The sequence below is a fragment of the Pseudonocardia sp. OZ21 genome (genome assembly GCF_059359135.1).
In genome coordinates, this window is sequence record NZ_JCADBN010000002.1 from 401,201 (window position 1) to 514,771 (window position 113,571).

107 protein-coding genes and 1 pseudogene (1 of these 108 running past the window's edge) are annotated in these 113,571 nt (G+C 71.3%); 43 read left to right on the plus strand and 65 right to left on the minus strand.

Annotated elements, in window-relative coordinates; translation table 11 throughout:
• Positions 1 to 123: 123 nt before the first annotated feature.
• Positions 124 to 279, minus strand: coding sequence for a hypothetical protein (locus AC5L35_RS05505; RefSeq protein ID WP_495058441.1), 156 nt, complete (start codon positions 277 to 279; stop codon positions 124 to 126).
• Positions 280 to 568: 289 nt separating this feature from the next.
• Positions 569 to 1,840 carry a metal-dependent hydrolase family protein gene (locus tag AC5L35_RS05510; protein WP_495058442.1) on the minus strand — a complete coding sequence of 424 codons (1,272 nt, stop codon included), beginning with the start codon at positions 1,838 to 1,840 and terminating at the stop codon, positions 569 to 571.
• Between the two features lie 122 nt (positions 1,841 to 1,962).
• On the opposite strand from AC5L35_RS05510, the gene AC5L35_RS05515 reads away from it, so the two are divergent.
• Positions 1,963 to 2,859, plus strand: coding sequence for a TIGR03619 family F420-dependent LLM class oxidoreductase (locus AC5L35_RS05515; RefSeq protein ID WP_495058443.1), 897 nt, complete (start codon positions 1,963 to 1,965; stop codon positions 2,857 to 2,859).
• Between the two features lie 11 nt (positions 2,860 to 2,870).
• Here AC5L35_RS05515 and AC5L35_RS05520 read toward each other — a convergent pair whose 3' ends face one another.
• From AC5L35_RS05520 to AC5L35_RS05555, 8 genes are all read right to left on the minus strand, one after another.
• Positions 2,871 to 3,545 carry a GntR family transcriptional regulator gene (locus AC5L35_RS05520; RefSeq protein WP_495058444.1) on the minus strand — a complete coding sequence of 225 codons (675 nt, stop codon included), beginning with the start codon at positions 3,543 to 3,545 and terminating at the stop codon, positions 2,871 to 2,873.
• Positions 3,542 to 4,483, minus strand: coding sequence for an ornithine cyclodeaminase family protein (locus AC5L35_RS05525; protein WP_495058445.1), 942 nt, complete (start codon positions 4,481 to 4,483; stop codon positions 3,542 to 3,544). The genes AC5L35_RS05520 and AC5L35_RS05525 overlap by 4 nt, the downstream gene beginning before the upstream one ends.
• Positions 4,480 to 5,481, minus strand: a complete 1,002-nt coding sequence (locus AC5L35_RS05530) for a proline racemase family protein (protein WP_495058446.1) — start codon at positions 5,479 to 5,481, stop codon at positions 4,480 to 4,482. Before AC5L35_RS05530 ends, AC5L35_RS05525 begins: the two co-directional genes overlap by 4 nt.
• Positions 5,482 to 5,483: 2 nt before the next feature.
• A complete protein-coding gene (locus AC5L35_RS05535; protein ID WP_495058447.1) occupies positions 5,484 to 6,392 on the minus strand; it encodes a dihydrodipicolinate synthase family protein in 909 nt (302 codons plus the stop codon).
• On the minus strand, positions 6,389 to 7,843 hold the full coding sequence (locus tag AC5L35_RS05540; RefSeq protein WP_495058448.1) for an FAD/NAD(P)-dependent oxidoreductase: 1,455 nt from the start codon (positions 7,841 to 7,843) through the stop codon (positions 6,389 to 6,391). Before AC5L35_RS05540 ends, AC5L35_RS05535 begins: the two co-directional genes overlap by 4 nt.
• On the minus strand, positions 7,824 to 8,105 hold the full coding sequence (locus tag AC5L35_RS05545) for a (2Fe-2S)-binding protein (RefSeq protein ID WP_495058449.1): 282 nt from the start codon (positions 8,103 to 8,105) through the stop codon (positions 7,824 to 7,826). Before AC5L35_RS05545 ends, AC5L35_RS05540 begins: the two co-directional genes overlap by 20 nt.
• Positions 8,102 to 9,265, minus strand: coding sequence for an NAD(P)/FAD-dependent oxidoreductase (locus AC5L35_RS05550; protein ID WP_495058450.1), 1,164 nt, complete (start codon positions 9,263 to 9,265; stop codon positions 8,102 to 8,104). Before AC5L35_RS05550 ends, AC5L35_RS05545 begins: the two co-directional genes overlap by 4 nt.
• Before the next feature lie 74 nt (positions 9,266 to 9,339).
• The gene (locus AC5L35_RS05555; protein WP_495058451.1) at positions 9,340 to 10,044 is read right to left on the minus strand and encodes a FadR/GntR family transcriptional regulator; all 705 of its coding nucleotides are present in this window, start codon (positions 10,042 to 10,044) and stop codon (positions 9,340 to 9,342) included.
• Positions 10,045 to 10,248: 204 nt separating this feature from the next.
• Here AC5L35_RS05555 and AC5L35_RS05560 point away from each other — a divergent pair, with 204 nt between their 5' ends.
• The 5 genes from AC5L35_RS05560 to AC5L35_RS05580 all read left to right on the plus strand — a co-directional run bounded on the left by AC5L35_RS05560 (position 10,249) and on the right by AC5L35_RS05580 (position 15,665).
• On the plus strand, positions 10,249 to 11,169 hold the full coding sequence (locus AC5L35_RS05560; RefSeq protein ID WP_495058452.1) for an ABC transporter substrate-binding protein: 921 nt from the start codon (positions 10,249 to 10,251) through the stop codon (positions 11,167 to 11,169).
• Positions 11,169 to 12,749, plus strand: coding sequence for an amino acid ABC transporter permease/ATP-binding protein (locus AC5L35_RS05565; RefSeq protein WP_495058453.1), 1,581 nt, complete (start codon positions 11,169 to 11,171; stop codon positions 12,747 to 12,749). The genes AC5L35_RS05560 and AC5L35_RS05565 overlap by 1 nt, the downstream gene beginning before the upstream one ends.
• Before the next feature lie 2 nt (positions 12,750 to 12,751).
• Complete coding sequence (locus AC5L35_RS05570) at positions 12,752 to 13,192, plus strand: RidA family protein (protein WP_495058454.1); 441 nt, start codon at positions 12,752 to 12,754, stop codon at positions 13,190 to 13,192.
• Complete coding sequence (locus AC5L35_RS05575) at positions 13,189 to 14,268, plus strand: acetamidase/formamidase family protein (RefSeq protein WP_495058455.1); 1,080 nt, start codon at positions 13,189 to 13,191, stop codon at positions 14,266 to 14,268. The genes AC5L35_RS05570 and AC5L35_RS05575 overlap by 4 nt, the downstream gene beginning before the upstream one ends.
• 401 nt (positions 14,269 to 14,669) lie before the next feature.
• Positions 14,670 to 15,665 (plus strand): Acg family FMN-binding oxidoreductase, encoded by a 996-nt coding sequence (locus AC5L35_RS05580; RefSeq protein WP_495058456.1) that lies wholly within the window; start codon positions 14,670 to 14,672, stop codon positions 15,663 to 15,665.
• Between the two features lie 28 nt (positions 15,666 to 15,693).
• Here AC5L35_RS05580 and AC5L35_RS05585 read toward each other — a convergent pair whose 3' ends face one another.
• The 3 genes from AC5L35_RS05585 to AC5L35_RS05595 all read right to left on the minus strand — a co-directional run bounded on the left by AC5L35_RS05585 (position 15,694) and on the right by AC5L35_RS05595 (position 18,848).
• On the minus strand, positions 15,694 to 16,518 hold the full coding sequence (locus tag AC5L35_RS05585; RefSeq protein WP_495058457.1) for an enoyl-CoA hydratase/isomerase family protein: 825 nt from the start codon (positions 16,516 to 16,518) through the stop codon (positions 15,694 to 15,696).
• 84 nt (positions 16,519 to 16,602) lie between these two features.
• Positions 16,603 to 16,974, minus strand: a complete 372-nt coding sequence (locus AC5L35_RS05590) for a LamG domain-containing protein (protein WP_495058458.1) — start codon at positions 16,972 to 16,974, stop codon at positions 16,603 to 16,605.
• Positions 16,975 to 17,849: 875 nt separating this feature from the next.
• Positions 17,850 to 18,848 carry a helix-turn-helix transcriptional regulator gene (locus AC5L35_RS05595; RefSeq protein ID WP_495058459.1) on the minus strand — a complete coding sequence of 333 codons (999 nt, stop codon included), beginning with the start codon at positions 18,846 to 18,848 and terminating at the stop codon, positions 17,850 to 17,852.
• Positions 18,849 to 18,909: 61 nt separating this feature from the next.
• Here AC5L35_RS05595 and AC5L35_RS05600 point away from each other — a divergent pair, with 61 nt between their 5' ends.
• Positions 18,910 to 19,263 carry a YybH family protein gene (locus AC5L35_RS05600; RefSeq protein ID WP_495058460.1) on the plus strand — a complete coding sequence of 118 codons (354 nt, stop codon included), beginning with the start codon at positions 18,910 to 18,912 and terminating at the stop codon, positions 19,261 to 19,263.
• 111 nt (positions 19,264 to 19,374) lie between these two features.
• Here AC5L35_RS05600 and AC5L35_RS05605 read toward each other — a convergent pair whose 3' ends face one another.
• The gene (locus AC5L35_RS05605) at positions 19,375 to 20,112 is read right to left on the minus strand and encodes a TetR/AcrR family transcriptional regulator (RefSeq protein ID WP_495058461.1); all 738 of its coding nucleotides are present in this window, start codon (positions 20,110 to 20,112) and stop codon (positions 19,375 to 19,377) included.
• Positions 20,113 to 20,180: 68 nt separating this feature from the next.
• Here AC5L35_RS05605 and AC5L35_RS05610 point away from each other — a divergent pair, with 68 nt between their 5' ends.
• Entirely contained in the window at positions 20,181 to 21,713 is a 1,533-nt protein-coding gene (locus tag AC5L35_RS05610; RefSeq protein ID WP_495058462.1) for an FAD-dependent monooxygenase, read from the plus strand.
• Positions 21,714 to 21,715: 2 nt separating this feature from the next.
• On the opposite strand, the gene AC5L35_RS05615 is transcribed toward AC5L35_RS05610, so the two are convergent.
• Entirely contained in the window at positions 21,716 to 22,588 is an 873-nt protein-coding gene (locus AC5L35_RS05615; RefSeq protein WP_495058463.1) for a LysR family transcriptional regulator, read from the minus strand.
• A gap of 104 nt (positions 22,589 to 22,692) precedes the next feature.
• On the opposite strand from AC5L35_RS05615, the gene AC5L35_RS05620 reads away from it, so the two are divergent.
• Together AC5L35_RS05620 and AC5L35_RS05625 are read left to right on the plus strand one after the other, a co-directional pair.
• Positions 22,693 to 23,982, plus strand: a complete 1,290-nt coding sequence (locus tag AC5L35_RS05620) for an MFS transporter (RefSeq protein ID WP_495058464.1) — start codon at positions 22,693 to 22,695, stop codon at positions 23,980 to 23,982.
• Positions 23,983 to 24,147: 165 nt separating this feature from the next.
• On the plus strand, positions 24,148 to 25,275 hold the full coding sequence (locus tag AC5L35_RS05625) for a phospholipase D-like domain-containing protein (protein WP_495058465.1): 1,128 nt from the start codon (positions 24,148 to 24,150) through the stop codon (positions 25,273 to 25,275).
• A gap of 181 nt (positions 25,276 to 25,456) precedes the next feature.
• Here AC5L35_RS05625 and AC5L35_RS05630 read toward each other — a convergent pair.
• Positions 25,457 to 25,789: pseudogene (locus tag AC5L35_RS05630) on the minus strand (histone-like nucleoid-structuring protein Lsr2); the annotation flags it as partial.
• 800 nt (positions 25,790 to 26,589) lie between these two features.
• Here AC5L35_RS05630 and AC5L35_RS05635 point away from each other — a divergent pair.
• Positions 26,590 to 26,874, plus strand: coding sequence for a PASTA domain-containing protein (locus AC5L35_RS05635; protein WP_495058466.1), 285 nt, complete (start codon positions 26,590 to 26,592; stop codon positions 26,872 to 26,874).
• A gap of 57 nt (positions 26,875 to 26,931) precedes the next feature.
• Here the strand turns inward: AC5L35_RS05635 and AC5L35_RS05640 are convergent, their stop codons facing one another.
• The 4 genes from AC5L35_RS05640 to AC5L35_RS05655 all read right to left on the minus strand — a co-directional run bounded on the left by AC5L35_RS05640 (position 26,932) and on the right by AC5L35_RS05655 (position 31,251).
• Positions 26,932 to 27,978, minus strand: a complete 1,047-nt coding sequence (locus AC5L35_RS05640; protein ID WP_495058467.1) for an LLM class flavin-dependent oxidoreductase — start codon at positions 27,976 to 27,978, stop codon at positions 26,932 to 26,934.
• Positions 27,979 to 28,001: 23 nt separating this feature from the next.
• A complete protein-coding gene (locus AC5L35_RS05645) occupies positions 28,002 to 28,196 on the minus strand; it encodes a hypothetical protein (protein WP_495058468.1) in 195 nt (64 codons plus the stop codon).
• Between the two features lie 89 nt (positions 28,197 to 28,285).
• Positions 28,286 to 29,842 (minus strand): FAD-binding oxidoreductase, encoded by a 1,557-nt coding sequence (locus AC5L35_RS05650; RefSeq protein WP_495058469.1) that lies wholly within the window; start codon positions 29,840 to 29,842, stop codon positions 28,286 to 28,288.
• Positions 29,839 to 31,251, minus strand: a complete 1,413-nt coding sequence (locus AC5L35_RS05655) for a (Fe-S)-binding protein (RefSeq protein WP_495058470.1) — start codon at positions 31,249 to 31,251, stop codon at positions 29,839 to 29,841. The genes AC5L35_RS05650 and AC5L35_RS05655 overlap by 4 nt, the downstream gene beginning before the upstream one ends.
• 144 nt (positions 31,252 to 31,395) lie before the next feature.
• On the opposite strand from AC5L35_RS05655, the gene AC5L35_RS05660 reads away from it, so the two are divergent.
• Positions 31,396 to 32,205, plus strand: a complete 810-nt coding sequence (locus AC5L35_RS05660; protein WP_495058471.1) for a FadR/GntR family transcriptional regulator — start codon at positions 31,396 to 31,398, stop codon at positions 32,203 to 32,205.
• Positions 32,202 to 32,984: a PDC sensor domain-containing protein gene (locus AC5L35_RS05665; protein ID WP_495058472.1), complete on the plus strand. Its 783-nt coding sequence runs from the start codon at positions 32,202 to 32,204 to the stop codon at positions 32,982 to 32,984. Before AC5L35_RS05660 ends, AC5L35_RS05665 begins: the two co-directional genes overlap by 4 nt.
• A 65-nt stretch (positions 32,985 to 33,049) precedes the next feature.
• Here the strand turns inward: AC5L35_RS05665 and AC5L35_RS05670 are convergent, their stop codons facing one another.
• Positions 33,050 to 34,309, minus strand: a complete 1,260-nt coding sequence (locus AC5L35_RS05670) for an NADH:flavin oxidoreductase/NADH oxidase family protein (protein ID WP_495058473.1) — start codon at positions 34,307 to 34,309, stop codon at positions 33,050 to 33,052.
• Positions 34,310 to 34,376: 67 nt separating this feature from the next.
• On the opposite strand from AC5L35_RS05670, the gene AC5L35_RS05675 reads away from it, so the two are divergent.
• Positions 34,377 to 35,060 (plus strand): TetR/AcrR family transcriptional regulator C-terminal domain-containing protein, encoded by a 684-nt coding sequence (locus AC5L35_RS05675; protein ID WP_495058474.1) that lies wholly within the window; start codon positions 34,377 to 34,379, stop codon positions 35,058 to 35,060.
• A 60-nt stretch (positions 35,061 to 35,120) separates the two neighbouring features.
• Here the strand turns inward: AC5L35_RS05675 and AC5L35_RS05680 are convergent, their stop codons facing one another.
• The 3 genes from AC5L35_RS05680 to AC5L35_RS05690 all read right to left on the minus strand — a co-directional run bounded on the left by AC5L35_RS05680 (position 35,121) and on the right by AC5L35_RS05690 (position 36,864).
• The gene (locus AC5L35_RS05680; protein ID WP_495058475.1) at positions 35,121 to 35,597 is read right to left on the minus strand and encodes an SRPBCC domain-containing protein; all 477 of its coding nucleotides are present in this window, start codon (positions 35,595 to 35,597) and stop codon (positions 35,121 to 35,123) included.
• Positions 35,598 to 35,691: 94 nt separating this feature from the next.
• The gene (locus AC5L35_RS05685; RefSeq protein WP_495058476.1) at positions 35,692 to 36,150 is read right to left on the minus strand and encodes a universal stress protein; all 459 of its coding nucleotides are present in this window, start codon (positions 36,148 to 36,150) and stop codon (positions 35,692 to 35,694) included.
• 105 nt (positions 36,151 to 36,255) lie between these two features.
• A complete protein-coding gene (locus tag AC5L35_RS05690; protein ID WP_495058477.1) occupies positions 36,256 to 36,864 on the minus strand; it encodes a CBS domain-containing protein in 609 nt (202 codons plus the stop codon).
• Between the two features lie 367 nt (positions 36,865 to 37,231).
• On the opposite strand from AC5L35_RS05690, the gene ppk2 reads away from it, so the two are divergent.
• On the plus strand, positions 37,232 to 38,086 hold the full coding sequence (ppk2, locus tag AC5L35_RS05695) for a polyphosphate kinase 2 (protein WP_495058478.1): 855 nt from the start codon (positions 37,232 to 37,234) through the stop codon (positions 38,084 to 38,086).
• A gap of 41 nt (positions 38,087 to 38,127) precedes the next feature.
• Here the strand turns inward: ppk2 and AC5L35_RS05700 are convergent, their stop codons facing one another.
• Positions 38,128 to 38,322, minus strand: coding sequence for a hypothetical protein (locus tag AC5L35_RS05700; protein WP_495058479.1), 195 nt, complete (start codon positions 38,320 to 38,322; stop codon positions 38,128 to 38,130).
• A gap of 175 nt (positions 38,323 to 38,497) precedes the next feature.
• Here AC5L35_RS05700 and AC5L35_RS05705 point away from each other — a divergent pair, with 175 nt between their 5' ends.
• Complete coding sequence (locus AC5L35_RS05705; protein WP_495058480.1) at positions 38,498 to 38,812, plus strand: hypothetical protein; 315 nt, start codon at positions 38,498 to 38,500, stop codon at positions 38,810 to 38,812.
• Positions 38,813 to 38,849: 37 nt separating this feature from the next.
• On the opposite strand, the gene AC5L35_RS05710 is transcribed toward AC5L35_RS05705, so the two are convergent.
• Complete coding sequence (locus AC5L35_RS05710) at positions 38,850 to 40,160, minus strand: D-arabinono-1,4-lactone oxidase (protein ID WP_495058481.1); 1,311 nt, start codon at positions 40,158 to 40,160, stop codon at positions 38,850 to 38,852.
• Positions 40,157 to 41,602, minus strand: coding sequence for an APC family permease (locus AC5L35_RS05715; RefSeq protein WP_495058482.1), 1,446 nt, complete (start codon positions 41,600 to 41,602; stop codon positions 40,157 to 40,159). Before AC5L35_RS05715 ends, AC5L35_RS05710 begins: the two co-directional genes overlap by 4 nt.
• 480 nt (positions 41,603 to 42,082) lie before the next feature.
• Here AC5L35_RS05715 and AC5L35_RS05720 point away from each other — a divergent pair, with 480 nt between their 5' ends.
• On the plus strand, positions 42,083 to 43,726 hold the full coding sequence (locus tag AC5L35_RS05720; RefSeq protein WP_495058483.1) for an L-lactate permease: 1,644 nt from the start codon (positions 42,083 to 42,085) through the stop codon (positions 43,724 to 43,726).
• Positions 43,727 to 44,294: 568 nt separating this feature from the next.
• Here the strand turns inward: AC5L35_RS05720 and AC5L35_RS05725 are convergent.
• Positions 44,295 to 44,843 (minus strand): LysE family translocator, encoded by a 549-nt coding sequence (locus AC5L35_RS05725; RefSeq protein ID WP_495058484.1) that lies wholly within the window; start codon positions 44,841 to 44,843, stop codon positions 44,295 to 44,297.
• A gap of 133 nt (positions 44,844 to 44,976) precedes the next feature.
• Complete coding sequence (locus AC5L35_RS05730) at positions 44,977 to 45,264, minus strand: hypothetical protein (RefSeq protein WP_495058485.1); 288 nt, start codon at positions 45,262 to 45,264, stop codon at positions 44,977 to 44,979.
• A 446-nt stretch (positions 45,265 to 45,710) separates the two neighbouring features.
• Between AC5L35_RS05730 and AC5L35_RS05735 the strand changes: the two genes are divergently transcribed.
• Both AC5L35_RS05735 and AC5L35_RS05740 read left to right on the plus strand, forming a co-directional pair.
• Positions 45,711 to 47,675, plus strand: coding sequence for a flavin-containing monooxygenase (locus tag AC5L35_RS05735; RefSeq protein WP_495058486.1), 1,965 nt, complete (start codon positions 45,711 to 45,713; stop codon positions 47,673 to 47,675).
• A gap of 466 nt (positions 47,676 to 48,141) precedes the next feature.
• Positions 48,142 to 48,372, plus strand: coding sequence for a hypothetical protein (locus AC5L35_RS05740; RefSeq protein WP_495058487.1), 231 nt, complete (start codon positions 48,142 to 48,144; stop codon positions 48,370 to 48,372).
• Positions 48,373 to 48,749: 377 nt separating this feature from the next.
• Here AC5L35_RS05740 and AC5L35_RS05745 read toward each other — a convergent pair whose 3' ends face one another.
• The 4 genes from AC5L35_RS05745 to AC5L35_RS05760 form a co-directional block, all read right to left on the minus strand.
• Entirely contained in the window at positions 48,750 to 49,097 is a 348-nt protein-coding gene (locus AC5L35_RS05745) for a histone-like nucleoid-structuring protein Lsr2 (protein WP_169396642.1), read from the minus strand.
• A 220-nt stretch (positions 49,098 to 49,317) separates the two neighbouring features.
• Positions 49,318 to 49,950: an ABC transporter permease gene (locus tag AC5L35_RS05750; RefSeq protein ID WP_495058488.1), complete on the minus strand. Its 633-nt coding sequence runs from the start codon at positions 49,948 to 49,950 to the stop codon at positions 49,318 to 49,320.
• 39 nt (positions 49,951 to 49,989) lie between these two features.
• Complete coding sequence (locus AC5L35_RS05755) at positions 49,990 to 50,157, minus strand: hypothetical protein (protein WP_495058706.1); 168 nt, start codon at positions 50,155 to 50,157, stop codon at positions 49,990 to 49,992.
• A complete protein-coding gene (locus tag AC5L35_RS05760; protein WP_495058707.1) occupies positions 50,154 to 50,402 on the minus strand; it encodes a hypothetical protein in 249 nt (82 codons plus the stop codon). The genes AC5L35_RS05755 and AC5L35_RS05760 overlap by 4 nt, the downstream gene beginning before the upstream one ends.
• Before the next feature lie 983 nt (positions 50,403 to 51,385).
• On the opposite strand from AC5L35_RS05760, the gene chvE reads away from it, so the two are divergent.
• The 4 genes from chvE (at position 51,386) to AC5L35_RS05780 (ending at position 57,271) form a co-directional block, all read left to right on the plus strand.
• A complete protein-coding gene (chvE, locus tag AC5L35_RS05765; RefSeq protein WP_495058489.1) occupies positions 51,386 to 52,513 on the plus strand; it encodes a multiple monosaccharide ABC transporter substrate-binding protein in 1,128 nt (375 codons plus the stop codon).
• Positions 52,514 to 52,515: 2 nt separating this feature from the next.
• Entirely contained in the window at positions 52,516 to 54,048 is a 1,533-nt protein-coding gene (gene mmsA, locus AC5L35_RS05770) for a multiple monosaccharide ABC transporter ATP-binding protein (protein WP_495058490.1), read from the plus strand.
• Positions 54,049 to 54,056: 8 nt separating this feature from the next.
• Positions 54,057 to 55,322, plus strand: a complete 1,266-nt coding sequence (gene mmsB / locus AC5L35_RS05775) for a multiple monosaccharide ABC transporter permease (RefSeq protein WP_495058491.1) — start codon at positions 54,057 to 54,059, stop codon at positions 55,320 to 55,322.
• Positions 55,323 to 55,642: 320 nt separating this feature from the next.
• Positions 55,643 to 57,271 (plus strand): eCIS core domain-containing protein, encoded by a 1,629-nt coding sequence (locus AC5L35_RS05780; protein WP_495058492.1) that lies wholly within the window; start codon positions 55,643 to 55,645, stop codon positions 57,269 to 57,271.
• On the opposite strand, the gene AC5L35_RS05785 is transcribed toward AC5L35_RS05780, so the two are convergent.
• From AC5L35_RS05785 to AC5L35_RS05805, 5 genes are all read right to left on the minus strand, one after another.
• Positions 57,268 to 57,519 (minus strand): winged helix-turn-helix transcriptional regulator, encoded by a 252-nt coding sequence (locus AC5L35_RS05785; RefSeq protein ID WP_495058493.1) that lies wholly within the window; start codon positions 57,517 to 57,519, stop codon positions 57,268 to 57,270. The two genes, AC5L35_RS05780 and AC5L35_RS05785, sit on opposite strands and share 4 nt — an antisense overlap.
• Before the next feature lie 118 nt (positions 57,520 to 57,637).
• Positions 57,638 to 58,753 carry an enolase C-terminal domain-like protein gene (locus tag AC5L35_RS05790; RefSeq protein ID WP_495058494.1) on the minus strand — a complete coding sequence of 372 codons (1,116 nt, stop codon included), beginning with the start codon at positions 58,751 to 58,753 and terminating at the stop codon, positions 57,638 to 57,640.
• Between the two features lie 12 nt (positions 58,754 to 58,765).
• Positions 58,766 to 59,854: an L-dopachrome tautomerase-related protein gene (locus AC5L35_RS05795; RefSeq protein WP_495058495.1), complete on the minus strand. Its 1,089-nt coding sequence runs from the start codon at positions 59,852 to 59,854 to the stop codon at positions 58,766 to 58,768.
• A gap of 38 nt (positions 59,855 to 59,892) precedes the next feature.
• Complete coding sequence (poxB, locus tag AC5L35_RS05800; RefSeq protein ID WP_495058496.1) at positions 59,893 to 61,626, minus strand: ubiquinone-dependent pyruvate dehydrogenase; 1,734 nt, start codon at positions 61,624 to 61,626, stop codon at positions 59,893 to 59,895.
• A 152-nt stretch (positions 61,627 to 61,778) separates the two neighbouring features.
• The gene (locus AC5L35_RS05805; RefSeq protein WP_495058497.1) at positions 61,779 to 62,717 is read right to left on the minus strand and encodes an NADP-dependent oxidoreductase; all 939 of its coding nucleotides are present in this window, start codon (positions 62,715 to 62,717) and stop codon (positions 61,779 to 61,781) included.
• A 305-nt stretch (positions 62,718 to 63,022) separates the two neighbouring features.
• On the opposite strand from AC5L35_RS05805, the gene AC5L35_RS05810 reads away from it, so the two are divergent.
• On the plus strand, positions 63,023 to 65,812 hold the full coding sequence (locus tag AC5L35_RS05810) for an ATP-binding protein (RefSeq protein WP_495058498.1): 2,790 nt from the start codon (positions 63,023 to 63,025) through the stop codon (positions 65,810 to 65,812).
• 1 nt (position 65,813) lies between these two features.
• Positions 65,814 to 68,519, plus strand: coding sequence for a LuxR C-terminal-related transcriptional regulator (locus AC5L35_RS05815; protein ID WP_495058499.1), 2,706 nt, complete (start codon positions 65,814 to 65,816; stop codon positions 68,517 to 68,519).
• Between the two features lie 27 nt (positions 68,520 to 68,546).
• Here AC5L35_RS05815 and AC5L35_RS05820 read toward each other — a convergent pair whose 3' ends face one another.
• Positions 68,547 to 69,779: an LVIVD repeat-containing protein gene (locus AC5L35_RS05820; protein ID WP_495058500.1), complete on the minus strand. Its 1,233-nt coding sequence runs from the start codon at positions 69,777 to 69,779 to the stop codon at positions 68,547 to 68,549.
• A 55-nt stretch (positions 69,780 to 69,834) separates the two neighbouring features.
• Complete coding sequence (locus AC5L35_RS05825) at positions 69,835 to 71,481, minus strand: helix-turn-helix domain-containing protein (RefSeq protein WP_495058501.1); 1,647 nt, start codon at positions 71,479 to 71,481, stop codon at positions 69,835 to 69,837.
• Positions 71,482 to 71,694: 213 nt separating this feature from the next.
• Between AC5L35_RS05825 and AC5L35_RS05830 the strand changes: the two genes are divergently transcribed.
• The 3 genes from AC5L35_RS05830 to AC5L35_RS05840 all read left to right on the plus strand — a co-directional run bounded on the left by AC5L35_RS05830 (position 71,695) and on the right by AC5L35_RS05840 (position 73,654).
• Entirely contained in the window at positions 71,695 to 72,714 is a 1,020-nt protein-coding gene (locus AC5L35_RS05830) for an NADPH:quinone reductase (protein ID WP_495058502.1), read from the plus strand.
• 67 nt (positions 72,715 to 72,781) lie between these two features.
• Positions 72,782 to 73,213 carry a GlcG/HbpS family heme-binding protein gene (locus tag AC5L35_RS05835; protein WP_495058503.1) on the plus strand — a complete coding sequence of 144 codons (432 nt, stop codon included), beginning with the start codon at positions 72,782 to 72,784 and terminating at the stop codon, positions 73,211 to 73,213.
• Positions 73,214 to 73,282: 69 nt separating this feature from the next.
• Entirely contained in the window at positions 73,283 to 73,654 is a 372-nt protein-coding gene (locus tag AC5L35_RS05840; RefSeq protein WP_495058504.1) for a hypothetical protein, read from the plus strand.
• Between the two features lie 97 nt (positions 73,655 to 73,751).
• On the opposite strand, the gene AC5L35_RS05845 is transcribed toward AC5L35_RS05840, so the two are convergent.
• From AC5L35_RS05845 to AC5L35_RS05860, 4 genes are all read right to left on the minus strand, one after another.
• A complete protein-coding gene (locus AC5L35_RS05845; protein ID WP_495058505.1) occupies positions 73,752 to 74,780 on the minus strand; it encodes an iron-siderophore ABC transporter substrate-binding protein in 1,029 nt (342 codons plus the stop codon).
• Positions 74,777 to 75,634: a siderophore-interacting protein gene (locus tag AC5L35_RS05850; protein WP_495058506.1), complete on the minus strand. Its 858-nt coding sequence runs from the start codon at positions 75,632 to 75,634 to the stop codon at positions 74,777 to 74,779. The genes AC5L35_RS05845 and AC5L35_RS05850 overlap by 4 nt, the downstream gene beginning before the upstream one ends.
• Before the next feature lie 71 nt (positions 75,635 to 75,705).
• Positions 75,706 to 76,620, minus strand: coding sequence for a cation diffusion facilitator family transporter (locus AC5L35_RS05855; protein WP_495058507.1), 915 nt, complete (start codon positions 76,618 to 76,620; stop codon positions 75,706 to 75,708).
• A 94-nt stretch (positions 76,621 to 76,714) separates the two neighbouring features.
• Entirely contained in the window at positions 76,715 to 76,840 is a 126-nt protein-coding gene (locus AC5L35_RS05860) for a hypothetical protein (protein WP_495058508.1), read from the minus strand.
• Positions 76,841 to 76,857: 17 nt separating this feature from the next.
• Between AC5L35_RS05860 and AC5L35_RS05865 the strand changes: the two genes are divergently transcribed.
• Positions 76,858 to 77,559, plus strand: coding sequence for a class I SAM-dependent methyltransferase (locus tag AC5L35_RS05865; protein WP_495058509.1), 702 nt, complete (start codon positions 76,858 to 76,860; stop codon positions 77,557 to 77,559).
• 57 nt (positions 77,560 to 77,616) lie between these two features.
• On the opposite strand, the gene AC5L35_RS05870 is transcribed toward AC5L35_RS05865, so the two are convergent.
• The 3 genes from AC5L35_RS05870 to AC5L35_RS05880 form a co-directional block, all read right to left on the minus strand.
• Positions 77,617 to 78,642 carry an L-idonate 5-dehydrogenase gene (locus tag AC5L35_RS05870; RefSeq protein ID WP_495058510.1) on the minus strand — a complete coding sequence of 342 codons (1,026 nt, stop codon included), beginning with the start codon at positions 78,640 to 78,642 and terminating at the stop codon, positions 77,617 to 77,619.
• Positions 78,639 to 80,021 (minus strand): MFS transporter, encoded by a 1,383-nt coding sequence (locus AC5L35_RS05875; protein ID WP_495058511.1) that lies wholly within the window; start codon positions 80,019 to 80,021, stop codon positions 78,639 to 78,641. The genes AC5L35_RS05870 and AC5L35_RS05875 overlap by 4 nt, the downstream gene beginning before the upstream one ends.
• A gap of 183 nt (positions 80,022 to 80,204) precedes the next feature.
• Positions 80,205 to 80,609 (minus strand): hypothetical protein, encoded by a 405-nt coding sequence (locus AC5L35_RS05880; protein ID WP_495058512.1) that lies wholly within the window; start codon positions 80,607 to 80,609, stop codon positions 80,205 to 80,207.
• A gap of 96 nt (positions 80,610 to 80,705) precedes the next feature.
• On the opposite strand from AC5L35_RS05880, the gene AC5L35_RS05885 reads away from it, so the two are divergent.
• On the plus strand, positions 80,706 to 81,650 hold the full coding sequence (locus tag AC5L35_RS05885; RefSeq protein ID WP_495058513.1) for a lactate/malate family dehydrogenase: 945 nt from the start codon (positions 80,706 to 80,708) through the stop codon (positions 81,648 to 81,650).
• Here AC5L35_RS05885 and AC5L35_RS05890 read toward each other — a convergent pair.
• The 5 genes from AC5L35_RS05890 to AC5L35_RS05910 all read right to left on the minus strand — a co-directional run bounded on the left by AC5L35_RS05890 (position 81,641) and on the right by AC5L35_RS05910 (position 87,840).
• Positions 81,641 to 83,419 carry an FAD-dependent oxidoreductase gene (locus tag AC5L35_RS05890; RefSeq protein ID WP_495058514.1) on the minus strand — a complete coding sequence of 593 codons (1,779 nt, stop codon included), beginning with the start codon at positions 83,417 to 83,419 and terminating at the stop codon, positions 81,641 to 81,643. The two genes, AC5L35_RS05885 and AC5L35_RS05890, sit on opposite strands and share 10 nt — an antisense overlap.
• A 107-nt stretch (positions 83,420 to 83,526) precedes the next feature.
• Positions 83,527 to 84,957, minus strand: coding sequence for a hypothetical protein (locus AC5L35_RS05895; RefSeq protein ID WP_495058515.1), 1,431 nt, complete (start codon positions 84,955 to 84,957; stop codon positions 83,527 to 83,529).
• Positions 84,954 to 86,693, minus strand: coding sequence for an NAD(P)/FAD-dependent oxidoreductase (locus tag AC5L35_RS05900; RefSeq protein ID WP_495058516.1), 1,740 nt, complete (start codon positions 86,691 to 86,693; stop codon positions 84,954 to 84,956). Before AC5L35_RS05900 ends, AC5L35_RS05895 begins: the two co-directional genes overlap by 4 nt.
• Before the next feature lie 107 nt (positions 86,694 to 86,800).
• The gene (locus tag AC5L35_RS05905; protein ID WP_495058517.1) at positions 86,801 to 87,148 is read right to left on the minus strand and encodes a hypothetical protein; all 348 of its coding nucleotides are present in this window, start codon (positions 87,146 to 87,148) and stop codon (positions 86,801 to 86,803) included.
• Between the two features lie 5 nt (positions 87,149 to 87,153).
• Complete coding sequence (locus AC5L35_RS05910; RefSeq protein ID WP_495058518.1) at positions 87,154 to 87,840, minus strand: haloacid dehalogenase type II; 687 nt, start codon at positions 87,838 to 87,840, stop codon at positions 87,154 to 87,156.
• 300 nt (positions 87,841 to 88,140) lie between these two features.
• On the opposite strand from AC5L35_RS05910, the gene AC5L35_RS05915 reads away from it, so the two are divergent.
• From AC5L35_RS05915 to AC5L35_RS05930, 4 genes are all read left to right on the plus strand, one after another.
• On the plus strand, positions 88,141 to 88,914 hold the full coding sequence (locus AC5L35_RS05915; RefSeq protein ID WP_495058519.1) for an SDR family NAD(P)-dependent oxidoreductase: 774 nt from the start codon (positions 88,141 to 88,143) through the stop codon (positions 88,912 to 88,914).
• A 239-nt stretch (positions 88,915 to 89,153) separates the two neighbouring features.
• Entirely contained in the window at positions 89,154 to 90,179 is a 1,026-nt protein-coding gene (locus AC5L35_RS05920) for a TRAP transporter substrate-binding protein (RefSeq protein ID WP_495058520.1), read from the plus strand.
• A 13-nt stretch (positions 90,180 to 90,192) separates the two neighbouring features.
• The gene (locus tag AC5L35_RS05925; protein ID WP_495058521.1) at positions 90,193 to 90,762 is read left to right on the plus strand and encodes a TRAP transporter small permease; all 570 of its coding nucleotides are present in this window, start codon (positions 90,193 to 90,195) and stop codon (positions 90,760 to 90,762) included.
• A complete protein-coding gene (locus AC5L35_RS05930; RefSeq protein WP_495058522.1) occupies positions 90,762 to 92,066 on the plus strand; it encodes a TRAP transporter large permease in 1,305 nt (434 codons plus the stop codon). The genes AC5L35_RS05925 and AC5L35_RS05930 overlap by 1 nt, the downstream gene beginning before the upstream one ends.
• A 65-nt stretch (positions 92,067 to 92,131) precedes the next feature.
• Here the strand turns inward: AC5L35_RS05930 and AC5L35_RS05935 are convergent, their stop codons facing one another.
• On the minus strand, positions 92,132 to 92,623 hold the full coding sequence (locus tag AC5L35_RS05935) for a hypothetical protein (RefSeq protein ID WP_495058523.1): 492 nt from the start codon (positions 92,621 to 92,623) through the stop codon (positions 92,132 to 92,134).
• 89 nt (positions 92,624 to 92,712) lie between these two features.
• Between AC5L35_RS05935 and AC5L35_RS05940 the strand changes: the two genes are divergently transcribed.
• On the plus strand, positions 92,713 to 93,534 hold the full coding sequence (locus AC5L35_RS05940) for an SDR family NAD(P)-dependent oxidoreductase (protein WP_495058524.1): 822 nt from the start codon (positions 92,713 to 92,715) through the stop codon (positions 93,532 to 93,534).
• Between the two features lie 22 nt (positions 93,535 to 93,556).
• On the opposite strand, the gene AC5L35_RS05945 is transcribed toward AC5L35_RS05940, so the two are convergent.
• Positions 93,557 to 94,570: an alpha/beta fold hydrolase gene (locus AC5L35_RS05945; RefSeq protein WP_495058525.1), complete on the minus strand. Its 1,014-nt coding sequence runs from the start codon at positions 94,568 to 94,570 to the stop codon at positions 93,557 to 93,559.
• Positions 94,571 to 95,037: 467 nt separating this feature from the next.
• Between AC5L35_RS05945 and AC5L35_RS05950 the strand changes: the two genes are divergently transcribed.
• Positions 95,038 to 95,382: a cupin domain-containing protein gene (locus tag AC5L35_RS05950; RefSeq protein WP_495058526.1), complete on the plus strand. Its 345-nt coding sequence runs from the start codon at positions 95,038 to 95,040 to the stop codon at positions 95,380 to 95,382.
• 51 nt (positions 95,383 to 95,433) lie between these two features.
• Here the strand turns inward: AC5L35_RS05950 and AC5L35_RS05955 are convergent, their stop codons facing one another.
• Positions 95,434 to 95,829, minus strand: a complete 396-nt coding sequence (locus AC5L35_RS05955) for a nitroreductase family deazaflavin-dependent oxidoreductase (protein WP_495058697.1) — start codon at positions 95,827 to 95,829, stop codon at positions 95,434 to 95,436.
• A 129-nt stretch (positions 95,830 to 95,958) separates the two neighbouring features.
• Here AC5L35_RS05955 and AC5L35_RS05960 point away from each other — a divergent pair, with 129 nt between their 5' ends.
• From AC5L35_RS05960 to AC5L35_RS05970, 3 genes are all read left to right on the plus strand, one after another.
• A complete protein-coding gene (locus AC5L35_RS05960) occupies positions 95,959 to 96,900 on the plus strand; it encodes an AraC family transcriptional regulator (protein WP_495058527.1) in 942 nt (313 codons plus the stop codon).
• A 265-nt stretch (positions 96,901 to 97,165) separates the two neighbouring features.
• Complete coding sequence (locus AC5L35_RS05965) at positions 97,166 to 98,413, plus strand: CaiB/BaiF CoA transferase family protein (protein WP_495058528.1); 1,248 nt, start codon at positions 97,166 to 97,168, stop codon at positions 98,411 to 98,413.
• Positions 98,410 to 99,333 (plus strand): hydroxymethylglutaryl-CoA lyase-like TIM-barrel protein, encoded by a 924-nt coding sequence (locus AC5L35_RS05970; RefSeq protein WP_495058529.1) that lies wholly within the window; start codon positions 98,410 to 98,412, stop codon positions 99,331 to 99,333. The genes AC5L35_RS05965 and AC5L35_RS05970 overlap by 4 nt, the downstream gene beginning before the upstream one ends.
• A gap of 46 nt (positions 99,334 to 99,379) precedes the next feature.
• Here the strand turns inward: AC5L35_RS05970 and AC5L35_RS05975 are convergent, their stop codons facing one another.
• The 4 genes from AC5L35_RS05975 to AC5L35_RS05990 all read right to left on the minus strand — a co-directional run bounded on the left by AC5L35_RS05975 (position 99,380) and on the right by AC5L35_RS05990 (position 102,129).
• Positions 99,380 to 100,057 (minus strand): DUF899 domain-containing protein, encoded by a 678-nt coding sequence (locus AC5L35_RS05975; protein WP_495058698.1) that lies wholly within the window; start codon positions 100,055 to 100,057, stop codon positions 99,380 to 99,382.
• A gap of 72 nt (positions 100,058 to 100,129) precedes the next feature.
• Positions 100,130 to 100,459 carry an ArsR/SmtB family transcription factor gene (locus AC5L35_RS05980; RefSeq protein WP_495058530.1) on the minus strand — a complete coding sequence of 110 codons (330 nt, stop codon included), beginning with the start codon at positions 100,457 to 100,459 and terminating at the stop codon, positions 100,130 to 100,132.
• Positions 100,449 to 100,880 (minus strand): SRPBCC domain-containing protein, encoded by a 432-nt coding sequence (locus AC5L35_RS05985; RefSeq protein ID WP_495058531.1) that lies wholly within the window; start codon positions 100,878 to 100,880, stop codon positions 100,449 to 100,451. Before AC5L35_RS05985 ends, AC5L35_RS05980 begins: the two co-directional genes overlap by 11 nt.
• Before the next feature lie 463 nt (positions 100,881 to 101,343).
• Positions 101,344 to 102,129: an IclR family transcriptional regulator gene (locus tag AC5L35_RS05990; protein ID WP_495058532.1), complete on the minus strand. Its 786-nt coding sequence runs from the start codon at positions 102,127 to 102,129 to the stop codon at positions 101,344 to 101,346.
• 481 nt (positions 102,130 to 102,610) lie between these two features.
• Between AC5L35_RS05990 and AC5L35_RS05995 the strand changes: the two genes are divergently transcribed.
• Positions 102,611 to 104,080, plus strand: coding sequence for an Nramp family divalent metal transporter (locus AC5L35_RS05995; RefSeq protein WP_495058533.1), 1,470 nt, complete (start codon positions 102,611 to 102,613; stop codon positions 104,078 to 104,080).
• Between the two features lie 168 nt (positions 104,081 to 104,248).
• Here AC5L35_RS05995 and AC5L35_RS06000 read toward each other — a convergent pair whose 3' ends face one another.
• Positions 104,249 to 105,505, minus strand: coding sequence for a Zn-dependent hydrolase (locus tag AC5L35_RS06000; protein WP_495058534.1), 1,257 nt, complete (start codon positions 105,503 to 105,505; stop codon positions 104,249 to 104,251).
• A gap of 92 nt (positions 105,506 to 105,597) precedes the next feature.
• Positions 105,598 to 106,473, minus strand: coding sequence for an LLM class flavin-dependent oxidoreductase (locus AC5L35_RS06005; protein ID WP_495058535.1), 876 nt, complete (start codon positions 106,471 to 106,473; stop codon positions 105,598 to 105,600).
• A gap of 205 nt (positions 106,474 to 106,678) precedes the next feature.
• Here AC5L35_RS06005 and AC5L35_RS06010 point away from each other — a divergent pair, with 205 nt between their 5' ends.
• From AC5L35_RS06010 to AC5L35_RS06020, 3 genes are all read left to right on the plus strand, one after another.
• Positions 106,679 to 107,269: a TetR/AcrR family transcriptional regulator gene (locus AC5L35_RS06010; RefSeq protein ID WP_495058536.1), complete on the plus strand. Its 591-nt coding sequence runs from the start codon at positions 106,679 to 106,681 to the stop codon at positions 107,267 to 107,269.
• Between the two features lie 84 nt (positions 107,270 to 107,353).
• Complete coding sequence (locus AC5L35_RS06015; RefSeq protein WP_495058537.1) at positions 107,354 to 107,788, plus strand: nuclear transport factor 2 family protein; 435 nt, start codon at positions 107,354 to 107,356, stop codon at positions 107,786 to 107,788.
• 66 nt (positions 107,789 to 107,854) lie between these two features.
• Positions 107,855 to 108,961, plus strand: a complete 1,107-nt coding sequence (locus AC5L35_RS06020) for a DNA alkylation repair protein (protein WP_495058538.1) — start codon at positions 107,855 to 107,857, stop codon at positions 108,959 to 108,961.
• Positions 108,962 to 108,990: 29 nt separating this feature from the next.
• Here AC5L35_RS06020 and AC5L35_RS06025 read toward each other — a convergent pair whose 3' ends face one another.
• From AC5L35_RS06025 to AC5L35_RS06040, 4 genes are all read right to left on the minus strand, one after another.
• Positions 108,991 to 110,799, minus strand: coding sequence for an ABC transporter ATP-binding protein/permease (locus tag AC5L35_RS06025; protein WP_495058539.1), 1,809 nt, complete (start codon positions 110,797 to 110,799; stop codon positions 108,991 to 108,993).
• 121 nt (positions 110,800 to 110,920) lie between these two features.
• Positions 110,921 to 111,925 (minus strand): LLM class flavin-dependent oxidoreductase, encoded by a 1,005-nt coding sequence (locus AC5L35_RS06030; RefSeq protein ID WP_495058540.1) that lies wholly within the window; start codon positions 111,923 to 111,925, stop codon positions 110,921 to 110,923.
• Positions 111,922 to 112,260, minus strand: coding sequence for a TIGR04076 family protein (locus AC5L35_RS06035; RefSeq protein ID WP_495058541.1), 339 nt, complete (start codon positions 112,258 to 112,260; stop codon positions 111,922 to 111,924). Before AC5L35_RS06035 ends, AC5L35_RS06030 begins: the two co-directional genes overlap by 4 nt.
• Positions 112,257 to 113,571: the 3' portion of a sodium:solute symporter family protein gene (locus AC5L35_RS06040; protein ID WP_495058542.1), read on the minus strand. 200 nt of this gene lie beyond the right edge of the window; the window shows 1,315 of its 1,515 coding nt (coding positions 201–1,515); the start codon falls outside the window, past its right edge; it ends in the stop codon at positions 112,257 to 112,259. Before AC5L35_RS06040 ends, AC5L35_RS06035 begins: the two co-directional genes overlap by 4 nt.

Sequence of the window (113,571 nt, forward strand, 5' to 3'; positions counted from 1 at the left end):
GCTGCCGGGCTGCCGTCACGGCCGGCAGCGCTCCCGTGGCCGGACGGCGGGAGGATCTCGATCCCGTGCGCAGCGGCGATGGCCGCGACGCGGGCCGGGTCGGCGGCACCCGGTCGGGCAGCGTCAGCCGCCCGGCCGCTCCGACAGCTCTGCGACGAACTCGTCGAAGCCCGACGGGGCCATGATGAGCAGCGTCCGGCCCGGGCCCGCGTCCGAGACGCGAAAGCCGTGCGGCATGCCCTGGGGCACGAAGACGGCGAGCCAGGGCCCGCGCTCCACGTCTGCTCGCCACAGAACCCCCTCGACCTGTGTGCTCCCTGCCGACGGCTCGTTCACCGTTTCCGAAACGGGACGTTCCGTGCTTGCTGAACGCCCGCGCGGCGGCAGCCGAGTCCATGGCGTCGATCGCCCGGAACAGCTCGTCCACCCGTTCCACGGCCCCCTCACCGCGGACCCGGGGAGAACGCGCGCGACCGCCTCCTGCGAATCGCCGGCGGCCACCCCGACATGGCCGTCATCTCCACCCGCCACGTGGTCCGAGCGCTCGACCGCCCGGTTCCGCGAGCCGCTACCGACCCACCGGCACGCCGGCCTGGATCACGGTGCGCCGCTCCGAACCCGCCCACAGCAACGCGGGATCAGCGAACGGGTCGCCGTCGACGAGCAGCAGGTCGGCGACGGCCCCGGCCCGGACGCGCCCGAGGTCGGGGCGCCCGAGCAGCTCCGCGTTCACCGACGTGGCGGCCTGCAGCGTGCGCAGCACGCCCTCCACCTCCACCTGCACGCGGAGCCCACCGAGCTGCTCGTCCTCCAGAACGCCCATCAGGTCCGTGCCGAACCCGATGCGCACGCCCGCGGCGCGCGCCAGCTCGAGGGCGGCCCGGCCCGCGGCGAGGACCTCCCGGTTCTTCGCCTGTCCCACCGGTGCCAGCCCCACCTCCGCCCCGCGCCGCTCCATCGCGTCGTAGGTGATGAGCGTGGGCACCAGGAACGCCCCGTGCTCCGCCATCAGGGCCGCGGTGTCGGCGTCGAGCAGGTTGCCGTGCTCGATCGAGCGCACGCCGTTCTCCACCGCGTGCCGGATGGCCTCCGGCGAGTACGCGTGCGCCGCGACGTAGCTGCCGCGCCGCGCGGCCTCCTCGGTGACGGCCCTGACCTCGTCGGGCGAGTACTGCGGCATCCGGATCGGATCGGTGAGGGAGACGACGCCGCCGGACGTCATGATCTTGATCGCGTGGGCACCGCGGCGGAACCGGTCGCGCACCGCCCGCCGCAGCGCGTCCACGCCGTCGACCACCTCGTTCATGTGCGCGTGGCAGCCGCACAGGTCACTGTCGGCGCCCCGGGCGTCGCCGTGCCCGCCGGTCTGGCTGAGAGCCGGGCCGGTGTAGAGGTAGCGCGGTGCCGGGACGAGCCCCTGCGCGATCGCCGCCGCGAGCCCCGGGTCACCGCCCGCCACGTCGCGGACCGTGGTGAAGCCGCGGGCGAGGGCGCCCGCGAGGCGCCGGGCGCCGGCGAGCGCCACGTAGCTCAGGGAGCGCGACTCGATGCCGAGCAGGTCGAGGCCGATCCCGTAGGCGTGGAAGTGCGCGTCGATCAGGCCGGGTAGCACCGTGCCGCCGCGGGCGTCGATCACGAGGTCCGCCGTGGCGTTCGCGCCCGGCCCGACCTCGGTGATCCGCCCGTCGACGACGTGGACCGGCCCGCCGGTGAGGTCGGCGGACACCCCGTCGAACACCTGGCAGTTGACGATCGAGAGCGACGGGACGACCGCGGGCGGCCCGGAAGTGCGACCTCCGACGGGCTGCTCGGGAAGTCGGCCGGTGTCGTCCTGTGGCATGCGACCGGATGCTACGGCGGCGCCGGAGATCCACAGGAGCGGGACCCGGCGCCGCCTGCTCGAACTGTGTCGTGTGTCGCCCGCCGTGTGCTGAGGCGGCCACGCCCGCGACGATAGGGCGCATGAGGATCGGTTTCGGTGCACCGGTGTCAGGGGCCTGGGCAGGCCCGGAGAACCTCGCGGGCTTCGCGGAACGGGCCGAGGAGCTGGGCTACGGCTCGCTGTGGACGTTCCAGCGGCTGCTCACCCCCGCCGATCCCGAGGCCCTCGACGTGGTCTACCGCAGCGTGCTCGACCCGCTGGTGGCGCTGTCCTACGTGGCCGCGCGTACGACGCGGATCCGGCTGGGCGTCGCGGTGGTGAACCTGCCGTTCGTCAGCCCGGCCTACCTCGCGAAGCAGGCCTCGACGCTCGACCTGCTGTCCGGTGGCCGGCTCGACCTCGGGCTCGGCACCGGCTGGCAGCGCGAGGAGTTCGTGGCCAGCGGGGCGAGCCAGGAGCGCCGCGGCGCCCGTGCCGAGGAGTACCTCCAGGCGCTGCACACCCTGTTCCGCGACGAGGTCAGCGAGTTCGACGGCGAGTTCTACACCGTGCTGCCGAGCCGGATGGCGCCCAAGCCGGTCGGGCCCGCACTGCTGCTGGGCGGCGCAGCGGAGGCCGCGCTGCAGCGGGCCGGGCGCCTGGCCGACGGCTGGATGAGCCGCAGCGCCACCGACCTGACGAAGATCAGCGGGCAGATCACGACGGTCCGCGAGGCGGCCGAGAAGGCCGGCAAGGACCCGGACGCCGTCCGCATCGTGGTCCGCGGCGTGGTCCGCGCCGGCGGCGCGCCCGACCAGCGGCTGTCCGGCTCGTACGACAAGATCCGCGAGGACACCGCCTGGCTCGGCGAGCAGGGCGTCACCGAGGTGTTCTACGACCTGAACTGGGATCCCCAGGTGGGGTCACCGGACGTCGAACCCGCAGCCGCCACCGCCCGCGCCGAGGAGATCCTGCACGAGCTGCGCCCCGACCGGTGAGCGGCCCGCTCCTACTCGGCCCAGATCCCGCGGACGTGCCCGATGTGGGCGCGCATGAGGCGCTCGGCGCCCTCGGCGTCTCCCGCGGCCACGAGGTCGAGCAGCTCCGCGTGCTCGTGTGCGGACGGCACCAGCTCCCCCCGCTCGGCCAGGCTGCGCAGCCCGTAGATCCGCGACTGGGCGCGCAGCGAACGCACGTGCTCGACCAGGTGCGCGTTGCCCGCGAGCGCGAGCAGCCGGAGGTGGAACTCCATGTCGGCGGCGACGTGGGCGATCAGGTCGTGGCGTGTGGCGGCGTCCTCGATCTCCACGGCGAGCGGCCGCAGCTCCTCGATGACGGCGGGAGCGGCCCCCGCCTCGGCGATGCGGCGGACCGTCGGTACCTCGATGAGCGCCCGGAGCTCGCTGAGGTCGTCGAGGTCCTTCTGCGACGGCTCGGTGACGCGGAACCCCTTGTTCCGCACCACGTCGATGAGGCCTTCCTTGGCCAGGTCGAGCATCGCCTCGCGCACCGGGGTGGCCGAGACCCCGAACTGCGCGGCCAGGTGCGGTGCAGAGTGGACGACGCCGGGGCGCAGCTCGCCGGAGATCACGGCGGCACGCAGCGTCTGGGTGATCTCCTCGCGCAGGTTGCGGCGCACCCGCAGCGGGGACAGGACAGGACCCGGCCGGTCGTCCACGGTCATGATCGCCCCCCTCGATCGGCGCCGGCTGCCGCGTGGGTGGCGGCCGCGAGCACCAGATCCTCCCACGCCATCCCGACGCTCTTGAACAGCCGCGGACGTCCGGGCGGGACCGGCGCGCCACGGACGAGGCCAGCCAGTTCCAGCAGCGAGTCCGGGTCGAGCAGCCCTGCCCGTACCGGGCCGAGCACGTCGCCCGCCTCGCGCAGCGCCGCCGACCTCGCCTCCACCACCACGGTCGAGCCGCAGACGGTGGACATGTCGACCTCCGCCACCTCCGGCTCGTGCGAGCCCACCGCCACCACGGTGGTGTCCGGCCCGAGCAGGGTGCCGTCGAACAGCGGGGTGCGCGCGGTGGTGGCGCACACGACCAGGCCCGCGCCCACCACGTCCCCGGGGTCGCCCACCCGGGCGTCGAGACCCGCCGCCCCGGCCTCCGCGGCGAACGCGTGCGTCCGCCCCTCGTGCCGCCCCACGACGACGACCTGGCGGATCGGCCGGATCGCCCGCAGCGCCGCGAGGTGGCCGCGCGCCTGCGGCCCGGAGCCGAACACCACCAGCCGGCGGGCGTCGGCCCCGGCGAGCAGGTCGACGGCCACCGCCGACACCGCGGCGGTGCGGATCGTGGTGAGCGCCGCCCCGTCCAGGAACGCGAGCGGGGTGAGCGTCTCCGCGTCCAGGAGCAGGTAGGCACCCTGGATGCGGCGCAGTCCCCGGTCCGGGTTGGCCGGGGCCACCGTGGCGAGCTTGACGCCGGCGTACCTGCCCCACTGGGCGGGCATGAGCAGCAGCTGGCCGTGCTCGACCGGCACCACGCCGCGCGGGGGGTCGTGGTCCGGGTCGAGCCCGGCGAGCAACGCCTCCCGCACCGCCGCGATCGCGGCCGGCATCGGGAGCGCGCGCTCCACCGCAGCCGCGTCGAGCACGACGGGCCCGCTCACAGCTGGAAGCCCTCGGGGAACGGGTCGTCGGGGTCCAGGAAGTACTGCGCCGTGCCCGTGATCCAGGCCCGTCCCGTGATCGTCGGGACGACCGCGGGCAGGCCGCCCACCGTCGTCTCCTCGACCAGCCGCCCGATGAAGTGGGTGCCGATGAACGACTCGTTGTCGAAGTCGGTGTCCAGGGGCAGCTCGCCGCGGGCGTTCAGCTGTGCCATCCGCGCGCTGGTGCCCGTGCCGCACGGCGACCGGTCGAACCAGCCCGGGTGGATGGCCATCGCGTGCCGCGAGTGCCGCGCCGTGGAGCCCGGTGCGGCGAGATAGACGTGGTGGCAGCCCGCGACATCGGGGTTCTCCGGGTGCACCGGGCGGTCCTCGGCGTTGACGGCGTCCATCATCGCCAGCCCGAAGTCGAGCATCCGCTGCTTCTCCGCGCGATCGAACGGGATGCCGACCTGGTCGAGGCCGAGGATCGCGTAGAAGTTGCCGCCGAAGGCCATGTCGTAGGCGACGGTGCCGAACCCCTCCACCTCGACGGTCCGGTCCAGTCCGACGGCGAAGGACGGAACGTTCCGTATCGTGACGGACCGCGCCGCGCCGTCCCGGACCTCGACGTCGGCGACCACGAGCCCGGCGGGGGTGTCGAGCCGGATCGTGGTGACCGGCTCGGTGACCTGGACCATCCCGGTCTCCACCAGCACCGTGGCCACCCCGATGGTGCCGTGCCCGCACATCGGCAGGCACCCCGACACCTCGATGAACAGCACCCCCCAGTCGGCGTCGGGGCGGGTCGGGGGCTGCAGGATCGCCCCGCTCATCGCGGAGTGGCCGCGCGGCTCGTTCATCAGCAGCCTGCGCACGTGGTCGAGGTGCTCGACGAAGTACTGCCTGCGGGCGAACATCGTGGCGCCGGGCACCACCCCCATGCCTCCGGTGATCACCCGCGTCGGCATGCCCTCGGTATGGGAGTCGACGGCGTGGAAGACCCGGTTGGCCCGCATCGTCAGGAGAGCCCTTCCGCGACGACCTTCTCGGTGGCGTGGCGCACGGTCTGCTCCTGCTCCGCGGTGAGCGGCACCCGCGGCGGCCGGCACGGGCCGCCGTAACGCCCCACCACGTCCATGCTCAGCTTGATCGCCTGCACGAACTCCGTGCGGGAGTCCCACCGCAGCAGCGGGTGCAGCGACCGGTAGAGCGGCAGCGCCACGTCGAGGTCCTTCGCCACGGCCGCCTCCCAGAACCGCACCGTGGAGCGCGGCAGCGCGTTGGGGTAGCCGGCGACCCAGCCCGGCGAACCGGCGATGGCGAGCTCCAGCGCCACGTCGTCGGCGCCGCACAGCACGTCGAGCCCGGGGGCGAGCTCCGCGATCCGGAAGCTGCGGCGCACGTCGCCGGAGAACTCCTTCACCCCGACGATCAGCCCCTCCTGGTACAGCTCAGCGAGCAGCTCCGGCACGAGGTCGATCTTGGTGTCGATGGGGTTGTTGTAGGCGACGATCGGCAGGCCCGCCCGCGCGACCTCGCGGTAGTGCTCGACGACCGCCCGCTCGTCACCGCGGTAGGCGTTGGGGGGCAGCAGCATCACGGCCGCACAGCCCGCCTCGGCGGCCTGCTCCGCCCAGCGCCGGGCCTCCATCGACCCGTAGGCCGCCACGCCGGGCATCACGGTGAAGCCCGCAGGCGCCGCCGCAACCGCGGTGGTCACCACGCGCGCCCGCTCGTCGGCGGTCAGGGTCTGGTACTCCCCCAGTGAGCCGTTCGGGGTGACGCCGTGGCAGCCCTGCGCCGCCAGCCAGGCGACGTGCTCGGCGAACCCGTCGAAGTCGGGATCCAGGGAGCCGGACGCGGCAGGCCGCAGCGGCAGTGCGGTGGCCACCAGTACGCCGTGCCAGGGTCGGGTGGGCGTGGTCATCGGTCCTCCGGAGGATCGTCTGTGCTGACAGGGCGGACAGGGCTGACAGGGCCGGCGGCGACGCTCCCCAGCGTCACCGGTTGCGCGATGGGACGGCTAGCCAGGCCGAGGAGGTCCTGCGCGGTGACCGCGCGGCCGCACTCCCCCGCCACCAGACCCGCCGTGGCGTACCCGCACACGCGGCCCTGGCACAGCCCCATCCCGGGGCGGGCCAGCAGCTTGACGGCGCGCGGGTCGGTGGCGCCGAGATCGGTGACGGCTGCCCGGACCTCGCCGGCCGTGACCTCCTCGCACCGGCAGACCTGGGTCTCGGGCCCCACCCAGCCGGTCCAGCCCGGCCCCACGGGGTAGGCCTGCTGCAGCGCGGCGGCGAAGGCACGCAACCGGGCCCGCCTGCGGTACAGCAGGCGGTGCAGGTGGCCGTCGGGCCGCGCACCCGCGGCGGACAGCCCGGCCAGCTCGCCCTCCACGAGTGACAGCGCCGCCCCACCCACCCCGCATACCTCACCGGCGAGGTGGACGCCCGGCACGGAGGAACACTGCTGGCCGTCGACCACTCCCACCAGGCTCCCGTCCGCGTCCAGCCGGGTGGCACAGCCCAGCTGCAGCGGGATCTCCAGCTGCGGGGTGAACCCGTAGCCGACCGCCACCGCGTCGCAGTCCAGCACGCGCTCGGTGCCCGGCACGACGTTCCATGCCGCATCGAGCCGGGCGACGGTCACCGCACGCACGGCGTCGTCCCCGTGCGCGGCGATCACGGCGGTACGGGCGCGGTAGGGCACCCGGTGGCGCAGCAGCGTGCGTGCGTACCCCGCGCCCTCCCCGAGCTTGTCGAGGCTGCCGAGCACCGCAAGCGGGTGCCGGGCGACGCCGGTGCGGCGCCCGGCCTCGAAGACCCCGACGATCTCCGCGCCGCGCGCGGCGAGCCCCGCCGCGACCGGCAGCAGGAACGGCCCGGTGCCTGCCACCACGACCCGCCTGCCCACCAGCACGCCGTGGCCCTTGAGCAGCGCCTGCGCTCCGCCTGCCGTGTAGACGCCCGGCGTGGTCCAGCCGGGGAACGGGAGCTGACGGTCGTAGGCACCCGTCGCGACGACCAGCCGCCGGCAGGAGACCTCGCGCGCGACCTCGCGGCCGTCTGCCCAGGTGGTGGCGTGCAGCGTGAACCCGGCGCCGGTGCGTTCGGCGTGCCAGACGGAGTGCCCGCTCAGCAGGTCCGGGCCTTCCGCCGCGGCCCGCAGCCGCCGCAGCGTCGCCCACTGGTGATGCGCGGCGCCCCCGTCGTCGCGGCGGTGGCGCCAGTACTGGCCGCCCACCCGGCTGCCGGCGTCGACGAGCGCCACCCGGCTCCCGGACCGCCGGGCGGCGGCGGCCGCGGCGAGGCCGGCCGGTCCCGCGCCGAGCACGGCCACGTCGTAGGAGCCGCCCGCGTCAGTGGTCGAGGTGGCCACGGCCGGTTCCCTCCTGGCGCTCGACGCGGTCGCCGGGACCCACCTCGACGAGACACGCCCGCTGGTTGGGCCGCCCGTTCACCGTCACCAGACAGTCGAAGCAGACGCCGATCCCGCAGAACGCGCCCCGCGGCTCGCCGCGGCCACGGGTGCTGCGCCACGAGCGGTGCCCGGCGGCGATCAGCGCGGCGGCGATGCTATGCCCGGGCTCGGCGTCGATCTCGTGGCCGTCGAGCGTGAACCGGTACCCGGCGTCCGTCATGCGGCGTCCCCGGCGAAGCGATCAGGACGGAACGGGGTGAGGTCGAGGTCGGGCACCGCACTGGTGAGGGCCTGCGCGATCAGGTGCCCGGTGGCCGCGGCCAGCCCGATGCCCGCGCCTTCGTGCCCACACGCGTGCACCAGGCCGGGGGCCCGCGGGTCCTCGCCGATCACCGGCAGATGGTCGGGGCAGTACGGGCGGAACCCGAGGTAGCTGCGAAGCAGGGTCACGTCGGCGAGGAACGGGAAGAGCTCGATCGCCTGCGCGGCGAGCCTGCGCAGCACGGCGAGGGACACCTGGCGGTCGAAGCCCACCCGCTCCCGGCTCGCCCCGATCAGCACCGTGCCCGCCCGGGTGCCCTCGACGACCACGGACGTCTCGAGGCCGGCATCACCGCTCGCCACGTTGGCCACGTAGTCGGCGGAGTAGACCTTGTGCCGCACCACCCGGGGCAGTGGCTCGGTGACGAGGATGAACCCCTTGCGCGGCAGCACCGGCACGTGGACCCCGGCCATCGCCGCGACGTCGCCACCCCAGGTGCCTGCCGCGTTGATCGTGAACCGGGCGGAGAAGTCGCCTGCGGTGGTGGTGGCGCCGACGACCGCGCCGTCGCGGCCTCGGTGCAGACCGAGCACCTCGCAACCGGTGTGCACCGTCGCCCCCAGCAGACGTGACTGGCGCAGCAGCTCGGCGGCGGCGAGCACGGGCTGCACCTGCATGTCCTGCGGGTAGTGCGCCCCGGAGCGCACCTCGCGCGTGAGGTTCGGTTCCAGCTCGGCCAGCTCGTCGGCGGTCACGTCGACCACCTCGACGCCGCGATCACGTTGCGCGGCCGCGAGGGCCGCCAGCCCGTCGGCGGCCTCGGCGGTGCGGGCCACCACGACGCCGCCCTTGGGCTCGAACTCGAGCCGCTCGGCCCCGACCCGCTCCGCGAGCCCGGCCCACAGCCGCACCGACAGCAGCGCGAGCTCCAGCTCGGCACCCGGTTCCTTGTCCGAGACGAGGATGTTGCCCTCGCCTGCGCTGGTGGTGCCGCTCGCGACGGCCCCGCGCTCCAGCACCGTGACCCGCAGGCCGGCCGCGGCACAGGAGTACGCACACGCCGCACCGACCATGCCCGCCCCGATGACGAGCACGTCGACGGGTCCCCCACCAGCCACAGCGAGTACTATGTCACATTGCACCGCCCGATGCGGGCGGCCCGTTTTCCGGGTTCGCCCGCGAAGCAGCGCTCCTAGCTGGTGCGCTGCGCGATCACGTCGCGGATCACGCTGAGATGCTCGTTCATCGCCGCCGCCGCGGCCTCCGGGTCGCGGGCGAGCACCGCCTGGTAGATCGCCTGATGCCCCTCCAGTGAGCGCAGGCGCCCCTCGAGGGTGGCGTGCGAGTGCCTGCGCACCGTCTCGGTCCAGCGGCTGGTCATCGTGCACAGCGCGACGAGCAGGGGGTTCTGCGCCGCGTGCGCGAGCAGCAGGTGGAACTCCACGTCCAGCTGCAGGGAGGTCTCCGCGTCGAGCCGCAGCGCCGAGCGCGTGAGCACGTCCTCCAGCTGCACCAGGTTGGACGGGGCCGACCGCAGCGCCGCCGCCGAGGCGATCTTGGGCTCGACGATCAGCCGCAGCTCCGTGGCGTCGTCGAGCGAGGCATCCGTGTCGCCGTCGAGCTCGGAGTAGAGCTGGGTGACCGACTCCGTCTGCTCGGCGACGATCGTGCCCCGCCCCGTGCGGCGCTCCACCAGGTTCTTGGCCTCTAGCTCGTGCATCGCCTCCCGCAGCGAGCCGCGCGACACCGACAGGCTCGCGGCCAGCTCCCGCTCCGGGGGCAGCCGCTCACCCGGCCGCAGCACGCCGGTGGCGATCAACCGCTCGAAATGCGCTGCGAGCTGGACGCTGACGCTGCGGGCGCGTTGAGGCATGGGGGGCACCGATGCGGGCTGCACGTTCTGAGCATAGAGCCCGGCGTGCGCCATTCACGGTTCTTTTGTCCGACCAAAGTTTCCGGCATGCTCCACCGCGTTTCTGATCGGTAAACAAGAGGTCAGATCCCTGCAGGTGCCCGATTTACGCCCGGGCCCCGACCTACAGTGCGCTGGTCCGACCAACGGACTATTGGTCCACCAGCACCTCGAAGGAATCCCTCCACCATGTTGAACCGGCTGCTCCGGCCCGCCGCGCTACTCGCCGCGGCCGGTGCCATCACCCTGCTGGCATCCGCTTGCGGTGGCAGCTCGCCCGCCTCCTCCACCAGCGCCGCTCCGGCGTATCCGGCGCTGGCGTCGTCGCAGGCGTGCACGCAACTGCGCTCGCAGAACCCGGACCTGGCCGGGAAGACGCTGGCCAACGCGATCAACCCGCACACGCCCGGGTACGAGTCGATCTCGGTGTCGGACCCGACGAAGTACGAGGGCTTCGACGTCGACCTCAGCGAGGCCCTCGGCGAGTGCCTCGGGTTCACGGTCAGCTACCTGCCGGTCGCCTTCGACGCGCTGCTGCCGACCCTGCAGAGCGGGCAGGCGAACTTCGTCATCTCCGACATCTACGCGACGAAGGAACGGGCCGCCTCGGCGGACTTCATCACCTACTCGAAGGTCTTCGACGGCGTGCTCGTCGCCGCGGGCAACCCGAAGAAGATCACCGGCATCGACGACTCGCTCTGCGGCACCACCACCGCGCTGAACAAGGGCTTCGTCGAGGTGCCGCTCGTGGACGCGCAGAACACGAAGTGCGGGTCCGAAGGCAAGCCGCCCGCCCAGACCGCGCTGTTCGACAACAACGCCGACTGCGTGCAGGCGATCCTGTCCGGCCGGGCCGACGCCTACATCAACGACGTCAACACGGTGAACAGGTTCATCAAGGACCAGCCCGACAAGCTGGCCAACGCCGACACGCTGCACCTGCCCTACTCGATCGGCATCGGCGTGCCCAAGGGTCAGCTCCCGATCCGCAACGCCTTCACCGCGGCGCTCACCGAGATCCAGAAGAGCGGCCTGCAGACCCAGCTGGCCCAGAAGTGGCAGCTGGACCAGTCCGCGATCCAGGCGCCGTCGCTCGTCACAGCGAGCTGATGGACAGTTTCCTGCACTACCTGTCCATGCCCTACCTGCTGGACGGGATCCTGATCACCCTCCAGGCGACGGCGCTGGGCTTCTTCGGCGGGTTCGCACTCGGCCTGCTGCTCGCCGGAATGGCGCTGAGCAGGAACCGAGTGGTCTCCGGGGTCGCGCGCACCTACAGCGTGATCTTCCGGGGCACGCCGCTGGTGCTCCAGCTCGTGTTCGTGTTCACCGCGCTGCCGCACGCCGGGATCGTGCTGAGCCCGATCGTGGCGGCCGGGGTCGCCCTGGCCGCGAACGAGGCCACCTTCTTCGCCGAGATCTTCCGCTCGGCCGTGATCGGGGTGGACAAGGGACAGACGGACGCCGCCCGCGCGGTCGGGCTGCGGCCCGGCACCGTCCTGCGTCGCATCGTGGGGCCGCAGGCCGCGCGGGCGGCCATCCCCGCGATCGGCAGCGAAGCCGTGTCCACCATGAAGAACTCCGCGCTGGCGTCGATCATCGCCGTTCCGGAGCTGACCCTGCGCAGCAACCAGCTGGCGTCGGCGACGTTCGACTACTTCAGCATCTTCTTCGCGTCCGGGGTGATGTACCTGGCGCTCACCGGGGCGATCACCGGCCTGCAGCTCGTCATCGAGCGCACCGTCGATCTCAACCGCGTCGGGAAACGTGGCCGGGGGCGCCCGGCGCAGGTGGGTACGGCCGAGGGGGCCGCCCCCGGCGCGGGCACGGCTGCCGCGGCCGAGCCGGTGAACGGCGCGCGGGTGAACGGCGCACAGGTCACGAGCGCGGTGTCCCGAGCCGAGGCCGTGCGCCGGGCGCGGGTCGCGCTGACCATCACCGACGTCCACAAGGCGTTCGCCGAGCAGGAGGTGCTGCGCGGCATCGACATGGAGATCCGCAAGGGCGAGGTGGTCGCGTTGCTCGGCCCCAGCGGGTCGGGCAAGAGCACGCTGCTACGGCTGATCAACCACCTGGAGACCCTGGACACGGGCACGATCTCGTTCGACGGCATCGAGGTGGGATACCGCGACGGCGGCGTGGCGCTGCCCGAGCGGGAGGTCGCCCGGCAGCGGGTGCAGGCCGGCGTCGGCATGGTGTTCCAGCACTTCAACCTGTTCGGGCACCTCACCGCGCGGGAGAACGTCGCGGTGCCGCTGCGCTGGGTGCACCGGGTCCCGAAGGACGAGGCGCTCGCCGAGGCCGACCGCCTGTTGGGCCGGGTCGGGCTGAGCGCCAGGGCGCACGCGTTGCCCCGCCAGCTGTCGGGCGGTCAGCAGCAGCGCGTCGGCATCGCCAGGGCGCTCGCCGGTCGGCCACAGGTGCTGCTGCTCGACGAGCCGACCTCGGCGCTCGACCCGGAGCTGGTGCAGGAGGTGTTGGAGGTGGTCCGCTCGCTCGCCCTGGACGAGGGCCTCACGATGCTGATCGCCACCCACCAGCTGGGCTTCGCGCGGGAGGTCGCGGACCGGGTGGTCTTCATGGCCGACGGCCGGGTGCTCGAGCAGGGGTCACCCCAGCAGGTGTTGGACAACCCGCAGCATCCGACGGCCGTCCGGTTCCTCCGGGCGGTGCACACGGTGGAGGTTTAGTCATGAGTCAACGGCGCCGGTCCTTCAGCTTCACCCCCGAGCAGGGCGTCCCCCCCGCCGTCGCCCCGTTCTCGCACGTGACCCAGTGGGGGTCACTGCTGTTCGTCACCGGGCAGATGCCCACCGACCCGGCCACCGGCGAGCTCGTGCCCGGCGGTCTCGTCGCCCAGGCCGAGCAGGTGCGGCTCAACCTGCTCGCCTGTCTCGCCCCGTTCGGGGTGGGCCTCGACGACGCGCTCATGGTGCGCGTCTATCTCACCGACTTCACCGAGTTCGAGGCGTTCAACGCGGTGTACCGCACCTGGTTCACCGCTGCACTGCCCAGCCGCACCTGCGTCGGCACCACCGGCCTCGCCGTGGGCGCCCAGGTGGAGATCGACCTGATCGTCGGCCTGCCCCGGGTCACTGACGACGCAACAGCAGACACAGGAGACCCCGCATGAACCCGACCGTGCTGCAACCGGGCGAGGGCACCATCGCCGGCCGCCACCTGCTCACCTCGACCCCGGAGACGGTGAGCTGGGGCTGGCTGCCGAACGAGAAGTCCGCTCCCTGCCTGACGGTCGACTCCGGCGACACGGTCACCATCGACACCCTCAGCCACGAGGGCATCCTGTACGACCAGGGCCGTGACCCGGTCGCCTTCCTGGGCAGTCACGGGGTCGAGCCCGGTGAGGTGCTGCACGACGCGAAGGCGATCGCCGCCAGCGCCATCCCCAACGGATCGGACGACGGCCCGCACGTCGTGACCGGGCCGATCGAGGTCGCAGGCGCCGAGCCGGGCGACGTACTGAGGATCGACGTCCTCGACCTGTCGCCGCGCACGCCCTACGGGTTCGTGAGCAGCCGCCACGGCTACGGCGCGCTGCCGGGCGAGCTGCCCGAGGGCACGCAGGGCGTCTTCCAGTTCTGCCGCGTCGGCCTGTCCGGCGGCCGGCTGGTCAGCTCCATGGCCGCCACCGACGGCAGGCAGGCGCGCTTCCCGCTCGACCCCTTCCTCGGCCTGATGGGGGTGGCACCGGCCACGAGCGAACCGGTGCACTCGGTGGCGCCCGGCGACTTCGGCGGCAACATCGACGTGAAGTGGGCGCAGGTGGGGAGCTCCCTCTACCTGCCGGTCACGGTGCCCGGCGCACTCTTCTTCACGGGCGACCCGCACTACGCGCAGGGCAACGGCGAGGTCGCGCTGACCGCGCTGGAGGCGTCGCTGCGCGCCACCCTCCGGCTCACGGTGCTCACCGGGGCGGAGGCGAGGGCGGCGACGGGCACGTTGCGCAACCCGCTGCTGGAGTCGCCGGGGTACTGGATCCCGACCGGCATGGACGAGGACCTGGGCGAGGCGATGAAGAAGTGTGTACGCCACGCGATCACGTTCCTGGTGGAGCGCTTCGGGTTCGACCGGTCCACCGCGATGGCGTACCTGTCCGCGGCCGGTGACTTCGAGGTCAGCCAGGTGGTGGACGCGACGAAGGGCGTGCACTGCATGATCCGCAAGGCCGACTTCGCGCAGTGGTACTGACGCCCGGTCCCCACGTTCATCCCGGGCCGTGGTGGCCCGGGGGCCGCCAGCCATCGCTCCCCAGCACGGACGGACGGCCCCCGGGTTGTGCCGGAGGAGCGCGGGGGCGGGAACCCGTCCGTTGGGGTTGCCCGCTTTCCGCGACGAAGCTCGCGCCGCACCGACCGCGACCCCTCCTTCGTCGGTCGTCGGCTGCGGATACCTCCCTTCCGTCCGGCTCGTCGAGACTCGCTGCCGCGGCCCGCGCCGGGCAGGGTCGAAAGTCCCGTCTTCGCTGCACCTCCCCTCGCGAGGTCCGTATCAGGTCGAACGTCCCGTTTTCGGGCAGCCGTGTGGCCCTCGTCAGAGCGGGCGCGGAGGCGCAGGCTCGACGTCGACGCCCGAGCTCCAGGAGGACCGCGATGACCAGGCACGCCGACCTGTCCGACGCGGTCACGGACGCCCTGCGCGCGCCCTCGGTCCACAACACCCAGCCCTGGAGGTGGCGGATCCGTCCCGCCGCCGTCGAGCTGTACGCCGACGAGGACCGCCACCTGGACGTGACCGATCCCGACCGGCGTGACCTCGTCCTCAGCTGCGGCGCCGCCCTGCACCACCTGCGGGTGGCACTCGCGGCCCGCGGCCTCGCCACCGAGGTCCGTAGGCTCCCCGACCCGGAGGACCGCACCCATCTCGCCACGGTGACGGTGGGTGCGCCCGGTACCGGGACGCCCGACGCGGCCGATGCCTCGCTCTTCCCCGCGATCGCCGAGCGTCACACCGAGCGGCGGCGGATGAGCCACCGCGAGGTGGCACGGGAGCACATCGAGTCGTTGCAGGAGCACGCGCGGGCCGCAGGCGCGGTACTGGTGCCGGTGACCGACCCGCACATCCGGGAGCACCTCGTCGCGGTGCTGACCGACGCGGCCCAGCAGCAGGGCCGGGAACCGGGCTACGCCGCCGAGCTACGGCTGTGGACCCATCGTCTTCCCGGTGCTCATGACGGCGTCCCCACCGACAGCGTCGCAGCGCCGCCCGTCGGCCTCGTGAAGGCAACGGGGTTGCGCCGCTTCGGGCAGGCCACGCTCGCCCAGCCGACCCTCGCGCCGGGACACCCGCCGGACGACGCCGCCCAGCTCCTGGTGCTGGCCACCGCAGGGGACGACGTCCTCGACCGCCTGTGCGCGGGAGAGGCGACCAGCGCCGTGCTGCTGGCGGCCACCCGGAAAGGGCTGGCCACCACCCCGCTGAGCCAGGCGCTCGAGATCGACGCCAGCAGGCGGCGGATGCAGACCGACGTCCTGGGCATCCCGGAACAGCCGCAGCTCGTCATCCGGATCGGCTGGCCCGCCGCCGACGCCCTCGACCTGTCGGAGACGCCGCGCCGTGCACTCCGCGTGGTGCTGCTGGCCGACTGACACCCCCCGGGCCGTCGGGCTGTGCTGCTCAGCGTGGGCCGACGTGCCGGCCGAGATCGAGCTCGACATCGCCGGGCCGGTTCAGCCCGCGCCCGAGCGGGTCGCCCACCCGCTCGCGGGTCTCCGGCCAGGTGAGCGTGGTGTTGAACGCCGTGCCGCCTTCGACCAGCTCCTCGTCCGGCGGGATGGAGCCCCGGTTGACCAGCGACTTCGCCAGGGCCAGTGGTCTGCGGCCGAACGAGGCGATCCGGCGCGCGAGGTTGTCGACGAACGCGTCCAGGTCGGCATCCGGCACGGCCCGGTTGACATAGCCGTAGCGTTCGGCGATCTCGGCGTCGAAGTCGTCGGCGCCGAGGATGATCTCCAGCGCTCGACCCCGGCCGACCAGCCGGGGCAGCCACTCCGTGCCGCCACCGCCCGGAATCACGCCGGCACCCACCTCCGGCTGGCCGAGCACCGCCCGCTCCCTGCTGGCGAAGCGCATGTCGCAGGCCAGGATGAACTCGCTGCCCAGGCCCCGCACCCGGCCGCGGATCTTGGCGATGCTGACCACGGGGCTTCTCGCCAGGCGGGTGACGATGTCGGGCACGCCGGGCAGGCCCGAGGGGCCGGGCGCCCGCACCACCGGAGTGGCGTTGCCACTCATGTCGAAATGCGCGAGGAAGTAGTCCTCGTCGGCGCTCTCGAACACCACCACGCGGAGATCGTCGCCGGCCTCGATCCGGGCGAGCACCTCCTGCAGGCCGGTGAACAGGGCGGCATCGACCAGGTTGAGCGGCGGATTGTCGAAGGTCACGCGCCAGTACGCCGCCGAGACCTCGGTGATGCGCACGGGCGGCGCGGTCTCTGTCATGGTCGGAACACTAGCGCTCACTGAGTACTTCTTTTCAATCCAGATGAGGCGTGACTCACCCGGCCCGATGGTCCGGTCGACGGCTCACGCCGGTGGCGCGTAGATCCGGAACCACCGGAGGTCCTGGTTCGCGGGCTGCATCACCGCGCGACGGTGGAAGCAGTCCAGCTGGACGACCGGGTGCATCGGACCCGGGATGCGGAGCACCCGCCGGTTGGTGAAGCGGAACCATTCGACGCCGTCGATGAACCCTGCCACGTGGCCGGCGGCCCGCTCGACGGCGTAGTTGTGCCACCCGGTGATGTCGACCCGCGCCGCGGCGAACGACTGGGCACTGCCGTCGTCCCCCGGCCAGTGGATGAACGCCTCCATCCGCCCGGAGCCGATGTCGGTCTCGGCCCAGTCGTCCTCGCCACCCTGGGGCCACTGTTCGCTGTCGGGCCAGCACAGGAGCACCGGGTGGTATGGTGGCCCGCCGCCGTGCCCACGTTGTAGAGGCGCATCCGGGCCTCCATGCGGTAGTGGCGACCGCCCCTGCCGGACCGGAACGCCATCCCACCGGTGCTGCCGTCAGCGGCGCCGTGGTTGGTCAGGACACCACCCGCCACGGAGAACGCGGCCGGGGTCCGGCGGCCGTTGCCCTCGTGCCCTGGCCCGTCGTAGGTCGACCAGCGGTCCGCCCGGGGAGCGCCGGTGTAGTCGAACTCGTCGCCGTCGACGACAGGACCCCAGCCGCGCACGACCGCGGCCTGGACACCGTCGTCGTGGGCATCCGGCGCGACCGGCCGGTACGTGGCGGCGGTCGCCCACCAGTGGGCCCGACCGGTGGCGGAGCGCATCCGGAGCAGGGGGTGGCTGTTCACCGCCCCGGGCGGCGCGGTGAACACGGCGGAGACGTGCGTCCACCCCGCACCCGCGACGAGGGGCGTCTCTCCCCCGGACGTCGAGGTGAGGAACTCCCCGGAGGCGTCGTACCAGTCCATCTCCACCCGGGCCGCCCCGTCGGCGTCCGCCCTGACGTCGATGCCCACGGTCCACCGCTCACCGGCGTTGACCGTCAGCTCGGGCAGGTACCAGCCGGTCACGGGCGCGACCGCGACGGACCACGCGGCGTGCCGGGCAGCCGCGTGGTCGCCGATCGCGACCCGCGCGAGCACCGCCCCGTCCAGGCCACCCCAGCCGTGCAGCCCCTCGGCCAGTACCGGGTTACCGCATCCGTCGACGAACGTCCTGCCGCTCATCCGTGCGTCTCCTCGGAGGTCGGGTGCCGGGGTTGAGGTGCGCTGCCGATCATCCCGCCCGGGTGGACCCGCGGCGGCCCCGGCCTCCACTCAGGACGTCTCCAGGGCAGTCGACGGCACGTCGGGCGCGTAGCAGGTGGCGATCGCGGCAGCACGGTTGAGCAGGGCGGTGCGCAACCACTGCGGGGCCAGGGCTTCCGCGCTCGTGCCGAGCTGCCACAGCGCCCATTCCGCGTGTCGCGGATCGCTGAAGGTCACCTCCAGTCGGAGCCGGCCGTCCGCGTCGGGTTCTTCGGCGCTGACGGCCAGCGCGGTGCGCAGCAGGTCCTCCCGCCGGGCCGCGGTCACCCGTACCAGCACGGTGACCTGGTCGCCGCCGGTCCGGAACCGCGTGCTGCGCTCGTGCCAGGCTCGGTCCAGATCGACGCGGTCCGGCCGCTGTGCGCGTTCGGCGAGCTCCTCGGCGGCCAGGACCCGGGACAGCCGGTAGGTGCGGTCCGCGCCGGACCTCGTGGCCAGCAGGTAGCCCTGGCCGCGGACGGTGACCAGGCCGATCGGGTCCACCGTGCGCCACTTCGGGGGCTGGTCGACGGCCGCGTAGTGGATGCGCAGCTTGTGTCCGGCGAACACCGCGCGCCGGACCTCGGTCACGACGGCGTCGGGCACCTCCTCATCGACCAGCCGGCGCGCGAGGAGGTCGGTCTCCGGCTCGATGAGCAACCGCTGGGCCGCGCCTGCCGCGGTGGCCCGATAGCTCTCGGGCAGCGCGTCGACCACCTTGCGCATGGCCGAAGCGAGCGCCGAGCCGAGGCCGAACGCCTGTGCGCCGCGCCGCGATCCGGCGACCAGCAGGGCAAGTGCCTCGTCGTGGTTCAGTCCGGTGAGCTCGGTCTGGAAACCGGGCAGCAGTGCGAAACCACCGTGGCGGCCGCGTTCGGCGTAGACCGGGACGCCGGCAGTGGACAGCGCGTCGATGTCGCGCAGCACGGTGCGGGTGGATACCTCCAGCTCCCGGGCCAGCGCGGCCGCGGACAGCCGGCCGTGCCGGCGCAGCAGCAGCACCAGCGACACCAACCGGTCGGCGCGCATCCGAGAACTCTACAGAAATACACGACACAGGATGTCGTGATTTCTGGAGAGGCTGATCAGCATGACAAGCCGGACAGGTGCCACTGAGCCGAACGACCTGGGCAGATACTTCATCGAGCGCGGCAACGCGGGTGACGTCGACGGGCTGGTGGCGTTGTACGAACCGAACGCCGTGCTGGCGTTTCCGCCGGGCAACCTCGCGACCGGACATGCGGAGATCCGCAAGGTGTACGAGCAGTTCGTGGCGGCCGCGCCGGTGCTCTCGCCGGGTAGGCAGCATCCAGCGCTGGTGAGCGGCGACCTCGCACTCACGGTGTCCACGCTGACCACCGGTGAGGTGACCGTCGAGATCGCCCGCCGCCAGCCGGACGGGTCGTGGCTGTGGGCCGTGGACCAGCCGGCACTCGTGCCGTAGCGGGGCCGAATCGAGAAGCTCACCGCCCGGGGCACTGGAGAGGTCGATATCGCTGCCCGGTACGGCAGCTCACTGTGGTTCCACGGCCGCACCGGGCCGTTTCACCCTATGTCAGGTGCGGTCGGGCACGCCGCGGGCCAGGCCGTCGAGCAGCCATTCCAGGACCTGCTCGAACGAGTGTGGCGGGGGGTCGAAGCGCCGGGGATCGTTGGCCCACTCGATGAAGTGGGGGTACCGGCCCTCCGCCGTGATCCGCTCGAGATAGGGGCGGGCGGCGGCGGCGAGCTGTTCCTCGGTGAGCAGGCCGACGCGCTCGCGCATGGCGCGCTCCTCGAGCATGGCCAGGCCGGACGCCAGTGCCTGGCCGAGCACCGTGTCGATGAACCCCATGCGGACGGTCGGCCCCAGCTGCAGCCCGGCGAGCCCGGCCAGCGCCGCGTCGTACGTGGCGAGCGCGTGCGGTCCGAGCGGTGGGCGGCTGAACGCGAGCCGGGCGAACCAGGGGTGCCGCTGCACGGCCTCCCAGGCCGACAGACCCAGCCCACGCAGGCACTCCCGCCAGTCACCGGACGCCGGGACGCGGATCTCGCCGTACACCTCGTCGACCATCAGGTCGACCAGCCCGTCCTTGCTGCCGACGTAGCGGTAGAGGGCCATCGGGCTGCGCACGCCGAGACGGGCCGCGATCGCCCGCATGGTGACCTCGCCGCGCACGTCGGCGTCCGCCACCGCGATCGCCGCCGCCACGACCTTCTCGCGACTGAGCTGCTCGGTGGCGCGCGGAGGTGGGGGCTCGTCGAACCAGACCAGCCCGCCCGGCACCGGCTGTGGGTCGGTCGACGAGGACATTGCCAGGAGCATAGCCGTCGTGTACGAAGTACACCGTGATTGTACAACGTACACGCGACAGTGCCGGAGTGCTCGTCGTCGGCGGCGGGCTGGTCGGACTGACCGCCGCACTCGTCCTGCGCCACCACGGCGTCGACGTCACGCTCGTCGAGAGGCACGCCACCACGTCACCGCAGCCGAAGGCGCGCCGGTTCCACACCAGGACGATGGAGGTCTTCCGCGAGCTCGGGGCCGCCGAACTGGTGCACGACGCCGCCAGCGACCTCGCCGGGCACTACCACATGGCCGCCGGCCGGACGCTCGCCGAGGCCGAGCAGCTGCCGCTGTGGCAGCCCTCGGGGCCTGCCGGGGAAGACGTCGAACCCAGCCCGGAGCTGCCGTGCCTCGTGGCCCAGGACGTTCTCGAACCCGTCCTCCGCGGGGCGGCGCTCGACGCGGGCGCCGACGTCCGGTTCCGCACGGCCATGACCGGATTCACCTCCGGCGCGGACGGCGTGGTGGCGGAGCTTCACGACCTGGCGGGAAACCGGCGCGAACGGCTGCGGGTGCCGCTCCTCGTCGCGGCCGACGGCGCGCGAAGTCCCGTGCGCACCGCGCTCGGCATCGGCCGCTCGGGCCGCGGTGCGATCGGCGGCCCGGGGGTGAACGTCTACTTCCGTGCCGATCTCGCCGACGTCGTGCGGGGGCGGGAGTTCAACCTCTGCCAGATCGAGCATCCGGACACCCCTGGTGCCCTCGCGTCCGTGGACGGACACGCGCGATGGGTGTTCATGGCGGCGGACGGCGAGACCGACAGGGACTGGCCCGCGCTGCTGCGCACCGCGCTCGGGGTGGCCGTCCCCGATCTCGACGTGCTCAGCGTGCTGGCCTGGCAACCCGAGATGCTCGTCGCCGACCACTACTCCGCGGGCCCCGTGTACCTCGCGGGAGACGCCGCGCACGTCATGCCCCCGTTCGCGGCGATCGGGGCCAACACCGGCATCACCGACGCGCACAACCTGGGGTGGAAGATCGCGGCGGTCCTCGCGGGCACCGCGGCGCCCGCACTCCTGGACAGCTACGACGCCGAGCGGCGCCCCGCCGGGTGGTTCGCGGCCGACCAGTCGAGCAGACGCTCGACGGACCTGCGCTCGGCCGTTCCCGACAGCACTCTCGCGCACCCGTACGTGCTGGCCGCCGGTGGATTCCAGTACCCGGCGGGAGCGCTCGTCGGTGGGCCGGACCAGGGCGGCGAGATCGAGCCCGTCGAGGTGTTCGAGCCCGCGGGGCGCGTCGGCACCCGGGTGCCGCACCGGTGGCTCGACGCCACCCGCACCCGCTCGACGCTCGACCTGGCCGGCCCCGGGTGGGCCCTCGTCGTCGGTGGCGACCCGGCGCCGTGGGAGCGCTGCGCCGCGGGTTCGCCGGTGCCGCTACCCGTGCACCGGGTCGAGGCCGGGTTCCTCCCGGCGGGCTGCGCCCTGCTGCTCCGACCCGACCACGTCGTCGCGTGGCGCGGCCCGGATCCCACCCGGCTGCCTGACGTCCTGCGCGTCCTGCTGGGCGCACCCGCGGGCGCCGCTCCCCCACTGTCGGCCACCGGGACGGGCGGACGCGCCTGACCTCAGGCCGTGGCGAGGCTGGTGGGCCCGCTCGCGAGCACGGCGGCGGCGAGCGCCTTCGTGGCCGGACGCTGCTCGGTGCGGGGGTTGGTGAGCAGCACGAGGTCGATGTAGCCCAGCTCGGGGAGCCGGTGCTGGGGCCCGAGCGGGGTGAGCTGCACCGGGACGAGGCTGCTCGCCAGCGCGGAGATGCCGATGCCCGCCGCCACGGCGGCGATGAGGCCGTTGACACCACGGCAGATGCACGCGCTGCGGTAGGCGGTGTTGGTGCGTTCCAGTGCGTTCTGCATCGCCGTGCGGCTGAGGCTGGGTGTCGGGTAGACGGCGAGCGGGAGCGGCCTGCCGAAGTCGAGCCGCGTGGACTGGTTGCCCACCCACACCATCCGGTCGCGCTTCACGAGCTGGCCGCGGTGCTCGCCGCGCGGGCGCTTACCCACGAACAGGTCGAGCCGGTCGTTCTCGAGCCTGCGGTGCAGGTTGCCGCTCTGGTCGACGGTGAGGTCGAGGTCGACCAGCGGGTGGTCGCGGCGGAAGTCGCGCAGGATCTGCGGCAGCCGGGTGAGCGCGAGGTCGTCGGACATGCCGATGCGCAGGCGGCCGTGCGGGCGCTCGCCACTGAAGTAGCCTGCGGCCTGCTCGTGCGCGGCGAGGATCGACCGGGCGAAGCCGATCATGGCCTCGCCGTCCGGGGTGATCGTGACGGTGTGGGTGTCGCGGTGCACGAGTACGCGGCCGGTGGCCTCCTCGAGCTTGCGGATGTGCTGGCTGACCGTGGGCTGGCGGATACCGAGGCGCGCCGCGGCCTGGGTGAAGCTGCGGGTCTGGGAGACGGCGAGGAAGGTCTGGAGCTGGACCGGGTCGTAGGTGACGGTCATAGCCCTCCGCAATAGCAGTTAGTCGGTTGATCGGTGTTCAGAATATCTCGCCCTGCCCGCAAAGTGGAGTGTGGAGATCTTCTCGCCGCTACGAAGGGCTTTCTGTGACAACGGCTACGGCCGACATATCTGCAAGTGAAACCGCTACGACGCGCCGCGGGGGCACCTTCGCCGCCCTCGGGGTGCACAACTTCCGGATCTACCTCGCCGCCCAGGGCGTGGCGAGCACCGGCACATGGATGCAGAGCATCGCGCTCGACTGGCTGGTCCTCGAGCTGACGGGCAGCTCAGCGGCGGTCGGCATCACGATGGCGCTGCAGTTCCTGCCGATGCTCCTGTTCGGCATCCACGGCGGGATGATCGCCGACCGCTACCCGAAGCGGGCGATCCTCATGGTCACCCAGTCGCTGAACGGAGGCCTCAGCGCAGCGCTCGCCGTCCTGACGCTCACCGGGCACGCCCGCGTGGAGTACGTCTACGCCTTCGCGCTGATCCAGGGCCTGGTGATCGTCGTCGACAACCCGACCCGGCAGGTGTTCGTCAACGAGCTCGTGCCGACGCGGTACGTGCGCAACGCGATCGCGCTCAACGCGGCCGTCTTCCAGACCACTCGGCTGCTCGGCCCCGCCATCGCGGGGGTGCTGATCGGCACGGTCGGCACGGGATGGGCGTTCGCCGCCAACTCCGCGTCCTACCTCGCCCCGCTGATGGGGCTGATGCTGATCCGGTCGGCCGAGCTCGTGCCCGCTCCGGCCGTGCAGCGCGCCAAGGGCCAGCTCCGCTCGGCCCTGCGGTACGTGCGCGCGCGCCCGCACGTCGGCTGGACGATCTTCCTCGTGGGGGTGATCGGCACCTTCGGGCTGAACTTCCCCGTGGTCCTCACCGGGATGGCCGACTCGACGTTCCACGGGGGCGCCGACCTCTACGGCCTGTTCAACGTCATGCTCGCCGTCGGGTCGGTCTCGGGCGCGCTGTTCGCGGGCGGCCGGACCCGCACCCGGCTGCGCACGCTGGTCGTGGCGGCAGTGGCGTTCGGCCTCGCTCAGGTGGGCGCCGCACTGGCCCCGGGCCTCGTGATGTTCCTCGGGGCACTCATCGCGATGGGAGTGGTCAACGTCGCCTTCCAGGCGATGGCCAACTCGTCGGTGCAGTCCTGGGTGGACCCTGCGGTGCGTGGCCGCGTGATGGGGCTCTACATGCTCGTGTTCATGGGGGGCACGCCCTTGGGCGCTCCGGTGGTCGGCTGGGTCACCACGGAGTTCGGGCCGCGCGTCGGCATGGCGTTCTGCGGGGTCGTCCCGGCGCTGGTCGCGGCGGTCGTGGGCGTCGTGCTGTGGCGCCGTGCGGGCGGCCGGATCATCGGGCATCGCCGCGCGGCGCCGGCCATGACGTAGCAAGCCTGAGGTAGCAGGCCGGGGCACAACGAGCGCCGGTGAAATGTCCAGGAATGCACAGTCCGTGAAGATGATCAATTCCCGGGAATTCGTTCAGCGGTATCTGCCGAAGGTCGTCGCACCCATACTGGGCCCGCTGATTCCGCAGCCCGGGGGGACGACACGGTGGGAATCTCGCTACGGGGCGTCGAGCTGCACATGGGCCCATCGGCACTCGGCGCCCCCGACGACCTGGACGCCGTGATCCGCGCGTTCATCGACGGGGCACAGCAGCGGTTACTGGTCGCCGTGCAGGAGTTGGACTCCCGCCCGATCGCCGAGGCCCTGCTCGCGGCGGCCGCCCGGCCCAGAACACCGGCGACCGCCCGAGGCACCAGGATCCGGGTGCAGGCGATCCTCGAATCGAGTTACCTCACGGAGGAGAAACCGCTCGCCGATCCCTGGACGGGCGCAGGTGACAACGAAGCGAACCGCACGATCTACGCCGCGCTGCTGCGCGCCGGAATCGACGTCATCACCGACCTGAACCCGGAGATCTTTCACCAGAAGTTCGTCGTCCGGGATCCGGGCACCCCCACGGCAGCCGTCCTGACCGGATCGACGAACTTCACCCGCACCGACACGGGCACCAATGGCCCCGGCAGCGGGCAGGCGGGGAACAACCTCAACCACGTCGTCGTCCTGCACGGCAAGAAGATCACCGACCAGTACCTCGCCGAGTTCGAACGCCTGCGCTCGGGCACCTTCGGTGACCTTCATGAACGCCACGAGCCGCGTCCCCGGGAGATCCGGATCGGGACCGTCCGCGTCAAGCCGTTGTTCGCGCCGCGGCACGGGCCCGAGATGGAGATCATGAAGCAGATGCTGAAGGCGGAACACAGCGTCGAGTTCGCCATGTTCACCTTCGCCCAGTCCAGCGGGATCGACGACACGATGGTCCGCCTGGTCAGCCCCACCCGCCGCTTCCGCGGAGTGCTCGACCGCGGCCAGGGCGCCCAGAAGTGGGCGGCCACCGTCGCGCTGAAATCCGCCGGAGTCAAGTTGTTCCAGAACGTCCGCGGCAACGGGGTCCGCAAGGTCCACCACAAACTGATGGTGATCGACGACCGGCTCGTCATCATCGGCAGTTTCAACTACACCGCCCCGGCCACCACCCTCAACGACGAGAACATCGTGGTGATCGGGGATCTCGAGGAAGCCGATCCCGAGGCCGAGGCCGACCAGCGCCGCCTGGCCGCCTACGCGCGCTCCGAGATCGACCGGATCGTCGACGAACTCGCCGAACCGGTCTGATCTCCGGCACGGCGTCTCCGGTCGAGGGCCTGGCCGAACCCGGCCCTCGACCGCCGGCACGCGGTCTCTAGTTGAGCGCGAACGGGTTGGCCACGGGCGGCGCCGCCTTCCGCCGCTTGGCCGGAGCCTCCTCGACCGGGGCGGCAGGCGCTTCCGCCTCGACCGTGGCGGCCGGCGTCGAGTCACGGTGCTCGTAGGCCTCGAGCACGGAGTTCGGGATACGTCCACGATCCGAGACCTGGTGGCCGTTCTCCCGAGCCCACTCCCGAACGGCGGCGGTGTGCTCACGATCGCTCACGACGGGGCGTGCGGATCGGACGGCGGTCGAGGGCTGACGGCTACCGCTGCGCCGGGCCGCGGCGACGAACGACGCCAGCGACTCCCGCAGCCGTGCCGCGTTCTTGCCCGACAGGTCGATCTCGTACTGGCGCCCGGCGAGAGAGAATGTCACCGTCTCCTCGGCTTCCGATCCATCCAGGTCGTCGACGAGCCGGGTTTCAACGTGCTGCGCCACAGTCACTTCCGTTCGGTGAGTTCTGTCCAGACGCGCCGATACTCTCCAGAAAACAACGACAACGTCAAGTTGGCATAGCTACAGGTGGCGCACACGACCCGCCGGGCACAGGAAGTCGACGACCTCCCACCGACCGATCACGGCGACGGAGGGAGGATGCCGAGGTGACGTCCATGATCCGTGGGACCGGGGCGTCACCCTCCGGTGCGGCCGGCACCGGGAAAAACACACCCGGACCCGAAGCCGGATTCGCTCAGCCCACCCCGGCCTTGCGCTGAATGAAGTTGGTCACGCGAATCCGGACGAAGGGTATGCGCGATCGCCACGCCGCCCCGCGACGAAACAACGAGCAACCACCTCGACAGGTTCCGGGCTCCGCACCACGAATGTCGGCAGCCGTGGGCAGAACAACGCAGAACCAGCGGTGATCACTGTTCCGAAACTCCGGGGGGAGCGGCGCAACAAGCGGCCTGTCTGTGATCCAACTGTGCAGGCGCTCTCGACGTCGCCCCTGCCGGGCATTGTGCCGTACCGGCTTCGCGCCCCCACGCACAGTCCGCCTCCGCGTCACGGGGAACACCGGGACGCCTCACTCGCGGCGACGTCGGACCCGGACCCGCCGGTGTGGACGTGAATGGCGCCGAGATCGACGTCAGCGTGGCCGCGGCAGCGCTCCCACCACTCCCACGTCGATCTCGCCGCGACGATTGATCCGGCGTGTCCGATTTCGATCGGGTGGGTACTCATGATCGAGCTCACTGCGCCACGAGCACCCGTCGGAACCGAGCAGCAGGAGGATCGTGGAGAAGCAGGAGAAAGTGCTGGTACCAGCCCTCGTCGGCCTGGACGTCGGCGATGCGCACGAACTCGCCTTCACGGCGCGGGTGGTGGCCGTCGCGGGCGACCCGGACGAGCCGCTCCCGGTCAGCGGGGTCGTGACCGCGCAGCTGCCCGAAGCCGGTACCCGGGTTGCACCCGCCGACCCGGTGATCATCGCCGTGGATCCGGACGGCGGCGGTGGCGGCGGGGGACGTCCGGTCGAGCCCCCTCCCCCGGGCCCGATGGATCCCGCCGGAACGAAGTAGGGCGGAGACGCCGATGGGCGGCATCCCGGGTAGGGATGCCGCCCATCGACGCGTGGATCAGGAGAACTCGGGCATGATCCGGTCGTGGATCAGCCGCAGCTGGGTGTCCACGTCGGCGACACCCTCGATGTCGCGGCCCATGAAGGTCTTGACCAGGGTGGCGTCGGTGATCGCGAGGATCATGTGGTTGACGCCCGCGGCCTCGATCTCCTTCAGCTTCGCCACGCACTCCTCGGGGGTGCCGGCGATCGAGAGGGTCTCGCCGATCTCCGGGGTGGTGGCGTCGATCGAGCCGGCGAGGTCGCCGGCGCCCAGCGCGTCGATGATCGGCTTCATCGACTCGGGGGACACGCCGTTGCGCTCGAGCTGCTCGTTGGGCATGGCCGAGGCGTACAGGCCGACCATCGAGCGGGCGGCGTCCTTGGCGACTGCCGAGTCCTCGCCGGTGGAGAACACGACCCAGGCGCCGATGTCGAGGTCGTCGACGTTCTTGCCCGCGCGGTCGGCACCGATCTTCATGTTCTCGTACATGTAGTCGTACGCACCCTTGGTGTAGCTCAGGGCGTGGTGGCAGCCGTCGGAGAACTCGGCAGCGACCTGGAACGACTTCGGGCCGCGCATCGCGCCCATCTTGACCGGCAGGTGGTCCTGAACCGGGCGCGCGAAGCTGAACAGGCCCTTGTACGTGAAGAACTCACCGTCGAAGGTGATCGCGCCGTCGTCCAGCAGCGTCCGGATGACCTGCACACCCTCCTTCACCCGCGACAGCGGCTTCTGGGTGGTCCAGTCCATGCCGTACTGGGCGAGCAGCCCGAAGTTGCCCGACGACAGCACGACCTCCGCGCGACCACCGGTGAGCTCGTCGAGGGTGGCGGCGGCCTGCGCGATGAGGGTGGGCTCACGCAGCACGACGGCCGAGACGCTCGGGCCCATGCGGATGTTCTTGGTCTTGTCGGCGGCGGCCGCGAACAGCAGCCACAGGTCCTTGTGCCACGTCTCGTCCGCGGCGTAGACGGCGTGGAAGCCGAGCTCGTCGGCCAGCTGGATCGATGCCAGCGACTCGGTCAGGGGATAGTCGGGCAACATCACGTAGCTGAACTTCACGATGAACTCCTGGTCGGGGTTGGTCAGGAAGCGGGGGAGCTGTCGTCGGCGTCGACCTCGGCGAGAAGCTCCGATCCGGTGAGGACCTTCTCGGCGAAGTGTCGGTGCATCCAGTCGAGGTGGTCGTGGCGGGCGTTCATGATCCGCAGCGAGTCCCAGTTGGGGAACGTCTGCTGCAGCACCCACCGCTCCATGAGCCGAGGGTCGACCTCGTACACGTGCTCGAAAGTGGTAAGCGCGACATCACTCACTCGTTGCGGGGCGGGTGGGGTGTGTTGCTCACCGTAGCGGTAACCGTTCGTCCGATTCATCCTGACCCTCCCCTCAGTGCGACGAGCGCCGCAGCGGCATCGGGCTCGTACGCGAGGTCCAGCAGATACTTGCCCGGGTTCATGATGTTGTTGGGGTCGAGGGCGCGCTTGACGTCGAGCATCACCTCGAAGCCGCGGCCCAGCTCCTGCGGCACCAGGTCCACCTCCCCCTCCCGGCACGAGCCGTGGCAGGCGCTGATCGACCCGCCGTGACGCAGCGCGGCCGCGGCGATCTCCCGTTTCGCCTGCACCCACAGCTCCCACGCCTCGTCGCCGAGTTGCTGCTCCCAGATCCCGACGTCGATCTCCGTCAGGTAGTCCACCCCCGTGTCGGCCGAGGTGTAGGCGAACATCCCCCAGTCGTCGAAGACGTCGGTCCTGCGACGGAGGCCGGCCACGATCTCGTGCCAGGCCTTCGTGACGGCGGGCACCTGCGTGTAGCTGACGGCGGCGTCCTCACAGTGCCAGCTCATGGGCACCACCTGGCCCGCCTTGGTGCGTCCGTGCAGCGGGGTGGCGTACCGGTCGTGGCGGGCGGCCCAGTCCCCCTCGGAGATCTCGTCGCCGAGGTAGCGCGCCCCGTGCTCCTTCGCGATCCGGAAGAGCCGCCGTCCCGCGGGCCGCACCTCGTCCTCGTAGCCGTACATCACCGCACACACCAGCGCCCGGACGTCGGCGGGCTGCGGGATGTACGCCTCGTCGTCGCGGCGCAGGTAGGCGACCTTCCACTCGTCGAAGAGCACCGCGCCGGCGAACGTGGCGACCCCCGCCCTGGCCAGCGCCCCCACGCACCGGTAGGCGTCGTCGTAGTTGTCGAACGCCCAGAACGGCGAGAGCTCGGCCTCGGGCTTCGGGTAGAGCTTGAGGGTGGCCTTCGTGGCGATGCCCAGCGTGCCCTGGTGCCCCATGAACAGGTGCTTGAGCTGGTAGCCGCTGGAGGACTTGGAGATCTTGCCGCCGATGCCGTCGCCGACGTGGATGACCTCCCCGGTGGGCAGGACGTGGTCGAAGGAGAGCACCAGGTCGCGGGTGTGCCCGTAGCGGGAGCCGATGAGCGACCAGCCCGACGTGCCGATCCGGCCGCCGACCAGCGAACAGGGGTACGACGCCGGGTCGTCGGGGTAGATGAGGCCGTGCCGGGCCAGCTGCTCGTTGAGCTTGAGCATGTTGATGCCCGTGCCGACGGTGACCGTGCGGTTCTCCAGGTCCAGCTCGTGGATCTCGTTCATCCGCTTGACGTCGACGACGATGCCGCCGCGCAGCGGGACGGCCCCGTCGGTCAGTCCGGTGCCGCCGTCGCGCGGGACGATCGGGACCCTGAGCTCGTTGGCGATCCGGACGACCGCCGCCACCTCGTCGGTGGACGTCGGCAGGACGGCCAGGTCGGGCACCCGCTCGGCCCACCGGTGCACGGGGAAGGGCGCGGGCACGCGGGCGCGGTTGTAGCGGTCGGTCTTGGACGTGAGGATCTGCTCGTCGCGCAGCACGGTGCGCAGCCGCTCGACGACGCGGTCGACCTGCTCGGTGGACAGGCGCTCCGGGGTGAGCGTCACGATCCGCACCCCCCGGCGCCGCCGCAGCTCCCGCCGCCGCAGCCGCCGGCAGAGCGCCGGTCGCCGACCTCGCCGCGGCTGCCGCCGACGGTGATGCCGAGCGACTCGGCGAGTAGCTCGTGGATGTCCACGACGTCGATGTCGCGGGCGTCCCCCGCTGCCGAGAGCGGGCGCTCCGACCAGGGACAGGCACTTACCAGCGTGTCGACGCCGAGTGTTGCTGCGGCGTCGACACGCCGTGCGCTGATCGCGGCCGTCAGGTCGGGCTTCTCCACCGGCAGGCCCCCACCCCCGCCGGAGCAGTACGACCATTGGGTCACGCGATCGACGTCGTTGAAGGTGAGTCCCGGGATCGCGCGCAGGATCTCGCGCGGCTCCTCCCAGATCCCCTTCCTCTTGTTGAGCCGGCACGGATCGTGGTAGGTGATCGTGCGTTCCACCGGAACCGACGGCGTGATCCCCCCGTCGCGCAGCAGTTCGGCGAGCAGCTCGACGACCAGCACGATCTCGACGTCGAACTCGTCACCGAAGTACTTCGGGTAGTCCTCGGTGAACGAGATGTAGTCGTGGGGGTCGAGCACGAGCACCCGCCGGGTGCCGGTGGACCGCCAGTTGTCGAGGTTGTGCCGGGCGAACCGCTTGGCCTGCTCGACGTAGCCCATCTCCGCGGCCGGGCCGCCGCAGCACCACTGCTCACCCATCAGGCCGAACTCGAACCCGGCCTGCTGCAGGATCTGCGCGACCGCCCGGGGTACCGACGTGCGGTAGAACGCGGCCTCGCAGTCGACGAACAGCACCGTCTCGCCGCCGACGGGGATGTCGAGGCCATCGGCCCAGTCGCGGACGGTGTCCTGGCTGACCGCGACCTCCCCGAGCACGGGCTCGTGGGTTCTCTCGTCGGTGCGCGCGTTCCAGCTCTGCCACTGCGGCTGGTGGACACCCTTGTCCACGGCCAGCGCGCGCACCGCCTTGACGATGTCCACGGTGCGCGTGCGGAACCGGTAGAAGTCACCGGTGTACAGCGTGTTGGGGCAGCGCAGCTCGCACGCCCCGCACTGCGTGCAGTTGACGTAGTCCGCGGCGATGTCCGCGACGTCGAGCTCACCGCGCTCCATCGCGACGACGTTCGCGTGGAAGGCGGTGGGCGTCCACGACTCGTTGCGGGTCACCTGCATGACGGGGCAGACCTCGCGGCAGAACTTGTGTCCCGACGAGTAGCAGTTGTACGAGGCGTTGCGCCATTCCTCGACGAACTCGCGGGTCTCCCGGTCCACGATCTCGATGTCCACCCGCCCGGCGACGGTCTCGGTGAGCTCGGCGAGGCCGGGGTCGTTGGACGCCATCCCGGGGGTGAACGGACGGGCGAGCGCGTCGCCGCCGGGGTCGGCATCGGGATCGGCACGAGTCACGAGATCTCCACGATGTGAGGTAGGACACTGCGAGGGCGAAACCTATGAGATCACATTTCAATGGTCAAGAGCGGCGTGCCCCCTTGTCGCCGTCCGGGGGCGTGCCAGACTCGGGGCGCAGGGAAAGGTCCGGGAGGTGCGCTGGTGCGGCTGCTGTCCGGTGATGCGCGGCGGGCGGTCTTCGCGCCGCTCGACGACGGATCCGGCCGCAGCGAGGCGGTGGCGCGGCGGCTCGGGAGCGCGATCGCGCTCGGCATCATCGTCGACGGCGAGCAGCTACCCGCCGAAACCCACCTGGCGGCGCTGTTGAACGTCTCCACGGTGACGCTGCGCGACGCGCTGGCGGATCTGCGGGCGCGGGGCCTGGTCGACACGCGCCGCGGCCGGGGCGGGGGCAGCTTCGTGCGGGCCTCGGAGGAGGCCCTCACCGAGCTGTCGCTCGGCCGGCTCCGGGAGATCGGCAGCATCGAACTGCGGGAGCTCGGCGACATCCGCGCGGCGGTCGGCGGCACCGCGGCACGGCTCGCCGCCGACCGGGCCACCGCGAGTGAGATCGCGCGGCTGCGCGAGATCCTGGACCGGCTGGCGGCCGTGGACGAGGGCACCCGGCAGCGCCGGATAGAGAGCCGCTACTACATCGACGTGGCGGCCGCCGCCCAGTCCGTGCGGCTCACGCTGCAGGAGATCGAGCTGCAGGCCGAGCTGGGGCAGCTGCTCTGGGGCACCCCGCGCACGGCCGCCGAGCTGGCCGCGACGATCGCGAGCCACCGGCAGGTCGTCGACGCGATCGAGGGCCGGGACGGCGCGACCGCGCGGCAGCTCACCGAGGCGCACATCGGGGAGGTCACCGCGCGGCTGATCGACGTGCATCTCGACCTGACCCGCCGGGGACAGCAGCGCACCAGCGCGGACGCGGCGGTGCCGCACGCCGCCGCGGCGGGAGGCGGCTCGTGAGCACGCGGCGTCCGGACGCGACGGGCCCCGCCGACGGCCCCGTCGACAGCCCCGTCGACAGCAGGGCCGCCGAGCAGGCGGCGACGGTGATCGAAGCCGTCGTCGAGCAGGTCTTCCACTCGGTCACGGCAGCGCGGGACACCCTGCTGGCAGCTCACCGGGCCGCGCGGGAGCGGGGCGAGCGGATGTGCGACGGCGACATCACGGCAGTACGTGGGCGGTTGCTGGACCTGCTCACCGGGGAGCGCGAGGTCGCGGTCGGCATGGGCGTGATCACCGCACCCGGGCTGCTCGCCGACCGGCCGCTGCACCTGGAGTGGTGGCAGTCGGAGCCGTCCCGGCACGACCCGGTGCGGCTGGAGGTCGATCTCAACCCGCACAGCGTGGGCTTCTACGACTACGCCGCCGCGGAGTGGTTCGTCGTCCCGCGCCGGACGGGCCGCCGGCACGTCGTCGGCCCCTACGTCGACGTGCACGGCACACACCGGTACCTGCTCACGCTCACCGTTCCCGTCGTCGCCGACGGGGAGTTCCTCGGCGTGGCAGGCGCGGACGTCCCGGTGGCGCGGTTCGAGACGCTCGTGCTCCGGGAGCTGGGCGACCTGGCCGTCGACGTGGTCGTGGTCAACCCCGAGGACCGCGTGGTGCTCTCCACGTCGGCACGGTCGCTCGCCGGCTCGCTCATGATCCTCGACGCGGATGCGGGCGACGACGCGGGCGAGGTCCGCATCATCAGCCTGCCCGACCCTCCGTGGCGCATCGTGGTCTCCCCCGGCTGAGTGCGCCGCAATCCTGAGGTCTCGGGATGTGCCACATCCAGGACGAGCAGGTGACCCGGAACGGATCAGGACAGGGGGAACCTTGCCGACATGCCGTCGCGGAGCTCGGTCAGCACCGCGATAGCCAGCGCGACAGCGGGCTTGCGGTTCGGGCGTACGGGCTTGCCACGGCCGAGGCGGGCGATCTGCTGCTGGTGCCACGCGCTGTTCAGCAGGTCGTCGACGATCTTCACCCCGACACGCTGGGGCCGGGCCAGGCTCGTTCCGGTGCTCCCGTCGAGAATGCGCCGGGGGAAGTCGGGCTCGTGTGCGATGGGCCGTGCCAGCCCGATGATGTCGACGGCGCCGCTCTCCAGCGCGGCGGTCATGCCGCTGCGGGTGCGGAAGCCGCCGCTCAGCATGAGCGGCACGGTGAGCGTGCGCGAGAGCTCCTCCGCGTACTCCAGGAAGTAGGCCTCGCGGGAGGTCGTCGACGCGCGGCGGGCTTCCACCACGGAGACGTTCTCGTAGGTCCCGCCGGAGAGCTCGATGATGTGTACGCCCTCCTGTTCGAGCGCGACGGCGACGTTCCGCGCGTCGTCGGCGTCGAACCCGCCCCGCTGGAAGTCCGCGGAGTTCAGCTTGACCGCGACCAGGAAGGACTCGGCAGTCTGCGCACGGACGGCGCGGACGATCTCGAGCAGGAAGCGCATCCGGTTCGAGAGCGGTCCGCCCCATCCGTCTGTGCGCCGGTTGGTCAAGGGCGAGAGGAACTGGCTTATCAGGTAGCCGTGCGCGGCGTGCAGCTCCACCCCGGCGAAGCCGGCGTCCGCAGCGACGCGGGCGGCGGTGGCGAATTTCCCCACCACGTCGAGGATCTCCGGCCCGGCCAACGCCCGCGGCGGACGGAACATCCGTCCTCCGACAGCCAGCGGAACGGCGGACGGCGCGACGACGTCCTGGCGCCGTCCCGCGACGGACAGCCCGCGCATGGTCTGACGTCCGGGATGGGACAGCTGCAGCAGGAACCGGGTATCGGTTCCGTCGGTTGCGGCGGACCACCGGCGCAGCGCGGTCAGATGGCGCTCGTCCTCGATCACGACGTTGCGCCGAGCCTCGAGCGATGAGCCGTCGACCATGACGTTCCCGCTGATCAGCAGGCCGGCCCCGGAAGCGGCGAGCCGCCGGTAGGCCTCGATCAGCTGGGCGGTGGGTGCCCCGTGGCGATCTGCCAGGTGCTCGCTGGTCGCGGCCTTCGCGAGCCGGTTGCGCAGGACGATCCCGTTGCCCAGCCGGAGCTCGGTGGAGAGAGCCGGGGGCGCCGGGGTGCTGGTCTGGTCGGACATGGCGATCCTTTCGCTATACGACGTACAAGTACAAGGTACAGTCACTTGTACGGCGTAAAGTCGTGATGTGGAACGCAGCAGGGCGGGGAGCGGGCGCCGGGCACGGCTGGACCGCGAGGTCGTCGTGGGCCGGGCACTGGCAGTGGCCGACGCGGAGGGCCTCGACGCCCTGACCATCCGCCGCCTCGCCGCCGACCTCGACGTCACGCCGATGGCCCTCTACTGGCATTTCCGCGACAAGGACGAGCTGCTCGACGCCCTCGCGGAGCATCTCTTCCGATCGGTGCGACTGCCGGACGCCGAGCAGGGAGGGTGGGCCGAGCAGTTGCGCGCGACCCTCGCCGCGTTCATGGGGGTGCTACGGCCGCACCCGGCGGTCGCCGCCCTGACCCGCACCCGGATCCTCTCCAGCCATGCAGGGCTCGCCCTCGCCGAACGCGCACTGGGCCTGCTCGACGAGGCCGGGTTCGGCACCGAGGAGGCCGCCGAGGTCGGCGGCTACCTCGTCGCGGCCGTCGTGACACTGGTGACCGCCGAACCCGGCGCAGGACACGGTCCCGACCCCGAGGTCCGCGACGCCGCGGTACGCGCCCAGCGGGCCACCCTGCTCTCGCTGGCGCCGCACGACTACCCGCACGTGGTCGCCGCCGCCGACGCGCTCGCCTCCTGCGCGGACGACGACGCCTACTTCTCGCGCGGGCTGGACCTGCTCATCGCCGGTGTGCAAGGACTGCACACCGGCACGGGGTGAGGGGGTGAGACACCGCACACCCACGACGGTTCAGGGCGTCGGCAGTGTCCGGCGCCGAGGTCAACGCCCCCGTGGCGCGGCCTTCCTCTCCTCGACGAGCTTGAGTTTCTCCAGCGCCATCCGCGTGCCCGTCTCGTTGTCGGCGGCGGGCACGCTGTCGGGGATCCCCTCGTGCAGGATGAGGACCTCGGTGCCGCCGTCGGCATCGCGGAGGGTGGTCGTCATCGTCATGGTCCCGCCGAGCGCCGGATCCGCGGTCTCGAACTCGAACACCTCGACAACCTGCTCATCCGGCACCAGCTTGGCGAAGTGTCCGTGACGGGTGTCGGTGTCCGGATCCGACTTGCCTGCTCCACTCGATGCGTCGTAGGTGAGCGACACGCGGAACGAGCCGCCTTCGCGGGCGTCGAAGTCGTGGACCTGGCTACTCATTCCGGTCGGGACGCGCCACCTCGCGATCGCGTCCGCTTCCAGGAGCGCCCGATAGACCACGGAGCGAGGCGCCCTCACGTGGCGGGAGACCTGCGTTGAGGACATGTCCGGCGACCCTAGGGCCTCGGGTCCCTCTCGAACACGTCCTCGCAAGATCGCCGTCGTCTGCGAGGAGCACAACCGACCTGCGACGATACGGTCATCCGGCGGCCGGCTCCGGCGCGTCGTGCACGACGACGACGGGACGCGAGGCGTGTGCCACGACATGCTGGCTGACCGAGCCGAGCAGCAGGCCGGCGAACCCGCCGTGCCCCCTGCTCCCGACGACGAGCAGGTCGGCTCCGGCCGCCACGTCCACCAGCACCTGCGCCGGGTGTCCCCGCACCACGACCTGCTCGACCGGGACGGTGGCATCGGCACCGACCGCCTCCTTGACCGCGCGTTCCAGCACGGCCCGCGCGGTGCCCTCCCAGTCGACGTCGTCGACGGACACGGCCCACCCGTAGGACGCCGGGAAGTCCCAGGTGGTGACGGCACGCAGGGCCGCGCCCGTGAGCCGGGCCTGCCCGAGCGCCCACCGCAGCGCCTGCACCGACGACGGCGACCCGTCGATTCCGACGGCGATGAAGCCGCGCTCCGAACCGGTCCCTGTGCTCATGCGTCCACTCCTCGATCCTCGGCTCCGCCGCACGACCCGGCGGACGTCCTGACATGCTCGAGTGTCCCCGCGCCGGGATCGCCGTGCGCAGAGCCGCTCACGGCGTCACCTCGACGAGGTGGTCGTCTCGATCACCCGGCATCCCGTGACCCCGATGACCGCTTCGGCCAGCCGGACGGCGGTGTCCCGCTCGACGGAGTCGTCGCGGTCGTCGACGAGGGTCACCTCGCCGTCCCGCACGGTCACCTGCCAGCGTCCGACCCCGCCGTACAGGTTGAGCCTGCGCCGCACGTCGACCTCGACCAGAGCATCGTCACGGGCGAGGGCGTGCACGAGGTCCCGATAGGTCACCATGCCGACCACCACGTCGCCCTCCACCACGGGAAGCGACCTGGTGTCCGCCGAACGCATCACCGTCAACAGGTCTGCCACGCCCTCCTGCGGATGGGCGAGGAGAACGTCCAGGTCCATCACGTCGGCCACGAGCCTGCCGGGGCTCCGGACCACGCGATCCGAGAGGGGGACCCGCGGGTCCGGCGGGAAGCGGTCGGCCAGGAGCTCCTTCTCACCGATCACGCCGACCAACCGGCCGTCCCCCGTGACCACGGGGAGGCACGTGAACCCGTGGGCGTCGAGCACAGCTGCCGCGTCCTTCACCGGCAGGTCGGGCGGGACGGTGACCGCAGGACTGGACATGATCTCGTGGATCCGCATGGTCTCTTCCTCCTGGGTGAAGCAGCTCCCCGTCGACGCTAGGCACGGCGCCCCGGGTTCATCTGGAGGCGTCGGGCTCCTCCCACACGGACCAAGGACCCGAATCCGGAGTTGAACATTCGTCGCCGACCCGGCGCCGTGGGCCCGGGCGGGCACCCCCACCGGGTACGAATGGCGGTGAACGCGAGACGGACCGGTGAGCGTCACCGGGTGAATGCAGTGAGAGACGGGGATCGAAGTGACTTCTGTCGACCAGGTCGTGAGCTCGTTCCGGCGAACTCCACGCGGCGTAGGCCATTCGGAGCGCACCCGCCGGGAACTGCGTGAGGCGTTGGCATCCGCGGACCTCCTGGACGGTCTCGACGGGATGACGGTTCAGGAACTCGACGACGACGAGACACTTCTGCTGGGCCCTGACGGCCGCGAGATCTCCACCTGGCAGCAGGACTATCCCTACGACGAGCGGATGAGCCGCGAGGAGTACGAGACCCGCAAGCGGGCTCTGCAGATCGAGCTGCTGAAGATGCAGTCGTGGGTCAAGGACACCGGGCAACGGGTCGTCGTGCTGTTCGAGGGGCGCGACGCCGCAGGCAAGGGCGGCACGATCAAGCGGTTCATGGAGCATCTCAACCCGCGCGGCGCCCGGGTGGTCGCGCTGGAGAAGCCGACGTCACGTGAGCAGACCCAGTGGTACTTCCAGCGCTACTTCAGCCAGCTCCCCGCGGCCGGGGAGATCATCCTGTTCGACCGGTCCTGGTACAACCGGGCCGTCGTCGAGCCCGTGATGGGCTTCTGCACCGACCACGAGTACCAGGAGTTCATGGCGCAGGCCCCCGGCCTGGAGTCGGCGCTGGTCGACAGCGGCATCCATCTGGTGAAGCTGTGGTTCTCGGTGTCCCGGGCCGAGCAACGCACCCGGTTCACGGTCCGGGTCATCGACCCGCTGCGGCAATGGAAGCTCAGCCCGGTGGATCTGGCCGCGCTGGGGCGCTGGGACGACTACACGCGGGCGAAGGAACAGATGTTCGCCAGGACCGACAGCCCGACCGCCCCGTGGACCGTCGTGAAGAGCAACGACAAGAAGAGGGGCCGGATCGCCGCGCTGAGCTGGGTGCTGTCCACTCTGGACTACCCGACGAAGGACGCTGACGTCGTCGGCACGCCCGACCCGCTCATCGTCGGCACACCCGCCCGGGTCTACGAGGCGAGTGAACGGCACTGATCCCTGGACACGAGCCGGACCGAGCGCGGCGGGGCGGACCGTCAGGAAACGGGGACCGACGCCTTCGCCAGCAGCCAGCGGAGCTTCCGCTCGTCGGCGGCGTCGTACTCGTGCGGAAGCAGGTAGACCGACGCCCGCCCGTCGCTGACCCGCACGATGTCGCCCCGGTCCCCGGGTGCCGCCGTCATGCCCAGCGGGTTCTGCAGCAACCGCGTCGCAACCAGGGGTCGCACCATCGCCTCCACGTCGTCGGTCCACGTGCTGGTGTGTGGACGCCACCGGTTGATCGGCGCCACACGGGCGTCCGTTGCACGGTGTGACGAAGCTTTCTCGGCGGCTACGCAAAGCATCCGCTCGCTACACCGCCGTGGCCGGTGGTCATCCCCCGCCCTGCTCGCTAGCGTGGGCACCGTGAGCCGATCACGTGTTCGGTCCTTTCTCGCCGGAGTTCTCGTCGGCAACAGCGCCCCGCACCTGGCCACCGCGATCACCGGCCGCCGCCACCTCACCCCGCTCGCGGGCCGACGGTCCGGTCCTGGGGTCAACGGGCTGTGGGGACTGGTCAACCTGCTCGGAGGCCTGCTCCTGCTCACGCCGGACACCCACCGGTCGCCGGGGCAGTGGGACGACGACCTCGTCGCGTTCGAAGGCGGTGTCCTCGCGCTCGCGGCGTGGATGCTCGCGTCGGAGCGAGTACTCCGGACGAACACGGACCCTGAGCGGTAGCGCCGGGTCGCGTGCGCGACCAGCCTGCCGGAGGAGGTCAGGGCGCGGAGCTACCCGGTGCCCCGAGCACGCGGTCGAGGTAGGCGTTGGTGAACCGGCCCTGCGGATCGAGCCGGTCGCGCACCGCCACGAAGCCGTCGAACGCCGGGTACCGCTCGCGCAGCGTCGCCGCCGTCTGGGTGTGCAGCTTGCCCCAGTGCGGGCGCCCGCCCAGCCCGGCCAGCACGGCCTCGACGGCCCCGAAGTACGCCTCGTGCGGCTGCCCGCGGTACACGTGCACGGCGATGTAGGCGCTGTCGCGACCGGCGGCGGTCGAGAGCGGGATGTCGTCGGCGGCGGCGAAGCGCACCTCCACCGGGAACGTGACAGCGCGGGCGTGGCGCTCCGCGGCGGCGCGCAGGCCGGCGAGCGCCTCGTGGATCGCCTCCCGCGGGACGGCGTACTCCATCTCCACGAACCGCACCCGCCGCGGGCTGGTGAAGACCCGGTAGGACCGGTCGACGTACTCGGCGGCGGCCATCTGCGCGGCCATCCGCCGGTTGATCGGCGGCACGAGCCGGGGCGCGGCCGCGCCGAGCCGGCAGGCGAGCCCGAAGGCGCCGTTGCCGAGCAGGTCGTCGCCCACCCACTCCGCGACGCGACCGCGGGCCGGGCCCGTCGCCTCGGTGCGGTTGTTGCTCTTGGTGGCGGCGATGTCGGTGTGCGGGAACCAGTAGAACTCGAAGTGCTCGTGGCAGGCGACCAGTTCGTCGAGGCCGGCGAGCACGTCGGGAAGCGGCATCGCGGTCTCGACCGCGTGCAGCCGGAACGCCGGGACGGCCTGCAGCGTCACGTGGGTGAGCACTCCCAGCGCGCCGAGCCCGATCCGCGCGGCGGCGAAGACGTCGGCGTGCTCGGTGGCGGAACAGGTGATCAGCGACCCGTCGGCCAGCACGATCTCCAGCGCCCGCACCTGGGCGGCGAGCCCACGGTGGGTGGCACCGGTGCCGTGGGTGCCGGTGGAGATCGCGCCCGCCACGGTCTGGGCCTCGATGTCACCGAGGTTGGGCAGGGCGAGCCCGCGCTCCCACAGCAGCGCGTTGAGCCGGTGCAGCGGCAACCCGGCGGGGGCGGTGACCAGCCCCGTCGTGCTGTCCACGAGCAGCAGGGCCGGGTCGGCAGGCGGCCGCAGCGCGATGTCCTCGGGCACGGCGATGGCGGTGAACGAGTGCCCGGAGCCGAGCGCCTTGACCCGCAGCCCGTCGCGTTCGGCACCCTTCACCGCCTCGACCACGTCGCCCGCGTCCCGCGCGACGACGGTGCGCCTCGGGTCGGTGCGCTGGTTGCCCGCCCAGTTCCGCCAGGTCATCGAATCTCCACGGGGTCGGTGCGGGCGGATCCCAGCCCGGCGGTGCCGTCGCGGAGCCTGCGCCGCAGCACGGCGACGTACCAGAGCCCGGCGAGCGCCAGCGCGGCGAGCACGACGTAGTCGGCGGAGCGGAACGCCTCGGGCAGCGTCAGCGCCGCCACCACCGCGACGAGCCACAGCACCGCCAGCACCGCGACGGGCAGGGCGGCGGCCCCGAGCCGGAAGCCGCCCTCCCCCGCATCGACCAGCGCCCGGCGCCGCGCGAGGTAGCCGCCGAGGGTGAGCAGGTAGACCAGGTACGGCACGAGCGCCGTGGCCCCCACCAGCACCGCGAACGCGTTGCCGTCGGCCGTGCCGTAGGCCAGCAGCACCAGGCAGACCACGAGCGAGACGACCAGCGCGGTGACGGGCGTGCCGGTACGGGGGTGCACCCGTGCCAACGCGGTGGAGAACGGCAGCATCGCGTCGCGCGCCATCGCGAAGATCAGCCGGGAGTTCGACGCGGCCGCCACCACGATCAAGGCGAACATCGAGAACACGACGATCGCGAGGAAGACCTTCGTGAGCACCGGGCCGAGCCAGTACTCCGCGATCGCGGCCAGCGGCACCGGCGACGCCTGGACCGCGGCCACGTCCGGGATGGCGAGGGTGAACCCGACCAGCGCGAACATCCCCAGCACGCCGGAGACCACGACGGACAGGATCATCGCCCGCGGCACCGCACGCCGGGCGTCGACGGCTTCCTCGGCCATGTCGGCCGCCGCCTCGAAGCCGACGAGGGTGAAGATCCCGATCAGTGCGCCGCCGACGACGGCGTCGGCCAGCGGCGCCTCGGTGGCGGTGGTGAACAGGAAGCCGAACCCGTGGCCGCCGCCGGGGACGTCCGCCCCGCCCCGCACCCACGCCAGGAACACCACGACGCTGAGCACGACGGTGCCGATGATCTCGGCGAACACCGCGACGTTGTTGACCCGCGCGGCCAGTTGCACCCGCACGATGTTGACGAGGTCGGCGACCACGAGCGCCAGCACCGCGATGAACAGCAGGAGCCGGACGTTCCCCGCGTCCAGCCCGAGGACGGTGGCCGTCAGCGGCGCGAGCCCGATCAGCGCGATCCCGGGGAGGCCGACGGCGCCGTAGAGCACGCCGAGGGACCCCACGACGTAACCGAAGCGGGGTCCGACCAGCCGGGCCGTCCACTGGTAGTTGGCGCCGGCGAGCGGGAAGTACCCGGCCAGCTCGGCGAGGACGAGCACCACGAGGAACTGGCCGACGGCGGCGACCGGCCAGAGCCAGATCGCCGCCGGGCCGAGCTGGGTGAGTCCGTACGCGTAGTTGACGAAGATCCCCGTGGTGATGGAGACGATCGAGAACGCGATCGCGAAGAGGGCGAACCGGCGGAGCACCCGCGGAAACTGCGCCGCGTACCCGAACTCACCCATCGCGCCCCCTGTGTCAGGTGGATCACACTCTGCGACGGGTGATCACGCGTGTCAATCGCCGGGACGACGCGTCGTGCTCATGCGGGCCCGGCACCGTATCCAGGGGTCGTCCCGGCGCGATCCCCGATTCGGTCACACCGGACGAACAGCTCCGGAGAGGGTCGGCCACCCGATCGCGCCGCCCGGCATGTCGGGTGACGTCCCCCACACAGCAGCGGCCGGGGAACCGTGCTCGGGCACCGTTCGATTCGGGTGCGGTGTGACGGAAGTCGTCCGATTCGGCGGGCATGGGTGCCGAGGCGCGCCGCCACCGGTCGAACCGTGGGAGAGCGGGGCGTCCCGGACATTTCCGGACGCACTGCCCCATTCCTGGGGCAGCTCCTTGAACGACTGAGCCGGATAACACATGAACCGATGGCAAAATCCGCGATCATGTGGTCCGCGTCAGCATTGCCGGTGCCGTTGGAACCGTCCCGTCCGGTGACCTTCGTCCTCGCCGCCTATCGCCAGAATCCCGAAGCCGTCGGCCATTCGCTCGGCCTGTCCGCGCTGGCCTCCGTGGTCCCGCTCGCGGTCGTACTCGTTCTCCTGGGAGTACTGCGGGTCCGGGCCCAGTGGGCCGCCCTCGCCGGGCTCGCTGCGGCGCTACTCGTGGCGATCCTCGGGTTCGGGATGCCCGCCGGGATGGCCCTCTCGGTGGCAGCGCACGGGGCGTTCTACGGGCTCCTGCCGATCATGTGGATCGTCGTGAGTGCCCTCTGGGTGTTCAACATGACCGTGGCCACCGGCCATTTCGACATTCTGCGCCGCAGCTTCGGTGCGCTGTCGACCGACCAGCGGACCCAGGCGATCCTGGTGGCGTTCTGCTTCGGCGCCCTGCTGGAGGCACTGGCCGGATTCGGCGCCCCCGTCGCGATCACCTCGGTGATGTTGATGGCGCTGGGGTTCAAGCCGCTCAAGGCCGCCGTGGTCGCTCTCGTGGCCAACACGGCGCCGGTCGCGTTCGGGGCCATGGGAGTCCCGGTCATCACCCTGGCCGGTGTCGCCGGCCTGCCGTTGAACACGGTGGCGTCCACGATCGGCAGGCAGACCCCGGTGCTCGCCGTGTTCGTCCCGCTCGTGCTCGTGTTCCTCGTCGACGGCAGGCGCGGCCTGCGCGAGGCGTGGGTGCCGGCCCTCGGGTGCGGGGTGGTCTTCGCGATCACCCAGTTCGCCGTGTCGAACTACGTGTCAGTGCCGCTCACCGACATCCTCGCGTCGCTGCTCGCCGCGATCGCGGTGATCCTGCTCGCGCGCGCCCGGCCCGACGCGGTCTGGGCGGCGCGGGAGCCCGCGCTGGCGGCCTCCGGTGGCCCCGGCACGGTCGCGACGCCGGACTCACCCGCTGACGTCCGCAAGGCCTACGCGCCGTACGTGATCATCGTGGTCGTGTTCGCGCTCGACCAGCTGCCCGGCCTCAAGCCGGTGCTCGACTCCCTCAAGCTCGCGTTCACCTGGCCGTTCCTCGACATCATCGGGACCAACGGCAAGCCCCTGATGTCCAGCACCACGCAGTACTCCCTGACCTGGTTCTCCACGGCGGGCACGCTGATGGTCGTCGCCGGGCTGATCGTGGTGCCGCTGCTCGGCGTGGGGGCCAGACGCGCCGCCGCCACGTGGGTGCGCACGATCGTCGATCTCCGCTGGGCGATCCTCACGGTGGCCTCGGTGCTGGCGCTCGCGTACGTGATGAACGCGTCGGCACAGACCACGGCGATCGCTCTCATCATCGCCTCCGCCGGCGGGGCGCTCGCCTTCTTCTCCCCCGTGCTCGGGTGGCTCGGCGTGGCCGTCACGGGTTCGGACACGTCGTCGAACGCGTTGTTCGGGGCCTTGCAGGTGACCGCGGCGCGCAGCACCGGACTGCCTCCTGAGCTGCTCGCGGCCGCCAACTCCTCGGGCGGGGTGCTGGGCAAGATGCTCTCCCCGCAGAACCTGACGATCGCCGCCGTCGCGGTGAAGCTCGAGGGTCAGGAGGGCGTGCTCCTGCGCAAGGTGATCGGCTGGAGCGTGGGGATGCTGCTCGTGCTCGCCGTCCTCATCGCGCTGCAGGCCACCCCGGTGCTGGGCTGGATGCTGCCCTGACCGCTGCGGTCCCATCGTGCCGGCGAACCGGAGGAAGTCGCCGATGGTGACGATCGGGTTGCCGGACTCCGGGTGCACTCCGGCGCCCGGGTCGCAGCCACCCGCAGGGCGCAGTGTAGGACGTCGGGTCGGCCCGCAACCGGCCGCGGAACGTGCTCCCCCGGAACGGGGTTGCCCTCCCGGCCCGTCTGGGCCGCGGTACCGACCACCAGGTCGATCCCGTTGTAGAACGGCGCGGCCTTCGTCTGCAGGCCGCCGCCCGGCCGGAGGGCCCGTCGCCGATGTTCGCTCGGCGAATGGCTCGTTACGCCCCCGGCCCGACCCGCGCCGAGCTTCCGGCCGCTGTCGAGACCAAGGCGCTCGGATCGAGCCGGGCCGCCTGACCGGCGCGGTGGGGACGGGCGCGGTGGGGATCGGCGCCGAGGATCGACGCCCCCGACACCACACCCGGGATCGTCCCCATCCCACCCAGACCCACCGCACGCTCACCGAGCGGTGGCCCTTCGCCGGCAACGAGCGAGGCCGTTTCTGCATCGGATGATGCCCCGGCGCATCGTGGACGAAGCCCTCAGACGAGGTCGTCCACGGCGAGGAGCCCGGCGAGGTCGATGAAGCAGATGCTGCTGCCGAGATCGACCCGGCGCTGGGTCCGGGCGGGAATGCCACTGCCCAGCGCACCGATGCGGCTCCCGAGCGCGATGTAGCCGAGGCCGACGATCAGTTCGACGACCAGGTACGCCGCCCCGAGCAGGGCGATCCGGATGTCGACGCCGCTTCCGGCCTCACCGGCGAACTGGGGCAGCAGCGCGGCGAAGAGCAATATGGCCTTGGGGTCGCTGATCGCGACGACGAACTCGTTGACGACGAGCCGCCGCAGGCTCCCACCTCCGGTCGGGGGCGGGGTCAACGAGTCGATCGGGTTGGGCAGTGCACGCCGCAGCCCGGTGATCCCGAGCCAGGCGAGGTAGCTGACTCCCACCCACTTGACCGCCATCAGCGCCGTCGGTGAGGCGGCGAGCGCTGCACCGAGCCCCGCGACGACCAGCCCGATGAGGACGACGAAGGCGACCAGCCGCGCTCCGACTCTCGCGAGGGCGTGCCCGACGCCGTAGCGCACCGCGTTTGCTCAGGCCGAGGAGTTGGTTCGCCCCGGGGATGAGCGACACGAGCACGGCGGCCGGAGTGAATCCCGCCAAGTTGATCCTTTGATCTCCTCGCCCCGCCGGCTGGTGTTCCTGGTCGGACGGCCGTCACCGGCACAGCTGCACCCGCCGCTGCGCGGCGGGCGTTTCGGCAATCCCATCGACAGGGACGGATCCGTCGCCGTGCCGGTTCAGGATGGTGGGCGGCACCACAGGCACCACGTTCACCGCGGGACCGGCCCTCGGGGCGCACAACCGGTCCCGCGACGGCAGGGGCAGAGCAGGCAGCCAAGGGTGATGGGCAACGACCAGATCAGCGAGCCGGTGCGCACGCCGGGACAGCGCGCAGCAGACGGCGGAGAGGGCCGCCAGCGGCTCGTCGTCCTCGTCCCCCATGGCGAGGACCCGATGTGCTGCGGTGGTGATGGCGACCAGCTGGCCGTCACGGCGCTCTGGCCGCGGTCCCCTGGCCGAGCCAGTACTCCGCGTCGCGGTCCAGCGGCACCGGCGACGCCTGGAAGCGGCGAGAGTCGGCGGACAGGTAGACATCGGCGGGCTCGTGACGGGCACGTCACGTTCGCCGGAGTGCCGGTCGGCGAGTTCGACCACGCCTTTCCGCCTCTCGTCGAGCGCCAGACCAGCGGCTCTGCCACCAATGCGTGCTTTGAGTGGAGCGGACGGTTGCAGCCCAGGAGCCGATTCATCCCGACATCTCCCGATCCATGCGTACCCGCGTGCGTCATATCACCGCCGCCGCGTGGCGGCCGTCACCAAGCACTGATCAGAAGATCCAGAACATCTAAAGTTGATCGGCGATCCCACTTCTGGGACAGAAGACTCCGATGCTGTTCCAGCCTGCACGCTTCCGGATAGCCGAGATGAAGGGATCCCGAATGGCCGTTACCGAGCAAAGCGGACTACCACTCGACGGGCTCCGGCAGAGTCTCGATGTTGTGGATCCGGTGGCGCTGCTGCTGACTTCGACGCATCTCACCGGAGATCGTGGTCTTCTGCGCGAGGAATGGCGTCCTGATCTCTCGGTCGGCGTGGTGGCCGGTGGCTACCCCGCGGAGACCCGGGACGACATCGGCCGCGCCTGTGTGGCGGCGTTGGAGCGCGTGGGCGCCGGCTGGGAGCGGGCTCGGCCAAGCTATGACCTGTTGGAGCGTTCCGTCGAGTGGGCCATGGGCGCCGCGTTTGCTCCTTATACCTCACTGCTTGCCGAGTCGCTGTCCTTCGGACCGGGCGACGATCCCGGTATGCCGCTGTGGCATCGCTCCACGATGGCGCCGGCCCCGCAGCTTCGGGTGGCGATCGTCGGTGCCGGCGAGACGGGGATGTTGATCGCCCACCGCTTGCGACAAGCCGGGGTGCAGGTCATGGTGTTCGAGAAGAACCCGGACGTCGGCGGTACGTGGCACGACAACACCTATCCCGGAAGTCGGGTCGACCTCTCCAGTGCGGTCTACCGCTACTCCTGTCACCCGAGCAGCTGGGACGGTCACTTCAGCACTCAGCCGGCGATGCAGGCCTATCTGCGCGAGTTCGCTGAGGAAAATGGACTCTACGAGGACATCGAGTTCAACTCGGAGGTACTTTCCAGCTCTTGGGACGACGCCAACCGGGACTGGGTGCTCACCGTGCGCTCCGACGACAACATCCGTGAGGTTCGAGCCACCCTGCAGGTGAACGCGGTCGGGCAGCTGAACCGGCCGCACATCCCTGCCATTCCCGGATCCGAGCAGTTCGATGGACCGGCGTTTCATACCGCACGCTGGAACCACTCGATCGACCTGACCGGCAAACGGGTTGGGGTGATCGGCACGGGGGCGAGCGGGATGCAGATGATCCCCGTGATCGCCGAGCAGGCCGCCGAAGTGCGGGTGTTTGCTCGGACATCCACGTTTCTGTTGCCGACTCCGCATCTGCGGCACGACCTCGGCGAGGCGGAGAAGAGGTTGCTCGCAGAACTGCCGCATTACCGAGCCTGGTACCGCGCAGTGGCCTTCCTACCGGGCATCGAGGGAATGCTGTCCGCGGTGACCGTCGACCCGAACTATCCGCCGACCGAACGCGCCGTGTCGGCCACCAGTGAACAGATGCGCGCGGCACTGCAGGCATGGATCGACGCTCAGACCGAGGACGACCTGCAACTACGCGAGGCGCTGACACCCCGAGCACCGTTCGGCGCGAAGCGCTGGGTGGCCGACGACGGCACCTGGATCGCCACTCTCAAGAGACCGGACGTACACCTCGTGCGTGATCCGATCAAGGAGATCACCGAGAGCGGGGTGCGCTGCGCCGACGACCAGCTGCACGAGCTCGACGTCCTGATCTATGCGACCGGCTTCCGTGCGTCGGAGTTCCTCGCCCCCATGCAGGTCACCGGGCGCGACGCTGTTGATCTGCAGCAGCACTGGGCCGGCGACGACGCACGCGCCTACCTGGGCAGCTGCGTGCCCGGCTTCCCGAACTTCTTCTGCCTGTACGGGCCGAACACCAACGTCGTCGTGCACGGGGCATCGCTGTTCTTCATCTCCGAGTGCCTCGTCCGGTATGTGGTCGATGCCGTCCGGACGATGCTCGAGACCGGTAGCAGCGTGATCGAGGTTCGCGAATCGGTCGCCAGAGCCTACGACGAGAGACTGGACGAAGTGAGTACTCAGCGCGCCTGGGCATTCTCCTCGGTGAGGTCCTTCTACAAGAACAGCACCGGACGTTCCACGCTGCTCTGGCCGTTCACCGCGATGGAACTCTGGCAGCGCACGCACCGCATCGACCCGGCAGACTTTCTGCTGCGTACCTGAGTACCACGCCGGGCAGGCAGGAATGCAGGTGGGTCCGCTCGACCTACTGCCCTTGTCCGTCGCCGGGGCCGAGGTCTACGGCGATGCGGACGTGCAAGCGAGGACGGCGCGGTGGCCGGTGATGGAAGTGCATCGGCGGCAACCCCGGCCCGCGTCCGGGGTTCGTCGTCCGCAGCGGCATGAAGGCCCTCCGGCCAAGGTGGACGAGGAAGTGGGCAATGCCTACCACTGGCCTACCACTGGTGGTACTCACGGTCCTGTTGTCGAGGGGGCGAATTCGAGCGGGTATACCGCTCGGTACCGCCCCTACGGCTGGGGAATCGTCGCCGCTGCAAGGAGAGGCGGCTCCGTCGGCTGAGGCGCGAGCGGCCGGCGCGCCGGTCTCCGACATCCCGGATCTCGGGGCTGGAGGACCGACACCGGTCATCCGTCATCGACGATGATCCGGTGACGAGCTGGTAGCCGTATGGCGACGTACCAACCCCACTGGAACGGGAGCCCGTTCGGCCTCGTGCCCGCCGGGGTGCTGCGCGAGGTGTACGACAAGGCGGGCGACGACCTGCCGGACAGCCGCAGCGGTATCACCAGACCGATCTCGCCGACTCCCTGTCGTGCCCACCGTGCTGCCACGGTCGGGCTGCCGAGGAGGACGACGGCGACCGGGCTGATCCCCCGGGCGCCCGCGAGCGAGCCGTGACGGTGGTCCGGCCGCCACCGGGACAGCTGCGCGGCCGGCGTGCCGACCGGGATCACTCACCTCCTCGCTCACGGCGATGCGGCATGGCCGACGCAGCGCAGAACGACGCCCACAAACCCAAAGATGCGCCCTTCCCTGTGCAGGAAAGGGCGCATCCCCGTTCGAGATTTGTCCGGACGGCGCGAGTGCCGTCGGGTGCTGTGGAAAAGCTGCTGGAACCGACGGGGGCGAACGGCCGTGCGCTGGATCACCCGTTGCAGCGATCGTGGGTGACGGGGGGTCGGGACGAGGGGCCGGGTCGGGACGAGGAGCCCACAATCAGCCCTGCCGCACGGTGTGGCGGGCGTCCCTACGACCGCCGGTGTGCCTCGCTTTCGCTAGGAAGCCGAACCGCGCTGCGCGTAGGCCTCGAGAACGGAGTGGGGGATGCGTCCGCGGTCGGAGATCTCGTGCCCGTTCTGCCGAGCCCACTCCCGCACCGCTGCGGTGTGCTCCCGGTCGCTCGCGGCCGGACGTGCGGATCGAGCGGTGGCCGAGGACTGGCGACCGCTACCGCCCCGACGGGCCGCGGCGACGAAAGAAGCCAGGGAGTCCCGAAGTCGCGCGGCGTTCTCGCCGGACAGGTCGATCTCGTACTGGCGACCGGCGAGAGCAAACGTCACCGTCTCGTCGGCTTCCGAACCGTCCAGGTCGTCGACGAGTCGGGTTTGAACTTGCTGGGCCACAGTGCACTTCCATTCGATGAGTTCTCGGCGGGCCGGCCGATACTCTCGAAAAAGCACCGTGAACGTCAAGTTGGCCCGCCGAAGAGAGACACAGGAACTACCGGGTGGTCGGCCACCGGGAACGATTCGTCCTGTTGAGAGGCGCGATCTCCGCAGAACCATCCACAGATTTTCTCCGGCCCGTGCGGCGTGTCACCCACCCGGTAATGCGCCTGGGGCGTCAGTTCCATCGACGCAGCAGCCGGCGCTCGGCAAGCCCGAGGATGCCGTCGGTGATCTTCCCGAGCACCGCGAGCAGCACGATCGCGAGAAGCAGAATGTCCGTGCGCCCGGTGTTCTGGCTGTCGATCAGGAGAAACCCGAGCCCGATCGACGAGGCGATCAGTTCGGCGGCCACCAGGAACAGCCATCCCTGGGCCAGACCGAGGCGCAGCCCCGACAACGCGGCCGGGGCGATCGCCGGCAACTGGACCTGGACGAACAGCCGCACGCCCGAGCGGCCGTAGGCCTTGCCGACCTCGACGAGATGGCGGTCGACGTGGGCGAGCGCGGCCGACACGGTGGTGTAGACGGGGAAGAACGCCCCGATCGCCACGAGCGTGATCTTCGGGGTCTCGCCGATGCCGAGCCAGCGCAGCAACAAGGGCACCCAGGCCAGCGACGGCACCGCCCGCAGCGCCTGGATCGACGGCGCCAGCAGCGCACGCGCCGGACGGGACAGCCCGATCACGCCGCCGAGCACGAGACCGGATCCGGCACCCGCGGCGAAGCCGAGGAGCACCCGCTGGGTGCTGATGCCGATGTGCTGCCAGAGCTCGCCGCGTGTCACCAGCTCCACCAGCGCCGCCAGCACCGCTCCCGGGGTGGGCAGCTGGGACGGCGAGAACTCCCCCTACGTCGCCAGCAGCTGCCACCCCAGCACGAAGAGCACCGGGACGAGCAGTCCGAGCCGCACCGCACCGCCGAGCCGCCGGACGCCGCCGCCCCACCGCGGGCCGGGGCGCACGTCCGCCGAGGTCGGGTCCGTCCGGGCCCCGGTGTCGGGATCGGTGAGCGTCACGACCCGCCCGCTCGGCCCCCGGAGGTGGTGCCCTTGGCCTGCTCGGCGAAGCGTGGCTCGAAGAGCGTGGCGAGAGCGGCGGTCGCCTCCGGCTCCGAGCGCACCAGGCCGTCGGAGACGAGCAGCGGCACCAGCCGCGACAGGACCGCGCGCTGCGGCTCGCCGGGCACCGGGTCGATGCCCAGTTCCGTGCGCGTCCACGACCGCCGCCCTCGGCTCGATCCCGTCGACCCTGGCGCCGCCACCTCGCCACCTCGCCACCTCGCCGCCGGTCGGCCGGTCGAGGCCTGCGACGAGGCGGAGCAAGGTCGACTTCCCGCAGCCCGACGCCCCGAGCAACGCCACCACCTCGCCTGTCGCGACGTCGAGGTGATCCCGCGGAGGACGACGTGGGCGCCGTCGCCGGTGCCGAACACGCGGTCGACGCCCTCGAGCGTCACGGGAACAGCGGCCACTCGCGTGGCTGTGGTCTGCACGAATATGTCCTTGTCGGGCGGCGCGGAGGGTGCGGCGGCGTTCCTCAGGCCCGACAGGCGGCGCTGGCGGCGTAGCCCAGATCCAGCCAGAGCCGCTCGGCGAGCTCGTCGCCGACACCGCGATCCGTCTGCGCCACGGGCCAACGAAATGGGGCGGCCACCGGCTCGCGCAAGACGAGCGGCCCGTCGCCGGGACGGGCACCGGGGCCCGATGCTCCTGGTAGGTGACCGGCCCTTGTGGACACTCGGTCGACCACGACGTCCGCGGTCCGGGGCAGCGGGCGCGCCGGACCGCCCCCCTGCGCGCGCAGAGCTTGCCCCCGCCAAGATGTGAGCGCTAACATTCGCCGCCGCGGGTCTTCACGGCGCCGCCTGCTCCCGGACGAAGGTGTCCCATGGCATCGATTCACCCAGCACCTCACGGTCACCGTGAGCGTGCACCTCGGGTGGCTGTCCGGACCGCACACGGGTGGCCGCGCCGCCGCAGGGACGACGTCCCGCTGCGTCGTCACCCGCTGCGTCGAGTCCCGCTGCGTCGTCACCCGGCGCGCCCATGGCGTGATGGGCCGCGTGCCGACGACCAGCGAAGTCCCGCCCCGCCGAGCACGGCTGCCCGCTTCCTGCGGCGTCGAGTGCTCGGCGGACATCCCCCCGCGTGATCGGTACCGGCACCGACTGCACGCCCTGACTCCAGGGCTCCTCGACGTGCACCCGATGCCGGCTCACGGACCCATCTATTCACTGGAGAGAAGATGAAGCTGGCACGGCTGGCCGCAGTGGCCGGGAGCATCGTGCTCGCCACGGCACTCGCGGCCTGTGGTTCGAGCGAGAAGACCGTCGACCAGGAGGCCGGGGCGACGACCCCGGCCGCCGGGAGCCTGGTGGGCGTCACCATGCCGACGAAGTCGTCCGAGCGCTGGATCCACGACGGCGACAACATCAAGGGCGCCCTGGAGAAGCTCGGCTACTCGGTCGACCTGCAGTACGCGGAGAACGACATCCCGACGCAGGTCAACCAGATCGAGAACCAGATCAGCAAGGGCGCGAAGCTGCTGGTCGTCGCCTCGATCGACGGCACGGCGCTCACCACCCAGCTGCAGGCGGCCGCCGACAACAAGATCCCGGTGATCTCCTACGACCGCCTGATCCGCAACAGCCCGAACGTCGACTACTACGCCACCTTCGACAACGCCACGGTGGGCGTGGACCAGGCCAACTCGCTGCTCACCGGCCTGGGGCTCAAGAACGCCGACGGCACGGACGGCACGGCCACCGGCCCGTTCAACATCGAACTGTTCGCCGGGTCGCCCGACGACAACAACGCCACCTTCTTCTTCAACGGTGCGATGTCGGTGCTGAAGCCCTACATCGACAAGGGCACCCTGGTCGTCAAGAGCGGGCAGACCGACTTCACCACCGTCGCGATCCTGCGGTGGGACCCGGCCACGGCGCAGCGGCGCATGGAGGACCTGCTCACCTCCACCTACAGCGGTGCCAAGGTCCAGGGCGTGCTCTCCCCCTACGACGGCCTCTCGATCGGCATCCTGTCGGCCCTGAAGAGCAATGGCTACGGCACCGCGGGTCAGCCCTACCCCATCGTGACCGGTCAGGACGCCGAGGTCGCCTCGGTGAAGTCGATCATCGCGGGTGAGCAGTACTCCACCGTCTACAAGGACACCCGCCAGCTCGCCGACGTGACCGTCAAGATGGCCGACGCCGTGCTGAAGGGCGCCAAGCCCGAGGTGAACAACACGACCGACTACGACAACGGCAACAAGGTCGTGCCCTCGTTCCTGCTGCAGCCGGTGGTCGTCGACAAGAACAACTACCAGAAGGTGCTCGTCGACTCGGGCTACTACACCGCCGACCAGCTGAGGTAGTGATGACCGCCGACGAGATCCTGCGGATGCGGGGCATCACGAAGACGTTCCCCGGTGTGAAAGCGCTGGCGGACGTCAACCTGTCGGTCCGCCGCGGGGAGATCCACGCCATCTGCGGTGAGAACGGCGCCGGGAAGTCGACGCTCATGAAGGTGCTGTCCGGGGTGTACCCGCACGGCTCCTACGAGGGCGAGATCCACTTCGACGGCGAGCTCTGCACCTTCTCGAGCATCCGCGACAGCGAGCAGCGCGGAATCGTGATCATCCATCAGGAGCTGGCCCTGTGCCCCCAGCTCTCCATCGCCGAGAACGTCTTCCTCGGCAACGAGCAGGCGACCCGCGGCCTGATCGACTGGAACCGCACCAACCACGAGGCCGCGGCTCTCCTGGCCCGGGTCGGGCTCGCGGAGAACCCCGTGACTCAGGTGCTCGATCTGGGGGTCGGCAAGCAGCAGCTGGTGGAGATCGCGAAGGCCCTGTCGAAGGAGGTGCGGCTGCTCATCCTCGACGAGCCGACCGCGGCGCTCAACGACGACGACTCCGCGCACCTCCTGGACCTGCTGCGCGGGCTGCGGGAGGAGGGCATCACGTCGGTGATCATCTCCCACAAGCTCAACGAGATCGCGGCCGTCGCCGACTCGATCACCATCATCCGCGACGGCCGGTCGATCGAGACGCTGAACATGCGCACCGACGAGGTGACCGAGGACCGGATCATCTCGCTGATGGTGGGCCGCGACCTCGAGAACCGCTTCCCGCCCCACGAGCCGCACGTGGGCGAGGAGGTGCTGCGGATCGAGGACTGGACGGTGCACAGCCCCACCCAGCCCGACCGGGCCGTGGTCTCGGGCGCCAACCTGACCCTGCGCCGCGGCGAGATCGTCGGGTTGGCCGGCCTGATGGGCGCGGGGCGCACCGAGCTCGCGATGAGCGTGTTCGGCCGGTCCTACGGCACCAACATCTCCGGACGTCTGGTCAAGGACGGCAAGGAGATCGAGGTGCGCTCCGTGCAGGACGCGATCCGCCACCGGATCGCCTACGTCACGGAGGACCGCAAGCGCTACGGGCTCAACCTCATCGAGGACATCAAGCGCAACGTCTCCGCGGCCCGGCTGGGCAAGCTCGCCCGCCGGGGCTGGGTGGACGACAACGAGGAGTACAAGGTCGCCGAGGGGTTCCGGCGCAGCCTGAACATCAAGGCGCCGACCGTCCTCAGCGTGACCGGCAAGCTCAGCGGCGGGAACCAGCAGAAGGTCGTGCTGGCGAAATGGATCTTCTCCGACCCGGACGTGCTCATTCTCGACGAGCCGACCCGCGGCATCGACGTCGGCGCCAAGTACGAGATCTACACGATCATCAACGCGCTCGCCGCCGAGGGAAAGGCCGTGCTGGTCATCTCGTCGGAGCTGCCGGAGCTGCTGGGCCTCTGCGACCGCATCTACGCGCTGTCGAGCGGCCGGATCACCGGTGAGGTGAGCCGCGAGGAGGCAACCCAGGAACGGCTCATGCACTACATGACCACGGAACAGGAGTAGGCGACCCCATGTCCACCACCACCTCCGCAGACGTCGGGGCCACCGCGGAGGGCGGGACTCCCCCGCCCCAGCTCCCGCCGCGGTCGCCCGCGCTGCGCCGGTTCTCGATCAACCCCCGGCAGAGCGGCATCTACGTCGCCTTCGTGCTGATCATCGTGCTGTTCTCGGTGCTCACCGACGGCGCGCTGCTGCAGCCGCAGAACATCTCCAACATCATCGTCCAGAACTCCTACATCCTCGTTCTGGCGATCGGCATGATCCTGATCATCATCGCCGGGCACATCGATCTCTCCGCGGGATCGGTCGTGGCGGTCACCGGAGCCATCTCCGCGGTGCTGATGGTCGACCTGCACGTCCCGTGGCCGCTGGCGGTGCTCGTCACGCTCGTCGCGGGCGCGGTCATCGGGGCCTGGCAGGGGTTCTGGATCGCCTACTTCGGCATCCCGGCCTTCATCGTCACCCTCGCGGGCATGCTGCTGTTCCGCGCCCTCACCCTCACGGTGCTCGGCAACCAGGGCATCGGCCCGTTCCCGGACCCGATCCGCACGCTGTCCAACGGCTTCACCGAGGGCTATCTGGGCAACATCGGGCTGGGCCCGCTCGGCGGCGCCGACCTGCTGAGCCTGCTGGTGGGACTCGCGGTGGTGGCCGGTATCGCCGTCACGCAGTGGCGCCAGCGCGCCGGCAGGCTCGGCTACGGCCAGGTCGTCGACCCGCTGCCGATCTTCGTCCTCAAGATCGCACTCGCCGCGGTCGTCGTGCTCGCGGTCGTGGTCCAGCTGGCCCGGTTCAAGAACCTGCCGTGGGTGCTGGTGCTGCTCGCGGTGCTCGTGCTCGGGTACACGCTGCTGACCACCCGGTCCGTCTTCGGCAGGCACATCTACGCGGTCGGGGGCAACCTGTCGGCGGCCACGCTGTCGGGTGTGAAGGTCAAGTCGGTCACCTTCTGGATCTTCGTCAACATGGGCGTGCTGGCGGCGCTGGCCGGCGTCATCTTCGCCGGCCGGCTCAACCAGGCCGGTCCGACCGCGGGCACCAACTTCGAGCTCGACGCGATCGCCGCGGCGTTCATCGGCGGTGCGGCGGTGCAGGGCGGGGTCGGCAAGGTGGTCGGAGCGATCACGGGCGGACTGATCATGGCCGTGATCAACAACGGCATGTCGCTGATCGGTGCCCCGAGCGAGCGCGTCATGCTCGTGAAGGGGCTCGTGCTGCTCGCCGCCGTCGCCTACGACATCTGGACCAAGCGCCGGGCGGGCTCGGCCGCCCGGTGACCGCGTGGCCGCTTCCCTGAACGCGGCGGAGCGCCCCTGACCTGCGGAGCCGAGCTCCACGGGTCGGGGGCGCCGTCGCGTGCGCACGAAACGCATGTCCCGTCGGGCAGAGCGGTGTGCCCTTCCAGCCGACCGTGCGGCCCTGGCAACCGGCCCACTGGTCCGGTGATACTCCGCATGCGGACTGCCGTCGCCTCGCGAGCAGCGCGATCCGGAACCAGGGAGACCCCTCGATGCGTGAACGGTCCGCGGAACAGTCACGCGAGCCGACGTCGAGGGCTACCCCGGCGCGGACGCAGCCGTCCGGGTCCGCGCCTCACGTGCCTGGCCTGCCGCTGGGATCGGCCGAGGTGGCGGCCCTGCAGCGGTCCGCCGGCAACGCCGCGGTGACCCGGATGATCGACCAGCAACGCCATGAGCACGGGCCTGGCGACGGGCAGTCCCCCGAGCCCGTGCAGCGGTCCACTGTGCACGAGGTGCTGCGTAGCACGGGACAACCGCTGGGCACAGGACTGCGCGAGGAGATGGAGGCCCGCTTCGGCGGCGCCGACTTCTCCGACGTACGTCTGCACAACGACACCCAGGCGCGGCGTTCCGCCGAGGAGGTCGGCGCCCGTGCCTACACGTCGGGCAGCAGCGTGGTCATCGGTACGGGCGGGGCCGACAAGCACACGCTGGCGCACGAGCTCGGGCACGTCCTGCAGCAGCGACAGGGCCCGGTCGGCGGCACGGTCGACCATCGCAGCCTAGCGATCTCCAGCCCCACCGACCACCTCGAGGTGGCGGCGGAGCGGCAGGCGTACGAGGTGATGAGCGGTCCGGTGCCGGTGCTGCGCAGGCCCGTGGACGGCGCCCCGGAGACCGCTCCGGCCGACGCACACCACGCCCCCGCCGTCCAACGTGCTCCTCTGAACATCCTTCACCAGGGAGCCGGGGCAACGGCACGGCAGATGTTGGACTCCGACCAGGAGGACGACGTCCGCGACTACGTCTTCACCTCTCTGGGGAAGGGAGACCGTGAGGCGGTCGAGCTGGTCCTGAAGCGGCTGCAGGCCTTGGACCCCCCACCGAAGTACCTCGAGAACCTCACCGAGGTGGTCTCGGCGCTCCCTTCCGAAGAGCGCCCCCGGATCCCCTCCCTGGTCCATTTCATCTGGATCGGTGGCAACATCAGCAAGGGCGCCCTCGGCAACGTCCTCGACTGGGCCGCCAGGGCACAGAACACGGACTGGCGCATCAACCTGTGGACCGACAAGAGCAGCAAGTGGCGCTTTGCCGACTCGGCGCGGGTCAGAGTGACCAAGGCCATCGAGTTCAAGTACGTCGAGGACGCCCTCGACGAGCGCCTGGCGACTACCTACATGACGGCGACGACAGGGCAGCAGAAGGCGTATCCGCTGGCCTCCGACATCGCCCGGTACAGCATTCTCAAGAAGTACGGCGGCGTCTACGCCGATGTGGACCTGGGAGCCGGAACAGTCGACCTGAAGGAGACCGGGGCCGCTCTCCGGGAGAACGACGCCCCCGTTCTCGGTCCGCTCATCCGCGACACGAAGCACCTGAACACGGTCCTCGGGGAGGCGGGAGCCGAGAAGGCGACCGGCCGGCCGACGGCCGAACAGGTCAAGGTCGCGGCGGATTACCTGCTCAGCACCGGTGGCTACGGCAACCACTTCATCGCGGTGCAGAAGGACTCCGCCGTCATGGAGAAGATGATCAGTAAGATTGCCGGCAAGATCGAAGGTATGGACGCCGAGGAACTGCACATGGCCGGCCCGGCGGCAACCGGACCGTTCGCGCTCATGCAGGTGGTGGACGAGCACCTGGGCCAGGAGTTCGGTGTCGAGAGCCTCCAGAAGGGCGAGCACGCGCTGTTCCAGGCCGCCGGAAAGCAGTTCCATGACCGGATGCAGTGGCTGACCCCCGAGAGCGAGAACCAGAACTACTAGTGGGTTCCGGTCACCGGGGGAGCCTCTGCGGCGGCATCCCGCTCCGCTCGCGCCTGGTCGTACGCCGCACGGGCGTCGACGACGGTACTCATCCGGCCTTCCACCCACTGGATCATGGCGCGCATCCGTTCCCCGGCTTCCCGGCCCGTCTCGGTGACGGTGTAGTCGACGTGCGGCGGGATCACGGGCCTGGCGTTGCGATGGACGAAACCGTCGCGTTCCAGCGTGTGCAGCGTCTGGGCGAGCATCTTCTCGCTGACGCCGCTGCGCTCAAGGGCTTGTCATGAACTGAACGCCGCAGGATCCGACTGTCGGCCCCGCGAAGGGCGGACAGCCGGATCTCACGGCGCAGGCGGCGTGTCCGGATCAGGCCACCAGATACTTGGTCACCGCGGCCTCGTCCCACGCCACCCCGGTGCCGGGGCGGGCGGACGCGGTGATGTGCCCGTCCACCGGCACCGTCGGTTCGGCCAGCACCGGGCTCGCCCAGTCGACCCACTCCAGCCAGTGTGCGGTGGGGCTCACGCGGAGCAGATGTGAGGCGATCTCGGGGTAGAGGTGGCTCGACAGCTGCGTTCCCGCGGCGGCGGCCAGTCCGGCCACCTGCAGCCAGCCGGTGACGCCGCCGATGCGCATCAGGTCGGCCATGGCGTAGGGGACGGTCCCGGCCCTGATGGAGTTGAACAGGTCACGCGGCCCGTAGTAGTTCTCCCCCAGCTGTACTGGGGTGCGTACCCGTTGCTCGAGCTTCCCGTACCCCTCGACGTTGTCGTAGCGGATCGGCTCCTCCAGCCAGTACAGCCCCTGCTCGTCGAGGTCGTGGCACCGCCGGACCGCGTCGCCGTAGCCCAGGGCCTGGTTGAAGTCCACCATCACGTCGATGTCCGGACCGACCCCCTCGCGCACGGCCTTGATCGCGTCCAGGTCGTCCTGCAGCCGGGGGTGGCCCAGGCGCAGCTTCATCGCCGTGAAGCCGCCCTCGTCGCGGAGCTCGGACGCCTCCTCCGCGAGGGTGTCGATCTCATGGCGCCACAGCCCGTTGCTGTTGTACGCGCGTACCGGCCCCACCGTGCCGCCGAGCAGCTCGACCAGCGGCATGCCGGCCGCCTTCGCGAGCGCGTCCCACATCGCCATGTCGACGGCGGCGCGGGCGATCAGCGAGATGCCGGCGATGCCGACGACGTTCAGGTCCTTGCCGAACTGGGTGAAGGCGTCCACCGGGGCGATGCGCTTGCCGCGCCACACCTCGCCGAGGTCGTGGATCTCCGCGACGATCGCCGGCATCGCGGCCGCCCGGTACGGGGCGATGTAGCCGCTGCCGACCACACCGTCGCTGGTCTCCACGTCGACCAGGACCATCGGCCAGCGGTCGAACCGGCCGATGTCGGCGATGACGGGCCGCCGAAGCGGAACGATCACCGGGCGGGCACGCACGGCGCTCAAGGTGGGCTGCGTGCTCTCGAAGTCAAGGGTTTCTGACACTGTGGGTTCCTCTCAGGCAGCGCCGGTCAACCGGACCGGGTCGGCGCCGACGTGCACTCGGATGATCTGGTAGGGCGGCACCCGCGTATCGACTCCGTCGTTGAACAGCGGGGTCCGCGGGAGCTGGTTCACGCTCACGTACAGAAAGCCGTCGGCGGCGAGTGCGAGGGTGTCCGGCCACAACAGGGCCGGGCCGTGCAGCACGGTCGACCAGGTGCCGTCGACGTCGCGGCGAAGCACCGCGCTGTGCTCGTAGGCCGTCGAGTACACCGCGCCGCCGGTGTCGGACTCCAGGCCGTCGGATGCGCCCTTGTCGCCCAGGTCGACGACGGTGTCGGCCACCTGGTCGTCGTCCAGCGAGCGGTCGAGCAGGGCGCTGGTCTCCACGCTGTAGAGCCGCCGGCTCGACAGCGGGCAGTAGTAGAGAAGGCTCCCGTCCGCGCTGATCGCGATGCCGTCGGCGCCCACCTGGTAGTTCTCCCGGACGACACCCTGCACGACCGCGCGGAACCCCGCCGTCGCCACCGTGGTGGCGTGGCCTCGCAGCCGTGCCCAGCTCTCCCCCGAACCGAGGTCGACCACGATCAGCGCGCCCTCGGGCTGGGAGTCGGTGAGATAGGCGTACCCGCCGGTGCCCCGCGAGAAGTCGAACCGGACGTCGTTGAGATACGTCGTGGCCGTGACCGCGGCCGGGTCGAGCCGGACGACCCGCACGACCTGGTCGGTTGCGGGATCGACCTCGACCAGTTTCGGGCCGTTCTCCAGCCATGGCGCGAACGAGAGGCTGCCCGTGTCCAGCAGCCACACGTGGCCTGCCGGGTCGGTGATCACACTCTGCACCGACACCAGCTGGTCCGCGTTCCGCTCCTCGCTCCATTCGTTGATCGCGCGGTCGGGATAGGCCACCGCCTTCCCGTCGACGATCTCGGCGACGGTGTAGGGCACGTCGTCGCCCCACCGCGGAAAGGACACGAAGACGCGGCCGTCGTTCGTGACGGTCACGCCGGTGGGCATCAGGTCGTCGATCTCGGCGACCACTTCGTAGTCGGGAGCCACCCAGCTACCCAACGGAGCGGCGGCGGAAGAAGCTTCGGACGACATGGCTCTCCTTCGATCGGAATTATGGAATTGCCGGCGTCCTATTGGAGGATTCGCCGGGCGACATTGGTCGTGACGAGATCGAGCAGTTCCTCACCGCGGCCGGACAGGATCGTCCTGATCGCGTAGAGGGTGAAGCCTTTCGCCTGCTCCACCGTGATCGCCGGCGGCACGGACAGTTCCTGGCGGGCGGTGAAGACCTCGACGAGGGCCGGGCCATCGTGGGCGAATGCCGCCTTCAGGGCACCGTCGAGATCACCCGGGCGCTCGACCCGCTGCCCGAACACCCCGGCCGCCGACGCGACGTCGGCCAGCCGCGGGTTCTCCAGGTCGGTCCCGTAGTTGACGAAACCGGCCGCCTTCATCTCGAGCTCGACGAAGTTGAGCGACGCGTTGTTGAACACGACGACCTTCACCGGCAGGCGGTTCTGGACGGCCGCGAAGAGCTCACCGAGCATCATCGTGAGACCACCGTCGCCCGCCAGCGCGACCACCTGACGGCCGGGGTACGCCGCCTGCGCGCCCAGCGCGTGCGGCAGCGCCACCCCCATCGACCCGTGGTTGAACGACCCGAGCAGCCGCCGCCGGCCGTTCATGTGCAGGTAGCGGGCCGCCCACACCACCGGCGAGCCAACGTCCGTGGTGAACACCGCGTCGGGGGCGGCCAGCTCGTTGACCCTGCTGGCGACGAACTGCGGGTGGATGGGGGTGCGCTCGTGGTCGTTCACGGCGAGCCCGTCGAGCGACTTGCGCGTCTTCTCGTAGTGCGCGCGAGCCCGGTCGAGGTGGTGCCGCTCGGTCTTCGTCTCGACGAGGGGCAGCAGTGCCTCGATGGTGTCCTTCACCGTGCCGACCAGACCCAGGTCGACGTGGGTGCGCCTGCCGATGTGACTGCCGCGGATGTCCACCTGGATCACCGTCGCGTCGCTCGGATAGAACTGCCGGTACGGGAAGTCCGTGCCCAGCATCAGGAGGGTGTCGGCCTCGTCGATCGCCTTGTACCCGGAGGCGAAGCCGAGCAGGCCCGTCAGCCCGACGTCGTACGGGTTGTCGTACTCGATGGCGTCCTTGCCCCGCAGGGCGTGCACGATCGGCGCCTTCAACGCCTCGGCGAGCGCGAGCAGCTGGCTGTGGGCACCGGCCGCACCCGCACCACCCAGGATGGTCACGCGCCGAGCCGAGTTCAGCAGGGCCACCGCCTGCTGCAACGAGCTGTCGTCCGGCCGGACGACCGAGCGCGTCGCGCGCACGGCCGCCGGCCTGACGTGGCTGTCGACCTTGCCGAGAAGCACCTCCCCCGGCACGACGACCACGGACACGCCGTTGTTCTCGACCGCCGCGCGCATGGCCATCTCGAGGATGCGCGGCGCCGCCTCCGGCGTGCTTATCAGCTCGGTGTAGACAGTGCACTCGGTGAACAGCTTCTGGGGGTGCGTCTCCTGGAAGTACTCGGACCCGATCTCGGCCCCCGGGATGTGCGCGGCGATCGCCAGCACCGGCACCCGGCTCTTGTAGGCGTCGAACAGTCCGTTGATCAGGTGCAGGTTTCCCGGACCGCAGCTGCCGACGCACACGGCCAGCTCGCCCGTCAGCCCGGCTTCGGCGGCCGCGCCGAGTGCGGCGGACTCCTCGTGCCGGACGTGTACCCAGTCCAGCGTCCCGTCGCGCCGCAGCGCATCCGTGAATCCGTTCAGCGAATCGCCGGGCAGTCCGTAGACGCGGTGGACACCGCTGGCCTTGAACGAATCGATGATGTGGTCGGCGACCGTTTCCATGCGCGAGCCTCCCTTGGGTTCCAGGTGGGACGGGGTCCACTCTCCTCAGGACCGGAGGGCGGGCCATCGGTCGAATGACTGTGCACGTCGCACCCCACCGGATATGCGCAGCCCACGGACTCGCAAATGACTCGCGACAATGCCAGAAATGGTCATGGGGTGATCGCGATCTTGCCGGGGGCGTGGGGCCGTTCGGAGGCACGATGAGCGTCCGCCGTGTCCGCGAGCGCGAACCGGTCACACACCACAACACTCAGTTCTCCCGAACGGACCAGCCCGACCAGACCGTCGAGCCCGGCCGCGTCGGGACGGACCAGGAAGTCGGTCCATCGGACGCCGCGATCGGCCGCCGCCGCGCTCAGATCAGGGGTCGAGCCGGCGGGAACCGACACCAGAAGACCGCCCGTACACAGGATCGACAGTGACCGCACGGAGTTCTCGCCACCGATCAGGTCGAGCACGACATCGACCTCACCTGCCACATCCTCGAAACGCGTCGTGCGGTAGTCGATCAGTTCGTCGGCGCCCAGTTCCGTCAATGCCTCGTGGCTGTCGGCGGTCGCCGTACCGAGGACGTACGCGCCGCGCGCCTTCGCGATCTGCACGGCCAGGTGCCCGACACCCCCGGCCGCGGCGTGGATCAGCACCCGCTGTCCGGCACCGACGGACGCCACGGTCACCAGTGCCTGCCAGGCCGTGAGACCGGACAGCGGCAGGCAACCGGCGTGGACCATGTCGATCTCCGGCGGTTTGCGCACGAGTTCCCGTGCCGGCGCGGTGACGTACTCCGCGTATGCCCCGGCCGCGCGGGGAAAGCGGGGCAGCCCCAGCACCTCGTCACCCACGGAGAACCGGTCGACCCCTGCGCCCAGCGCCGCCACGACCCCCGCGACGTCCCAGCCGAGGGTGAGCGGCAGGTCACGCAGCCGGCTCACCCCCTCCCGCGTCTTGCCGTCGACGGGATTGACGCTGGTGCCCAGCACGCGGACGAGCACCTCGCCCTGGCCCGGCTCGGGACGGGGAACGTCCTCGTAGCGCAGCGCGTCCGGGCCACCGAACTCGTACAGCCGGATCGCCTTCATCGGTGTCATCGCAGCCCTTCCTCGTGTCGACCTCCGCGCGACAGTGCCCGGAGGGCGACGCCCCGCCATCGACAGAACGACTGGCGGCCCGCAGCCGCCCGGGGGTGCGGACGACGCGCCGTTCTCCTACGGACCGGCCCCGGCGCCCTGCCTGGGTGTTATGGCGCACAGGTCGGGTTCGGCCCATCAGTCAAATGACTCCGATCGCAGTCCTGCCTGTATTCCGCATGGCGAGCGCAGAAGCGGCTGGGTTACCTCGAAGGCCTGGGGAGATGAGCGATCGGAGAACGATGCTCGGCAATGGCACAGCACGCGTGGACACAGGTCGCGCGCACACCGGGGCGCCGCTCGGCCGGCAACCGGACCTCGTCGGCCGGAGCGCCGAACGCACCCTTCTCACACGGGCGGTGCGGGAGGCGAGGACCGGCCCGGCACGGCTGCTGGTCCTCGGCGAGACGGGCATCGGCAAGTCGAGCCTCCTGGCCACCGCGGTCGCCGACGCACGGCAGCAGGATTTCCGCGTCCTCGCCGGATCGGGCCGACGCCTGCCGGGCTTCGTACTGCTGCGGCGGCTCGTCACATCCCTGATGTCCGTCGCGGACCGGCTGCCGGACTCCCTGCGCATGCCCCTGCACGAGCTGATCTCCGGTGCGGACGACGACCCCGTGCGCGACCCTGCGACGCTGCACCGCGCGTTGATGTTCCTCGTCCGGGAGGCGGCCAGGGAGAGGCCCCTCGCCGTCGTCATCGACGACGTGCAGGCCGCGGGCCAGGGCTCGCTCGACCTGCTGGCCTTCCTCTGCCGGAGGCTGACCAGCGAGCACATCCTGCTGCTGTTCGCGGCGAACGGCCTCCTGCCTCCTGATCATCTCGCCGCGGACGTGCCCGTCTGCTACGTCGGGCCGTTGTCGGCCACCGAAGCAACGGTCCTGCTCGCTCGTCAGCCGTTCGCACCACGGGGCTGGGTCCGGGGCGAGGTCCTCCGCCATGCCGGCGGCAACCCACTGGCCCTCATCGAGCTTGCGCGCAGCGCGGTCAGTGGCGGCCACCAGCCGCCGCACGGATACCGGCTGGCCGTCCCGACCCGGATCCGCCGTGCTCACGCCGCGCGGATCGAGGATCTGCCCGCCATGACCCGCAGGGTGCTGCTCGTCGCCGCGGCGGCCGAGGACCGTGGTGACCTGCAGGCCGTGCTGTCCGCCGCCGGCGCCGACCTGGCCGACTGCGGTCCGGCCGAGGCCGCGGCCCTGATCACCATCGTGGGCCACCGCGTGAGCTTCCGGGATCCCACCGTCCGGCTCGCCTGTTACTCCGACGCCTCCGAGCACGACCGGCGCCAGGCGCACCGGGCGCTGGCCGCCTTCCCGTCGCACGACGTCGGGCGGCGAGCCTGGCACCTCGCCAACGCCGCCGAGAAGCCGGGCGAGGACGTCGCGAACCTCCTCGAGACCGCGGCCGCCGTCGCGTGCAGGCAGGGCCGGCATGTCGAGGCGGCCGGTGCGCTGGAACGGGCAGCCGACTGCACCTCCGACGCCGGCCGATCCGCTCTGCGCTGCGCCCGGGCGGCGGTACTGGCCGCCCGGGGAGGTCACAACGCCTGGTGCCGCCAGCTGTCCGAGCGGGTCACGTACCTGACCGGCGACCCGGACCTGCTCGGGGTCGCCATGGCGGGCGCCGGCCAGCACCTTCCGTTGTACGAGGCCGCGTCCGCATCCGTGCTCCGCATCGGCCGGCTGCTCGACGGCGACCTGCAGGACCGGGGCGTGGCCATGGCACTGGCCTCGGCCGCCGGGGTGGCTGCCCTGGTCACCGGCGACGTGGCGATGCGGGCGGCACTGGCGGGCATCGTCGACCGCGCGGAGAGCCTGTCGGGCCGCACTGTGCTGGGCGACGAGCTGTGCCCCGAGCCTGCCGACGCGGCAGCGGCCGCATCGGTCCGGTCGATCGGTGACCCGGGCGGATGGCAGCGCTCGCAGGACGCCTCCCCCGGCCTGCACGAACCGCAGAGCGGCCGCGCCGAGCCGATCCGGCTGCTGGCGCTGGGGACCGCCTCCTGGATGGCGGACGACCCTGCCGTCGCGACCGGATATCTGCGCCGCGGAGTTCAGCTCCTCCGCGAGGACAACGCCGTGGGTGCCCACCCGTTCGCGTTCGTGATGCTGCTGGACGCACTCGCCGCCTGCGGACTGTGGCAGGAGGCAGCAGCGGTGCATGCCGAGGCGACGGACGTCGCGGCCGCCGGGGGGCTGCCCGTGCTGGGCCGGGCCGTCGCCGCCCAGGGGATCGCCCTGCAGGTCCTGCGCGGTGACGTCGCCGCGGCCCGGCAGGCTCTCCACGCCCTCGACCCCTGGTCGAGCCGGCCCGAGGACGACAACCGGATGGTGCGCTGCCTCGTCCATCGCGCTGCGGGACGCGTCTTCGCCGCCGCCGGGGAGCACGCGCTCGCCTGCCGGCACTACCTGGCGATGTTCGGACCGGACGGGGAACCCGAGCACTTCGTGTGGTCCTACCGGGCGGTCACCGAGCTCGCCCGGTCGGCGGCCAAGGCGAACCGGCACGAGCCGGCACGCCGGCTCCTGCACCGCGTCCGGCTCGCTGCGGGGAGCGCACCCTCGGCCCACCAGGCAGCGCTCGCCGACCAGGCGGCCACGCTGCTCGCGATGGGTGACGACCACGCCGTCGAGTCGGCGCTGCACGCATTTGCCACCGACCGCATCGGCGGCGAACGGCCCCACGACCAGGCGGTCGCCATGGTCGACTACGCCGACTGGCTGCGCGCGCGCCGCCGGTTCGTCGACGCCCGCCCGCTGCTGCGCGCGGCCCACGACACCTTCGTGCGCATCGGCGCCACCCACGACGCGGGCACAGCCCGGGAACTGCTTCGGGCGACCGGGGTCTCGCTGCGCGGCACCGTCGAGGGGTTCGCGCTGCTGACGCCCCAGCAGCAGTTCATCGCGAGGTTGGCCGCGCAGGGCCTGAGCAACCGCGCGATCGCGGACCGGCTGGTGGTCTCGCCCCGCACGGTCGGATCGCACCTGTACCAGATCTTTCCCAAGCTCGGCGTCGTCAGCCGCCGCCAGCTCCCGGACGTCATCTCGGAGTGACATGACCGAATCAGCACACAGCGACCACACCGCGGGCGGCGGCACCCTCCCCCCGGGAGGCGAGCCGGTGCTCGACCTGATCACCCCCACCCGCTCGACGGGAGTGGCAGCGCTGGTCGTGGGCGACCCGGGAACGGGTAGGTCGACGCTGTTGCACGCTGTCGTGGACCGCGCACGATCAGCGGGCTACGTCATCGTGCCCGCCGCGGCGTGCCCGGCGCACCGGCAGGGGACGTCCGCAGCCGAGCACTCCGCAGCCGGGCACCAGGCCGGCCCGTACCCGGACGACGAGGCACCGAGGACGGGCGCGGCGGAATGGCTGAGCCGGCTGGCGAGGAAGCAACCGGTGCTGGTCGTCGCCGACGACGCGGACCGGATCGGCCCCACGTCCACCGCCGGCCTTCGGCGACTGGTCGAGACGCTCCCGGCGCAGCCGATCGTGTTCCTGATGGCCGCCCGTCCTCCGGCGGCCCGGCACCTGAGGTGGGCGGGGCTGCAGCATCACCGGCTGCTGCCGCTGGACATGCCGGCGGCGGCGCAGCTTCTGCGCCGGCAGCCCGGCGCGCTCACCGGGATCGGCGCCTACGAGGTGCTGCGGCAGGCCGCGGGCAACCCCCGCGCGCTCGTCGAGCTCTGTCACGCGTTCGGCGGCGAGGACGTGCCCGACACGCTGCGGATCCGGACCAGGTACGCACGGCAGCTCGAGACACTTCCCGCGCCGACCCGGCGCGCTCTCCTGTACGCGGCGGGCCGGTCCGGGCAGGAACCGCTCGCCACGGTGCTGGACGCGGCGGGCCGGGCGTCCGTGCCCCCCGAGGTGTGGGAACCCGCCGTGGCCGCCGGTCTCGTCGAGCTCGCGGATGACGACGTGGTGTTCCCGGACCCCCTGGTCGCGGTCGCGGTCTACCACGGCGCGCCCGCGGTGGTCCGCAGGCGGCTGCACCACGACTTCGCGGCGGCGATCGGACAGCCCTCGTTCGAACGCGCCATGCACCTGGCGATGCTGCCGCTCGGCAAGGACGCACCCACCGCCGCCCTCCTCGAGTCGGAGAGCCGCAAGGCCCGCCACGAGTGCCGGATGAGGCAGGCGGCGGTCGCCGCGCAGCGCGCCGCCGAGCTGTCCGACGACCCCGAGCACGCGGCCCGCCGCTACGTGCTGGCCACCCTCGCGACGGCCGCGGCAGGCGACTCCGCCTGGACCCGCGAGCTCTGCGCCCACGTGGATCGGCTCACCGAGCGGCCCGACCTGCGCTGCAGTGCCGCGAGCGCCACCGCGACGGCGCTCTCCCGCGCGGGCCACCAGTGCGAGGCCATGGACCTTCTCGTCCGCACGGCCCGCACGCACCCGTCCGTCGACCGGGTCACGGCGCTCGGCCTGGCGGCCTGCGCGGCCGTGGTGGCCGCCCACTCCGGGCTGGGCACTCATCGCGACGCCGCGGCAGCCCTCCTGGCCGCGGCGGCCGACCGACCGGTCCTCCCCAGCTCGACGCCCTACCTGGACGAGGCCGACCCGGCTCTCCAGCAGGCGTGGCTGGCCGTGAGTGCCGACCCGCGGTCCGCACCCGACCACCGCAGCCTGCTGCCCACCCGTCGGGAGCAGGCGGGGCGGACATCGCTGGTCGACACGCTGGCCATGGCCACGATCGCCGAAGCGCTCGACGACAGCGAGCTCGCGGCCACGCTGCGGTCCGAGGTTCTCGACCGGCCCCGCACCGGGAACCGGACCTCGGTCTTCCCCGAGGCATGGCCGCCGATGATCCGCGGCCTGCTCAGCACCGGACGGTGGCATGCCGCCGAGCACACCCTCGACTCCGCCGACGAGCTCGCCGCTGCGCAGGATCTCCCGGTTCTACGGGTTCACCTCACGGGGCTACGGGCCATCCTCGTCGCCCTCCGGGGCGACGCAGGCACCGCCCGGGCACTGGTCGAGAGAGTCTGGCCGGACCTGGACCTGGACAGCAACCGCAGCGCCCATGCCTGGCTGCTGCGCGCGCTCGGATACTCGGCGCTGGTCGCGGGCGACTTCGACACCGCATCCCGGAACTTCCACGCCATGATCGCCATGGACGCACGGTCCTGGCCGATGCCGCACGACAGCATGGACGCGCTCGTGCTCGCGATCGCGGCCCACCGTGCCGACGCCGCCACCGTTGCGCTGCCCGCCGTCGACTCGGTGCGACGGTCCTGCGGGCCACGGCCGGGGATCCGGGCGCAGCTGACTCTGAACCACGCCTACGCACTCCTGATCGACGACGCCGAGACCGAACGACGGTTCCGGTTCGCGATCTCCCACCCCCGCGCCGGGGCGTGGCCCGTGCTGCTCGCGCTCGCCCGGCTGCACTACGGGACATGGCTGCGCAGGCAACGCCGCCCCGCGGACGCGCGGCCACAGCTGTCCGAGGCGCTCGCCGGGTTCACCGAGCTCGGCGCGGACCCGTTCGCGCAGTCGGCGCGCGTCGAGCTCAGGGCCGGCGGCGGCAACCCGGACGACACCGGGACGCTCACCGGGGCCGCGCTCCTCTCGGCGCAGCAACACCAGATCGCGCGGCTCGCCGCGCAGGGCCTGCGCAACAGGGAGGTGGCCGACCGGCTGCAGCTCTCGCCACGAACCGTCAGCACGCACCTGCACAACGTCTATCTCCGGCTCGGCATCAACCAGCGCCACCAGCTCCGGCAGGTGCTCCCGCCGGACCTCCCGTCGACGTGACCTGCCGGCCGGGAGCGGCTCGGTAGGTCAGCCGTCGTACTGGGCGCTGAGCAGCCCGGCGTTGTAGTCGGTGCAGAACACCACACCGTCGGGCCGGACGTGGACGTCCGCGGTCTGGATCACCCGCGGCCGTCCAGGACGGGGGTCCATGAGCACCGACGGCGGCCCCGGAACGAGCACGCCTGCCGCCTTCGGCTGGTACGGGTCGGTGATGTCGAAGGCCCGGACACCGGCGTTCTGGTAGGTGGCGAAGATCAGCGTGTCGGACACGAAGCTGTCCGGCCGGTTCTCGTGCAGGTTGTGCGGCCCGAAGTGGCCACCCTTGACCGGGTAGTCCTGGTCGGTCGGCGTCGGCAGGGTCGCGATGGAGACCGGGTTGGCCGGCTCGGCGATGGTGAAGACCCAGACGTGCTTGAGGCCGTCCTCGAGGTTGTCCGCGGTGGCCTCGTCGGCGACCAGCAGCAGGTTGCGGGCCGGTAGCGGCACCGCGGTGTGCGTGCCGCCGCCGAACGGGGGCGACCAGTTGCGATGCGCGATCAGCTGGGGCGCCTCGCGGTCGCGGATGTCCAGCAGGGTCAGGCCACCGTCGCGCCAGGACGCGTACGCCGTGTCGCCGTGGACGATCGCATGGTGCAGGGCGTAACGCCATCGGTCGGTGTCCCAGTCCGGGTGCTCGCCGCGAGCGGTGTTCATGCCGGGCAGCCACCATTCGCCCGCCCACCGGGGTTTCGCGGGGTCCTGCAGGTCGATGACCCGGAAGACGTAGTCGGTGAAACCGTCGGCGAGCACCGACGCGTAGGCCCAGCGGCCGCCGGTGTACCAGAGTCGGTGCACCCCGACCCCGTCCACCTCGAGGAAGGAGATCTGCCGGGGCTCGGCGGGCTTCGAGATGTCGAAGATCGCGACGCCTGCCGACCAGGTCCGCTTCGTTCCCGCCAGGCGCGTTCCGACCGAGCCCTGGTAGTAGCTCTGCTCCGCCGAGAACTCCTTCCACAGGTCCTTGGCGTGGATCACGAGCAGCAGGTCGTCGGCCGCCTGCAGGTGGATGTTCCAGGTGTCGGAGGGCGCTGCGTCGAAGCCGACCGTGGTCATGTCCCGCGGATCGCGGGCGTCGATGACCGAGAACCCCCCGGAGAACAGGTGGCCGACGTAGACGTAGCCGTTGCGGTACTGCATCTGCATCGCGTCCGGGCGGCCCCCCTGGTCGGTGTGACCGAGCGGGGTGAACGCCTTCGCGATCTCGACGACTGGTGTGGACACGCCCCCACTGTGGCGCGCGACGGGCTCCCGGCCACCCGTCGGATGACTGACGTTCTCAGCTCCCCTCCTCCGGTCCGGCGGCCTCCGTCCGGGCGCGGTACCGACCGTGGGTCTCCGCGCGGTACGGGTCGCCGAGCCGGTGCGCTGCCGTCGCGGACAGCGTGAACACCTCGGGCCAGTGTCGCCAGCCCACCCATCTGCCGGCGAACTGCTGGAGCGCCTCAGCGGTGCTCACGACCGCGGAGTCGTCACCCGCCCCGGCGGCCAGCCGCAGCGCGCCGAGCCAGTTCTCACTCTCGGTCTCCAGCCATCGCCGGGCGGACGCCTGGTCGGGAAACTCCGTCCGCGGCTCCGGTGGCATGTCGCCGGGCTGGTCGCCCGACCGGAAGCGGCTGCCCGCACCGCGGGCCGTGGCGAGGAGCCAGGAGACGAGCCGCCGCCGGGCCTGCTCGACGGCGTCGGCGCCGTCGTCGGCCACCAGTTGCTCACGCGCGTACAGGCGGATCAGGTCGTGGAACCCGGCGCGCTGGTCCGCCGCCGAGACGAGCAGACCGAGCTCGATGAGATCGTCCAGGCGTTGATCGACGTCGGGCACCGGCAACCCGGTGAGGACCGAGGCCAGTGCGGCTCCGGCGTCAGGGCCCGGCACCAGCGCCAGCCGCCGGAACACGAGCCGGGTGGTGGGGTCGAGCTGCCCGTAGGACACGGAGAAGGCGGCCCGGATCCGCAGGTCCCCCGCGGACAGCCGGTCGAGCCGGCTCTCCTGGTCGGTCAGCCGGTCGACCAGGGTGGCGAGAGTCCAGCCCGGCCTGCTGAGCAGCCGGTTGCCGGCGATCCGCAGCGCGAGGGGGTAGTTGCCGCACAGCTGGGTGACCGACCGGATCAGCGCGGGCGAGCGGTCGATGCCGGCATCGTCGTCGATGACGGCCCGCAGCATGTCATCGGCGTCCCCATCGCTGAGCGGACCGAGGGTCACCCGACGGACGTGGTGGAGCCCGGTGAGCGCACGACGGCTGGTGATGAGCGCCGCGCTGCCCCCCGCACCCGGCAGCAGACCCCGGACCTGCGCCTCGTCCGCCGCGTTGTCGAGCAGCAGCAGTGCCTTCCGCTCGGCCAGGGTGCGGCGCAGCAGCTCGCCCCGGTCCGTGCGGTGGGCGTGGATCTCGTCGGCGTCCACGCCGAGTGCCCGCAGCAGGCGGAACTGCACGACGTACGGGTCGAGCGGTTCGCTGTCGTTGCCCCGCAGGTCGGCGAACAGGCGCCCGTCCGGGAACCGGCCGCGCGTGCTGTAGGCGCTGCGGACCGCCAGCGACGTCTTTCCCAGACCGCCGGCCCCGGAGATGACGACCGGAGCGGGGTGGTCGCCCCCGTCGGCGAGCGCCGCGGTGACGACGGCGAGCTCGGCGGAGCGTCCCGTGAAGTCAGGAATGTCCGGAGGCAGCTCACAGAACGGCGCCGGAGCGGGCCGGGGCCGGGCGGTCCGCGCCGCGGCCAGCAGGAGGCCGCGGGCGTCCTCGGGGAGACGGAGCGCGTGGGCGATGGCCGTCACCGTGCGGGCGTGCGGGCTGCGGCTGCGTCCCCGCTCCAGGTCGCTGACCGTCCGCACGCTCACGCCGGACCGTTCCGCCAGATCCTCGAGTGTGAGACCGGCGGTATGCCGGAACCTGCGCACCAGCTCTCCCAGCTCAGCTGACTCCGACAATTCTTCTCCTTCCGGTTCGGCCGGCATTCGCCGCTACGCCCGGGAAAGTCACAGGCTGGGTGTTCGGCGTCCGGTCAGGACGCGATATCGACCGTAGTCGGCGCACCCGGGCTGGTCCTCACGTGACCAGTCGAACGACGGATGGCCGGGCGCACTGCCTCACCCAGACTCGGAAATGCGCGACATCGTGAACCCCGTCGAGAGGACATTCCAGTGCGAGCGGTGATGTTCACCGACCCCGGACCGGCCAGCGTGCTGCACCTGGTGGAGCGTCAGATCCCGGTCGCGGGACCGGGAGAGGTCCGCGTGCGGGTGGTCGTGTCGGGAGTCAACCCCACCGACATCGGTGCCCGCTCCGGCAGGGGCACCACCGACGGCACCGCAGGCCCGCACGTCCCCAACCAGGACGGGGCCGGCTTCGTCGATGCCGTCGGTACGGGCGTCTCCGACCTGGCGGTCGGAGACCGCGTCTGGATGTGGGACGCGGCCTGGTTGCGTTCGGACGGAACCGCCCAGGAGTACGTGGTCCTGCCGCGCCGCCACGTCGTGCCGCTCCCGGACGGGGTGTCGTTCGACGTCGGCGCCGCGCTGGGCATTCCGGCCCTCACCGCGCACCGGGCCCTGACCTGCGCCGCGGACGGGCCGGCCCGGCTGGCGCCCGGCGCGCTGAAGGGCAAGGCGGTGCTCGTCGTGGGCGGGGCCGGTGCCGTCGGCAACGCCGCCATCCAGCTGGCCAAGTGGGCGGGCGCCCAGGTACTCACGACGGTCACCAGCGACGCCAAGGCGACGCTGGCCTCCGCCGCGGGGGCAGACCACGTGATCCGGGCGAGCGATGACGTGGCTGCGGCGGTGCGCCGGACGACCAGGGACGGCCTGGACGTCATCGTCGAGGTGGCTCCGACGGAGAACCTCGATCTCGACGTGGAGATGGTCGCCCCTGGCGGAACCATCGCCCTGTACACGGCCGGCCGGGGACGGACGATTCCGATCCCGTGGTCCGCCAGCATGGTCAAGAACGTGCAGTTCCAGTTCATCCTGACCTACACGACGTCGGTGCAGCAGAAAGACGGTGCCGTAGCCGCCGTCAGCGCCGCCGTCGCCGCCCGTGCGTTCGACGTCGGCGAGCAGCACGGCCTGCCGCTTGCGCGCTTCCCGCTCGAACGCACCCGCGAAGCACATGAGGCGGTCGAGCACCACTGGGTCGGCAAGGTGCTCATCGACGTCTCGTCCTGAACCTCGCCGCCCGAATCGCGCCATGAACCGATCGATCCGACGAAAACAGCAACAAGGAGAACCTCGAATGACCAGGACCATGGCCCACATCTCTCCGGTGACCTTGCCGTTGGAGACCGCCCGCCACCTCACGCTCGCCGCTCTGGAGAAGGCCGAGGAGATCGGCGTCCCCTACACGATCACGGTCGTGGACGGCGGCGGGAACGTGGTGCACGTGACCCGGATGGACGGCGCGGCGCTGGCTTCGGTCGACACGTCGGTCGCGAAGGCGCGCACCGCGGTCTACTTCGGTGCCCCGACCGCCGACCTCGCCGGTGCCGTGCAGCCGGGCGCTCCGCTGTACACCATCCAGACCTCCGCCGTCCTGCCGCTCGCGTTCGTCGGCGGCGCCGTCCCGGTGACCGACAGTGCGGGTGTGGTGATCGGCGCCGTCGGCGCCGGAGGCGGTTCCCCGCAGCAGGACCACGAGGTGGCGGCCGCCGCGGTCGGGGCGATCTGACCCGACACCGTCTGCGGATCGGACCCGCACGGACGGTAACGACCTGCGGGTGGGCGTAGATGATCAAGCGTGACGCAGATCGGACGTATCACCCTGGTCGTTGCCACGCTGGCCGCACTGCTCGCCGGCTGTGGTTCGACCGGGCCGACCGCTCAGAACGTCGTCGACGCACTGGGCCCGCTGTTCCCGGTCGGCAACCAGCGCGACAACACGGGCACGTGTGAACCGACCGGCTGCGAGCAGCTGATCACCACGGACGCGGTGTCGGTGTACCAGTGGCCCGACGAGGCCGCCGCGGTCAGCTTCGCGACCGGGCTCGGCGACGTCGTCCAGCAGGTCGGCCCGTTCGTCCTGTCCTACGCCGGTACCGAGCAGCAGCTCACCCCGCGTGGGGCGCGGGCTGCCTTCGCCGCCCGGGTGCGCACCCTGCTCGACAGCTGAGCCCTGCGCCACGCCGAAGCGGCGCGGCAGGAGCGCGAGGTCTCGTGCTCCTGCCGTGTGCTCCCGCCGGTGCACCGGTAGCGGCCCGTCAGGCGCGTCAGGGTGCGGGGCTCACGACGGTGGCCGGGTCACCGTCGAGAGCGGTGGACAGCCGCGGAACCAGCTCCGTGAGTGCCGCCGGGAGGCTGAGCACCGAACCGAAGGTCAGGGCGCCGTTGGCCAGGCTCATCTGGGACAGCATCACCGCCCGGCCCTGCCGCGCGACCGGCAGCTTCCCGAACACGGGGTCGCGCAGGACGGCTGCGGCGTCGCCGCCGTAGAGGCCGAGCACGAGCACGTCGGCCTCCAGCAGCCCGAGCTGCTCCCGGCTGAGCATGACCGGTGCGCGGTTGTCGCCGGTGAAGAGCGCGGCCGCCGCGGGCGGCATCGTGAACCCCAGATCGGTCAGGAACCTCGGCGCGGGTCCCTCCGCGTAGACGTAGAACGAGCCGTCGTCCATCAGCGCGGCGAGCAGCGCGGTGCGGCCGGCGAACTGCGGGTTCCCGGCGCGGGCCTTCTCGAACTGCCGGTCGACGGCGGGCACCAGTGCCTGTGCGTCCGCAGGCCGGCCCAGCGCGGTGCCGACCGTCTCGGTGATCAGCTGCCACGGTGCGCCGTAGTCGGCATAGCCGGCCGGCTGGGCCACCGTGGGCGCGATCCTCGCGAGCAGCTCGTGATCGGTGCTGGTGAGGCCCGAGTTCACGCCGAGGATGAGGTCCGGGCCGAGTGCGGCGATCTGCTCGAAGTCGACCTCGTCCACGGGCAGCACCCGCGGCGGCGGGGCACCATCGAGCTTCGCCGCGGCCCACGGCCACAGCGCGCCGGGCTGACCGCCGAACCACTCCCGCACCCCGACCGGGACCACCCCGAGCGCCAGCAGGTAGTCCTGCTCGGTCAGCCCGACCGTGACGACCCGCTGGGGCATACCCGATATCCGGGCCTCGCCGAACTTGTGGCCGATCACCCGCTCCGCAGGGCCCGGACCAGCCGGCGCGTCGTCGCCGCCTGCACCGCACGCGGCGAGCGCCACGGTCAGCCCAACGGCCCCGGCGCCGCGCAGCAGGTCGCGCCGGCTTCTCGCGATCACAGCAGCCCGGCGTCCTCGAGCTTGGCCTCGTAGATGTCGAGGACGTCCTCCTCGTCCCCGCCCGCGGCCTCGGCCTGCTGCCAGATGCGCTCGAACTGCGGCTCAGCCTCCTCGTAGATCTTCATCCACTTCTCGGCGTCGCGGCGCCAGTAGCCGATCACGCCGTAGCTGCCCGCCGGCATCCCGCGCTCGTGCCGCAGGTACTTCCGCACCGCCCTGGTGGCCGCCGACTCCCCCGCCACGTAGATGTAGCCGGGGCCCTCAGGCAGGCCGATCCCCCGCACCATCTCCTCGAGCATGCTGCTCGTAGCGAGGTCGGTGTTGTGCACCCAGGACGTCATCGTGCAGGGCAGCGGGATCTCGTCGCCGAGATCGGAGATCTCGATCGCCGCAACGGTGTGCATACCGGGCGGGGCCGTCTCGGCGATGCGGGCGATCGCCGGCAGTGCTGCCACGTCCCCGAGAAGCACCTGCCAGGTGGCGTTCGCGGGGCGGCGGAACCAGCTGTTGCGCACGGAGATGCGCACGGTGTCGCCGACCCGTGCGCGGCGGGCCCAGCTCGCCCCCACCCCGCCCTCGTGCGTGACGATGTCGAAGGACAGCCGCCCGGCCGCCGGGTCGAAGGCCCGGATCGTGTACCACCGGCCGTGTTCGTCGAGCCCCCCGTCGGCCAACGGCAGATGCAGGAGGCAGGCCTCGTCCGGCACGTCCGAGACCGCGAAGTCCGCGAGGCCCGGCCCGCCGAACACCACCCTGGCCAGGCTCGTCGACGTGCGTCGCACCTCGACGACCACCATCTCCACGGCATCGCGCTGCTGGCCGGCCATTGCACCCCCGTTGTCCGACGCTTCCAACTTAGTGCAGCCTAACCTCGGTGTTGCGGGAAACGGAAGCGGCCGCCTGCTGCGTGCCTGGGTAGTGGCGCCTACATCGCCCATCTCCGGTCGGCGGTGAACCCGACCGACATGGAGATCAGCTGCCCGAACTCCCGGAACCGCTCCTCGAGGTCGGCCCGTACCTCGTCGAACTGGTGCACCGTCTGCGCGGCGGAGTCGTCGTCGACCACGTACTCGACCTCCACGTCCAACCGCCCGCCCACCTTCGACGCCCGGACGAACGACTCCGTGAAGCCGTAGCTGCGCTCGACCTCGCGCACGACGGCGCGGATCCGGGCCTGCAGGTGCGGCGGTGGCGCCATCGCCAGCAGTTCGCGGAACCCGCCCGCCAGGAGCTTGGCCGGCACGGGGAGGAACGCCGCCGAGACCAGCGCGACCATCACGGGGTCGACGTATCGGGCCAGGTCGGCGCGGCCGTTGGCGACCAGCACCGCGGCCGCGCCGAAGCCGGCGAGCACGGCCAGGCTGAGCAGGGTGTCGCCCAGCCATTCGACGGCTTCCGCGCGCACGAGGTCCGATCCGCCTGCGCGGCTGCGCCTGCGCAGCACCACCGACACGACACCGCCCGCGACCGTGGCGACGATCCCGTAGGCCAGTGCCCACCCGACGGAGATGTCGCGGCCCCCGGCGAGGATCTCCCCGATGGCACCGACCAGCGCGTAGACACTCAGCCCGGCGAGCGCGGTGGCCTTGACGACGACGGTCAACGGTTCCCAGGCCTCGCGGCCCCACGGATACCGCTCGTCGGCGCCCTTGCGGGCGGTGCGCAATGCCAGTACCGCGATCAGCGACAAGCCCACGCTCGCGAACGAGTACAGCCCGTCGAACACGATCAGCTGGGAGCCGGCGGCCACCCCCCACCCCAGCGCGACCACGGCGAACACCGCCGACGTCCACACCGACAGCAGCAAGGCCCGATCGTCGGGAGAACGGGAGGAGGCCACCGCGCCATCATCGCCAGCGTGCTCCGGCCGGTCGACCGATCGCGCTCGAATACACGCGGAAGTACCGGCCGCCGCGCCACCATCACACCGGCAGTCACATCCGCGCCGCGATGGAGTCGAGGACCAGGTCCAGACCGAAGGCGAACCGGTCCAGCGCCCTTGCAGGGTGTGGGGCAGCGCCCCTGACCGTCTCCCACACCGGCGTCACAGTGACCGTCACCAGGCAGAATGGCGCGGATGAAGGACCACTCGCCGTCGCCGGCGTGGCTGGCGCGGCAGCCGGTGGACCGCACCGCTGCCGATCCGCGCCTGGACCTCGTGGCCGGGTCGATCACCCTGCACCACGGGCGGATCGGGTTCGTGCACCCCCGCGACGCCGCGGCGCTGCCGTACGAGGAGGACACCGCCACCCACGAGGCCTATCCGCCCTACTGGGCGGAGCTCTGGCCGAGCGCCGTCGAGCTCGCCCACGCCGTGTCCGCACAGGACTGGCACGGTGCCTCGGTGCTGGAGCTCGGGTGCGGACTGGGCCTGCCGGCCATCGCCGCCGCGCTCGCCGGCGGACGTGTGCTGGCCACCGACCGCTCGGCCGACGCGATCGCGTTCGCCGCGGTGAACGCCGAGAACAACGCGGCAGTCGTCGAGACCGCCGTGTGTTCGTGGAGCGACCCCGCCCCGCTGATCGCCCGTGCACCGTGGCAGCTCGTACTGGCCTCCGATGTGCTGTACGGGCAGCGGAACGTCGACCAGCTTCTCGACCTGCTCCCCCGGCTGCTCGACGGTGGCGGCGCGGCCTGGATCTCCGATCCGCAGCGCCCGCTGTCCGACGAGTTCCTCGATGCCGCGCGGGCGACGTGGCGCTCCGTGGAGACCACACCGACCCGGCTCCCGCAGATCCGGCTCCACCGCCTCACCGGGCCCCCGCCCGCGGTGCCGTGATCCGGTGACGTCACGCCGTGCCGGACGCCGGACCCAGATGGATGAACCGGATCACTCTCACCCGAGCCGGAGCATCACCTTGCTGCTCCCCCCGGCGGGATCGGCGGCCACGGCCATCGCCTCGCCCGCGTGGTCGAGGTCGAAGGTGTGCGTGATGATCGGGGCGACGTCGAGACCGCCGCGCAACGCCGCCAGGGCATCGCTGATCTCCTCGACGAACCGGTAGGACCCGAGCCAGGCGATCTCCCGGGTCACCAGGTCACCGAGGGCGGCCGGGGCGGCCGCGCCGGGCAGGTTGCCGACCTGGACCAGGGTGCCGCCGCGCGCGGTCGCCCGGAGCACGGGCCCGAGCGCCGCCGGGGCACCCGAGGCCTCGAACACCACCTCGACGTCCTCGGGCAGCGGGTCACCGGACGCGACGTTGCGTACGTCGTCGGCGCCCATGGCCCTGGCGACGGCGAGCGAGGAGTCGGCGATGTCCGCGGCGATCACCCGCGCCGCGCCGCGGTACTTCGCGGCCGCCACGACCAGGGAACCGATCGGGCCCGCCCCGTTGACGAGGACCTCGCGGCCGCGCACGTCACCTGCGCGGCTCACCGCGTGCAGTGCGACCGCGAGCGGCTCGGCCAGCGCCCCCCACTGCGTGCTCACGCCGTCCGGCAGCACCCGGACCTGCCCGGCCGCCACGACCTTGAGCTCGCTGAAGCCGCCGTCGGTGTGCGGGTCGAACGCCGCCGACCCGAAGTAGCGCACCCGTGGGTGCAGGTTGGTGCGTCCGGCGATGCGTGCCGGTAGCGCCGGGTCTCCGACCAGCCGTGCCGGATGGACGGTGACCGGCAGGCCGACCGGGAGGCCGGTGACGCCCGGGCCCAGCCCGGCGATGTGCCCGGCGACCTCGTGCCCCAGCACCAGGGGTTGCGTCAGCACGGCGGTGCCCGACGCGCCGTGACGCCAGTACGAGAGGTCGGAACCGCAGATCCCGCCCCACTCCATGGCGATCAGCACCTCGCCATCGCCCGGTACCGGGTCGGGGACCTCATCGACCCGCAGGTCACCCGGTCCGTGCACGACGACCGACCTCATACCGCGTCCTCCAGCCGGACCAGGTCGCGGCCGCGGGTCTCCGGGGAGAGGTACGCGGACACGAGCGTGACGAGCGAGTAGACACCGAGCATCGCGGCGATGGGCCACCAGTGGTGGGTGACCGCGGTCAGTGTCGCCGCGAGGATCGGGCCGATCGCGGTGGTGAGAATGCTGCCGATCTCCTTGGCCAGCGCGAGCTGCGTGAACCGCGTGCGCGAGCCGAACAGCTCCGCCATCGTCACGCTCTCCAGGGAGAACAGCCCGAGGACACCGATGTTCAGGCCGAGGACCATCGCGACGATCACCGCTGCCGTGTTGCCGCTGGTCAGCATGAGCATCATCGGGACCGCGAAGACGATGGTGAGCGCGCTCAGGCCGATGTACAGCGGGCGCCTGCCGAACCGGTCGCCCAGCAGGCCGACCAGCGGGACCGTGGCGAACCCGATCAGCGAGCCGTAGACGATCGAGCCGGTCGCGACCGACTTGTCGACGAGCAGGGTCGTCGCGAGGTACCCGACCAGGAACGTCTGCACCAGACCGGAGTTCCCGGCCTGCCCGAACCGCAGGCCGAGAGCGAGCAGGAACGCCGTGCCCTTGCGCTGGCGCAGCCCCGCCTCGACCGCGCTCCGTCGCTCCCGCTCCGCGGCGGCGGCCACCTCCTCACGGGGCAGCGCCGCGCCGTCGACCACGTCGGGGCGCTCCTCGAAGACGGGGCTCTCCCGCAGGTTCCGGCGCAGCCACACCGCGAAGATCATGAGGACGAAGCTCGCGAGGAACGGGATGCGCCACCCCCAGGAGAGCAGCTGCTCGTCGGACAGCACCGCGATGAGCACGGCCCACAGCCCGGACGCGACGAGCGTGCCCGAGTTGGTGCCCAGCGAGGCGAGCGAGGCGACCAGCCCACGTCGCTTCGGGGGTGCGTACTCGGCCAGCATGACGGTGGCGCCGGCGATCTCCGCACCCGCGCCGAAGCCCTGGAGCAGGCGCAGGACGACGAGCAGGATCGGCGCGGCCAGGCCGATCGACTGGTACGGCGGCAGCGCACCGATGAGAGTGGTCGAGATCCCCATCAGCGCGATCGTGAGGAACAGGACCTTCCGGCGGCCGATCCGGTCGCCCATCCGTCCGAAGTAGATGGCCCCGGCGAGGCGGGCGACGTATCCGACGCCGTAGGTGGCCATCGCCGCGATCAGGCCGACGGCCGGGGCGACGTCGGGGAAGAACAACCGGTCGAACACGATGGCCGCGGCCAGCGAGTACAGCTGGAAGTCCATGAACTCCATGGCCGTGCCGAGCCATCCGGACACCGCGGCCCGGCTCAGGTCGTGAACCGATCTCGTAGCGGCACCCACGGGCGCGGCGGGCGCGTGGTTGCTCATCGTGTGCTCCTTTGCTCAGCGAGCCGTGGCCTGGTGCGGCAGCCTCGTCAGCCGGCGCGTTGGGGAGCGCGGGCGCCCGGATCTCAGCCGGGAGCGGCCACGACCTTGTGTGGCAGCACTTGTATACAAGTACGTCGTCAGGCGGTCCGTCAAGCCGACGATCACGATCGTCCCCATCGCCCCCTACATCCGGGCCGGGGCGCACGCGAGTTCTGCCGGGATCAGCCGTCGGGGGACCGCATCTGCCGGCAGCTCCGGGTCCCCGATGGCGACGGTGCTGTTCTCGCGATCGACCATCGCATCGCCCAGTGCGTTGAGCGCGTCGACGGTCCTTCTGGTTTCCTCGGGTGTGCTGCTGGGCAGGTGCTCGTGGGGGAACATCTCGGAGAGCCGGGCGAACAGATAGCCGAAGGACGTCGTCCCGACGAACTCGGCGATGTTCACGGACTCGTGCACGACCCGGCTCAGAGCGCTCTCGGTGCCGGGTTCCTGGAGGCTCTTCTCCGCCTCGGGGTTGTTGTCGACGAGCGCGTGGCTCCCGTGGGACAGCTCCGCGAGGACCCGGGTCGGCCTGCCAATGCCGGTCATTCGGTGCTCCCTCATGTCGGTGCACCGAGCGTGCGGGCGGCGGACCGGCCCTGGCTTCCGGGAACTCCCTACACCTGGCTACCGAGAGGAAACGTCATGAAGATCGGAGTGATCGGCGCCGGTGCGGTCGGGGCCGCGACCGTGACCGCCCTGATCCGCACCTTCGACGCCGCGGCCGACATCGTGGTCGTCGACCTCGACAGCGCGAAGGCCGCCGGCCTGGCCGCCGACACCGGCTACGCCGCCGCTCTCGTGTCAGGGGCGACCGTGCGGGCGGGTGGCTACGAGGAGCTCACCGGCGCGCATCTGGTCATCGTCACCGCAGGCGTCAACGAGAAGGCAGGCGGGGCGACCGACCGCAACGACCCGCGCGGCCGGCTCGTGCTCGTCCCGCAGAACGCCGCGGCCTACGCGGAGATCGTCCCCGCGGTCGTCGCGGCCGCTCCCGAGGCGACCCTGCTGGTCGTGACCGATCCACCGGACCCGCTGGCCGACCTCGCCCGCGCGCTGGCCGGCCACGACCGCGTGGTCTCGACGGGCACCGTCATCGACTCGCTCCGTTTCCGCTTCCATCTCGCCCGCGAACTGGACGTCGCCACCCGCGACGTCGACGCCTACGTCCTCGGTGAGCACGGCACGTCGGAGGTGTTCTGCTGGTCGAACGCCACGGTGGGCGGTACTCCCGTCCTGGACGTCTTCGCCGCCTCGGGCCACGACCCGGCGGAGATGCGCAGCCACATCGAGTCGACGGTGCGGTTCGGCAACATCACGATCATCGACGGCATCGGCGCCAGCCAGCACGGCATCGGAGCCGTGGTCGGGCGGCTGGCCCAGGCGATCGTCACCGACGAGCACGCCGTGCTGCCGGTCGCCTCGTTCCGTGCCGACTACGGCGTGACCATGGCCCTGCCCTCGGTGCTGGGCGCAGCCGGTGTCCTGCGCACGATCGCACCGAAGCTCGACGACGGTGAGCGCGAACTGCTGGACAGGAGCGCGCAGGTGCTCCGGGAGGCGAGCCGCACGGCGCTCGCCTACCGGTGACCTGACCGATCCCGGGGGCAGCCGCGGGCGAGCACCGTGGACAGCACCCGGTGCAGCTCGGCCGCCGGGTCGTCGACCCGGCCCGCCGAACGCCACGCCACGTGCGCGTCGGGCCGGACGAGCACACAGCCGTCCTCCCCGACCTCCCGCGCGCGTGCCCAGTCCTCGTACAGGTCGATGTACTCCCGGCCCGGGCCGATCACGTGCGCCACGAGCTCCAGCCCCATGTCCTGCGCCGTCTTCGCGGCCGCGACGGCCCACTCCTCGCCCGAGATGCCGGTGAACAGGCAGAACCGGCCCTTGCCCGCCAGATCGTGCGTCGAGACCCGCCGACCGTCACGTCCCAGCCAGACGTGCGGCAGCCGCGCACCCGGCCAGGTGGTGGCGTGGTGGTACAGCTCGGGGTCACGGGTGTACTCCGGCTCGGGCGTGCCGTCGGGCACCACCGCCGCCGAGGAATACCGCTGCCCCAGCTCCACGCCGTGGGAGTTGAACTCGTAGTTCTTCAGCTCCAGCGCCGCACGCAGCTGGGCCCGCTGCCGCGCTGCCTCCGGCGTGTTCGTGGCCCGCGCCTCGATGTGGCGGCGCATCACCTCCGGGTCGTCGGTGCCGGTGATCCCGAGCGCCTCGAAGATCGCGCCGAACTCCTCGATACTCTGGTTGGCCCGCAGCACGATCTGCTTCCCGACCGGCGTCCGCTCCGCGTCGTAGGAGTCGAGCAGCGCCTCGCCCGCGCTGCCGCGCAGCACGTAGGCGAGCTTCCAGGCCAGGTTGTAGGCGTCCTGGATCGAGGTGTTGGAACCGAGCCCGTTCGACGGCGGGTGCCGGTGCACCGCGTCGCCCATGCAGAACACCCGCCCCGCCCGGTAGCGGGTGGCGTACATCTTGTTGTTGCCCCACAGCGACGTGGACCGGATCGTCACCGGCACCGTGTCGTCCCCGACCAGCTCGTGGACGATCGAGATCGCCATCTCGTCGTCGACCTCGGGCGGCGGCTGGCTGATGTCGTAGCCCCAGACGATCAGCCACTCGTCCCACGGCCGGACCATGCGCACGAGCCCGAGCCCGATCCCGCCGATGTCGGCGCCGGGCTGGAGCACCCAGTACAGGACGCTCGGCCGGTGCTCGACGAGGTGGCTGAGATCGGCCCGGAAGACGATGTTCATCGAGCCGGCGACGTCCATCTCGCCCTCGAACGGCAACCCGACGTCCGCGGCCACCATGCTCCGCCCGCCGTCGGCGCCGATCACGTACTTCGCCCGGATGTCGTACTGGTGCCCGGTGACCCGGTCCCGCACCGTCACCGTCACGCCGTCCGCGTCCTGCACCAGCCCGACGTACTCGGTGTCGAACCGGATCCGGCTGCCCCGCGACGCCGCGTGCCCGATCACGATCGGCTCCAGGAACGTCTGCGGGATGTCGCAGTTCGACGACGGGCTGGCCAGCGTGTAGTCCGCCTCCCGCGCCGGATGCGTGCCCCAGGTCCGGACCCGCCCGATCTCGTCGCCCACCAGGCTGGTGCAGAACACCGTCTCGCCCATCAGGTCGTGCGGGGTGGCCTGGGCGAGCACGTCGTCCTCGATCCCCAGGTCGCGGAAGATCTCCATCGTCCGCTGGTTGGTGATGTGTGCCCGCGGCGTGTTCGCCGTCCAGCTGTACTTCGTGACCACCATGTGCTGGACGCCCAACGTCGCCAACGCGAGCGCCGCACCCCCACCGGCCGGCCCGCTGCCGATCACCAGGACGTCGGTCTGCAGATCCTCGCTCAAACTGTGCCTCCAGCACGATGCGGTCGCGGTACAGGGGTCGCCATCGGATTCTGGCACCCGGCCCGCCGGTCTCGATCACGGTGGGGTGCACCGTCGCGGGGGCTCGACTACGCGCCGGTGAGCAGGATCGGCAGGGTCACCGCGACCAGGACCGTGAGCACCCACACGGCGGGAGCGGCACTGAGCACCTGCTCGCGCCGGGCCGTCACCCGGGACGCCTCGATGTCGCTCCGGGTCATCCACCACGGGTCGATGCCTGCCTCGAGCCAGTAGTAGACGGCCCCGAGCCCCGTCCCGTAAGCGAGATGCCCCACGAGGGACGGGAACTGCGTCGCGAGGGTGGCGGGGTCCCAGTTGAGGGTTCCACCGCTCAGCACGGGCAGCAGCGTGAGGTCACCGAGAACCCACCAGAAGAAGCCGTACGACACGCCCCACCCGATGCCGGACAGGACATCGAAGCTCTGGCGCCGGAACAACACGGCGTAGGTGACGCCGATCAGCGCCGAGATGACCAGGTGGACGACCAACCCGACCGAGGTCCCCCGCCCACCGACGATCCTCGCCACCGTGGGCAGCGCGCCCACGAGGACCATCACCACGGTGAACAGCAGGCCGCCGACGACTCCGGCCAGCACGCCGTACGCCGTGGCTCGTGGTCCCCGCGCACCGGGCGGCTCGACCTCGATCTTGCGGACGTCGTCGAGGAACAGGCCGCGCAACCACAGCCCCAGCCAGGTGAACACCACGGCCGTCCCGGCTCCGAGGAGCAGGTACCCGGGCAGCTGCCCCGCCACGGACGCGGCGTCGGGCCGCGACCAGCCGAGCCTCCCGTCGCGCACCAGCGGCTGCAGCGTCAGCTCGACCACGACCCAGGCCGCGAACCCGTAGACCGTGCCGCGGGCCAGGGCCGGCCCCGTGGGTTCGGGCCGGCCCGTGAAGATCAACGGATAGAGGACACCGGCGACGAGCCCGGTGAGCAGCCAGGCCCACGAGCCGCTCTGGAAGTCCGGAACCCGGGTCAGCAGCGCGGCACACGCCGTCCCGGCAACGGCGCCCCGCACGACGGACCCCACCGACGGGACGCGCCGCACGGTCCGTACGCCGCGCTGGAGCAGGACGAATACCCCGGCCACGGTCGCCCCGTAGAACAGGTGGCCGACCAGGCTCGGGAGCAGGGTCTCGGCATGCGCGGCGCTCCAGTCCACCGGCATGCCCTGCAGCAACGGCAGCAGCGTCTGAGGTCCGAGGAACCACCAGACCGCGCCGTACACCAGGCCCCAGAACAGCATGTCCCGCACCCGGATGCGGAACCGGATCACGAGCAGGCCGAAGACCGCTCCGATGATCACCGCGATCAGCATGTGCAGGATGAACCCGACGACGGCGGAGTCGGTGCGCAGGATCGAGGCGATCGTCGGCAGCGTCCCGAACACCGCCATCGCCGCGCCGAACACCACGCCGCCTGCGACGCCGGCAAGACCTCCCGCGATCGCCGCCCGCCGATGCGGGATCTCGTCGGTGACGGTGGCGGTGCTCATCGTTGGCTCCCCACCACGACGTCGTCGTGGACGGGGGCCTTCGCGTCCGTCGTGACCACGATGTCGCGCGGGAAGGCCAGGTCGAGCAGCCAGTCGAACAGCACCCGGATCCGCTTCTCGACGCCGGGCAGCTTCGCCAGGTAGACACCGCGCCACAGGAACCAGGCAGCGAGCCCGGAGAACCGGATGCCCCGCACCTCCCCCGCAGCCGTGCGGTGCCCCAGTGCCACCAGCACGCCGATCGTGCGGAAGCGGAAGGCACCGGGTTCCCGGCCCGCGATGCTCGTCACGATGTTCGCGGCCACCACCTTGCCTTCGCGGATGGCGTGCTGGGCCGTGGGCGGATAGAACTCGCCGTCCCGGCCGGGATCGGGTATCCGGGCACAGTCACCGATCGCCCACACCCCGTCGAGGTCCGGCACGCGCAGCTGCGCATCGGTGGGCAGCTGCCGACCCGTACCGGACAGATCGGCGGCGAGCGGCGCGGGACGGTTGCCCGCCGTCCACACGAACGTCGTCGTCGGGATCTCGTCGCCGTCGGCGAGCCGGACGTGGTCGGCGGTCGCCTCGGCCACGCGCGTACCGCCGCGGAACTCGATCCCCCTGGCCTCCAACCGTTCCAGCGCGTACGCCCCGAGGTCCGGCCCGAGCTCCGGCAGGATCCGGTCGCCGGGGTGCACGAGCACGAACCGCGCGTCCTGCTCGCCGATCGCGGGGTAGAACCGGATCACCCCGAACACCAGGTCGTACAGCTCGGCGATGGTCTCGGTGCCGGCGAAACCGGCGCCGGCGACGACGAACGTGAGGAGCCGTCGCCGCTCGGCGGGATCGCGCTCCTGCTCGGCGCGCTCCAGCAGACCGATCACGTGGTCGCGCAGCCGGGTGGCGTCGGACAGGTTCTTGAGGGTCCACGCGTGCTGGTCGACGCCCGGCAGCCCGAACGTGTGCGGCACCGAACCGACGGCCAGCACCAGGTGGTCGTAGGCGATCGTTCCCGCCCCGTCCGCCAGGCGCACGGTCCGGGCCACCGGGTCCACCTGGTCGACCCGCCCGTGCCGGAACCGCGTGTGGGACGCCGAGGCCCGCACCGGCGCGCTGATGTGCCGCGCCTCCAGCGCCCCGGAGGCGACCTCGGCGAGCATCGGGGTGAACAGCAGGTAGTTGGAGTCACTGACCAGCGTCACGTCGACCGGGGCGCCGCGCACGGCGAGCCGTTCGAAGGTCGTGGCCGCGCTGACGCCCCCGAAGCCACCACCGATGATCACGATCCGGACCAGTGGCTGCGACGGTGGGGCCGCTGCCCCCGCTGTCCGTTGCGCCCGGAGCGAGAGGAGCACCGCCAGCAGGGCACCCGCCAGGCCGCCCTGCAACAGGTCGCCGACGAGCAGCGGGTAGCTCGCCACCGCCGAGGCAGCCGACCAGGTCAGGGCCTGGCCAGCCAGCAGCGGGACGAGCGTGAGCGAGTAGAGCAGCCACCCGACGCAACCCAGCAGCACCCCGCCACACGCCGACTCGGCAATCGGTGACCGGGAGTGCCCGGATCCGGTGGTCACGCCGAGCAGCGCCCCCAGGACCAGGGCGTAGATCGCGTAGCCGAACCACGCGGGCGCCCCCACGACCATGCCCTGGAAAGCCATGACGACCCCGACGACGACACCGCCGGCCAGGCCGGCGACGACGCCAGCCGCCACGCGTTCCCGCAGTGCACGCCGGGCAGGCGGGGTGGACTCATGCATTGAAGTGCGCCCTCCATTCAGCTGTAGGACGAGCGTGGCACGCGTCGAGGAGCGCGCGTCTTACGAGACGAGGACGTGGGCTCGGTCCGCCCGTGGACCGCGCCCGCTCAGCCTTCGGGGGGCGCGCCGGCGCGCGAGGACGACACGATGATGTCCGCCCAGGACCGGCCGCCCGCGCGCAGGCACTCGACCGTGGGCCCGTGCGGGTCGCCGTACCTCTCGACGTTCCGGCGGTACAGGCGCGCGCGCCGGGCGGGCGAGGTCAGGCCCTTGTACCGCTCGGCCAGCGCCCGGCGCTCCGCGTGCAGGATCCGCGCGACCGCCTCCTCCGACAGCCCGGAGGCCGTCAGCGACGCCGCCCGGTCCGCCAGCGCCGCCACCTCGCGCAGGTAGGCGACCCGCAGCGAGCGGTCACGGACACCCTCCTCGGCGCAGCGGCTGTGCCGGTCGTGCACCGTGGTCAGGGGCGCTGCCTGCCGGCGTCCATCGCGATGATCCGGTCGACCACAGCGGCGATGTCCGGACCGACGATGTCGGGCCGGCGCCCGAGCGGGCTCAGGACCATTCCGGGGCGGGCCACGAACGCCGCCCGGCAACCCGCGGCCAGTGCACCCGTCACATCCCACGAGTGCGCCGCGACCAGCCGGACTTCGGAGATCGGGACTCCGTACGCGTCGGCGACGGCCTGGTACGGCTCCCGAGCCGGCTTCAGCCGCTTGACGGCGTCCGCGGAGATCACGCGGTCGAAGAAGTCCCGGATACCCGCGTTCGTCAACTGCGTCTCTCCCACCGACTCGAGGGAGTTCACGAGGGCGACGGCCACCAGGCCGGTGTCCCGCAGCGCTCGAAGGGCCGCCGGGACCTCGGGGTGGGCCGGCAGGGAGCTCATTCTGAGCACCATCGCCGCGGCCTCGTCCTCGCCGACGGCGACGCCGTGGCGTTCGGCGAGCATCAGCATCGCCGCGTGCTGCGCGCTGCTGAAGTCGACGTAGTCGTCGACGAGACCGCCGACGAACGACAGTTGCAGCATCTGCGCGAACCACTGGCCGCGCAGCGCCGCCGATCCGAACAGCCGCTCGAACTCCGGGTCGAGGGCGCGGAGGTCGAGCAGGGTCTCGTTCACGTCGAAGGCAATGATCGTGGGCACGGTCACCTCTCAGGGATCGTTGATCAGCAGGGCCGGGCGGCGGAGCGGTCGCGGAGCGAGGCGGAGAGGGCGAGGCCGGTCAGAGCGCCGCCTACTCTGGTGTCACAGTCGGAGCCTAGTCCCTTCTGGAGCGCATACTCCATTGTCGCCCGTCCTGCGGACGTCAGAATCGCCACCGGCACGCGTTCCGGAGTTGACAATCCAGAGCTCGCGAGTACGAATGGAGTGAACCATCCAGACAGGAAGTGAGATCATGGGCGAGCAGGTCGGTGGACGTACGATGGCCGGGCAGATGCCCCGATGAGCACCACGTTCGCGCCGAGGAACGCAGTCGTGACGGGCGCCGGGCGCGGGATCGGCAGGGCTGTCGCGGTCGAGCTCGCCGGCCCCGGCGTCACCGTCGCCCTACTGGCCCGGTCCCCCGACGAGCTCGCCGAGACCGCCGCACAGGTGCGGGCTCGCGGCGGCACCCCCGTCGAGATCCCGGTGGATCTCGCGGAGCCGGAGAAGATCGGTGCCGCCGTGGAGCGCGCCCGCGAGGCCGCAGGCACGATCGACACCCTCGTGAACAACGCCGGGGTCGTGTGGCCGCTCGGCCCGACCGCGGGGGTCGACCCGCAGGAGTGGGCGAGGGCGATCACCGTCAACCTCGTCGCGGTCACCACTCTCACCCTCGCCGTGCTGCCGGGCATGCTGGCGCAGCGCCGCGGCCGCATCGTCAACGTCTCCAGCGGCGCCGCCGCGCGGCCGGACTCGATGATCGGCGGCAACGCCTACGTCACCTCGAAGACGGCGCTCGAAGCCCACACGCTCAACCTCGCGGCCGAGCTCGCCGACTCCGGCGTCACCGTGAACGTCTACCGCCCGGGAGCCGTCGAGACCCCCCTGCAGGACTGGATCCGGGGCCAGGATCCCGAGCAGATCGGCGAGGGCCTGCACGAGCGGTTCGTCCGGATGCACGCCGACGGTGTCCTGATCACGCCGGAACACACGGCCCGCTGCCTGGTGGCGCACCTGGGCGGCGCCGACACCGGCCGCGTCTGGACCGTCGCCCCCGAACCCGCCCCAGCCTGAGCGCGCCCACCGCTCCCGCGGGCCCTCCGGGCCCCGGGAGGGGCCGCGGCCGCCCCACGGAGGGTCGTCGGCGTGTAGTGCTTCCCGCCGCATCCGTTCGGGTGATACCTCTTGTCCCCTCACTTCATCGACGAGGGGAGCCTCCGTGGCCATGGACGTGCTGCGCCGGCCGGGGCCCGCCGGACCGTGGGCGGTGCACGCATGACCCGCCGGGCCGCGTGCGGGACGGTGGTGCTCCGATGACCGGGCGGCCCATCGGGCGCCGGTCGTTCCTCGGGTACGCCGGGCTCGCCGGCCTGGCGCTTTCCGGGTGCGCGGGGCCGGGGGCGGCCACCGGCACCATCACCACGGCCACGTACATCCCGGCGTCCTACGACGACCTCTACCCCGGCATCCAGACCTTCATGGACACCCTCGCCGCGCAGAGCGGCGGAACGATGACCTGCGAGATGTTCGACTCGGGCACCCTCCTCGGCGCCGAGGAGCTGCTGCCCGGCCTGCTGCTCGGGGTCGCGGACGTCATGTTCCAGACAAGCTCGTACGTGTCGTCGAGCTACCCGATCCTCGGGGCGATGGAGCTCCCGTTCGGTGCCGAGGACTTCGCGAAACAGCGGCGCGCCATCGACCCGGACGGCCCCTTGTTCGCGCTGGTGAACGCGCAGCTCGCGCGGCAGGGCGTGCGACTGCTCGGCGGCATGCCGTGCACGTTCGAGTACCTGTGGACGGTCGACAGGCCGATCCTGAGGCCCGAGGACGCCCGCGGGCTGCGGATCAGGGTGGCGGGCGAGATCGAGGGTGAGACCGTGAAGGCGCTCGGCGCAGCACCCGTGTTCATGGGCTCGTCGGAGGTCTTCGAGGCACTGGAGCGGGGCACGATCGACGGCCTCATGAGCTACATCGGCACCGTGGTGTCCCGCGACCTGCAGGAGATCATCCGCTATGCCACGCGGGCGCACTTCGGCGCCTACACGGTGGACGCCTACTGCCGGGCCGACTGGTACGACGGCCAGCCGCCGGATCGGCGGGCCGCCCTCGACGCGGCGGGGCGCGCGCTCTACCGCGACGGCACCGAGGTCATGGCCGGTGTGCACGAGCGGGACTACCTGCCCGCCGTGACCGAGGGCGGGGTCCGGGTCGTCGAGCCCGACGGCGCAGAGCTGGCCGCGTTCCGCGAGGCCGTCGCGCCCGTGTACGGCCGCTGGCACGACCTGCTGGACGATCCCGCCGTCGCCGCAAGAGCCCTGCAGTCGATCGAGAACGCCTGAGGAGCTGATTCCCGTGCTGACCAGGGCAAGGCGGGCGGTGCTCGCCTGCACGCGGGCGATGGCCGTCGTCGCGATGGCCGTCGTCGGCGTCATGATGCTGACGATCACCTATGACGTGCTCGCCCGCTTCCTGTTCGCCGCCCCGACCGACTGGGCCTACCCCCTCAACTCCGTCGGGGTCCTCGTCGCCACGATGCTGGCCGTGCCGCACCTCTGGGCCACCGGTCACCACATCTCGATGGATCTCGTGCACCGCGCGCTGCCACCGGCAGCACGTCGGGTCGCCGACGTCGTGACCACGATCGCGACCTGTTTCCTCGGGGTGGTACTTGCGGTCACCGCCTTCCGCGCGATGGTCGTGGCGTACGCCGGCGGCCTCACCGGCGCAGGCACGTTCAACATCCCGCTCTGGGTACCGGACGCCGTGCTGTTCGTGACCGGGGTGTTCCTGGTGCTCGCCGCACTGTTGTTCCCGCCGCGCCCGACCGATGACGTCCCGGCCGCCGTGCCCGGCGACGTGGACGCGCGGGCGGAGCAGCAGGGCGCTTCACCGTTGACGGGGGCGCCGGGGGCGACGCCGTGATGGCCGACGGAGCGATCGTCACGTTGGCCGTCGTGCTGCTGCTCGTGCTCATCGGGCTGCGCACGCCGATCTTCGTGGCGCTGGCGGTGGCCGGCATCGTGGGCCTGCTCGGCCTCGGCGGCCTCACCGGCGTGGCGCTCGTCCCGCTCGCGCTGGTGGCGCAACTGCAGGAGTACGCGCTGGTCGCGGCGCCGCTCTACATCCTGCTCGGCGAGGTGCTGGCGGTCAGCGGGCTCGGCCGCGACCTGTTCGCCGCCGCGCACCGGTGGTTCAACCGCGTGCCCGGTGGCCTGGGCGCGTCGGCGATCGGCTCGTCCACGCTGTTCGGTGCCATGTCCGGTGTCTCGATCTCCTCCGTCGCGGTGATCGGGCGGATGGCGGTGCCCGAGATGCTGGAGCGCGGTTACAAGCCGGCGTTCGCCAGCGGGGCGGTAGCCGCGTCCGGGGCGCTGGCCATGCTCATCCCGCCGAGCCTGATGTTCATCCTCTACTCGTCGGTGACCGGCGAGAGCGTGGCTGCGCTGTTCGCCGGCGGCCTCCTGCCGGGACTGCTGCTCTCCGCCATGATGATCGGCTACGTCGTGCTGCGGGCGAAGGTGGCGCCGGCCAACGCTCCGGTCGACGAGGAGCGGTTCACCTGGGGCGACCGCTTTGCCGCCCTCGGCAGGATCTCGCCGGCGCTCGTGCTGATCGCGCTGGTGCTCGGCTCGATCTACACCGGGATCGCCACCCCGACCGAAGCGGCAGCCGTCGGAGCGCTGGCCGCGTTCGGCGTCACCGGCGCGATCTACCACAAGCTCGGCTGGACCAACCTCAAGAAGATCTTCGTCTCCACGGCGCAGGTGACCGCGGCGGTGCTGGCAATCGTCGGGTCGGCGTTCGTGTTCACCCAGATGCTCGTGGTGGCACGAGTCCCGGACGCGGTGACGGGCTTCGTCGTCGGGCTGGACGTCCCACCCACGGTGATCATGATCGGGATCATGCTGATCCTGATCGTGCTCGGATGCCTCGTCGACGCGGCGTCACTGCTGCTGGTCGTCACCCCCATCCTGGTACCGGCGATCACCGAGCTGGGCTTCGACCCGCTCTGGTTCGGCGTGCTGCTGGTGGTCAACCTGGAGATCGCGGTGATCACCCCGCCGGTCGGGCTCAACCTCTACACGATGAAGTCGGTGGTACCGGAGCTCGATCTCGGCGACATCTTCCGCGGGATCGCGCCGTACATCGTCATCGAGGGAGCGTTGCTCGGCATCCTGATCGCGGTGCCGGAGATCGCCACCTACCTGCCAGGACTGCTTGGGTGACCACCCCTGTGTCACAAGTCGCCGGCACGACGACAACACCCGCTTGCGGCGCCCGGTGCACCGGGTCAACCGGACGTACCGATGAAGTCGTCAGGCGAACAGCCGAGCCGATAGGGCGCCGGCATCACGTCATCGGGCCGACCGGAAGCCGGGAGCACGACTCCCGATGTGTTCCACATGTCGACGACCAGCCGGGTCCCGCGGCCGTCCTCGATGAGGGCCGTGTCGCGATCGAGCTCACGAACGAGGACGGCCCGGTCGAACCGCTCGGCCTCGACCTCCGGGTAGGTGGCGTCGCCGCGCCCGGCCAGGCCGGCGTACTGCGAGCACGACGTCTGCTGGGCCTGGAAGAAGGCCAGCGCGCCGGCAGGGATCTCGACGGGGACGGGCTGCGGTGGGCCGGGCGGCGGCCCGAGCCTCTCCAGAACGGCAGTGGTGCGCCCCGAGCCGTTCACGCCGCCGGACCCGGCACCGAGCTCGTCGATCGACGGCTCTCCGGCGCACCCTGCAGTGAGCGCAACTGCCAGCAGGACGAGAGTGGCGCCCGGTAACCGCACCCGGCGGACCCTAGGGGGAGCGGTGGCCCCGGCGGAGACGGGGCCGTCGGCGCCCCGCCGGCCGGGAACATGTGCGCAGAGGAGGGGTGTTGACCGAGCTCCCCCACCCCGTCGTGGTCGTCACCGGGGCTGCCCGTGGCATCGGACGAGCCGTGACGAACGGGTTCCTGCGCGAGGGGGCCGCCGTCGTCGCCGTGGATCGCTACCCGGTGGGCGCGGAGCCGTTCGAGGGGCCCGACCCCCACCGCGTCCTCGCCGTCTCGGCCGACATCACCGACGGCGACAGCGTCACGGCTGCCCGGGACGCCGCCCTCGACCGGTTCGGCCGCGTCGACGTCGTCGTCTGCAACGCGGCGCTGCGCCAGCGGAGCCTGTTCGAACCGACCGGACTGTCCACAGTGGTGGATGCGAGCGACGCGGACTGGCGGGCGATGTTCGAGGTCAACGTCATCGGCACCCTCACCGTCATCCGCCGGTTCGTCCCGGTGCTGGCCGGGGCGGGCGGCGGGAGCATCATCGCCGTCGGCACGATCGGCCCGATGACCCGGGTGGTGGAGCCGGGAGTGTGGCGGGCCGAGCGCTCCGCGGGGCTCAACCAGCCCTACGAGGCGTCGAAGGCCGCACTGACCAGCATGATCCTCTCCCTCGCCGCGGAACTGCGCGACCACGACATCGCCACGAACGTCCTGATCCCCGGCCCGACGATGACCACCGGCTCAGCGGAGATGGCCGCCGCGCGCGCCGCCACCGGGTTCGTGAACCCGCCCTACCTGCGCCCCGAACACGTCGTCCCGGCGGCGCTGCATCTCGCGGGCCAGCGCGGCGTGACCGGGCAGACCGCCACCGCCGTCGATGCCGTCGCCTGGAACGACGAGCACGGCTTCGGCGGCCCGGAACGGTGGCACGCGTAGCCCGGGTCCGCCCAGCCACCAGTCAGGAACGATCGACGTCGATGACGGCCTGCGCGAACTCCTGCGGGGCCTCTTGGGGCACATTGTGACCGATATCCTTGAGGAACCGGTGCGAATACGTGCCCGAGAACTGCTTGCGGTACGCGGCGCCGTCCGCGTTCGCACCGTCGAAATCACTCGCGACGGTGATCGTGGGCACGGTGATGACCGGCGCCTCGGCGAGCGTCCGCTCGAATGCGTCGAACTGCGGGTCACCCGGGGCCAGACTCAGCCGCCAGCGGTAGTTGTGAATGACGATGGCGACGTGATCCGGGTTGCCGAAGGACGCGGCAGTACGCTCGAACGTGGCATCGTCGAAGTTCCATTTCGGCGAGGCGTTCTTCCAGATGAGCTTGGTGAAGTCATGTCGATTCTCGTCGTAGCCCCGCACGCCGCGCTCCGTGGAGAAGTAGTACTGGTACCACCATCCCCACTCGGCCGCCGGTGACAGTGGCTGCAGGTTCGCTTTCAGGCTGGTGATCAGATACCCGCTCACGGCCACGAGCGCCTTGCACCGCTCCGGCCAGAGCGCCGCCATCACGCAGGCCGTCCGCGATCCCCAGTCGAAACCGCCGAGGATCGCCCGGTCGATCTTGAGGGCGTCCATGAGAGAGATGATGTCGACGGCGACTGCGGCCTGCTGCCCGTTGCGGAACGTCTCACGCGAAAGAAAGGACGTCGACCCGTAGCCACGCAGATAGGGGACGATCACCCGATATCCGGCTGATGCCAGTACCGGGGCGACATCGACGTAGCTGTGGATGTCGTAGGGCCAGCCGTGCAGAAGAACGACTGCGGGGCCGTCGGCCGGACCCGCTTCCGCGTACCCCACGTTCAACACCCCGGCGTCGACCTGCTTGAGGGAAGCGAAAGATGTGTTCATCCGGGGGGCCGCCGACGCCGCTGGAGCCGCCGCCGAACAACCTGGGAGCGACAATGCCGAAGCCGACGCCACCGATGCGGCCAGAACCCGCGAAAACTCTCTCCTGCTGAGCACTTCGGACCCTCCTGTCTGCCGTCCCCACGGCACTACGCACCTACCCGGACACCCCTCGTGCGTCGCGGTCCGCAGAATCCGGCTCACGGCGCGACGCCGAGGCGACGCTAGGTAGGCGAGGGCCCGCCCGCTTCAGTCATGCGACTCTGTGTGCATAGGTCACGGCCCGGCCGGCCGCCGGCGGGGCCGTGCTCAGCTCGTGGGCGATGGCCGGCCGCGGACGTCGGGGCGCGGGCTCGGCCGGCCTCGCCGGAGGCGCGCAGCTCGCCCCGGCCCCGCCGGACGAATGTCCGCAGAACAGGAACCAATCTTGCGCGTGGTCCCAGGAATCTCTTCCGCGTGTATGTCTCGAGGCAATCGCCGGGCGGGACACTTTTGCGTACAACTATCGAAACAGCCTTTTGCCGTCTGCTCAGGCGGGGTACGAGCAGGACATGCATCCGCCCGACGCGCCGGAAGGTCCTCTCATGGCAGAGAAGTCATCGTTGACCGCGCTCGCCCGCCAACAGTTGGAACTGGCCCGGCAATCCTCCAGTGGGCGCAGCGCACAGACCGTGTTCGGCGGCCACGAACACGTGCTGCGACAGACGTTGATCGCGCTGGCGGCGGGCAACGGCCTCGACGAGCACGAGAGCCCGGGCGAGGCCACCGTGCACGTCCTGCACGGCCGGGTACGCCTCAGCGCAGGCGACGAAGGCTGGGAAGGCTCCCCCGGGGATCTCCTCATCGTCCCTCCCGCCCGGCACTCGCTCGACGCCCTCACGGACTCTGCGGTCCTGCTCACCGTGGCCAAGGGCCGGGCGCCCAGCTAGGGGGTGTCCCGCGGATCTTCAATCGCGAGAGCAAGATCCACGGGACACCCCCTAGACGCGCACCAGTTCGATGACCGGGATGATCCGGCTGGTCTTGCGCTGGTAGTCGGCGAACTGCGGCTGCACGGCGGACTGCTTGGCGTAGAACTCGTCGCGCTCCGCACCGGAGAGCACCCGCGCGGACACCGCGAAGGTCTCGGTGCCGAGTTCGACCGTGGTATCCGGGTTGGCCACCAGATTGTGATACCAGGCAGGGTTCTGGTCGACGCCGGCTTTGCTGGCGAAGATGAAGATCCGGTCGCCCTCGCCGAAGTAGACCAGCGGCGTGATCCGCTCGACGCCGGACCTGGCGCCGATGTTGTGCACCAGGATCAGCGGCCTGCCCTCGAAGACGCCGCCGGCCTTGCCGCCGTTGGCGCGGAACTCTGCGATGACCTTGCGGTTCATCCCGTCGAAGTCGATTGTGTCCGTCACGGTGCCGTCGTACGGGCTTCGGTTGAGCCGATCGATGCCTGAAAATAGCTGAAAGATATCCGATCGTGCCACGCGGCGATCATCCCCGGTACTCTCGGTCGCATGGACCTGCTGGCCGACGTGCTCACCGTGGCCGGAGTCCGCGGTGTACTCGGCGCGCGGATCGAAGCCGCCGAGGCCTGGGGGATCTCCTGGAGCGGCATCAGCGGAGCTGCGTTCTACGCCGTCACGGCGGGCACGGCCTGGCTCGGGCTGCCCGGCCGACCGCCCGAGCAGCTGATGCCGGGTGACGTCGTGCTGCTGCCGACCGGGTCCGAACACACCCTGAGCAGCGATCCGGACGCCGTGGTCGCGTCCTGCGACCACGGGATCGCCGAACGAGCCCGGGCCGAGGGGAGCGTGCTGCGCTTCGGCTCGGGCGAGATCCGGACCCATGTCCTGGGCGCCTCCTACGAGTACGACCCCGCGGTGTCCATCCAGGTTCTCACCTCACTGCCCGAGTTGGTGCACATCCGGGCGGACAACGGTGGCAGCTGCCTGGACGACACCGTCCGCCTGCTGGCCCGGGAACTGGCGCATCCCCAGCTCGCGACGGCGGTGGTGCTCAGCCGGCTGGTCGACATCCTGCTCGTGCAGTTGCTGCGGGTGTGGCTGGCGCAGAACCCGGCCGAGGCGCGCGGGTCCTGGCTCGGCGTGCTGAGCGATCCACTGGTGAGCGTCGCGATAGCGAAACTCCACCAGGATCCGGCCAGAGCCTGGACGACGGAGCTGCTCGCGGCCGAGCTGGCGGTGTCGCGAACCACGCTCGCCCGCCGGTTCCGCACGGTCGCCGGCGAGACTCCTGGTCGCTACCTGACGCGCTTGAGGATGGATCTCGCCGCGGTCCGGCTCAGGGACACCGGCGCCACCCTGGAGTCCGTCGCCCGCTCGGTCGGCTACACCTCGGTGTACGCGTTCGGCCGCGCCTTCCGGCGGGACCGCGGGCAGGCGCCCGGCAGTTTCCGCGGCACGGCGCGCGCCCGCACGGACGTGGCGTTCGGGTAGAGACCCTGCCTCCCGGTAGAACACGGTCCGGCCGTGGATCTCGACGGTGTTGTAGGTGGTCTGGATGGTCATGACTGACCCGCTGTGGTCGTTCCCGCCCCGATTGCCGACTTCATCCGGACGCGACCTGTGGGTTGTCGGCGGAGTGAGCAGCCATACCCTCGTGGACAAGGGCCCACGTTGCCCACATCGTGGATATGTGTTCATATGGTGGACCTGACGACAGATCCCCGCAGTCGATGGCACCCATCGTCTAGGAGTTCACGTGAACGATCGCCCGATCCGGCCCCTGGACGGGGTCCGCGTGCTCGAACTCGGCAACTACATCGCGGCCCCGACGGCGGGCAGGCTGCTCGCCGACTTCGGCGCCGAGGTGATCAAGGTCGAGCGGCCGAGGACGGGTGACGAGCTACGCAACTGGCGCCTGTACGCCGGAACGACCTCGATGCTGTACCGCACGATCAACCGCAACAAGAAGTCCGTCGCGCTGGATCTGAAGTCGGCGGCAGGCCGTGACGTTGTCCTCGATCTGGTGCGGCACTGCGACGTCCTGCTGGAGAACTTCCGCCCCGGCACCCTGGAGAAGTGGGGGCTGGGACCCGACGAGCTGAACGCCGCGAACCCCGACCTCGTCATCGCCCGCATCTCGGCGTTCGGCCAGACGGGTCCGCTGGCGGACCGCCCCGGCTTCGCCGCGGTTGCCGAGGCCATGGGGGGCCTGCGCGAGCTCGTGGGGGAACCCGACCGCGCGCCGGTGCGTGTCGGCGTCTCGATCGGCGACTCGATCGCCGGGCTGTACGCGGCGTTCGGCGCGGTGATGGCGCTGTTCCGGCGCGAGTCGGGCCGGTCAGGGCGGGTGGACGGCCGGGCTCCGCTGACCGAACGCGTGATGGATGTGGCACTCAACGAGGCGATCCTGTCCATGATGGAGTCGCTGGTGCCCGACCACCTGGCCTACGGCGTGAACCGGACCAGGGTCGGTGGCCGGATGGAGGGCATCGCCCCGTCCAACGCCTACCTGTGCGGCGACGGCACCAGCGCCATCATCGCGGGCAACGGCGACGCCATCTACCAGCGGCTGATGGCGACGATCGGGCGCCCCGACCTCGCCGACGACCCGGCCCTGAACAACAACGCCGGGCGCTGGGCGCGCCGCGACGAGCTCGACGCGGCGATCGGTGCCTGGACGGGCACCCGGCCGCGAGGCGAGGTGCTCGAGCAGCTCGACCGGGCGGGGGTGCCGGCAGGCCCGAGCTACACGGCGGCCGACATCTGTGACGACGCGCAGTACCGGGCCCGCAACATGATCCAGTACCTGCCGGTGGACACCGGCGAGGACGAACCACGCCAGGTCGGCTTCCCGGGGATCGTTCCCGTGATCGGCGACGTCTCGCTGCCGGTCCGGACCGTGGGACCGGACCTCGGCGAGCACACCGAGGAGGTGCTCGCCGGTGTGCTCGGCATGACCGACGACGAGATCGCCGCGATCATCGCGGGAGAGGAGCAGTCGTGACGGACGTGATCCTGCGGGACGTGACCCTGCGCGACGGCCTGCAGCTCACCGGCAAGCTGCTGTCGACGGAACGCAAGGTGCAGATCGTCCGCGGGCTGCTCCGGCTCGGCGTCCCCAGCCTGGAGATCGGCTCGATGGCCCGCCCGGACCTGGTGCCGCCGATGGCGAACACGCTCGAGGTGGTCGAGGCGCTGACGCCGGAGGAGCTCGCCAGGTGCTGGGTGTGGGTCGCCACGCCCCGGCACGTCGAACGGGCCGTGGCCGCGGGCGCGCTCAACGTCCAGTACTGCTTCTCGGCGTCCGACGCGCACAACCAGGCCAACATCGGCCGCAGCACGGAGGCGAGCCAGGCGGCCATGCCCGCGGCCGTCGAGACGGCGCGCGCCGCAGGCGGCCGGATCCAGCTCTGCATCGCGACGTCGTTCACGTGCCCGTTCGACGGGCCGGTGCCCGAGGAGCGGGTGCTCGACATCGCGCGGGACGCCCGAGCGGAGGGCGCCGAGGACATCGTGGTCTGCGACACGCTCGGCCAGGCCGTGCCCGCCCAGGTGACGAGCCTGATCTCCCGGGTGCGCGAGGAGACTCCGGGCCGCCGGATCGTCTTCCACGGTCACGACACCTGGGGCCTGGGGGTGGCCAACACGCTGGCCGCGGTCGGCGCGGGAGCAGCCGTGGTCGACGGCGCACTCGGCGGCCTGGGCGGCTGCCCGTTCGCCCCGGGCGCGAGCGGCAACACCTCGACCGAGGACATCGTGTTCGCGACCAGGCCGTCGTGGCTCACCCCGGCGGGCCTCGCCGGGATGGTCGAGCTCTCCGAGGACCTGCTCGCCGAGCTCGGGGAGCCCAACCGGTCGAAGGCCGCGCAGGGTGTGCGGTCGTCGGCCTCGGCGTTCGAGTGGGTGGCCGGGCCACGCCGGTAGCAGAGTGCTGTGGCCGGCCGCCCGCGCGCCTGGCGTGCCCGGCCAGTTACCCCTGCGTCGCGGCGCCGTACGCGTCGTGCCAGTTCCACCACTCGTACGGCGGGGTCTGGGGATAGCCCTCGGGCGAGTCCTCCCATTCCTCCTGCCGCCCGAGCGCGGTGATGTCGAGGTAGCTCCAGGTGCTCCCCATCGCCTCGTCACCGCGGTTGTCGATGAAGTAGGTGCGGAACACCCGGTCGCCGTCGCGGATGAACGCGTTGGTGCCGTGCCACTCGTCCACGCCGAAGTCGGCGTCGAAGCCGTCGGTCAGGGTGTACCAGGGCATCGTCCAGCCCATCCGCGCCTTCACCCGCTCGATGTCCGGCTGCGAAGCCCGCGAGGCGAAGGCGAGAGTGGTGTCACGGGCGTTCAGATGGGCGACGTGGGCGACCTGGTCGGCCACCAGTGAGCAGCCGGGACACGCATGGTCGGGCCAGCCGGACACACCCGGCTCGAAGAAGGCCCGGTAGACGATCAGCTGACGACGGCCCTCGAACAGGTCGAGCAAGCTCGCCCGTCCCTCGGGTCCGTCGAACCCGTACTCCTTCTCGACCTCCAGCCACGGCATGCGCCGGCGATCCGCGGCCAGCGCATCACGGGCGCGGGTCAGCTCCTTCTCCTTCACGAGCAACTGCCGGCGTGCGGCGTCCCACTCGCTCGGTGAGACGACCGGGGGTGTCTTCATCATGATGTCCACCTTCCAGTTCGGTCAGTTCGGTTCGGGTTGCGTGAAACGCTGCGGTCGTGCGGCGCAGGCTCACCGGCCGAGGTGGTCCTTCAACGCGTCGAGGCGGCCGTCCCAGTCGCTGGCCAGCGCGGCGAGGAACTGCTGCGCCACCTGCATCGGGGCGGAGCGGAGCCGGTAGCGCACCCGGCGCCGCTCCCCCGGCTCGGGCGTCACGAGCCCGGCCTCGGCCAGCAGGGCCAGATGCTTGGCGATCGCCTGCCGAGTGATCGGCAGGCGATCCGCCAGGTCCGTGGCCGTGGCCGGACCGCCCGACGCGAGTGCGGCCAGGATGGCGCGCCTGCTGGGATCAGCCAGCGCGACGAAGACCTGTTCGGCGATCGCCTCGATGTCAGGCGACATCGAGGTAGTCGACCAGCTCACCGAGCTCGCTCGCCCAACCCTTGGTGTTGCCCTCGTACGCGGTGGTGAAGGCGTCATCCGGCAACTGCGCGAATCCGGACTCGACCACGGTCAGGCGCGTGCCCGCACCGACCGGTTCGAGCGAGAACTCGACGTACGTGCGGCGCGGATCGCCCTCGGGCAGGCCGTAGATGTGCCAGGTGAAGCCGAACACCGTCGGCTCCTCCACCCGTTCGATCCGCATGTCGGCGGCGGGGCCGTCGCTCCACGTCATCCGGGCCGATCCGCCGGGGCGCAGGTCGATCGACGCGTCGTTGCCGAACCAGGTGCCCAGCCCTTCGGCCGTGGTGAGAGCCGCCCACACCTTGGCCGGCGGGTGGGCGATCTCGACGACCCGCTCGATGCGATCGGGGAATCCCATGTCAACCTCCATCAAGTAGCAACTGTCTGGTTGCGACAGTATTGCAACCGAGGGATTGCGTCAAGCCGGTGGCCGCCGCCCGGCGAACGAGCAGGTCGCGACACCAGGGACCCCCGCGAGTCGCCCGTTTCCCGTGCGCGAGTCGCCCGGTTTCGGCGGCTGAGTCGCCCGCGCGGTGCTCGTGATCGCCGCGAGATCCACCCTTCGGCCCTCCGGAGGGCGTAGACGCGGATCTCGCAGCGATCATGCGGGCGCCGCGCCACGCCGCCGCGCCAACCGTGCGCGAACCCCCGTGGGCGAGCCCCCGGGCTCCCGCGAGTCGCCCGGTTTCCGCGCGCGAGTCGCCCCTATTCCGTGCGCGAGTCGCCAGTGCGGGCCCCTTGATCGACCCGAGATCCACGCTTCCGCCCTTCCTAGGGCGAGGAACCGGATCTCGGAACGATCACCGCCGTCCGGAGGGGTCCTAGCTCGGGTAGCGGCCGCCCAGCGTCCGGGTGAGCTTCTCGGCGGAGCCGACCAGCAGGTCCACCCACTCCTCGCAGACGGACAGCGGCATGCGGATCGTCGGCCCGCTGATCGACAGTGCTCCGACGAGCTCGGTGGCCGAGTCGAACACCGGCGCGGACAGTCCTGACGAGCCGTCCTCGCGTTCGGCGATGGTGATCGCGAACCCGTCGCTCCGGGTCCGCCGGATCAGCTCGCGCAGGCGTTCCGAGCTCGTGACGGTGGTGCCGGTGATCGGTTCCAGGGGCCGGGCGAGCACCTTCTCGGCGAGCTCGGCGTTCCACGCGAGCAGCACCCGACCCGCCGACCCGGCGTGCAGCGGGAGGATCTTGCCGACGTACATGTCGCGCCGCAGGGCGTGCCTGGTCTCGGCGACGGCCACGCACACCCGAAACCCCTGCTCCTCGCGAAAGAAGCAGCCCGTCTCGCCCGTCGCGTCCCGGATCTCGCGCAGCACCGGGTTGACGATCGTCAACACGTCCACGCCCTTGACGGCGGGAGCCGCCCAGTAGGCCATGCGCACACCGATCCGGATCCGGTCACCGACCCGGTCCAGGAACCCCTGCGCCACCATGTTGCGGACCAGCCGCTGGACCGTCGACGTCGGCAGGCCGGTGGCCTGCTGGATCTCGCCCAAGGTCAGCGCGGGACGCGCGAGGGAGAACGCGTCGAGGATCTCCGTGATCTTCCCCAGCACCAGCAGCGGGGTGTACCTCGACGAGCCGGAACCGTCGTCCACCGACATGGTGGATGAATGTAGACGGTGCACCCTCCGGCTCCTCGTCCCCGACCTGCCGGGAGCGCCCGCGGGCCGCGTCGAGGGCCACCGACGCGGGAGACCGCGGCGAGACCGCGGGGGGAGATTCAGTTCCGACGGAGTCGCCCGGCGGCGGAAATCTCCGGCTCCTGAACCCTGCATTCCTCGCGAGAACATCCAGGCCTTGAGCAGAGCGGACCTCATCACTACACTTCGCGCAAGGTTGTCGGGTAGCGCATCGAGGCGTCCTCACGGCTACCGCGTGCTCGAAAAGCGATTCGTGCGCGTGGTGCCCGGCGGGCCGGGTGCAGCATTTGACCCCGTCGGCTGAGTGGCCGTTCCGGACAGAATGAACTCGATACGTGAGCGATCCCGGACGAACATGGATCGCTGGTTGTCGCCCATCTCCCGGGACAGCGCCGCGGTCAACCGGCGTCGCTCGGGTCAGAGCGCACAGAGGAGTTGCCCCATGGCCGAGTCCGTCGAGGCACGCACACCCCAACTTGCCACCGAGCTTCCCAGCAAGTACCTCCCAGCGGTCGGCTACCGCGACCTGCCCGAGCCCCAGGGACTGCGGAAATACCTGGGGGCCAGCATCATCCTCACCGCGACGGCACTCGGGTCCGGCGAACTGGTGCTGTGGCCCTACATCACCACCCAGGTGGGGTTGGGCATTGTCTGGCTCGCACTGGTGGGCATCACGATGCAGTACTTCCTCAACATGGAGATCGGGCGCTACACCCTGATCACGGGCGAAACGGCCGTCACCGGATTCTCGCGATTGTGGTTACCCTGGGGCATCGTCTTCGTACTCGGCGCCATTCTGCCCAACGCCTGGCCCGGCTGGGCCTCCAGCGGGGCCACGGTGTTCACATTCATCTTCGCCCTCAGCGAGTCGGCAGTTCCGTTGATCGCCACCATATTCCTGGTCTCCATCGGGCTTGCCGTGACCGTCTCGCCGGTCATCTACCAGACCCTCGAGAAGGTCGAGGGCATCATGGTCGCCCTCGTCCTCCTCTTCGTCCTCACGGCGATAGTTGTCGCGACCAATGCGGGAGCCTGGGCTCAGGTCGTCACGAACATCCCCGAGGTCACCGGCAACCTGTCCGGTGTCGTCGCCCAACTGGGAGCGGCATCACTGTTCGGCGCGATCGTCTTCGCGGGCGCGGGTGGGGCGAACAACCTGGTCCAGAGCAACTACCTGCGGGACAAGGGAATGGGGATGGGGATCAACATCCCCAACATCGTCTCCCCGGTCACCGGCCAGGAGGTGGCGGCCCCGTCGCTCGGGTACATGGTGCCCACGACCAAGGAGAACGAACGCCGCTGGCAGCAGTGGTGGCGCATCGCCAACTGGGAACAGCTCATCACGTTCTGGTTCATCGGCGCGTTGCTGCTGGTCGCCCTCTCCGTGCTGGTCGTCTCGACGATCGGCACGAACACGGACCTCGAGGGAGGGCTGGGGTTCCTCCAGGAGGAAGGGCGCGCGCTGGGCGAGATCATCGGGCCGTGGTTCACCACGGCCTTCTACGTCGCCGGCTTCCTGATGCTCTTCTCCACCAACATCGGGGTGATCGACTACGTGAGCCGGCTCGCCGGCGACTCGCTCAAGGTGACGTTCCTGAAGGAGAGCAACTTCTGGAGCGAGAGCAAGATCTACATCACCGTGGTGTGGCTGATGATCATCGCCGGTTCGGGAATCATCTGGACCGGTATCGAGCCGGTGCTGCTCCTGGTCATCGCCGCAGCAGGCGGCGGGTTCGTCATGGCGATCTACTCCGTGCTGATCATCATTCTCAACCGCCGGGCGCTGCCGGAGTTCGCCAAGCTCAAGGGCTGGCGGCTCCCGATCATGGTCCTGATCGCCATGTTCTACATCGCCTTCTCACTGTTCCTGACCTACCAGATGATCACCCAGGGACCGGCGTCCCTGACCTAGTGCGGCGCAGCCACCGCACCAGACCTTCGACCACAGCAAGGGAGGACAACGATGCCAGGAACACTCCGACGGCTCTGGCTGACCATCCTGCTCGGTCTCACGGTCTTCGCCGTACTGACATCCACCGCCTGGGGACTGGGGCTGCTCAGCTGACGGCGCCTGTCACGGTCACTCGGTGGCGAGGGCGTGGACCATCGCGAGGAGCACGTTCGCCCCCGCCTCGATGTCCTCCCATGTGGTCAGCTCGGCCGGCGAGTGGCTCCGCCCGTCGACGCTGGGCACGAAGATCATGCCCGTGGGCGCGAGCTTGGCCATGTTCTGTGCGTCGTGCCCGGCGCCGGAGGGCAGGGGCAGGGTCTGCAGGCCCTGCCCGGCGGCCACCGCGGCCACGAGCTCCTGCATGCGCGCGTTCAGCGGCACCGGGTCGGTGATGCTCTCGCGGCTGTAGCCGACCTCGAGGCCGTGGCGGTCCGCGACGTCGCGCGCCACCGCCACGATCGCGGCCTCGAGCTCGAGCATCCGCTCGCGGTCCAGGTCGCGGAAGTCCAGCTGCAACCGGGCCAGCCCGGGCACGACGTTCGCTCCCCCGGGCTCCACGTGCAGGATCCCGCAGGTGGCGACGGCCGTCTCGCTCACCGACCGGGCCACGTCCGGCAGGTGCACGAGAAGCTCGGCGGCACCCCGCAACGCGTCCCGCCGCAGCGGCATCGGTGTGGTGCCGGCATGGTCCTGGCGGCCACGGAACTCCATGTGCCCGCCTCCCATCCCGACGATCGCCGTGACCACTCCGATCGTGGCCCCGGCCGACTCGAGTACGGAGCCCTGCTCGATGTGCAGTTCGACGTAGGCGTGGACGTCCCCGGGGCTCACCGCCGTCCGGGTGGCCGCGCCGACGTCCCAGCCCATGGCCTGCAGAGCGTCGACGAGCAGGTCCCCGTCACGCCCCCGCAGCGCCGCGAGCTCGTCCGGCGCGAAGCCGCGCGCGACGGCCGTGGAGCCGAGGAGGTGGTGGTAGTTGCCTTCCTCGTCGGCGAAGACCACCACCTCGACCGGCCGCCGCAGGGGAACGTGCTCCTCGGCCAGCCTGCGCACCGCCTCCAGCGCGGCCAGTGACCCGAGCGCACCGTCGAAGCGACCGCCCTCCGGCACGCTGTCCAGGTGCGAGCCCGCCCAGACCGCAGGCGTGCCCGCGGGGGCGTCAGGAGCCTCCAGCCGGATGAAGACGTTGCCGATGCCGTCGGTGCGCAGCGCCAGCCCGGCCTTCTTGCACTCGTCCGCCAGCCACTCCCGGACCTGCTGGTCAGCCGCGGAGAAGCTCGTGCGGCTGACGCCGCCGCTCGCGGTGGCGCCGTACCCGGCGACGTGCTCGAGGTCGCGGCGCAACCGCGCCGAGACGGTGGGCACCGGACGCTCTGAACCGCTCATGCATGCTCCTGGGTCGTTGTGCGTCATGGACGGGCCGGGTCGCCGCCTCGTGACGTGGGCACTGGGAACACCGTACGGCGGATGCCCGGCGGTCAGGCCGACGTGCTGATGAGCTCGTCGGCGACCCACCGTGCGACGTCGGCGGGGTAGGGCGCAGGCAGTCCGAGGACGAGGTGCCGGAAGCCGGCGTCGATCGCTTCACCGATCGCGTCCCGGGTGGCACCGGGCCGGTCGTAGGAGACGGGGAGGTGGATCGAGCGCGTGATCGAGGCGGGGTCCCGGCCGATCTCGGTGCAGTAGCGCTCCAGCAGCGCGCTGCGAGCGATGACGTCGTCGATGTCGCCGCCGGGGATGTTCCACAGGTCGGCGTGCTCGGCGGCCACCCGCAGCGTCGGGGCGGAGCGGCCGCCGATGAGGATCGGCGGGTGGGGACGCTGGACGGGTTTAGGGTTGCCGAACGCTCCGGTGAGCTGGACGTGGGTGCCGTGGAAGTCGAACGGCTCCTCCTCGGTCCACAACCGCCGGATCACGGTGCAGGCTTCGGCGAGGCTCCCCACGGCGTGCGCGGAGTCGTGGAAGGGCAGGCCGTGTGCGTCGTACTCGCGCCGGGCCAGCGGGTGGCTGGGCCGGGAGCCTGCGCCGATTCCGAAGTCGAGCCGTCCGCCGGAGACGATGTCGACGGTCGCGGCGATCTTGGCCAGCATCGCGGGCGGCCGGAAGCGGTTGCTGGTGACGAGCAGGCCGAGGCGCAGTCGCCGGGTCTGTGCGGCGAGAGCCGACAGCAGTGTCCAGCCTTCGTAGATCGGCCCGCTCGGGTCGCCCCCGATCGGCATGAGGTGATCGAACAGCCATGCGTGCTCGATCTCCGGAATCGCGTCCGCCTCGCGCCAGACGCGCAGGACGTCGGGGTAGCCGACCTGCATGGGGGCGGTCATGATCCCGAAACGGGGCCGGGATGTGGGCGTCATGGGTCCGTTCGTCCTTTCAACCAGGTCTTTTGATCGGTGCGAGATCCGGGTTTCGGCCCTGTCGAGGGCGAAAAGCCGGATCTGGGGAACGGTCACCGCCGTCCGCTCGGCCCTTGCTCTGGCATCATGAGCAAGCGGAACCTTGCTCCGTTAACGATACGGAGCGATGTTCCGCTTAGCAAGCTGGTGGCGAAGGAGCGGCGCGATGACCGACAGCGACGACGGCGGAGGACCCGCGGCGCGGTCCAAGCGGGCGGACGCCCGGCGCAACGAGGAGACGCTGCTCGACGCGGCCGCCGCGGTCTTCGTCGCGTCAGGGGTGGATGCGCCCGTGCGCGACATCGCGGCCGAGGCCGGCGTCGGGATGGGCACGATCTACCGTCACTTCCCGACCCGTGCGGATCTGATCATCGCCGTCTACCGGCATCAGATCGAGGCCTGCGCCGAGGCGGGGCCCGCCCTGCTGGCGACCAGCGCAACTCCGCACGCCGCGCTGGGGCAATGGATCACCCTCTTCGTCGACTTCCTGGTCACCAAGCACGGCCTCGCCGCCGTGCTGCAGTCCGACGACGCCGGCTTCGAGACGCTGCACGCCTACTTCCTCGACCGCCTCGTGCCCGTGTGCACGCAACTGCTCGACGCTGCAGCCGGTACCGGCGAGATCCGATCCGACCTGACGGCCTACGAGCTCATGCGCGGCGTCGGGAACCTCTGCATCGGCGCCGACCACGACCCGCGCTACGACCCACGCCGGCTGGTCGGGCTCCTCATCGCCGGACTACGCGGATCCCACTGACCACGGCCGCTCGCGGCGACGGAAGGGTGCGCATGACCTCGGAGGTCATCGACCTGAGCACGGGCGCCGACCAGGCTGCTGTCCATGGACACCCGACAGACCGTCATGCAGTTGCTGGAACGGATCGCACTGGGCGATCCCGAGAAGATCGCCGAACTCTACGCCGACCGGGTGGACTGGAAGCTGGACTGGCCGCCCGGTGACCACTCCCGATCGATCCCCTGGATCCGGGACCGGTCGACGCGCGCCGGGGTCGCCGAGCACTTCCGGCTCATCGCCGAGCATCACGAGGCCGGGAGGAGCTCCGCCGAGGTCGCGACCGTGCTCGTCGACGGCGGGGACGCCGTGGTGCTCGGGGAGCTGCGGAACACGGCGAAGCCGACCGGGCGGTCCTACGTCGCCGCCTTCGCGCTGCACCTGACCGTGGAGAACGGGTTGATCACCCGCCACCACGTCTACGAGGACAGCCTCGCCGTGTGGAACGCCTTCCAGCCGGGCGGCCCCCGCGGGACCGGCTGAACCCCGCTTGGTAGGACGGTCCCGTGGCGACCCGACGGCGCCGACCGACACGCGTTGGGAGAACCCATGCCTTTTGCCGACGAGCTGATCGGGTCGCACACCGCGCAGGCCCTCACTCAGGCGATCCACGCCGCCCGGCCTGCCGCACCGCTGACCGCGCTGCGCGCCGCCGAGGCCGGCCTGGCCCCGCTGGCGCTGCGCGAGCGCAGCGACCTGCTGCGCGACGCCCTCGTCCACGACCTCCCGGGGGACTACGCGTCGTTCGCGCGCACGATCCGCGCCGCCCGGGACGGCTCGGCACCGTTGCGCGGCTGGATGATCTGGCCGGTCACCAGCGCGATCGCGGCCATGGCGATCGCCGAGAACACCGACGAGGCGTTCGACGACGCCCTCGCCGTGCTCGCCGACCACACGTCCCGGCTGACGTCGGAGTTCGCACTCCGCAGCCTGCTGGACCACGACCTCGACCGCGCACTGGCGACGGTCCTGTCGTGGACGGCCTCGGAGGACGAGCACGTCCGCCGCCTCGCTTCCGAGGGCACCCGCCCCTTCCTGCCGTGGTCCACGCGCGTGCGCGGGATCATCAGCGACCCCCGCGCCACCCTGCCGATCCTCGACGCCCTCCACCAGGACGAGAGCGAGTACGTGCGGCGGTCGGTCGCCAACCACCTCAACGACCTCAGCCGGCTGGAACCGGACCTCACCGTCGAGACCGCGACGCGCTGGCTCGCCCACCCGGACGGCAACACCGCGTGGATCGTCCGCCACGGGCTGCGGACCCTCACCAAGAAGGGGCACGCTGCGGCGCTGGACCTGCTGGGCTTCCCACCCGCCACGCTCGACGTCACCCGGCTGGAGCTCGACTCCCCCACCGTCCCGTTCGGTGGCACCGTCACCTTCTCCGCCACGGTCCGCAACGCCGGATCCGAGCCGGCGCCACTGGTGATCGACTACGTCGTGCACCACCGGAAGGCCAACGGGAGCCAGAGCGGCAAGACCTTCAAGCTGACCACCACGACGCTCGCTCCCGGCGGCGAGCTCGCCGTCACCCGTGCCCACTCCTTCCGCGCGATCACCACCCGGCGCTACTACCCCGGTCCGCACGCGGTGGAGCTCCAGATCAACGGGCTCCCCTCGGGCCGCACCGAGTTCACCCTGCTGCCGGCCACCTGAGCCGGCGGACCGGCCCTCAGGTCAGCGCGCTACCGGTGCGGGGCGGTGGACTGCCAGCGGCCGTCGCCGAGCAGTTCCAGGCGCTCGTCGTGGAAGCGGGCGAGCGTGCTCCGGTGCCCCACGCTGACGATCACGCAGTCGGGCAGCTCCTCGCGCAGCAGCGTGTAGAGGGTGTGTTCGAGCCCCTCGTCGAGTGCCGAGGTGGCCTCGTCGAGGAAGACCACCCGGGGCCGCATGATCAGCACGCGGGCGAACCCGAGACGCTGCTGCTCGCCGGGCGACAGCCGCCGGGCCCAGTCGATCTCGTCGTCGAGGTGGTCGGCGAGGTGTGGGAGCTGCACCTGACGCAGTACCCGGACCGCCTCCTCGTCGCCGATCCGGCCCGCCGGCTGCGGGTAGGCCAGCGCGGTGCGCAGGCTGCCGAGCGGCACGTACGGCTGCTGGGACAGGAACAGGGCGCCGTCGCCGAGCGGGCGCCGCACGACGCCGTCGGCGTAGGGCCACAGGTCGGCCAGGCTGCGCAGCAGGGTGGTCTTCCCGCTGCCGGATGCGCCCGTCACCAGCAGGGCGTGACCCGCGGTCACGGTGAGGTCGAGCTCGTCGACCAGCGTCCGGTCGTCGGGCAGGCGCACGGTGAGGTCGTGCACCTCCAGGCCGGCGCCGCCCTCCAGCTGCACCGACGGCAGGGCGCGGGCCTCGGCGTCGGCGTCGAGCAGGCCGGTCAGGCGGTCGAGGGTGGCGCGGTAGCTGGCGAACTGGTCGTAGGCGTTGCGGAAGAACGACAGGGAGTCGTGCACCTGCTGGAAGGCGGTGGCGGTCTGCTGGACGTCGCCGAGCGTGATCTGGCCGGCGAAGAACCGCGGCGCCTGGATGACCACGGGGACCACGACGGCCGCCTGGCTCACCGCCAGGTTGAACCCCTGGAACTTCAGGCTCCGGAACACGATCGCCCACGCGTTGTCGATCACGGCACGGAAGCGCGACGACAGGGTGCTGCGTTCGACGTCCTCGCCACGGTGGAATGCGATGTTCTCGGAGTTGTCGCGCAGCCGCACCAGCGCGTAGCGGAACGAGGCGTTGAACCGCTCCTGGAGGAAGCTCAGCCGGATCAGCGGGCGTCCGACCCGGAACGCGATCACCGAGGCGATGATCACGTACACGTAGGCGGCGAACGTCATGGCCCGCGGGATCTCCGTCCCGAGGATCGTCACCGGTCCGGAGAGCTGCCAGAGGATGAGTGTGAACGACACCAGCGACACCAGGGACCCGACCGCGCCCACCCCGAGGGTCGCCGAGTCCATCGGGAACGACTCGATGTCCTCCTGGATGCGCTGGTCCGGGTTGTCGACCGCGGAGCGCGTGAACCGGCCGCGGTGGTAGGCCTGGTCGCCGAGCCAGTCACCGACGATGTGGTCGTTGAGCCACACCCGCCAGCGGATGACGAGCGCCTGCTGGACGTAGAAGGCGAGCAGCGACTGGACCACGTAGATCGTGGCGAGAACGGCGAAGATGACCAGGAAGCGCGCGAAGCTCGCGGCGTCGAGTTGCTGGAGCGCGGTGTACAGGCCGTTCGACTGGTACGAGAGCAGCACGTTGAGCCGCACCCCGGCGATGGTCAGCAGCAGGAGCAGCAGCACGCCGAGCAGCGGGCGCCAGCCGGCACCGCCCCGGGGCGAGAAGTAGGGATAGGCGAGCCGCCGGAACTGCCGCCCCCACACCGTGTAGCGCGTGAGGAGCGCGGCGACCACACCACAGCCGACCGCCGTCGCCACGAAGACGCCGACTATCCACACGATGCTGGTGAACCACTCGGTCGACCAGTTCAACGCGCCGCCCACGCGGCCTCCCGGTACGCCTCGGCCCCCGGCCTTCGAGGCTAACCGCGGTCCGGAGGGCAGGGCGGGCCCGTGACCAGCCACACCCGACCGGCCGCGTCACTCCAGGGCGCGGCGCCGCTCCTCAGCCACGCGTGAGCAGCGGGAGGACGCGGCTGCCCAGCAGTTCGATCCCCCGTGCGGCGGTGCGGCCGTGTGGGGTGCCGAACTCCACCCGTGACACCCCCGCGTCGATCAGCCGTTGGGCCTGCTCCGCCACCTGCTCCGGGGTGCCCGAGAAGGCGAACCTGTCCAGCAGGTCGTCCGGGATGAGCGCACCGATCTCGTGGTGTCCACCGCAGCTCAGGTACTGCTTCAGCTCGGCGAGCAGGTCCGCGGGCACCTCCACGGTGGGGTCCAGCTCGGCCACGACGCCCAGGTACATCGCCACCTCACGGCGTGCCGTGGCCCGTGCGAAACCGGCGTCCTCGTCCACCACGGTGACCGCGCCGGCAACCACACCAACGGCGTCGAGGGGGCGGGCCACCTCGGTCGTCCCCACCGCCAGCCGGTCACGCACCACCCGGACCATGTCCGGGTTCGCCGTCCCACCGATCTTCAGCTCGTCGGCCCGCCTGCCCGCCAGGGCCACCATCCGCGGGCCCCATGCACCCAGCAGCACCGGCACGGTGGAGCGCCGCGGCGGGTAGCTGAGCCTCGTGCCCGGCGCGACCTGGAAGATCTCGCCGGAGAAGCCGCCGTCGTCGGCCGCCAGCAACATCCTGATCACGGTGATCGCCTCGTCGACCGCCGTGACGGGCCGGCTGCGGCGGATGCCGACCGCGTCCAGCCACGCTCCCCTGGCCAGCCCGAGGTAGGCCCGGCCGTCGGACGCGAGGTCGAGAGCCGCGACCTGGCCCGCGATCTCGTAGGGATGCTGCGAGTACGGGTTCCAGCAGGCCGCACCGAGGCGCACGCGCTCGGTCACCCTCGCCATCTCCAGCAGCGGGAAGATCGGCGGCTGGAACATCAGGTCACCGAAGACGCTGAGTACGTCGAACCCGTAGGACTCCGCGAGCACGGCGAGGCGCGCGTACTCCCCCGCCGTCTTGTCGCTCTGCAGGCCGAGCCCGATCTCCACGCGGGTCATGTGAGGTCCTGCGTGCGGAGACGGCACGTCCCGATGCGCTCCACCCGCATGATCAACCGTTCCTCCGGATCGGGGCAGGCGACCATGCAGTCGCGTTCGAGCCAGTCGTCGGCCGGCAGCCTGCGCTGCTTGGCCGGCAGCAGCGGGAGCACCGACTGCAGTGCGTAGATGCAGAAGTGGCCCCCGTCCGGGATCCGCAGCCGGGCGCTGTCGACCAGTTCGACATGGTCGCCGACCCGCATCCCGCACACCGAGCGCCCCTCGATCCGGTCCACCGTCACGCGCAGGTCGTACAGCTCGGTGACCGGCTCGCCCCCGGCGTCCGGCCGCGTCATCGGGCTCCCTCGGGGACCGCCGCCGGCGAGCGTGACCGCCGCGGGGAGGGCGACTCGACACCGACCGCGACCGCGGCCGGATCCGGCGCGGTAGTGACCAGGCTGACCAGGACCACCACCACCGCGTTGATGCCCATGGCGATCAGCCCCGGCTCCCATTCCGGGAGCGTCGCCGCCCAGAAGTCCGACGCGAACGGCGCCAGCAGCGCCACGAAGCCCGCCACGATCCCCAGCAGCACGGCGACCGCCGACGTCCGGCGCCAGAGGAACGCCAGGAAGACGCCGGGGGCGAGCATGCCGATCGCCGAGTACGAGTACAGGAGGATGTCCACCAGCGACTCGCTGTTGCCGACCGTCAGGTACACCGCCACGGCGGCGAACACGATCATCGACAGCCGCGAGGCGAGCAGCGCGGCCCGGTCGGAGAGCCCGGGCCGCAGCGGGGTGAGCACGTTGCGCGTGAAGATCGAGCCGGTGGTGAGCAGCAGCACCGCGCCCGGCGCCAGCGCCAGCAGGAACGCGGTCCCGGCGAAGAGGCCGACGAGCCACGACGGATAGGACGTGGCGACGAACTGCAGCAGCGCCCCGTTGGAGCCGGCGTCCCCCGGCTGTGATCCGGCCAGCAACGCGCCGAAGCCGAGCAGGATGATGAAGAAGTAGGCCAGCGAGTACAGCGGCTGCCAGATCGCGTTACGACGGATCGCCGTGCCCGACCGCGCGGTGAAGGACACCTGGAACAGGTGCGGGAACACCCAGTTGCCCAACGCGACGTTGAGCGCCGAGGTCATGAGCCACACCGACGTCGTGGGCGCGGTCGGGTCGAGCCCGGGGAACCGGCCGATGCCCGGGTGCTGCTCCTCCACGAGCCGGAACACGTCGAACAGCGACGACGCGCCGACCTTCTCCGCCACGGTCGCCGACAGCGCCACCACGACCACCACGACCAGCACGTCCTTGACCGCGGCGGAGAACACCGCCGAGCGCATCCCGACGACCAGCACGAACGCGAGCATCAGGACCGCACCGAGCACGGCCGCGACGGCGGGCGGTACCGCGGTCCCCAGGGTCATGCGCACGATGAGCTCGAGGCTGACCAGCTGGATCTGTACGTACACCACCAGCGCGGCGATCCCGACGACGCCCGTCACGACACCCAGCCACGGCGCGCCGTAGCGGGCGGCGAAGAAGTCCGGCTCGGTGATCAGACCGTGCCGCCGTCCGGCCCGCCAGATCTTCGGCATCAGCCAGTACCCGACGGCGTAGCTCAGCGAGACCGATGTGAACGCCAGGTATGCGGGCGCGCCCATCGAC

Coding starts and splice junctions, on each gene's coding strand:
- AC5L35_RS05510 (WP_495058442.1), bottom strand. CDS start 1,840: ATGCCACAGGACGACACCGGCCGACTTCCCGAGCAGCCCGTCGGAGGT.
- AC5L35_RS05515 (WP_495058443.1), top strand. CDS start 1,963: ATGAGGATCGGTTTCGGTGCACCGGTGTCAGGGGCCTGGGCAGGCCCG.
- AC5L35_RS05520 (WP_495058444.1), bottom strand. CDS start 3,545: ATGACCGTGGACGACCGGCCGGGTCCTGTCCTGTCCCCGCTGCGGGTG.
- AC5L35_RS05530 (WP_495058446.1), bottom strand. CDS start 5,481: ATGCGGGCCAACCGGGTCTTCCACGCCGTCGACTCCCATACCGAGGGC.
- AC5L35_RS05535 (WP_495058447.1), bottom strand. CDS start 6,392: ATGACCACGCCCACCCGACCCTGGCACGGCGTACTGGTGGCCACCGCA.
- AC5L35_RS05545 (WP_495058449.1), bottom strand. CDS start 8,105: ATGACGGACGCCGGGTACCGGTTCACGCTCGACGGCCACGAGATCGAC.
- AC5L35_RS05560 (WP_495058452.1), top strand. CDS start 10,249: ATGTTGAACCGGCTGCTCCGGCCCGCCGCGCTACTCGCCGCGGCCGGT.
- AC5L35_RS05565 (WP_495058453.1), top strand. CDS start 11,169: ATGGACAGTTTCCTGCACTACCTGTCCATGCCCTACCTGCTGGACGGG.
- AC5L35_RS05570 (WP_495058454.1), top strand. CDS start 12,752: ATGAGTCAACGGCGCCGGTCCTTCAGCTTCACCCCCGAGCAGGGCGTC.
- AC5L35_RS05575 (WP_495058455.1), top strand. CDS start 13,189: ATGAACCCGACCGTGCTGCAACCGGGCGAGGGCACCATCGCCGGCCGC.
- AC5L35_RS05580 (WP_495058456.1), top strand. CDS start 14,670: ATGACCAGGCACGCCGACCTGTCCGACGCGGTCACGGACGCCCTGCGC.
- AC5L35_RS05585 (WP_495058457.1), bottom strand. CDS start 16,518: ATGACAGAGACCGCGCCGCCCGTGCGCATCACCGAGGTCTCGGCGGCG.
- AC5L35_RS05595 (WP_495058459.1), bottom strand. CDS start 18,848: ATGCGCGCCGACCGGTTGGTGTCGCTGGTGCTGCTGCTGCGCCGGCAC.
- AC5L35_RS05600 (WP_495058460.1), top strand. CDS start 18,910: ATGACAAGCCGGACAGGTGCCACTGAGCCGAACGACCTGGGCAGATAC.
- AC5L35_RS05605 (WP_495058461.1), bottom strand. CDS start 20,112: ATGTCCTCGTCGACCGACCCACAGCCGGTGCCGGGCGGGCTGGTCTGG.
- AC5L35_RS05615 (WP_495058463.1), bottom strand. CDS start 22,588: ATGACCGTCACCTACGACCCGGTCCAGCTCCAGACCTTCCTCGCCGTC.
- AC5L35_RS05670 (WP_495058473.1), bottom strand. CDS start 34,309: ATGTCCGACCAGACCAGCACCCCGGCGCCCCCGGCTCTCTCCACCGAG.
- AC5L35_RS05680 (WP_495058475.1), bottom strand. CDS start 35,597: ATGTCCTCAACGCAGGTCTCCCGCCACGTGAGGGCGCCTCGCTCCGTG.
- AC5L35_RS05685 (WP_495058476.1), bottom strand. CDS start 36,150: ATGAGCACAGGGACCGGTTCGGAGCGCGGCTTCATCGCCGTCGGAATC.
- AC5L35_RS05690 (WP_495058477.1), bottom strand. CDS start 36,864: ATGCGGATCCACGAGATCATGTCCAGTCCTGCGGTCACCGTCCCGCCC.
- ppk2 (WP_495058478.1), top strand. CDS start 37,232: ATGACGGTTCAGGAACTCGACGACGACGAGACACTTCTGCTGGGCCCT.
- AC5L35_RS05700 (WP_495058479.1), bottom strand. CDS start 38,322: ATGGTGCGACCCCTGGTTGCGACGCGGTTGCTGCAGAACCCGCTGGGC.
- AC5L35_RS05710 (WP_495058481.1), bottom strand. CDS start 40,160: ATGACCTGGCGGAACTGGGCGGGCAACCAGCGCACCGACCCGAGGCGC.
- AC5L35_RS05715 (WP_495058482.1), bottom strand. CDS start 41,602: ATGGGTGAGTTCGGGTACGCGGCGCAGTTTCCGCGGGTGCTCCGCCGG.
- AC5L35_RS05730 (WP_495058485.1), bottom strand. CDS start 45,264: ATGGGGGACGAGGACGACGAGCCGCTGGCGGCCCTCTCCGCCGTCTGC.
- AC5L35_RS05735 (WP_495058486.1), top strand. CDS start 45,711: ATGCTGTTCCAGCCTGCACGCTTCCGGATAGCCGAGATGAAGGGATCC.
- AC5L35_RS05740 (WP_495058487.1), top strand. CDS start 48,142: ATGGCGACGTACCAACCCCACTGGAACGGGAGCCCGTTCGGCCTCGTG.
- chvE (WP_495058489.1), top strand. CDS start 51,386: ATGAAGCTGGCACGGCTGGCCGCAGTGGCCGGGAGCATCGTGCTCGCC.
- mmsA (WP_495058490.1), top strand. CDS start 52,516: ATGACCGCCGACGAGATCCTGCGGATGCGGGGCATCACGAAGACGTTC.
- mmsB (WP_495058491.1), top strand. CDS start 54,057: ATGTCCACCACCACCTCCGCAGACGTCGGGGCCACCGCGGAGGGCGGG.
- AC5L35_RS05785 (WP_495058493.1), bottom strand. CDS start 57,519: ATGCTCGCCCAGACGCTGCACACGCTGGAACGCGACGGTTTCGTCCAT.
- AC5L35_RS05795 (WP_495058495.1), bottom strand. CDS start 59,854: ATGTCGTCCGAAGCTTCTTCCGCCGCCGCTCCGTTGGGTAGCTGGGTG.
- poxB (WP_495058496.1), bottom strand. CDS start 61,626: ATGGAAACGGTCGCCGACCACATCATCGATTCGTTCAAGGCCAGCGGT.
- AC5L35_RS05805 (WP_495058497.1), bottom strand. CDS start 62,717: ATGACACCGATGAAGGCGATCCGGCTGTACGAGTTCGGTGGCCCGGAC.
- AC5L35_RS05815 (WP_495058499.1), top strand. CDS start 65,814: ATGACCGAATCAGCACACAGCGACCACACCGCGGGCGGCGGCACCCTC.
- AC5L35_RS05835 (WP_495058503.1), top strand. CDS start 72,782: ATGACCAGGACCATGGCCCACATCTCTCCGGTGACCTTGCCGTTGGAG.
- AC5L35_RS05865 (WP_495058509.1), top strand. CDS start 76,858: ATGAAGGACCACTCGCCGTCGCCGGCGTGGCTGGCGCGGCAGCCGGTG.
- AC5L35_RS05870 (WP_495058510.1), bottom strand. CDS start 78,642: ATGAGGTCGGTCGTCGTGCACGGACCGGGTGACCTGCGGGTCGATGAG.
- AC5L35_RS05875 (WP_495058511.1), bottom strand. CDS start 80,021: ATGAGCAACCACGCGCCCGCCGCGCCCGTGGGTGCCGCTACGAGATCG.
- AC5L35_RS05880 (WP_495058512.1), bottom strand. CDS start 80,609: ATGACCGGCATTGGCAGGCCGACCCGGGTCCTCGCGGAGCTGTCCCAC.
- AC5L35_RS05885 (WP_495058513.1), top strand. CDS start 80,706: ATGAAGATCGGAGTGATCGGCGCCGGTGCGGTCGGGGCCGCGACCGTG.
- AC5L35_RS05895 (WP_495058515.1), bottom strand. CDS start 84,957: ATGAGCACCGCCACCGTCACCGACGAGATCCCGCATCGGCGGGCGGCG.
- AC5L35_RS05900 (WP_495058516.1), bottom strand. CDS start 86,693: ATGCATGAGTCCACCCCGCCTGCCCGGCGTGCACTGCGGGAACGCGTG.
- AC5L35_RS05915 (WP_495058519.1), top strand. CDS start 88,141: ATGAGCACCACGTTCGCGCCGAGGAACGCAGTCGTGACGGGCGCCGGG.
- AC5L35_RS05920 (WP_495058520.1), top strand. CDS start 89,154: ATGACCGGGCGGCCCATCGGGCGCCGGTCGTTCCTCGGGTACGCCGGG.
- AC5L35_RS05930 (WP_495058522.1), top strand. CDS start 90,762: ATGGCCGACGGAGCGATCGTCACGTTGGCCGTCGTGCTGCTGCTCGTG.
- AC5L35_RS05950 (WP_495058526.1), top strand. CDS start 95,038: ATGGCAGAGAAGTCATCGTTGACCGCGCTCGCCCGCCAACAGTTGGAA.
- AC5L35_RS05955 (WP_495058697.1), bottom strand. CDS start 95,829: ATGAACCGCAAGGTCATCGCAGAGTTCCGCGCCAACGGCGGCAAGGCC.
- AC5L35_RS05960 (WP_495058527.1), top strand. CDS start 95,959: ATGGACCTGCTGGCCGACGTGCTCACCGTGGCCGGAGTCCGCGGTGTA.
- AC5L35_RS05975 (WP_495058698.1), bottom strand. CDS start 100,057: ATGAAGACACCCCCGGTCGTCTCACCGAGCGAGTGGGACGCCGCACGC.
- AC5L35_RS05980 (WP_495058530.1), bottom strand. CDS start 100,459: ATGTCGCCTGACATCGAGGCGATCGCCGAACAGGTCTTCGTCGCGCTG.
- AC5L35_RS05985 (WP_495058531.1), bottom strand. CDS start 100,880: ATGGGATTCCCCGATCGCATCGAGCGGGTCGTCGAGATCGCCCACCCG.
- AC5L35_RS05990 (WP_495058532.1), bottom strand. CDS start 102,129: ATGTCGGTGGACGACGGTTCCGGCTCGTCGAGGTACACCCCGCTGCTG.
- AC5L35_RS05995 (WP_495058533.1), top strand. CDS start 102,611: ATGGCCGAGTCCGTCGAGGCACGCACACCCCAACTTGCCACCGAGCTT.
- AC5L35_RS06000 (WP_495058534.1), bottom strand. CDS start 105,505: ATGAGCGGTTCAGAGCGTCCGGTGCCCACCGTCTCGGCGCGGTTGCGC.
- AC5L35_RS06005 (WP_495058535.1), bottom strand. CDS start 106,473: ATGACGCCCACATCCCGGCCCCGTTTCGGGATCATGACCGCCCCCATG.
- AC5L35_RS06010 (WP_495058536.1), top strand. CDS start 106,679: ATGACCGACAGCGACGACGGCGGAGGACCCGCGGCGCGGTCCAAGCGG.
- AC5L35_RS06015 (WP_495058537.1), top strand. CDS start 107,354: ATGGACACCCGACAGACCGTCATGCAGTTGCTGGAACGGATCGCACTG.
- AC5L35_RS06020 (WP_495058538.1), top strand. CDS start 107,855: ATGCCTTTTGCCGACGAGCTGATCGGGTCGCACACCGCGCAGGCCCTC.
- AC5L35_RS06030 (WP_495058540.1), bottom strand. CDS start 111,925: ATGACCCGCGTGGAGATCGGGCTCGGCCTGCAGAGCGACAAGACGGCG.
- AC5L35_RS06035 (WP_495058541.1), bottom strand. CDS start 112,260: ATGACGCGGCCGGACGCCGGGGGCGAGCCGGTCACCGAGCTGTACGAC.